This window comes from Verrucomicrobiia bacterium (genome assembly GCA_019634625.1).
GTDB lineage: Bacteria > Verrucomicrobiota > Verrucomicrobiia > Limisphaerales > CAIMTB01 > CAIMTB01.
Genome location: JAHCBA010000016.1, coordinates 1 through 115,343, shown reverse-complemented (window position 1 = coordinate 115,343; position 115,343 = coordinate 1). Strand labels below are relative to the sequence as shown.

Annotated in this window: 77 protein-coding genes, 1 tRNA gene and 1 other RNA gene (1 of these 79 running past the window's edge); 35 read left to right on the top strand and 44 right to left on the bottom strand. The window is 67.0% G+C overall.

Annotated elements, in window-relative coordinates; genetic code table 11:
• The 3 genes from KF833_11625 to KF833_11615 all read right to left on the bottom strand — a co-directional run.
• Positions 1–1,334 carry the beginning of a hypothetical protein gene (locus tag KF833_11625; protein MBX3745946.1) on the bottom strand. The gene continues 1,435 nt to the left of window position 1, outside the view, so only the first 1,334 of its 2,769 coding nucleotides appear in the window; it begins with the start codon at positions 1,332–1,334; the stop codon falls past the left edge of the window.
• A 297-nt stretch (positions 1,335–1,631) separates the two neighbouring features.
• Positions 1,632–2,054 carry a DUF721 domain-containing protein gene (locus tag KF833_11620; protein ID MBX3745945.1) on the bottom strand — a complete coding sequence of 141 codons (423 nt, stop codon included), beginning with the start codon at positions 2,052–2,054 and terminating at the stop codon, positions 1,632–1,634.
• Positions 2,005–4,089 carry a beta-galactosidase gene (locus tag KF833_11615; protein MBX3745944.1) on the bottom strand — a complete coding sequence of 695 codons (2,085 nt, stop codon included), beginning with the start codon at positions 4,087–4,089 and terminating at the stop codon, positions 2,005–2,007. Before KF833_11615 ends, KF833_11620 begins: the two co-directional genes overlap by 50 nt.
• Before the next feature lie 314 nt (positions 4,090–4,403).
• Here KF833_11615 and KF833_11610 point away from each other — a divergent pair, with 314 nt between their 5' ends.
• From KF833_11610 to KF833_11595, 4 genes are all read left to right on the top strand, one after another.
• Complete coding sequence (locus KF833_11610; GenBank protein MBX3745943.1) at positions 4,404–5,846, top strand: hypothetical protein; 1,443 nt, start codon at positions 4,404–4,406, stop codon at positions 5,844–5,846.
• Between the two features lie 8 nt (positions 5,847–5,854).
• The gene (locus KF833_11605) at positions 5,855–6,538 is read left to right on the top strand and encodes a TrkA family potassium uptake protein (GenBank protein MBX3745942.1); all 684 of its coding nucleotides are present in this window, start codon (positions 5,855–5,857) and stop codon (positions 6,536–6,538) included.
• Between the two features lie 193 nt (positions 6,539–6,731).
• A complete protein-coding gene (locus KF833_11600) occupies positions 6,732–12,773 on the top strand; it encodes a hypothetical protein (protein MBX3745941.1) in 6,042 nt (2,013 codons plus the stop codon).
• A gap of 851 nt (positions 12,774–13,624) precedes the next feature.
• On the top strand, positions 13,625–15,532 hold the full coding sequence (locus KF833_11595; GenBank protein ID MBX3745940.1) for a hypothetical protein: 1,908 nt from the start codon (positions 13,625–13,627) through the stop codon (positions 15,530–15,532).
• 297 nt (positions 15,533–15,829) lie between these two features.
• On the opposite strand, the gene KF833_11590 is transcribed toward KF833_11595, so the two are convergent.
• The 6 genes from KF833_11590 to arsB all read right to left on the bottom strand — a co-directional run bounded on the left by KF833_11590 (position 15,830) and on the right by arsB (position 19,980).
• A complete protein-coding gene (locus tag KF833_11590) occupies positions 15,830–16,072 on the bottom strand; it encodes a hypothetical protein (protein MBX3745939.1) in 243 nt (80 codons plus the stop codon).
• Between the two features lie 196 nt (positions 16,073–16,268).
• Complete coding sequence (locus KF833_11585; GenBank protein MBX3745938.1) at positions 16,269–16,940, bottom strand: flavodoxin family protein; 672 nt, start codon at positions 16,938–16,940, stop codon at positions 16,269–16,271.
• 192 nt (positions 16,941–17,132) lie between these two features.
• Positions 17,133–17,360, bottom strand: a complete 228-nt coding sequence (locus tag KF833_11580) for a helix-turn-helix transcriptional regulator (protein ID MBX3745937.1) — start codon at positions 17,358–17,360, stop codon at positions 17,133–17,135.
• 9 nt (positions 17,361–17,369) lie between these two features.
• Positions 17,370–18,191 carry an arsenite methyltransferase gene (gene arsM / locus KF833_11575; protein MBX3745936.1) on the bottom strand — a complete coding sequence of 274 codons (822 nt, stop codon included), beginning with the start codon at positions 18,189–18,191 and terminating at the stop codon, positions 17,370–17,372.
• A 26-nt stretch (positions 18,192–18,217) separates the two neighbouring features.
• The gene (locus KF833_11570; protein MBX3745935.1) at positions 18,218–18,886 is read right to left on the bottom strand and encodes a sigma-70 family RNA polymerase sigma factor; all 669 of its coding nucleotides are present in this window, start codon (positions 18,884–18,886) and stop codon (positions 18,218–18,220) included.
• Between the two features lie 8 nt (positions 18,887–18,894).
• Positions 18,895–19,980, bottom strand: a complete 1,086-nt coding sequence (gene arsB, locus KF833_11565) for an ACR3 family arsenite efflux transporter (GenBank protein ID MBX3745934.1) — start codon at positions 19,978–19,980, stop codon at positions 18,895–18,897.
• 512 nt (positions 19,981–20,492) lie between these two features.
• On the opposite strand from arsB, the gene KF833_11560 reads away from it, so the two are divergent.
• On the top strand, positions 20,493–22,742 hold the full coding sequence (locus tag KF833_11560) for a tetratricopeptide repeat protein (protein ID MBX3745933.1): 2,250 nt from the start codon (positions 20,493–20,495) through the stop codon (positions 22,740–22,742).
• A 782-nt stretch (positions 22,743–23,524) separates the two neighbouring features.
• Here KF833_11560 and KF833_11555 read toward each other — a convergent pair.
• Positions 23,525–24,709 (bottom strand): glycosyltransferase family 4 protein, encoded by a 1,185-nt coding sequence (locus KF833_11555; protein ID MBX3745932.1) that lies wholly within the window; start codon positions 24,707–24,709, stop codon positions 23,525–23,527.
• A gap of 210 nt (positions 24,710–24,919) precedes the next feature.
• On the bottom strand, positions 24,920–26,200 hold the full coding sequence (locus KF833_11550) for a PQQ-dependent sugar dehydrogenase (GenBank protein MBX3745931.1): 1,281 nt from the start codon (positions 26,198–26,200) through the stop codon (positions 24,920–24,922).
• 257 nt (positions 26,201–26,457) lie between these two features.
• On the opposite strand from KF833_11550, the gene KF833_11545 reads away from it, so the two are divergent.
• A complete protein-coding gene (locus KF833_11545) occupies positions 26,458–27,261 on the top strand; it encodes a type II secretion system protein (protein MBX3745930.1) in 804 nt (267 codons plus the stop codon).
• Positions 27,262–27,342: 81 nt separating this feature from the next.
• Here the strand turns inward: KF833_11545 and KF833_11540 are convergent, their stop codons facing one another.
• Entirely contained in the window at positions 27,343–29,973 is a 2,631-nt protein-coding gene (locus KF833_11540) for an excinuclease ABC subunit A (protein ID MBX3745929.1), read from the bottom strand.
• Between the two features lie 142 nt (positions 29,974–30,115).
• On the bottom strand, positions 30,116–31,138 hold the full coding sequence (locus KF833_11535; protein MBX3745928.1) for a Gfo/Idh/MocA family oxidoreductase: 1,023 nt from the start codon (positions 31,136–31,138) through the stop codon (positions 30,116–30,118).
• A 137-nt stretch (positions 31,139–31,275) separates the two neighbouring features.
• Here KF833_11535 and KF833_11530 point away from each other — a divergent pair, with 137 nt between their 5' ends.
• The gene (locus KF833_11530) at positions 31,276–32,340 is read left to right on the top strand and encodes a carbohydrate kinase family protein (protein ID MBX3745927.1); all 1,065 of its coding nucleotides are present in this window, start codon (positions 31,276–31,278) and stop codon (positions 32,338–32,340) included.
• A gap of 134 nt (positions 32,341–32,474) precedes the next feature.
• Here the strand turns inward: KF833_11530 and KF833_11525 are convergent, their stop codons facing one another.
• The 4 genes from KF833_11525 to msrP all read right to left on the bottom strand — a co-directional run bounded on the left by KF833_11525 (position 32,475) and on the right by msrP (position 36,225).
• Positions 32,475–33,080 (bottom strand): FHA domain-containing protein, encoded by a 606-nt coding sequence (locus KF833_11525; GenBank protein ID MBX3745926.1) that lies wholly within the window; start codon positions 33,078–33,080, stop codon positions 32,475–32,477.
• A gap of 65 nt (positions 33,081–33,145) precedes the next feature.
• Complete coding sequence (gene efp, locus KF833_11520; GenBank protein ID MBX3745925.1) at positions 33,146–33,706, bottom strand: elongation factor P; 561 nt, start codon at positions 33,704–33,706, stop codon at positions 33,146–33,148.
• 104 nt (positions 33,707–33,810) lie between these two features.
• Positions 33,811–35,253, bottom strand: coding sequence for an NAD(P)H-hydrate dehydratase (locus tag KF833_11515; GenBank protein MBX3745924.1), 1,443 nt, complete (start codon positions 35,251–35,253; stop codon positions 33,811–33,813).
• Positions 35,254–35,280: 27 nt separating this feature from the next.
• A complete protein-coding gene (gene msrP, locus KF833_11510) occupies positions 35,281–36,225 on the bottom strand; it encodes a protein-methionine-sulfoxide reductase catalytic subunit MsrP (GenBank protein ID MBX3745923.1) in 945 nt (314 codons plus the stop codon).
• A 651-nt stretch (positions 36,226–36,876) separates the two neighbouring features.
• On the opposite strand from msrP, the gene KF833_11505 reads away from it, so the two are divergent.
• Positions 36,877–37,677, top strand: coding sequence for a type II secretion system protein (locus tag KF833_11505; protein MBX3745922.1), 801 nt, complete (start codon positions 36,877–36,879; stop codon positions 37,675–37,677).
• A gap of 273 nt (positions 37,678–37,950) precedes the next feature.
• Here KF833_11505 and KF833_11500 read toward each other — a convergent pair whose 3' ends face one another.
• From KF833_11500 to ssrS, 5 genes are all read right to left on the bottom strand, one after another.
• Entirely contained in the window at positions 37,951–38,628 is a 678-nt protein-coding gene (locus KF833_11500) for a haloacid dehalogenase-like hydrolase (protein ID MBX3745921.1), read from the bottom strand.
• Positions 38,625–39,989 carry an HlyC/CorC family transporter gene (locus KF833_11495; protein ID MBX3745920.1) on the bottom strand — a complete coding sequence of 455 codons (1,365 nt, stop codon included), beginning with the start codon at positions 39,987–39,989 and terminating at the stop codon, positions 38,625–38,627. The genes KF833_11500 and KF833_11495 overlap by 4 nt, the downstream gene beginning before the upstream one ends.
• Before the next feature lie 29 nt (positions 39,990–40,018).
• Complete coding sequence (locus KF833_11490) at positions 40,019–41,005, bottom strand: DUF21 domain-containing protein (GenBank protein MBX3745919.1); 987 nt, start codon at positions 41,003–41,005, stop codon at positions 40,019–40,021.
• Positions 41,002–42,219 (bottom strand): HlyC/CorC family transporter, encoded by a 1,218-nt coding sequence (locus KF833_11485; protein MBX3745918.1) that lies wholly within the window; start codon positions 42,217–42,219, stop codon positions 41,002–41,004. The genes KF833_11490 and KF833_11485 overlap by 4 nt, the downstream gene beginning before the upstream one ends.
• A gap of 759 nt (positions 42,220–42,978) precedes the next feature.
• Positions 42,979–43,164, bottom strand: a non-coding RNA gene (gene ssrS, locus KF833_11480) — 6S RNA.
• 220 nt (positions 43,165–43,384) lie between these two features.
• Here ssrS and KF833_11475 point away from each other — a divergent pair.
• Entirely contained in the window at positions 43,385–44,650 is a 1,266-nt protein-coding gene (locus KF833_11475) for a PQQ-like beta-propeller repeat protein (protein ID MBX3745917.1), read from the top strand.
• A 218-nt stretch (positions 44,651–44,868) separates the two neighbouring features.
• Here the strand turns inward: KF833_11475 and KF833_11470 are convergent, their stop codons facing one another.
• Together KF833_11470 and KF833_11465 are read right to left on the bottom strand one after the other, a co-directional pair.
• Positions 44,869–45,507 (bottom strand): peroxiredoxin, encoded by a 639-nt coding sequence (locus KF833_11470; protein ID MBX3745916.1) that lies wholly within the window; start codon positions 45,505–45,507, stop codon positions 44,869–44,871.
• A 504-nt stretch (positions 45,508–46,011) separates the two neighbouring features.
• A tRNA-Val gene (locus KF833_11465) sits at positions 46,012–46,086 on the bottom strand.
• Between the two features lie 285 nt (positions 46,087–46,371).
• Between KF833_11465 and KF833_11460 the strand changes: the two genes are divergently transcribed.
• From KF833_11460 to KF833_11450, 3 genes are all read left to right on the top strand, one after another.
• Positions 46,372–47,652, top strand: a complete 1,281-nt coding sequence (locus tag KF833_11460) for a sensor histidine kinase (protein MBX3745915.1) — start codon at positions 46,372–46,374, stop codon at positions 47,650–47,652.
• A gap of 36 nt (positions 47,653–47,688) precedes the next feature.
• The gene (locus tag KF833_11455; protein MBX3745914.1) at positions 47,689–48,450 is read left to right on the top strand and encodes a response regulator transcription factor; all 762 of its coding nucleotides are present in this window, start codon (positions 47,689–47,691) and stop codon (positions 48,448–48,450) included.
• Positions 48,451–48,648: 198 nt separating this feature from the next.
• Complete coding sequence (locus KF833_11450) at positions 48,649–50,739, top strand: hypothetical protein (protein ID MBX3745913.1); 2,091 nt, start codon at positions 48,649–48,651, stop codon at positions 50,737–50,739.
• 13 nt (positions 50,740–50,752) lie between these two features.
• Here the strand turns inward: KF833_11450 and KF833_11445 are convergent, their stop codons facing one another.
• Genes KF833_11445 through KF833_11420 form a run of 6 tightly spaced genes read right to left on the bottom strand, consistent with a single transcriptional unit; the run spans position 50,753 to position 58,441 of the window.
• Complete coding sequence (locus KF833_11445) at positions 50,753–52,777, bottom strand: Rne/Rng family ribonuclease (GenBank protein MBX3745912.1); 2,025 nt, start codon at positions 52,775–52,777, stop codon at positions 50,753–50,755.
• A gap of 5 nt (positions 52,778–52,782) precedes the next feature.
• Entirely contained in the window at positions 52,783–53,967 is a 1,185-nt protein-coding gene (gene rodA / locus KF833_11440; protein ID MBX3745911.1) for a rod shape-determining protein RodA, read from the bottom strand.
• Positions 53,964–55,982, bottom strand: a complete 2,019-nt coding sequence (locus tag KF833_11435; GenBank protein MBX3745910.1) for a hypothetical protein — start codon at positions 55,980–55,982, stop codon at positions 53,964–53,966. The genes rodA and KF833_11435 overlap by 4 nt, the downstream gene beginning before the upstream one ends.
• 3 nt (positions 55,983–55,985) lie before the next feature.
• Entirely contained in the window at positions 55,986–56,600 is a 615-nt protein-coding gene (mreD, locus tag KF833_11430) for a rod shape-determining protein MreD (GenBank protein MBX3745909.1), read from the bottom strand.
• Entirely contained in the window at positions 56,597–57,403 is an 807-nt protein-coding gene (gene mreC / locus KF833_11425) for a rod shape-determining protein MreC (GenBank protein ID MBX3745908.1), read from the bottom strand. Before mreC ends, mreD begins: the two co-directional genes overlap by 4 nt.
• A gap of 9 nt (positions 57,404–57,412) precedes the next feature.
• A complete protein-coding gene (locus KF833_11420; GenBank protein ID MBX3745907.1) occupies positions 57,413–58,441 on the bottom strand; it encodes a rod shape-determining protein in 1,029 nt (342 codons plus the stop codon).
• 512 nt (positions 58,442–58,953) lie between these two features.
• Between KF833_11420 and KF833_11415 the strand changes: the two genes are divergently transcribed.
• Entirely contained in the window at positions 58,954–60,198 is a 1,245-nt protein-coding gene (locus tag KF833_11415; protein MBX3745906.1) for a right-handed parallel beta-helix repeat-containing protein, read from the top strand.
• Positions 60,199–60,549: 351 nt separating this feature from the next.
• On the opposite strand, the gene KF833_11410 is transcribed toward KF833_11415, so the two are convergent.
• Both KF833_11410 and KF833_11405 read right to left on the bottom strand, forming a co-directional pair.
• A complete protein-coding gene (locus KF833_11410; protein ID MBX3745905.1) occupies positions 60,550–63,498 on the bottom strand; it encodes an immunoglobulin domain-containing protein in 2,949 nt (982 codons plus the stop codon).
• Between the two features lie 143 nt (positions 63,499–63,641).
• Positions 63,642–64,466, bottom strand: a complete 825-nt coding sequence (locus KF833_11405; GenBank protein ID MBX3745904.1) for a class I SAM-dependent methyltransferase — start codon at positions 64,464–64,466, stop codon at positions 63,642–63,644.
• A 346-nt stretch (positions 64,467–64,812) separates the two neighbouring features.
• On the opposite strand from KF833_11405, the gene KF833_11400 reads away from it, so the two are divergent.
• Positions 64,813–69,450: a PQQ-dependent sugar dehydrogenase gene (locus KF833_11400; protein ID MBX3745903.1), complete on the top strand. Its 4,638-nt coding sequence runs from the start codon at positions 64,813–64,815 to the stop codon at positions 69,448–69,450.
• A gap of 88 nt (positions 69,451–69,538) precedes the next feature.
• Here KF833_11400 and KF833_11395 read toward each other — a convergent pair whose 3' ends face one another.
• Positions 69,539–70,648 (bottom strand): hypothetical protein, encoded by a 1,110-nt coding sequence (locus tag KF833_11395; protein MBX3745902.1) that lies wholly within the window; start codon positions 70,646–70,648, stop codon positions 69,539–69,541.
• Between the two features lie 281 nt (positions 70,649–70,929).
• On the opposite strand from KF833_11395, the gene KF833_11390 reads away from it, so the two are divergent.
• Positions 70,930–72,063, top strand: coding sequence for a hypothetical protein (locus tag KF833_11390; GenBank protein ID MBX3745901.1), 1,134 nt, complete (start codon positions 70,930–70,932; stop codon positions 72,061–72,063).
• A 44-nt stretch (positions 72,064–72,107) separates the two neighbouring features.
• Here KF833_11390 and KF833_11385 read toward each other — a convergent pair whose 3' ends face one another.
• Together KF833_11385 and KF833_11380 are read right to left on the bottom strand one after the other, a co-directional pair.
• Positions 72,108–73,712 carry a hypothetical protein gene (locus tag KF833_11385; GenBank protein MBX3745900.1) on the bottom strand — a complete coding sequence of 535 codons (1,605 nt, stop codon included), beginning with the start codon at positions 73,710–73,712 and terminating at the stop codon, positions 72,108–72,110.
• Between the two features lie 590 nt (positions 73,713–74,302).
• Complete coding sequence (locus KF833_11380) at positions 74,303–74,692, bottom strand: hypothetical protein (protein ID MBX3745899.1); 390 nt, start codon at positions 74,690–74,692, stop codon at positions 74,303–74,305.
• Positions 74,693–74,828: 136 nt separating this feature from the next.
• Between KF833_11380 and KF833_11375 the strand changes: the two genes are divergently transcribed.
• The 3 genes from KF833_11375 (at position 74,829) to KF833_11365 (ending at position 79,045) form a co-directional block, all read left to right on the top strand.
• Entirely contained in the window at positions 74,829–75,872 is a 1,044-nt protein-coding gene (locus KF833_11375; protein MBX3745898.1) for a hypothetical protein, read from the top strand.
• Positions 75,873–76,013: 141 nt separating this feature from the next.
• Positions 76,014–78,236, top strand: a complete 2,223-nt coding sequence (locus tag KF833_11370; GenBank protein MBX3745897.1) for a HAMP domain-containing histidine kinase — start codon at positions 76,014–76,016, stop codon at positions 78,234–78,236.
• Positions 78,233–79,045: a response regulator transcription factor gene (locus tag KF833_11365; GenBank protein MBX3745896.1), complete on the top strand. Its 813-nt coding sequence runs from the start codon at positions 78,233–78,235 to the stop codon at positions 79,043–79,045. The genes KF833_11370 and KF833_11365 overlap by 4 nt, the downstream gene beginning before the upstream one ends.
• 45 nt (positions 79,046–79,090) lie before the next feature.
• On the opposite strand, the gene arsS is transcribed toward KF833_11365, so the two are convergent.
• From arsS to KF833_11350, 3 genes are all read right to left on the bottom strand, one after another.
• Positions 79,091–80,086: an arsenosugar biosynthesis radical SAM protein ArsS gene (gene arsS, locus KF833_11360; GenBank protein ID MBX3745895.1), complete on the bottom strand. Its 996-nt coding sequence runs from the start codon at positions 80,084–80,086 to the stop codon at positions 79,091–79,093.
• Positions 80,087–80,451: 365 nt separating this feature from the next.
• Complete coding sequence (locus tag KF833_11355; GenBank protein MBX3745894.1) at positions 80,452–80,859, bottom strand: type II toxin-antitoxin system VapC family toxin; 408 nt, start codon at positions 80,857–80,859, stop codon at positions 80,452–80,454.
• Positions 80,856–81,092: a hypothetical protein gene (locus KF833_11350; protein ID MBX3745893.1), complete on the bottom strand. Its 237-nt coding sequence runs from the start codon at positions 81,090–81,092 to the stop codon at positions 80,856–80,858. Before KF833_11350 ends, KF833_11355 begins: the two co-directional genes overlap by 4 nt.
• 299 nt (positions 81,093–81,391) lie before the next feature.
• On the opposite strand from KF833_11350, the gene KF833_11345 reads away from it, so the two are divergent.
• Together KF833_11345 and KF833_11340 are read left to right on the top strand one after the other, a co-directional pair.
• Entirely contained in the window at positions 81,392–81,760 is a 369-nt protein-coding gene (locus tag KF833_11345; protein MBX3745892.1) for a DUF485 domain-containing protein, read from the top strand.
• A 27-nt stretch (positions 81,761–81,787) separates the two neighbouring features.
• A complete protein-coding gene (locus tag KF833_11340; GenBank protein ID MBX3745891.1) occupies positions 81,788–83,617 on the top strand; it encodes a cation acetate symporter in 1,830 nt (609 codons plus the stop codon).
• A 214-nt stretch (positions 83,618–83,831) separates the two neighbouring features.
• On the opposite strand, the gene KF833_11335 is transcribed toward KF833_11340, so the two are convergent.
• The gene (locus tag KF833_11335) at positions 83,832–86,525 is read right to left on the bottom strand and encodes a hypothetical protein (GenBank protein ID MBX3745890.1); all 2,694 of its coding nucleotides are present in this window, start codon (positions 86,523–86,525) and stop codon (positions 83,832–83,834) included.
• Between the two features lie 1,309 nt (positions 86,526–87,834).
• Between KF833_11335 and KF833_11330 the strand changes: the two genes are divergently transcribed.
• From KF833_11330 to KF833_11320, 3 genes are read left to right on the top strand one after another with little or no spacing between them, the layout of a single operon-like run.
• Positions 87,835–88,821, top strand: coding sequence for an ROK family protein (locus tag KF833_11330; protein ID MBX3745889.1), 987 nt, complete (start codon positions 87,835–87,837; stop codon positions 88,819–88,821).
• Between the two features lie 44 nt (positions 88,822–88,865).
• Positions 88,866–89,843 carry a hypothetical protein gene (locus KF833_11325; protein ID MBX3745888.1) on the top strand — a complete coding sequence of 326 codons (978 nt, stop codon included), beginning with the start codon at positions 88,866–88,868 and terminating at the stop codon, positions 89,841–89,843.
• A complete protein-coding gene (locus tag KF833_11320) occupies positions 89,840–90,508 on the top strand; it encodes an HD domain-containing protein (GenBank protein MBX3745887.1) in 669 nt (222 codons plus the stop codon). Before KF833_11325 ends, KF833_11320 begins: the two co-directional genes overlap by 4 nt.
• Here the strand turns inward: KF833_11320 and KF833_11315 are convergent.
• The gene (locus KF833_11315) at positions 90,462–91,802 is read right to left on the bottom strand and encodes an adenylosuccinate lyase (protein MBX3745886.1); all 1,341 of its coding nucleotides are present in this window, start codon (positions 91,800–91,802) and stop codon (positions 90,462–90,464) included. The two genes, KF833_11320 and KF833_11315, sit on opposite strands and share 47 nt — an antisense overlap.
• A gap of 1,076 nt (positions 91,803–92,878) precedes the next feature.
• The gene (locus KF833_11310) at positions 92,879–93,346 is read right to left on the bottom strand and encodes a hypothetical protein (protein ID MBX3745885.1); all 468 of its coding nucleotides are present in this window, start codon (positions 93,344–93,346) and stop codon (positions 92,879–92,881) included.
• Positions 93,347–94,560: 1,214 nt separating this feature from the next.
• Here KF833_11310 and KF833_11305 point away from each other — a divergent pair.
• Both KF833_11305 and KF833_11300 read left to right on the top strand, forming a co-directional pair.
• Positions 94,561–96,231 carry a hypothetical protein gene (locus tag KF833_11305; GenBank protein ID MBX3745884.1) on the top strand — a complete coding sequence of 557 codons (1,671 nt, stop codon included), beginning with the start codon at positions 94,561–94,563 and terminating at the stop codon, positions 96,229–96,231.
• A gap of 563 nt (positions 96,232–96,794) precedes the next feature.
• A complete protein-coding gene (locus KF833_11300; protein MBX3745883.1) occupies positions 96,795–97,508 on the top strand; it encodes a hypothetical protein in 714 nt (237 codons plus the stop codon).
• Positions 97,509–97,824: 316 nt separating this feature from the next.
• Here KF833_11300 and KF833_11295 read toward each other — a convergent pair whose 3' ends face one another.
• Positions 97,825–98,796 (bottom strand): LysR family transcriptional regulator, encoded by a 972-nt coding sequence (locus KF833_11295; protein ID MBX3745882.1) that lies wholly within the window; start codon positions 98,794–98,796, stop codon positions 97,825–97,827.
• Between the two features lie 91 nt (positions 98,797–98,887).
• On the opposite strand from KF833_11295, the gene KF833_11290 reads away from it, so the two are divergent.
• The 10 genes from KF833_11290 (at position 98,888) to KF833_11245 (ending at position 113,563) form a co-directional block, all read left to right on the top strand.
• The gene (locus KF833_11290) at positions 98,888–99,994 is read left to right on the top strand and encodes an ABC transporter substrate-binding protein (protein ID MBX3745881.1); all 1,107 of its coding nucleotides are present in this window, start codon (positions 98,888–98,890) and stop codon (positions 99,992–99,994) included.
• A gap of 24 nt (positions 99,995–100,018) precedes the next feature.
• Positions 100,019–101,356 (top strand): ABC transporter substrate-binding protein, encoded by a 1,338-nt coding sequence (locus tag KF833_11285; protein ID MBX3745880.1) that lies wholly within the window; start codon positions 100,019–100,021, stop codon positions 101,354–101,356.
• A gap of 49 nt (positions 101,357–101,405) precedes the next feature.
• Positions 101,406–102,374, top strand: coding sequence for an ABC transporter permease (locus tag KF833_11280; protein MBX3745879.1), 969 nt, complete (start codon positions 101,406–101,408; stop codon positions 102,372–102,374).
• Positions 102,375–102,376: 2 nt separating this feature from the next.
• Positions 102,377–103,291 (top strand): ABC transporter ATP-binding protein, encoded by a 915-nt coding sequence (locus KF833_11275; protein MBX3745878.1) that lies wholly within the window; start codon positions 102,377–102,379, stop codon positions 103,289–103,291.
• Entirely contained in the window at positions 103,288–104,238 is a 951-nt protein-coding gene (locus KF833_11270) for an ABC transporter ATP-binding protein (protein MBX3745877.1), read from the top strand. Before KF833_11275 ends, KF833_11270 begins: the two co-directional genes overlap by 4 nt.
• A gap of 16 nt (positions 104,239–104,254) precedes the next feature.
• Positions 104,255–105,655 (top strand): alginate export family protein, encoded by a 1,401-nt coding sequence (locus KF833_11265; GenBank protein MBX3745876.1) that lies wholly within the window; start codon positions 104,255–104,257, stop codon positions 105,653–105,655.
• A gap of 22 nt (positions 105,656–105,677) precedes the next feature.
• Positions 105,678–107,495 (top strand): dimethyl sulfoxide reductase anchor subunit, encoded by a 1,818-nt coding sequence (locus KF833_11260; GenBank protein MBX3745875.1) that lies wholly within the window; start codon positions 105,678–105,680, stop codon positions 107,493–107,495.
• Positions 107,496–107,575: 80 nt separating this feature from the next.
• Entirely contained in the window at positions 107,576–109,777 is a 2,202-nt protein-coding gene (locus KF833_11255) for a nitrate reductase (GenBank protein MBX3745874.1), read from the top strand.
• 166 nt (positions 109,778–109,943) lie between these two features.
• Positions 109,944–111,737 (top strand): NirA family protein, encoded by a 1,794-nt coding sequence (locus KF833_11250; GenBank protein MBX3745873.1) that lies wholly within the window; start codon positions 109,944–109,946, stop codon positions 111,735–111,737.
• 62 nt (positions 111,738–111,799) lie between these two features.
• Positions 111,800–113,563: a sulfite reductase subunit alpha gene (locus KF833_11245; protein ID MBX3745872.1), complete on the top strand. Its 1,764-nt coding sequence runs from the start codon at positions 111,800–111,802 to the stop codon at positions 113,561–113,563.
• A gap of 902 nt (positions 113,564–114,465) precedes the next feature.
• On the opposite strand, the gene KF833_11240 is transcribed toward KF833_11245, so the two are convergent.
• On the bottom strand, positions 114,466–114,867 hold the full coding sequence (locus tag KF833_11240) for a putative toxin-antitoxin system toxin component, PIN family (protein MBX3745871.1): 402 nt from the start codon (positions 114,865–114,867) through the stop codon (positions 114,466–114,468).
• Positions 114,864–115,082, bottom strand: a complete 219-nt coding sequence (locus KF833_11235) for a ribbon-helix-helix protein, CopG family (GenBank protein MBX3745870.1) — start codon at positions 115,080–115,082, stop codon at positions 114,864–114,866. The genes KF833_11240 and KF833_11235 overlap by 4 nt, the downstream gene beginning before the upstream one ends.
• Positions 115,083–115,343 lie beyond the last annotated feature (261 nt).

Below are 115,343 nucleotides of genomic sequence, written 5' to 3'. Positions count from 1 at the left end.
GGCGGATCCTCATTCCGCAATTCAAGTCGGCGACTGTTGACGTCATCGCCGATCTGGGCCGTGTACGCCAGGTAATCGAGCCCCTGCCCCCCTCCGCCCGGCTGGAACACCTCCCCCAGCCCGTCGTCACTGTTGTCCGTTGAGCCGAAGTCGAAGACCCGCGACCACGTCCGGGCCCCCGTGATCTTGAACCAGAATTCCAACGACACCTCCCCAGGGCCCCCGTTGGCCACGCCGCGTGACGACACCATCCCGTTCGGCAAATCCCCGTAGGCCGCCTCCGTCGAGGATCCCCCCGGCAACCGCAACCGGCTCCCGGTGAACTCCCCGTCAAACCCCAGTACCATCCCATGGGCTGTCCCCACCGAATCCCGGAACTCCTTGTCCATCGCGTCCCCTGCCGGCTCGTTGAACGAGTACCGGTGAGCCGGTCCCTGCGTCAGACGTTCCGCCGTCGCCGCCGGCGGCGGCTCCGGATCCACAAAAGCCGCCCGCTCAAACTCGTAGTTCGCCAGGATCTGCTCCGGCGTCAGCACCCCGTCGTGAATGCGCACCCGCGCGATGGTCGCCGTGGCCCGCAGTCCGCCCGTCGGCGTCTCCCCGTCCGGCTCGAGCTGCGTCGCAATGTTGATCGCCGTGTTGGGATGCGTGTTGATGGTCCCCGGAGCCAGGATCTCCCCGTTCTCCAACCGCCCGTTCGCGTACACCCGCGTCACCGTCCCGTCGAGCGTGTACACCAGGTGATGCCACCGGTTCGCCTCCGGACTCCCGCCGTCGTTGTTCCATCCCAGATCCGGACCGTCCCCGCCCCAATGCCCCACCGCACCCCAGCGGAAATCCGATCCGTAGTTGAACGACATGTTCGAGCCGTCGGGTCCGCCCCGATGTCCCCACGAGACCAGCGTCTCTTCCCCAGCCACGCTCGGATTCAGCACCCAGACCTCGATCGAACGCGTCGGATCCTCCCCCACCAGCCCGTCCGGCGCCCAGATGACCGGCCCCCCCGCCGATTCCACCAACTGCAGGAACTGCGTGCCATCGAACCGAATCCCCTTCGTCCCCCCGGCGAAGGCCACCGTCGGAATCGTTCCCTCCCCTCCCGTCGCCTCAAACAACCCTCCCAGCGTCCCCGCATTCGGAATGCTCGGAAGCGGCCCCTCGGGCAGGGATGTCGCATCGATGCTGACGAACAATTCGCCCGCGCTCTGGACCTGCGCCGTCGCCGCACCCCCCGTCCCCACCAACCCCGCTGCGATCAGTGCCGCCGTTAATCCTGGAAACCGACTCCCGACGCCCCGCGCCGTCGGGAATCCCAATTCGGATGCTTGCTTCATAAATGACATCGCCGGATTGCGTTCACTTCCTGCCCTCCGCCGATGCCCGGTCCACCCCAAAAAGCTGGACACGGAAGGGCACTTCACACGACGGGGACGCCCTGTCATCGCCCGAAATCCCGCCCGGGAGCAAGGCCATTCTCCGGTCGATTTCGGTATCCCGTGCATCCCCCAGTTGTGGGTGAGGAGGCGGCGAATCGGAGGGGCAAGCTCCGCAAGTCCCCAACAATCCCATCCCTTCCCATCCATCCAACGAACTCCCCGAGTCCCCGCCAACCCAGCCTCCCTCCACTTCCCTCACCCCATCCGAAACGACAGCTTCCGGATCATCCCGCTCCCAAACGCGGTCTGCAGCCGCTGCAACACGTCCCGCCCCCGATAACGCACCAGCTCCGTCAGCCAAACGCTGCTGTCCACCGCCACCATCAGCGTCCCGTTCCGTAACGCCACCGGCTGGGCATGCGACGCCACATGGGGATCCATCAGCCGGTTCCAAACCTGCACGATCTCAGCCTCCGCCCGGCGCTGATCCAGTCGCAACCGCTCCAGCACCCCGGCCACCACCCCGTCCGCCCGACGTCCCCCATCCGCCCAGGCCCGCTCCGCCGAGGTCAGATCCACCCGCCGCCACGCCGCCAGCACCCGACGCCGGGCACTCTCCGCCTCCGATTCAAGAGGCAGCTTCCGAACTCGCGGGGGACTTCGACGCGGGATGTTCATCCAGGACCAGCACACCGTGCGGCGGCAGGTCGTAGGCTCCGCTGATCGTCGAGCCGGTCAAGAAATCATGCATCGGCTTCAGCAGGTGGATCCGGATCGGCGTCGGCTGATGGTTCAGCAGAAAATAAATCCGCGTTCCCTCCTTCGACCGCAGCCCCACCTCCACCCCGGGCGGCACCTTCAGCAGCGAATGCAGCCCGCACAGGTTCCGAAGCCAGTCCACCAGGTCAAAGTAGAACGCCTGGTGGCTCATCGTCCCCAGGTAGATCGCCCGCCCCAGCCCGAACGCATTCATCGTCATCGCCGGCCGCCCCGCATAGAAATCCTTCGCGTACGTCGCCAGAATCTGGCACTCCCGCGGCTCGATCACGTCCGCCCACACCCGCACCGGATGCTGGTGGCTGATGTGGAAATCCCCCTTCGAGTTCATGTAGTTGTCCGCATCCGCCGGCAGCGGATCGAACTCGGTCACCTCCATCCCGAACAGATCCGTCATCAACAGCGGGAACCCGGACCCCGCCGCGATGTGGGACTCGTCCACCAACCCCGTGTTGCAGGTCGCCAGCAGCGTCCCGCCGTTCTGCACGTACAGCTTCAAGAGATCCGTCTCCCCCGCCGCCAGCAGCCGCAGCGAGGGCGCAATCACCAGCTTGTACCGCGACAGATCCTCCGACGGCCGCGCGAAATCCACCTGGATGTTCCGGTCGTGCAGCGCCCTGTAAAACATCAGGGAATGCTCCCGCTGCTGGAACAACCGCGTCGGCTGCTGCGGCAGCTTCTGGCTCCACTCGTTCTCGTGACTGAACAGGATGCATACCTCCGGCGTCACCCGCGTCCCCTCGATCGCAGGACCCAGCAACCGCATCTCCTCCCCCACCTGCCCGATCTCCCGGTACACCCGGTTGTCCCCGCGCCCGTCGTGCGACAGCACCCCCCCGTAAAACTGCTCCGCCCCGATCCGCGGACGCCGCCAGAAGAAATAGAACACCCCGTTCGCCCCCCGCGAGATCGCCTGGTACGTGAACAACCGCACCACCCCCGGTCGCAGCACCGAGTTGATGTCCTGCCAGTTCACGTTCGCCGCCTTCTGCTCGATCACCCAGAAGCCGTCCTCCGCCCCCGGCACCCGTACCCCCTCCTTCTTCAGGCTCCGCATCATGTCGTGCTCGCACGCATGCTCCGCAAACTGGGTCTTCACCGTCGCAAAACTGTCCAGCGCCACGAAATCCAGCGCCTCCGCCATGTCGAAGTGATCGAAGTGCCGCGACAACGAACGCAGGTTCGTCGTCACCGGCCTCTCCGGCGTGAGCTGGCGCAGCAGCTCGCACTGCATCCGCACGAACGCCACGCACGAGTCCGAGGAAAACCGCATCCAGTCCAGCATCAACGCCGGATTGTGCACCGTCGGCGCCATCATCGGCATCGGCACCTGGCCCCAGTCCGTCACCACCTGGCTCCAAAACCTCAACCCCAGCCGCTCGTTCATCCTCTCCACCGTCCCGTACTTCGCCTTCAACCACAGATGCCAGTCGTGCTCCGTCTCCTCGTTGAACGAAAACTCCGTCCCGTGCCCCCCGATCCCGTTGTCCACCTGCCACGCCATCAACGCCGGATGCCCCCCCGCCGCCTCCGCCAGCCTCGCCACGATCGTCCGGCTGAAGTTCCAGTACAGGTCGCTGTTCAAACAGTACGCATGCCGCGTCCCCGGATGCAGCCGCAACCCCTGCTCGTTCACCGGCAGAATCTCCGGATGCTTCTTCGTCAACCACAACGGCGGCGCCGCCGTCGGCGTCCCCAATACCACCCGGATCCCCGCCGCCTGCATCAAATCCATCACCCGCACCATCCACCCGAAATCGTACTGCCCCTCCTCCGGCTCATACACACCCCAGCAGAATTCCCCCATCCGCACCGCATTCACCCCCGCCCTCAACATCAATTCCACATCCCGCCGCCACCGACCCTCCGGATCGTCCGAAGTTCCATCATAAGGGTACACCCAATGCTCAGGATGGTAATCGACACCAAACCACATAGATCCTCCGGGGTTCGTCCCGACGCTAGGCACTTCCCCCGTCAACGCAATGGAAAAGCCGCAGGACCCGACGGCCCGCCCCGGGGTCAGATCTCTGAATTTGACAAATTAGAGGCGCTGGAACGTCCGGGGCGATCCGATTTGTCAAATTCAGAGATCTGACCCCGATGGCCCCCTCCAGCGGAAAACTTGACCTCCCCCCTCCGCTTCCCTGATCACCGTCCACTCATGCGGCGTGCGAACCTTTCGTTCCTTTCGATCCGGGGACCCCTCCTCCGGCTCCCCGCCGCCCGCACACGCCTCGATGACCCGGTATGGACGCCGCGGATGGCCAGCTAGACCCGCGTCCCCGACCCCCGGGCTCCACCGAGGTCGCCTTCCGTCGTCATTCAGAAGGTTCCCTCGGACCGGCCAGCCGCCTCGCCGCAACGTTCCTCATCCTGATCCTCATCGGCACCGTCCTCCTCAGCCTCCCCGCGGCCCGCCTCCCCGGTCACGATCTCGACCGGGTGGACGCCCTCTTCATGGCCACTTCCGCCACCTGCCTCACAGGGCTCGCCTCCGTCAATGTGGCGGAATCCTTCACCCCCTTCGGCCAGTCCGTCCTCCTTGTCCTCATCCAGCTCGGCGGACTCGGCATCACCACCGCCGGCACGCTCTTCATCCTCTGGCGGCGGGGAGGCGGCTCCCTCGCCGGCGAGGACTTCATCGTCGCCAACGTCGGCCGCCTTCGCGAGGCCCGCCCCACCGATGTCTTCATCTACTCCTGCTTCGTCGTCCTGACCCTCGAACTCCTCGGTACCGTCACCCTGACCCACCTGCTCCTCAGCGGCGACTCCGAGGCCTCGTTCCGCGACGCCGTCTGGCAGGCCGCCTTCCACAGTGTCAGCGCCTTCTGCAATGCCGGCCTCACCCTCCACCCCGACGGACTCGTCCACTGGCGCCATCGGCCGGGAATTCTCCTCGTCATCAGCCTCCTCGTCTTCCTCGGCAGCATCGGACTGCTGACCCTCGTCAATTTCCGCTACTACTACCCCTGGCGCCGCGACCGACTCCAGCGCGGACGCCTCACCCTCCAAACCCGGCTCTGCATCGGCGTCTCCCTCGCCCTCCTCCTCCTCGGCACAATCCTCACCCTCCTCAGCGAATCCGACCAGACCCTCGAAGGCCAGCCCTGGCCCCAGGCCGTCCTCTGGTCCTTCGTCCACTCCACCATGACCCGCTCCGGCGGCTTCAACGTCGTGGACACCGGCGCCATGGCTCCCGAAACACTCCTCGGTTCCCTCGCCCTCATGTTCGTCGGCGGTGCCCCGGGTTCCATGGCCGGCGGTATCAAGGTAACCACCCTCGTCCTCCTCGCCGCCGTCGCCTGGGCCTCCCTCCGTCGCCGCTCCGACCTCGTCGTCGGTCGCCACACCATCCCTCCCGACCAGGCCGCCAATGCCGTCATGGTCACCCTCCTCAGCGCCCTCGCCGTCGTCCTCGCCGTCGGGCTCCTCATGAACATCGAATCCGCCCACGCCTCGCCGGAGAACCCCATCGACTGGCTCGCCATCGCCTTCGAGGCGGTCTCCGCCCTCGCCACCGTCGGACTCAGCACCGGCATCACCCCCGACCTCGCCCCCGCCAGCAAGGCCATTGTCGTCGTCCTCATGTTCGTTGGGCGCCTCGGTCCCCTTTGCCTCGCCATGCACCTCGCGCGCCCCGCCCATCCTCATCGCGTCACTTTCCCACGCGAGAACATCATCGTCGGCTGACCCCTCCCATGCCCGGAAAAACCGTCATCCTCGGCGCCGGCCGCTTCGGCGTCGAACTCGCCACCCGCCTCCACCAACTCGGCTGCGATGTCGTCCTCTGCGACAACGACCCCAAGCTGGTCCAGGACCTCGCCGATCAGGGCTTCCGTGCCGCCCGCCTCGACGCCGATGACGCCGGTGACCTCAAGGCCGCCGGCGTGCCCGATGCGGATGTTGTCGTGGTCGCCATCGGCGAAAACATGCAGGCCAGCGTCCTCGCCACCATGACCCTCAAGGAATTGGGCGTCCCCCGCGTCATCGCCCGCGCCACCACCGACAAACACGCCGAAATCCTCCGCCGCCTCGGGGCCGACAAAGTCATCGCTCCCGATCATGAGGCCGCCCGCCGCCTGGCCGAGGAACTCCACGCCCGCACCACCGAACAGCGCCTGCCCTTTCACGGCGAATACCAGCTCGCCCGCGTCCGCCTTGGCGATCCCCTCCCCGGACCCACCCTCGCCGACGCCGAACTCGAAGACCGCCACCACGTCACCCCCGTCCTCATCGTCCGCCACCACCCCGATCGCGAAACGCCCGAGGAGAAACTTCCCGCCCCCAGGGAAGACCTCCTCCCCGGCGACCTCCTCTTCATGGTCGGCCACAAGGAGGACATCAATGCCTTCGAAGAGAAATTCGGACGAAAGTCCGGGTGACCAGGAAGCCCGGGGTCGGATCTCTGAATTTGACAAATCGGAGACTCTGAATCGTCCAGGGTGGTCCGATTTGTCAAATTCAGAGATCTGACCCCGATGGCCACGCCCCTTCCCAATCTGCCCAGTCTCGTCCATGGTACCCCTCCATCGGTGTCCCCGGCGTATGAAGCTGCGTTTGCTCCCCCCCCTCCTCATGGCCTTCCTGTTCACGTCCTCCCCCGCCCACCCGGCCGGACCCCGCGATGCCCTCTGGCATTCCGTCGCCCAGGCCGTCGAACAAGGCCTGCCCCAAACCGCCCTCGAACGCCTCGCCCCGATCCTCGAAGGCGCCCGCGCCGACCAGGCCTGGGCCGAATGGACCAAGGCCGTCGGGCGCCGCATCGCCCTCGAAACCCAGATCCAGGGCCATCGCCCCGAGGAACGCATCACCCGCTTCCAACGGGCCTTCCATGACGCCCCCGCCCAGGTCCGCCCCGTCTTCCATGCTCTCCTCGGCCATGCCTATTGGGCGTATTTCCAACAGAACCGCTGGCGCGTCAGCGAACGCACCCCCACCACCACCGAACCCGGCGAGGACTTCCAAACCTGGGATCTCCCCCGGCTCTTCGCCGAAATCGACCGGCAGTTCACGCTCGCCCTCGCCGACGCCACCCCCCTCCAGGCCATCCCCATCGCCCAGTACAACGACCTGCTCGAACCCGGCACCGTCCCCGACCGCCACCGCCCCACCCTCTACGATTTTCTCGCCCACGAAGCCCTCGCCTTCTATGCCGCCGGGGAACAGGCAGGCACCCAACCGGCCGACGCCTTCACCCCCCGCGCCGCGGACCCGATTCTCTCCGATCTCGACGCCTTCCTCGCCTGGCGTCCCGCCACCCCCGACACCAACGCCGTCGCCTTCCGCGCCATCCGTCTCTACCAGGATCTCCTCCGCTTCCACCGCGGCGACGCCGAACCCTCCGCCCTGCTGGACGCCGACCTCGGCCGCCTTCGATACGCCGCCAACATCGCGGTCGGTCCGGACCTCGACACCCGCGCCCTGACCGCCCTCCGCGCCTTCGCCGAACGTCATCGCACCCACGAACTCTCCGCCGCGGCCCGCCACGATGCCGCCCGCCTCCTCCACCGGCTCGACCGACTCGCCGAAGCCCGCACCGAGGCGGTCCTCGGCCGCGACGCCTTCCCTGCCAGCCCCGGCGGTCAGCTCTGCGCCAACCTCATCCGCGAAATCGAGGCCCCGTCCGCCCAACTCCAGACCGAACGCGTCTGGAATGCCCCCTGGCCCACCCTCGATGTCACCCACAAAAACCTCGACCAACTCTGGTTCCGCCTCGTCCCCGCCGACTGGAATGCCGCCCCCTCCCCCCCCGAGGCCCTCGACCTCGACGCCCGCCGCGCGCTCCTCGCCCGGTCGCCCGCCCGCACCTGGTCACATCCCCTCCCCGCCACCCCCGAATACCAGGAGCGCCTCACCCGCCTCCCCGTCCCTGAGGACCTGCCGCACGGCTTTCACTACCTCCTCGCCAGCCGCCGCGCCGACTTCGCCGAGGAACAGAACGAAGTCACCTTCTCCGCCCTCTGGATCAGCGATCTCGCCGTCGTCCTCCGGTCCCGCGCCGGACGCTGGGAGGGACTCGTGCTCGAAGCCCGATCCGGTGAACCCGTCCCCGGCGCCACCATCGCCATCCGCTACCACGATGCCCGCGGACAACGCCGCTCATTCGCCAACCAGAACTCCGATGCCGACGGTGCCTTCGGCCTCGACCGCCCGGACCGTTCCCGGGCCTACACCTTCACCGTCACCCATCGCAACCGCACCGTCGGCCTGGCCGGGGACGCCTGGTGGCATTCCAATCTCATCGACTCCCACCCCACTCAACGCACCGTCTTCTTCACCGACCGCGCCCTCTACCGTCCGGGACAACTCCTCCAGTACAAAGGCGTCAGTTTCAGCTCCGACTCCGCCCGGCACCGCTACCAACCCCTCGCTGGACGCGAGGTCACCGTTCTCCTCCGTGACCTCAACGGACAGGAAATCGCCCGGGCCCGTCATCGTGCCAACGACTTCGGCTCGTTCCACGGCACCTTCACCACCCCCCGCGAAGGACCCACCGGCTACCTCCACCTCGTCGTCGAAGGCGAACCCGCCGGCGAAACCCATGTCCGCGTCGAGGAATACAAACGCCCCACCTTCCAGGTCCTCCTCGATCCCCCCGTCGCCGCCCCGCGCCTCCGCCAACCCGTCTCCGTCTCCGGCCGCGCCCTCGCCTACACCGGCGCCCCCGCGGACGGCGCCCAAGTGACCTGGCGCGTCACCCGACAGGTCCGCTTCCCGGGCTGGTTCATACCCTTCCGCGGCTGGCCCGACGTCGGTCAACCCCAGGAGATCGCCCAGGGCACCGCCGTCACCGCTCCCGACGGCTCCTTCGCGGTCGAGTTCCCCGCCCTCCCCGACGAATCCGTCGCCGAAACCAGCGAACCGGCCTTCCGTTTCCTCGTCCACGCCGACGTCACCGATCGCGCCGGCGAAACCCGTTCCGCCCAACGAACCGTCACCGCCGGCTACACCGCCCTCACCGCGGAACTTGATGCCGACGCCTGGCAGACAGCCCAAGCCCCAGTCGTCCTCCGCATTGCCACCCGCACCCTCGACGGCGATCCCGCCGCCGCCGAGGGCACCGTCCGCATTCACCGCCTCAACCCGCCCCCACGTGTGGTCCGGCCCCCGCTCGATCGCCGTCATCCCGGCCTGCCCGAGCCCATGGACTTCGATGACGACGCGGACAACCAACCCGCCGACACCCCCGACGCCGCCAATCCGAACCAATGGCCGCTGGGCGGGGAACTCGCCCGGTTCGCCTTCCGCACCGACGCCCAGGGCACCGCCGCGCCCCCCTACAACGCTGCCCCCGGCGCCTACCGCGCCCTCCTCGAAACCCGCGACCGCTTCGACCGCCCGGTCACCGCACGCCACACCTTCATCGTCCTCGATCCCGACGCCCCGCGCTTCCCCCTCCCCATCCCCAGCCACCTCGCCGCCCCTTCCTGGAGCATCGAGGCGGGAGACCCCTTCGTCGCCGTCTGGGGCACAGGCTACGAATCCGGCCGCGCCTTCGTCGAGATCGAACGCGACCATCGCCTCGTCGAGCGCTTCTGGACCCAACCCGGTCGCACCCAACAGCGTCTCCAACGGGCAGTCCCGCCCGACTGGCGCGGCGGCTTCACCCTGCACCTCACCTACGTCCGCGAAAACCGCGCCTACACCGAAGCCCGCCGCATCGAGGTCCCGTGGTCCGACAAGGAATTCGATCTCTCCTGGGAAACCTTCCGCTCCCAACTCGAACCCGGCACCGACGAAACCTGGACCCTCAAGATCCAGCCCCGCCGCCCTTCCCCCAATGCCCCCGCCGTCCCTCCCCGCGACGCCGCCGCCGAACTGGTCGCCACCCTTTACGACGCCTCCCTCGACGCCTTCGCTCCCTTCCACTGGCGGTCCCGCCTCTTCGAGTTCCCCACCGACCACTCCACCGCCTCCTCCACCTTCGCCAATCAACCGGCGTCCCTTCAGCACCTCCGAGGCGCCTTTGACCTCGGCCTCGTCGCCGTCCATCTCACCTACCGCCGCTTCCCTGACGACCTGATCGGCTCCCCCCTCCACGGCAGACTTCGTCTCGTTCGTGGCGCCGGACTGCGCGGCGGCGGCTTTGGCGGCGGCGCCATCGACTCCCTCGCGTTGGGCATGCCCGTAACCCAGGAATCCGGCATGAGTCCCATGCTCATGGCCCGGGCCGCCGCGCCAGCCGCCGCGCCCACCGCGGTCGCCGATCTCGCCCCCCCCGAACCCGAAGCGCCCCCCGCCCCCTCACCCGCCACGGTCTCGCCCCGTCGCAACCTCCAGGAAACCGCCTTCTTCCTCCCCCACCTCCTCTCCGACTCCAACGGCGTCGTCCGCCTCACCTTCAAGATCCCCGAAGCCCTCACCGAATGGCGCTTCCTCGGTCTTGCCCACGACCGGCAGCTCCGCTCCGGCCACCTCGAAGCCCGGACCGTGACCGCCCGCGACCTCATGGTCCGCCCCAACCCGCCCCGCTTCCTCCGCGAGGGCGATGTCCTCGAGTTCTCCACACGCGTCGTCAACCGCTCGGACACCCGTCAGCAGGGCCGCGTCCGGCTTTCCCTCGCCTTCGCCCTCGACGACTCCCCCGCCGACGAGGCGCTCGCCAACGACCAGCCGGAACAGGACTTCGACATTCCCCCCAACGAATCCCGCGCCTTCGCCTGGCGCCTCCGCGTCCCCGACGGCTGCGGCTTCCTCACCTACCGTGTCACCGCCGCCGCCGGTCGCGTCACCGACGGCGAAGAAGGCGCCCTCCCGGTCCTCTCCCGCCGAATCTTCCTCACCGAGTCCCTCCCGCTCCCCATCCGCGGACCCGGCACCCACACCTTCGACTTCGCCAGCCTCCGCGAATCCGCCGCCTCCCCCTCCCTCCGGCATCAGGCCCTCACCGTCCAGATGGTCTCCAACCCCGCCTGGTACGCCGTCCTCGCCCTCCCCTACCTCATGGAGTTCCCCCACGAATGCGCCGAACAGGTCTTCAACCGGCTCTATGCCAATGCCCTGGCCCGCCATATCGCCAACCGCGACCCGCGCATCCGCACCGTCTTCGACCAGTGGCGCGCCACCCCCGCCCTCGACAGCCCTCTCGAACGTCACCCCGATCTGAATGCCATCGCCCTCGCCGAAACCCCCTGGCTCCGCGACGCCAGGAACCAGTCCGAAGCCCGTCGCCGCATCGGCATTCTCTTCGAAGACGCCCGCCTCCAGCACGAAACCGAACGCGCCCTCGCCCAGCTCGAGGAAGCCCAGCTTGCCGATGGTGCCTGGTCCTGGTTCCCCGGCGGCTCCCGCGACCCCTTCATCTCCCTCTACATCGTCGCCGGCTTCGGACGCCTCCGTCACCTCGGCATCGAACTTCCCCCAGACCTCGCCCTGGCCGCCATCCCCGCCCTCGACGACGCCATGCACCAACGCTGGCGCCGGCTCCGCGACCAGAACCAGCTCGAACGTCCCAACCTCGATCCCCAGGTCGCCCTCTACCTCTACGCCCGCGCCTTCTTCCTCGCCGACCGCCCCGTCGCCGACATCCATCGCGAATCCTTCGACTACTGGCTCACCCAGGCCCGCACCCACTGGCTCCAACTCCCCCATCGCCAGTCCCGCGCCCATCTCGCCCTCGCCTTCCATCGCCTCGATCCCGACCTCGCCCCCGGCCTCGCCGATCTCGCCCGCCACATCGTCCGGTCCCTCCGCGAACATGCCGTCCGTTCCCAGGAACTCGGCATGTTCTGGCGCGACGACGAACGCGCCGCCTCCTGGTTCCGCGCCCCCATCGAAACCCAGGCCCTCATGATCGAGGCCTTCGACGAAATCGCCGCCGACCGCGACGCCGTCGAGGACCTCCAGGTCTGGCTCCTCAAGCAGAAACAGACCCAGAACTGGAAAACCACCAAGGCCACCGCCGACGCCACCTACGCCATCCTCCTCCGCGGCGCCGATCTTCTCGCCTCCACCCGCCTCGTCGAGGTCTCCCTCGGCGGACAACCCATCCAGCCCGGCGCCTCCGTCCCCACCCCCAACTCCCCTGCGCCGTCCCGACCCGAACCCGGCACCGGCTTCTACGAAGTCCGCCTCCCCGCCGCCGACATCGCCCCCGCCCTCGCCGCCATCCGCGTCTCCAAGTCCGATCCCGGCATCGCCTGGGGCGCCGCCCACTGGCAGTACTTCGAAGACGTGGACCGCGTCCGTCCCCACCAGGACGGCCCGCTCCAGCTTACCAAGTCCCTCTTCACCCGCGCCAACACCCCTGCCGGTCCGCGTCTCGATCCCGTTCGCGGCCCCGTCCGCGTCGGCGACGAACTCATCGTCCGCGTCGAACTCCGCGCCGACCGCGACTTCGAATACGTCCACCTCAAGGATCAGCGCGGCAGCGGCACCGAACCCGTCAACGTCCTTTCCGGACACCGCTTCCAGGACGGACTCGGCTACTACGAAAGCACCCGCGACACCGCCTCCCACTTCTTCATCTCCTATCTTCCCAAGGGCACCTACGTCTTCGAGTACCCCGTCCGCGTCCAGCATCGCGGCCGGTACCCCACCGGCATCGCCACGGTTCAATGCATGTACGCCCCTGAATTCAACAGCCACTCCGCCAGCCTCGAACTCCTCGTCGAGTAACCCCCCTCGCGTACTCGTCCTCAGCCCGAAGAGCCCGAAGGGCGGTACTCCCACGCGAAACTCGACGGGCCCGCCGGACGACCCTCCCCAAACCGCACGGGCCCTCCCCACACGCATTCAGCTCCCCGGAGAGTCCACCCCTCCCATGGAAAACGGCCCTTCACGGGTGCCAGAATCGAAATCGGGACCGGGATCGGGATCGGGATGGGAATCGGGTTTGTCTCCTTCCATCCCGTGGAATCGGAGAAAACCCGAAGGGTTTCCCTGAAGGTGCGCCATGCCCCGCACGAGGGCACCGCGGAATCTCGCGCCGCGGCCGTGCTGATCAAGAAACCCAAACCTTGGCCGGGGGTCGAACCTGGCTCATCGCGTTCGCCCCCCGGAAATGGCCCGCCAAGAAAGAAAGTAGGATTTCACCCCCAGAGAGAGGGCAGGGGCGTCGCATCCCATATAATACGCCCGGCAAACTACTATTGACCAAGGTCATCAAAACGCCTGGCAGCTTCTTGTTGACCCGGCAGGGTATTGTTGACGATCCGGGATCAGGTCATCCCCAGTGGTCCCATCGGATTGCTGGGGGTATGGGGCCATCTGGCGTCAACACTACTCTACTATGCCTGACTTTTAGTTGATGCGGTTACTCGGAGGGGGTATCGGGTAGAAACGCAGTGTCAACAATGGTATGCCTGACGTGTAGTTTTCCTGATGTGTAATTCTCCATTCCCAGATGCTCGCTACGGATTCGAGTTCGCCGGGTTTAACGCGACCCCCAAGCCCAGATCCGGCGAAACCCTCCTTTTGACATTCACCTCCTTCCTTCCCTCCCGCCCGCCCCCGCCTAATCTCTCCCCATGACCCAAGGCAACCCGCGGCTCGCGAACGACCCATCCCAACCCCGAAACTCCCACCCCCTTCCCGCTTCCCTCTTTGCCCTTGCCACGTCCCTCGTTGCCCTTCCCGCCTTCCTCCCGCCCCTCGGCGCAGCCACCCCGGCCACCGCCGCCGCCCAATCCCTCACGCTCGATTTCCAGCCCCCCCACTGGCTCGTCATCCATGCCCCCCACGTACCTGGCCGCGAAATCCGCATCAACCACCTCGAAGCCTACTGCCGCAATCACTCCACTGACGCCGATTGGGTCCGCCACACCGTCATCCCCCACCGCGTCGAACGCCTCGAACTCAGCGACGACCGGCGCCAACTCCGCCTCCGTGACACCCTCGCCGACGGTGTCATCGTCGAACACACCATCACCGCCGGCCCCAACGAGGTGGACTTCCGCCTCACCGCCCGCAATCCCACCGACACCCGCTCCGAAGCCCACTGGGCCCAGCCCTGCGTCCGGCTCGGCGACTTCACCGGGTTCCCCGACCGCGGAGGCGACCTCGAAGACTACCTCCCCAAATGCTTCATCTTCCTCAACGGCCAGCTCACCCGCCTCCCCGACGTCCGTCCCTGGGCCACCCACGCCCGCTACGTCCCTGGCCAGGTCTGGTGCCCTACCGGCGTCCCCCGCACCGACATCAACCCCCGACCCCTCAGCCCCCTCGTCCCCGACCACGGCCTCATCGGCGCCTTCAGTTCCGACGAGCAATGGATCTTCGCCACCGCCTGGGAACCCTGGCAGGAACTCTTCCAGGGCGTCGCCCGCTGTCTCCACTCCGACTTCCGCCTCGGCGGACTTCTCCCCGGCCAATCCCTCGACGTCCGCGGCAAAATCTACCTCGTCCCCAACAATGTCCCCGCCCTCCTCGCCCGCTACGCCGCCGACTTCCCCGAACATCGCGTGTCCCCCTTCGCCGCCCGCGGCCTCACCACCCTCTCCGATCCCGCCATCCCCTACACCGTCCCCGACCGCCCCTATACCATCCTCCGCCGTGCCGATATCGAAGCCGTGATCGTGGACAACCGCGCCGTCGATGACGAAATCCTCCCCGGCCACGCTGCCGGCTACCATGGCGTCGCCTCCCTCCGCCACACCCGCCAGCCCCGGAACCTCTTCGTCCCCGCCTACTCCGGCCTCAACTTCGAGCACATCCACGACGGCACCGTCCAGCCCCTCGACATTCTCTTCGAACCGCGGCGCGCCCCCATGCAACTCCGCGTCCTTGGCCCCCACACTGCCGAACTCCACCAGCCCCCCACCCCCTTCTGGGGACTCGAAAGCGCCATGCGCTATCACCTCCTCGAAGACGGCACCCTCGAACTCACCTTCGAGTGCATCCCCCGACGCGACACCTTCCGCAACGGCTACCTCGGCCTCTTCTGGGCCAGTTACATCCACCTCCCCGAATCCCTCGACATCCACTTCCGCGGCGCCCCCTCCGAACATCCCATGCTCGCCGGCTGGCAACGCGGCGTCACCCCCGCCCACGGCACCCTTGCCACCCATCGCGGCCTCGCCGATCCCCGCGACTTCCCCCACCACCCTGACTTCCCCCTCACCCTTCCCTTTGGCTTCTCCAACCTCCGCTACGCCGAACCCTGGTACTACGGCATCTCCCGCGGCATGGCCTTCCTCCAGATGTTCCGCCCCGAAGACCGCGTCTGGATCACCCAGTCCCCGTCGGGCGGCGGACGCGGCTGCCCAGCCTGGGACTTCCAGTGGTTCATCCCCCAACCCCGCATTGGCCAGCTCTACCGCCTCACCATGCGCGCCGCCTACCTCCCCCTCGACCGCCCCGACGACCCCGAAGCCATCCACGAACAGATCCTGCGTACCGTCCTCACCCGCCGCCCGCTCTCCTCCCCCCTCCCCTGAACACCGGCCATCGTCAACCTCCATGGCGCACGGTGCATCCCGGAGTTGTGGGTGAGGAGGCAGCGAGCAACCCCCTGCGATCCAGGGCGACGCTCTGTGAAGAAACCCAATATCTCCGCCCGACAATCAGGAGTCCGAGGCTGGCCGACGGATTCTCCGCGCCTCGACAACCCCCGGCAGTGAGGATCACGACACCCTGGCTCTTCATTGCCTGCGCAATCCAACCTGCGGCGCGCGCGTGATCCGCATGATCCGCCCACCCCCAAGCCACGAGCAGATTGACGCCGACGAGATACCTCATGGGAACTCCGCCACCATGCTGCGGACGGACTCCGTCGTCAGGGGGGCGAGATCGGGCGCGGGCGCGAAGATCGAGGCTCCCGTGTAGGCGCACCGGACGCGGCCAATCGGCTGTGCCCGATCAACAGGCGGTTGTGCCTGTCGTCGCAGGTATTCCGCGACGGTCAACTTCTGGCGCCGGGCCAGGGCACGGATGTGCCGCGCCTCTTCGGCCGTGACCTTGAACGTGAGCGTCGGCATGCGTAATGCCGTATTACCCGAACGAGCCTGCCGTCAATGAGGTGGTACCGCCAGATCTCCCCGGCGCCAACCGCTTCCATGGCGACGCCCATTCAGGCTCATCATCCCGCGGCCGCGGGATCCTGGCATTACAGCGACTCGTGCGGAGGGCCAGCACGCATCCTCTCGCGAGGCGGGTGTGAGAGGGGCTTCTGTTTCACCGGGCTTGGGAGAGACTCATCTCGGCCACGCGCCTGCCGACCTGGGCGGCAGTCCTCAGGCCGAGTTCGTCCTGTGCGACACTGTCGTTCGTGGAGAGGAGTGTGGCACCCTGAAAGGCGGGTGCGTGGCCGCCCACCGGGACCATGCCAAAACAGAGGAGGATGGCCTGGACCTCCTGAATCGTCAGTTCCTGCCCGCCATTACGGAAGGCTCCGACCGTCACAACGCCGAAGGGCTTGTCGGCGAGGATCATCACCGGCTCACGCAACGGCGCGAGACGCTCCAGGAAGCACTTGGCGAGCCCGCTCAACGACCGGAAGTAGCAGGGCGAGCCGAGGATCAGGCCGGCGAGTGCTGGATCGCGGAACTTCGGCAGCAGGGGCGCCATGTCGTCCACCGGCGTCTGAGGCGACCAGGGAGCGATTGAAAGTCCGCCCAGGTCGATCAACTCGGTCTCGATGCGGGGCGAAACCGCCTTGGCGGCATCGAGGGCGGCTTGGACTGCCTTGGCGGTGGTCATGCCCTTGCGCGGACTGCACGAGACGCCCAACAGCTTCAGCGGAGATCCGCTGGGGGCGTCCGCTCCAAGGACCGATGTTGCGGTTGTCGCTAGGGCGGCGGCGCCGGTGGCGGTGAGGAACTCGCGGCGAGCGACGGGATCGTTCATGGAATCAGGTGGTTGGGGGTTGGGATTGGGAGTGGAATCAAGGCGAAGTGCGGACAAGCCAGATGCCGGCCATCCAACCCAGGACCCGGAGTTCCCTGCGCCAAGAGGCAGGGAGGCTGAGCGAGGCCGCGTTCATGAATGAAAGCAGACAAGCTATTTAGCTCATGCGCGAATCTTAGGGGTGGAAAAGGGTCATCGGCTGCCCCCGTTGGATTTCACGTCCCGGACGCACTGAAAGAACTTCATCACGCAGGGCGTCATCAGGCGGTAGAAGACCTGGGTGCCGCGTTTGTCGTCATCGACGATACCGGCGTTCTTCAGGATCGAGAGCTGACGCGAGACGGTGGGCATTTCCGACCCGACCATCCCGGCCAGTTCGCAGACGCAGCGCTCGCCGCGAGAAAGTTCATCGACGATCACACGGGACCTTCAGGCCTGTGGCTTCCGTCCCGTGATATTCGCCGAGGCCACGAAGTCGCCGGTGTTCTGACCCGGGATCCATTCGCTGATGAATTCCCGGCTCGCGGCCTTGACGTCCACCCGGACCCCGACGAAACCGGCTGCGGCCAGCATGGCCTCCAGTTCGGCAGGTGATGCGGCGCCTGCAACGCAGCCGGTATAGGCCGCCATGTCGGTCTTCAGCGCGGACGGGATGGGTTGGAGTGCGACGATGTCGGAGAGGGCGAGGCGTCCGCCGGGTTTGAGCACTCGAAATGCCTCCCGATAGACCCGGGCCTTGTCCGGGGACAGGTTGACGACGCAGTTCGACAGGATGAGATCGGCGACACCATCCGCGACGGGGAGGGCCTCGATCTCGCCCAGGCGGAACTCGACGTTCACGGAACCGCCCTTTTCGGCATTGGCCCGGGCTTTGCTGATCATGTCGGGCGTCATGTCCACGCCCAGGACCCGCCCCTGGTCTCCGACCCGGCGGGCGGCCAGAAAGCAGTCGAATCCCGCACCGCTGCCGAGGTCCACGACCGTTTCACCGGGTTGGATCGAGGCGATGGCGGTGGGATTGCCACAACCGAGCCCGAGTTCGGAACCTTCCGGGACGCTGGCGAGATCCTCCGCGGAATAGCCCAGGGTCATGGCCTTGGTGGCGGCGAGATGACCCCCGCCGGGCGTGCAGCAGGACGGGGCACAGCCACAACCCCGTTGGTCCTCGCGGGCGATTTCGCCATAGCGCGCACGGACCTGCTGGCGGATGCCATCGTGTTGGGTCGGGGTGGTTTCAGTCGTCGTATTCATGTTCGTGGTCTCCTGGTTTCCAATGTTCACACGAGAGGACGGACCGGCGCGGAAATGGACGCAGACTTTTCGTCGCAGCCGACGGGGTCGGAGTTCTGGCACGCGCATGCGCCTCGCGGTTCGACCCCCAGGACCTTGCCGTAGCGGTCCGTTTCCCAGTGGCAGCATCGTTCCATTTCCTTCCGCAGCATGGCCCGCCCCCGCTGAACCCTGGACTTCGCGGCCGAAACGGAGAGCCCGAGACGGCGGGCCAGTTCCACCTGGGACAAACCCTCCAATTCGATCGACTGAATGGCCTCGCGATAGAGGGGCGGCAGACGGTCCACGACCGACCGGACATAGCTTCGCAACTCCAAATTGAGGGCTTCGTCCTCTGCGGACGGCGTCGGGTCCGCGACAGCGAGCCAAGGTCCATGCGCCGTCTCTTCGAACTCCTCGATCTCCCGGCTCTTTCGGAAGTGATCGGCGATGGTGTTTCGAGCGATCTGCAGGACCCACGCCTCAAGTCGATCCCGGCGTCGCAAGGTCTGGAGGCGCGTCTCGACCCGCAGAAGCGTCTCCTGGGCAAGATCGTCGGCCAGCGACGAATCCCGGACTCTGGAGCCGATGAACGCCCGGAGAGTCTGGCGCAGCCGCGGCATCGGATCGGCGGCTGCGACGCCAGGGTGATCGAGGTCCGGTGGCATGGAGGGCATGGGGGCGTTCAGGCGGGCACGGCCCGGTTGTACCAACGGCGGGAGTCGTTGCACATGCGGCACACCGACAACATCACCGGCACCTCCACAAGGACGCCCACGACGGTCGCCAGGGCCGCTGGGGATCCGGGTCCGAAGATCGTGATGGCGACAGCCACCGCAAGTTCGAAGAAGTTGCTGGCCCCGATCAGGGCCCCCGGAGAGGCCACGTTGTGGGGCACTTTGAACCAACGCATGAGCAGGTAGGTCAGGCCCGAGTTGAAGTACACCTGGAGCAGGATCGGAACCGCGAGAAGCAGCACCGCGAACCATTGGGTGGTCAGGTTCTCGGCCTGGAAGGCGAAGATGAGCACCAGCGTGGCCAGGAGGGCGACGATGGTTACCGGTTGAAAGCGCGGCAGGAAGGACTTCTCGAACCACTCCGCCCCGTGGGACTTCAAGAGCGCGCTGCGGGTGATCCAGCCGGCGGCCAGCGGGATGACAATGAACACCACGACCGAGGTGATGAGCACATTCGACGGCACGACGACCTGCGCAACCCCGCACAGAAACATCACAATGGGCGCGAACGCCACCAGCATGATGATGTCGTTGACCGCCACCTGGACCAGCGTGTAGGCGGGATCCCCATCGGTGAGGTAACTCCACACGAAGACCATCGCCGTGCAGGGTGCCGCAGCGAGGATGATCAGGCCGGCGGTGTAGTGGCGCGCGGTTTCCGCATCGATCCACTGGGCGAACAGGGTCTGGATGAACACCCAGGCCAGGAACGCCATGCTGAACGGCTTGATTAGCCAGTTCACGAACAGGGTGACCAGGAGTCCCTTCGGCCGGCGGGCGATGCCGCCAATGGAGCCAAAGTCCACCTTGAGCATCATCGGGTAGATCATCAGCCAGATCAGGATCGCGATGGGGACATTGACCTGCGAACCCTGGCCGAACTCCATCCGACTGAGGCTGGCGGTCCATCCGGGAGCCAGTTTGCCCAGCAGAACCCCGACGATCATGCAGAGGAACACCCACAGCGTCAGGTAGCGCTCGAAGAAGGCGAGGCGTTTGCGCCGCGGTCGGGTGGTCGGGGAGCCCTGGGCCATTGGGGAAGTCATGATGGAATCGGGAGGTTGGCGAACCGGGAAGCATCCCCGTAAACCGACGAATCCCGGCCCGGACTCGGCGATGGACCGCCATCGGTTCCCCTCCATCGGGGAGGTGCCTGGTCAGCTTCGGGGAATCCTCGCTGCCGACATCCATGACCCGCGTCGGCGAGCGCATCGGTGACGTTCATGAACTCGGGCATCGGCGGGCCACAATATTTCGTTCTGACGCGAAATATAGAAACACCCGACGCCAGCGCCGTCAATGTTCCGGTTTGGAATGCGCCATGGGACCTGCATCGCAGATGCGCCTCCCCCGATGTGCCTCGGGCGCGCCGGCGAACGGGTCTCAGGACGGCCCTTGCCGGAGTCGGGTGGCGGCGCCTGCACCGGTCCTCGGCGTCACGGGGCCCCCGGGGCGACCGGCAGGTTGATGCAGCATTGAGATGGAGGATCGCTCCCTCCCCAAAATTGTTCGTCGCCCAACCCCGGCTTTCCTACCCTGCCGCCACTTGAGCAAGCGTCGTTCATCCCCCGCCCGCCCCGCCGCCACGGCGTCCCGAGCCCGCTCTGGATGGCTCCCCAAGGCCCTCATCGCGCTCATCGCGCCGCTCGCCTTCCTCGCCCTCGCCGAAGGTGCCCTCCGCGCCATCGGCTACGGCCATCCCACTTCGTACCTCGTCCCCGCCTCCCACGACCCGGAACGTTGGGTCGAGAATCCCCATTTCGGCCGCCCCCACTTCCCGGCCGGCCTCCTGCGAGTCCCCCCCCCAACCTCCATTGCACGCCGGAAACCTGACGGCACCGTGCGGATCCTCCTCTTCGGCGAATCGGCCGCCATGGGCGATCCCAAACCGGCCTTCGGCGTCGCCCGCCACCTCGAAGTCCTCCTCAGGGAACGCTTCGCCCCCACCCCGTTCGAGGTGATCCCGCTGGCCATGACCGCCATCAACTCCCATGCCCTGGTGCCCATGGCCCGCCAGGGCGCCGCCCTGGATGCCGATTACTGGATCGTCTTCGCCGGCAATAACGAAATGCTCGGCCCCTTCGGCGCCGGCACCGTCCTCGGCCGCAAAGCCCCGCCCTGGTGGTGGGTCCGCGCCTCCCTCGCCGCCCGCTCCACCCGCCTCGGCCAGGCCCTCGAAGCCACCGTCGCCCGGCTCCGCGGTTCCGCCTCCGGAAGCAGCCAATGGGCCGGCGTTCGCGTCCTCGCTTCCGACTCCATCGCCGGAGACGTCCCGGAACGCGCCCGGGTCCAAACCTCCTTCCAACGCAACCTCCGCGACATCGTCCGCGCCGGCCAGTCCTCCGGCGCCCAGGTCCTCCTCAGCTCCGTCGCCGTCAACCTCCGCGACTGCGGCCCGTTCGGTTCCCTCTTGCGTCCCGATCTCCCCGCGGCGCAACGCGAGGAATGGACCCGCCATTACGAATCAGGCCGCACCGCCCTCGCCTCCGAGAATGCCACGGCCGCCATCGAGTCCTTCAGTCAGGCCCGCTCCCTCGACGATTCCCATGCCGCCCTCCACTTCGAGTCGGCCAGGGCCTGGACCCTCCAGTCCGATTCCACCCTCGCCGCGGCGGCCTACCAGCGGGCCGTGGACCGCGACACCATCCCGCTCCGAACCGACGCACCCCTTAACGCCATCATCCGTCAGGTCGCCACGGAGACCTCGGCGGGGTTCATCGACAGCGCGGCCGCCCTCGCCGAACGCTCCCCCGAAGGTGTGGCCGGATCGGAGTGGTTCTACGAACACGTCCACTTCACCCCCGAAGGCAATGACGCCCTGGCCCGCCTCTTTGGCGACGCCCTGCTGCCTCTCCTGCCGGAACCTGTCCGCACCCGAGATGCCGGCTCCTGGATTTCCCCCGAGGCCTCCGCCACCCGTCTCGCCCTCACCCCCTGGGCCCGCTCGGCCGCCGTCGAAATCATGCTCCGACGCTGCGTGGACGCCCCCTTCACCAACCGCGTCAATCACGCCGAACAAATCGATCTCCTCGCCGCCGAAGCCGCCAGGCAGCGCCGCGCCCTCACCCCTGAAACCGCCCGGTTCGTCCGGGGCATCTTCACCAACGCCGTCGCTTCCGCCCCATCCGATCATCACCTCCGCCGCAGCCACGCCGAGTTCCTCGAGGCAATCGGGGATCTCAATGGTGCCATCGCCGAGTGGGACCGCGTCCGGGAATGGCTTCCCCACCACCCTGTGGCCTGGCTTCAGGCAGGCAGCCTCCGACGCCTCGCCGGACGCCCCGACGATGCCCAACCGCTCATCGAACGCGCCGTGGCCCTGCAACCGGACTGGCCCGAAGCTCACCTCGAACTGACCGAGGTGTTCCTCGCCCGCGGTCGTCCTGCCCAGGCCATCCCCGCCGCCCTTGCCGCCGTCCGCCTCCAACCCGATCAGGCCCGCGCCCACATCCGCCTCGCTCATGCCTACGGAGCCGATCGACGCACCGCCGACGCCATCGCCAGCCTCGAAACCGCCGTCTCCCTCGACCCCGCCTCCTGGGAGGCCCGCTACCTTCTCGGTGTCGAATACGCCATGCAGGACCGCCTCGAACCAGCCCGGGAACAGTTCGCCGAAACCCTCCGTCTCCGACCCGATCACGCCCGCGCCCAATTCAATCTCGGCATCGCCCTCGCCCGCCTCCAGCGCTGGCCCGAAGCCGCTCATCACCTCGCCGAAGCCGTCCGCCTTAACCCCCGGGACGAAGACGCCAAACGCGCCCTCGCCGAAGTCATCGTCCGCGGCCGCTCACCCTGACCCCGCGGGATCGCCGACGCCCATCCCATTGGCCTTGAGCCTGCGCGACGGACTCCAAGCTCAAGCTGACCGGATCCGCGTCCGGTCCTTTGCCCTACTTGGTCCAAGTCAAAAACAATGGGACCGGCATTATAAATTGCATCTTGTATTGTTGACGACGCGAACCAGGACAACAGGAAACAATGGGACCGGCCCAATGCTGTTGACGACCCGCGACACCATCGATCGCCCCGCCTCCACATGGGTTTCTTAGTCTAGTTGGAGTTGGAGTACCGGGCTCCGGGCTGGTGTATCGTCATCAACTAAGCGCCTGACTCGTAGATTAGATTAGCGATCCGGGCAGGATGATCGCGATGGAACGGTTGCAGCGCGCGAGGATCCCGCGGGCGGGGCATTTCCGGGATCGCAGGGGTCATCGGACCCGATTTAGGCCGGTTTCCCCCACCCCTCGTCGTCCCGGCTTCAGCCAGCCACAGCCATGCTCCAGCTCCCTGCCCAGATCCCGAGCCCCGACACTCTGAAGCGTGGACACCCAACAGCAGTTCTCCATTCCCACGTTGTTGGAAGCTCGCCCGCGGGTGAACAACAGCGGAGGAGCGAAGCCGCACCTCTTGCGGATTTATAGGCCCAACTTCTCGATCAGATCCGATTGCCGCCCGAGGTCAGAGCGGCGGCCGAGGGCATCAAAGGGGCGCTGCCGACCCTCGCTGGAGGCCCGATCAAGCTGGGTCGAGAGGTCGCGGTCTTGGTACGGTTGCTCGTCCCAAATCCGGGTTCCGCTCTCAACCCTCCACCTCCCCTTCGACCACCGGCTGGCGCCACTCGTCCCACCGCAATGCCCGTCCCCCCAAATACGCCTCGTACACCCGCTCCAGCCTCCGCGTCCCTCCCGACGCTCCAAACAACCTCTCCACCCGCTCCCTCCCCGCCCGACCCATCCTCGCACGCTCGCCCTCCGACATCCCCAGCACCTCCTCCATCGCACCCGTGAAGGCCGCCTGATCCCCCACCGGCACCAGCCGGCCGGTGACCCGATCCTCCAGGATCGCCCCCGGCCCCACCGACGCGAATGCCACCACCGGCCGTTCCAATCCCTGCGCCTCGGCCACCGCCAACCCGAAGTCCTCGTCCAGCGCCGGATGCGTCATCACCTCCGCACCCGCCATGAATCCGTATAAGTCCGCGTCCGGCACAAACCCCGGAAAATGAACGCGCCCCGCGATCCCAAGACTCCGCGCCTCCCCCCGTAACGCCTCCAAATAATCCGTCTCCATCCCGAACAATGCCCCGCCCGGAATCACTGCCTGCACATCGCCACTCCGCAACACCAGGTCCGCCACCGCCCGCAGCAGGTAGGAATGGCCCTTGTACCGCTGCAATCGTGATGCCATCGCGACCCACCTCCCCCCCGACGGTACCCCATACCGTTGTGCCAACACCTCCCGCCCGGTCCGGTGCCGCAAGTGCTCCATGTCCACCGGCGGCCAAACCATACTCACCTCGAATCCGCGCGCCGCGTACCAATCCGCCGTCCGCGGACAGTTCGCCACCACACCGGCCACGGGAATCCGGGTGAGCACCCGGGTGATCAGCGACCGGTCGGCCTCCGGCGCATGCACCGACCATACCGCCGGCACCCCGGCCCACCGCGCCGCCAGGCCCCCGTACGCATGCGCCCGAAACCCGTTCGCATGCACCAGGTCCACCTTCTCTTCCCGAATCAGCCTGCGAATCCCCGCCACTGCCCGCAGCACCCCGGCCATGTTCCGCATCCGATGCCGCCGGAACTCATACACCGTCGCGCCCGCCTCCCGGAGTTCCCCCGCCAGCGGACCCGGCCGCAACAGCACCACCGAAGCCCGGTACCGACGCCGGTCCAAATGCCGAAGGAAGTTCAGCAGGTACACCTCCGCCCCGCCCTTTTCCCCGACACAGGAAATCCACAGGACATGTGCCGCACGCCCCAAAGAATCGAACCCCGTCCGGTCTCCTCGCATGACCCCGCCGGGGCCACACGGCGCTGGCGTCATTCGGCACTCGAAGGACATGAACTTCGATCAAACCCAGCCTCCATCGTGTCCTTCACACCTTCGTTCGCGGCTTCGTGCAAATTCCGTCCTGTCTCGTGCGTGCCGAACCTGGGATCAGGACCCTTGCCCCAGCCCCACCCACCTCCCCTATCTCGCCCCCCCGGAAGGCACCAGCTTCCACACCACCCCCGTCTGATCCACCAAACCCGCCCGCTGGGTCGTCATCACATACAACTCACCGTGTGCATCCTCTCCGAAGGCCACCAGGTATCCGCCCAGACTTCCCCCCGGATGCGACGCCACGGGCAACGGCTCCATCGTCCATTCTGTCCGGCCCGCCTCCGTCGGCCGCGTGGCCACAAAAAGGCGCCCGTCCGCCACCGCCCATTGCCGGCTCCAGTCCCCAAACACATAGCGCCCCTGCAAGTGCTGCAGCGCGGACCCGCGGTAGATATACCCTCCAGTCACGCTGATGCCCCTGCCCTCGGGATCGTTGGGAAAGGCATTCAGGTTCTTGTACTCGATGATCGGATCCACCAACGCGTCACGGTCCGCCGGCTGCACCCGTTCCTCGAGGTCCACCTTGCCAGGCTGCGTCGGGTCGAAGGCATGACGCCCTTCCCTCTGGTTCCAACCGTAGTTCGCACCCCGCCGGATCAGGTTCACCTCCTCGTACCGCCCCTGACCCACATCCGCCGCGATCAACTCCCGCGTGCCGCCCCGGTCGAAAGACATCCCCCAGGGATTCCGCAGCCCCCACGCGTAAATCTCCGGTCGCGCCGCCGTCACCCCGAGAAACGGATTGTCGGAGGGAATCCCGTACGGGCGCCCGCCCTCGGACCGGTCCACATCGATCCGCAGGATCTTCCCCAGCAACGTCGTCAGATCCTGCCCGTTCCCCGCAGGCGACCGGTCAAACCCGAGATCGTGGGCGTTCCCGCCGTCGCCGCTGGAAATGTACAGCAACCCGTCCGGACCAAACTTGAGCGGCCCTCCGTTGTGGTTGAAGTACGGCTGATCGATTCGCAGCAGCACCCGCTCGCTATCCGGATCCACCCGCGCCCCATCCGGCGTCACCCGGAACTCGCTCACATGGCCGGTGTGATTCCAGTTGGTCGCACGCGACGCCTGCAGCGGCGCGCTGTAATGCACATACACCTTCCCGTTCTCCCGGAACCCCGGATGCAGCGCCAACCCGATCACACCCCGCTCATCGAATCCCCGGTTCAATCGCGTCAGACGCGGCCGCAAGTCAAGAAACGGCTCCGCCCGGACCCGCCCCCCCGCCTCGATCACATGCACCACCCCGATCTGGTCCGCCACCAGCAGGCGCTCGGCATCCAGCGACGTCACCGCCACCGGCGACACAAACCCCCGCGCCACCGGTTGCAGGGTCTGCTCCGCCGCCTCCCCGCGGATGCCAGTCATCGGCAGCAAACCCGTCAGGGCCATCACCCGGATCCATGCGGGCACCTTCCATCGTTTCGTCGCTTCAAGTCGGGGCATGGCGGCGAAGCATAGTGACCGCGCCCCCGCTGACAAGCGCCCGCAAGGCCGCCCCGGGGTCAGATCTGTGAATTTGACACTTGAAGTCTCAACCCCGCCGTCCGGCCAAATGTCAAATTCACAGATCTGACCCCGACTTCTTGCTCGATTCCTGCCCAGAAGCCCGGCAAAAGCGGGCCATGCATCCCCCTGATCCCCGCCGGCGAACGCCAGCCTTTACCCTCATCAAACTCCTGGTGGTCATTGCCATCATCGCCATCCTCGCCAGCATGCTCATGCCCGCCCTCGGCAAAGCCAAAGCCAAGGCCCTCGGCATCAAGTGCGTCGGCAACCTCAAGCAACTTGGCCTCGCCCACTTCATGTACGTCAACGATGCCGAAAAGACCCTCCCCTACCGCATCGATGCCGACCTCTGGCAGGCCGGGCTCATCGAACACTACGCGCGCGTCGATGAGGTGAAATTCTGCCCGGTCGCCCCTTACAACCCCCGCAAGGCCCGCGGCTCCGCCACCTCCGCCTGGGTCTGGGGCTCCCAACTCAAACCCGGTACCCGCATCCCCCGCTGGTCCGGCAGCTACGCCCTCAATGGCTGGATGTACGGAGGCGACTGGCCCGACGCCCAGGGCCTCTTCCCCAGCGTCCGCAATGCCTTCAGAGCCGAAAGCGACATCACCCGCCCCTCCCTCACCCCCGTCTTCATGGACTCCATGTGGATCGACGCCTGGCCCCAGGAACGCGACCGGCCCGCCGCCAACCTCCTCGAAGGCGATTCCGCCGCCAATGCCGGCCTGTCCCGCCTCACCATCGCCCGCCACGGAGCCGGCCCGTCCGGCGTCCCGGCCCAATTGCCCCGCGGCGCCAAACTCCCGGGCGCCATCAACCTCGCCTTCGCCGATGGCTCCGCCACCCTCGTCCAGCTCGAAAAACTCTGGGAGTATTCCTGGCACAAGGCCTGGACCAACCCGCCCGCCCGCCCTCAGTAGTCCGCACCCCGCCCCCCGGGGTCACATCTGTGAATTTGACATTTGCGATCCACGGAGCGCCTGAACCTCCAAATGTCAAATTCACAGATCTGACCCCGACTCCTTGCCCTGGAGCAGCGGACGCAGGAACCGGCCGGTGTGCGACCGTGCCGTCCCCGCCACCTTCTCCGGCGTCCCCGCCACCACCAACCGCCCTCCTGCCTCGCCCGCTTCAGGACCCAGATCGATCACCCAGTCCGCCTCGGCGATCAACTCGAGGTGATGCTCGATCACCAGCACCGTGTGCCCGTGGTCCACCAACCGCTGCAACACTTCCACCAGCCGCCGCACATCCGCCCCATGCAGCCCGATGGTCGGTTCCTCAAGGACGAACAGGTTTCGCGCCACCCGGCGCCCGTGCCGTTCCTCCCCGGGCTCCTTCAGCCCGGCCAGCAGGTGCGTCACCAGCTTCACCCGCTGCGCCTCGCCGCCGCTCAGGGTCGGACTCGTCTGCCCCAGCTTCAAATATCCCAGGCCCGTGTCCCGTAACGCCTCCAGCGGACGCCGCACCCGCGGCACCGCCTCGAAAAACTCCAGCGCCTCGTCCACCGACATTCCGAGCACCGCCGCGATGCTCTTCCCCCCGTACTCGACATCCAGCGTCTCCGGACTGAACCGCGTCCCCCGGCACGCCTCGCACCGCAGGTAGGCCGGCGGCAGGAAGTTCATCTCCAGCTTGATCTCCCCGGCCCCGTCGCACTGCGGACATCGCCCGGCCGCCGCATTGAACGAAAAGCGCCCCGCCGTGTACCCCCGCATCCGCGCCTCGGGCACCTGGGCGAACAACGCCCGGATCTCATCGAAGAACCCCACGTACGTCGCCGGCGTGGACCGCGGCGTCCGACCGATCGGCGACTGATCCACCTCATACACCGCCTTCAACGTCTCGTGCCCGCTCACTCGCGACGCCCCCCCTTCCCCCGCCCCGGACTCCCCGCTGCCACCCCGCGTCCCCTTCCCCGGCCGCCGCAACGCCGCCGTCAACGCCGGCAACAGGCATTCCCGCACCAGCGTGCTCTTGCCCGATCCGCTCACCCCGGTCACCACCACCAACCGCCCCAGCGGGATCGTGACGGTCAACCCCTTCAGATTGTGCGCCCCGGCGTCGTGCAGCGTCAGCCAATCCCCTCCGGAACTCCCAATCCGGCTCACCCTCCGGCGCTCTCCCCGCGTCGGGTACCGCCGCCGTTCCCGCAGGCAGCGCCCCGTAACCGACGTCTCGTGCTCCATCAACTCCGCCAGCGTCCCCTCCGCCACCAACTCTCCTCCGTGCGTCCCCGCCCCGGGCCCCAGGTCGATCACCCAGTCCGCCCGCCGCAACGTGTCCTCGTCGTGTTCCACCACCAGCAGCGAGTTTCCCCGCCCCTTCAACTGCTCCAGGGCCGACAGCAACCGCAGGTTGTCCCGCGCATGCAACCCGATGGTCGGCTCGTCGAGCACGTACAACACCCCGCTCAGGTTCGACCCCAACTGCGCCGCCAGTCGAATCCGCTGCGCCTCCCCCCCGGACAACGTCGTCACGCTCCGGTGCAACTGGAGATACCCCAGCCCGATCTCCTCCAGCACCGCCAGCCGCGACCGCAACTCCGGCACAATGTCCCGCGCAATCTCCGCCGCACGCCCCTCGAACCGCAACCCGCTCACCCACTCGTTGGCCTCCGACACCGACTGCGCCCCCAGGGTCACCAACGTCGGTCCCAACGTCGCCCCGGTCCGGCCCCGTCCCGCCCCCGCCTGCAACCGCACCGCCCGCGACACCGGATTCAACCGCGCCCCGTGGCAGTCCGGACAAGTCTCCCGCTGTCCTTCGCCCCAGTTCCACCACGACTCCTCGATGGCATCCGCCCGCGCCCCGCGATCCGCCTCGGGCAGCGGAAACAATTCCCCAAACCCCCGGCACTTCGGACACCAGCCCTGCGCGGAGTTGTAGGAGAACTGCTTCGGGTCGAGCGCCTGAAACGACCGGCCGCACCCCGGACATGCCCGCTCCGTGGAATGCACCGTGACCTTCCCCCGGTTGTCCAAAGCCAGCACCGTTCCCTTCCCCACCTCCAGCGCCTCGTCCACCAACTGGGTCGGCGTCGGACCTTCCCCGCGCTTCGCCCCTCCCTTCCGAGGCTTCTCCAGCACGCCAACGACCACCTCGACATCGTGCTCCCGAAATCGGTCCAGCCGGAACGGCCGGTCCGTCCGGTACATCGTTCCGTCCGCCCGCACCTCCGCGTACCCGTGCCGCGCCGCCCATTCGGCCACCTCGCTGTGATATCCCTTCCGGTTCCTCACCACCGGCGCCAGCAGCAGCAATTCCCCGCGCTTCCCCAATTCCTCCCCCAACCGGTCCCGCACCTGGTCCCGCGTCTGCCCCTCGACCGCCAGCTCGCACTCGGGACAAAACGGCGTCCCCAGCCGTGCGAACAGCAACCGCAGGAAATGGTGGATCTCCGTGACCGTCGCCACCGTGCTCTTGCCCCCCCCGCGCGAGGTCCGCTGCTCGATGCTCACCGTCGGCGGCAGCCCGGTGATCGCGTCCACATCCGGCCGCGCCATCTGCTCCACGAACTGCCGCGCATACGCGCTCATGCAGTCCAGAAAACGGCGCTGCCCCTCCGCAAACACCAGGTCGAATGCCAGCGTGCTCTTCCCGGACCCGCTCACTCCCGTCACCACCACCATCCGCCCCAACGGAATCCCCACCGTCAGGTTCTTCAGGTTGTGTTCCCGGGCCCCCTGGACCCACACCGACCCCTCCCCCTCTCTCTCCCCTCTCCCCTGTTCGTCGGGCGCTTGCACAACAGTCCGGCAGTCGGCCAGTCCTTTAAACCGCCACCGGTTCCCCGCGCCGCACCGACTCCTCCTCCGCCTCGCAGATCCGCACCGCCCCGGCTCCGTCTTCACCCGTCACCACCGTCGGTGCCCGACCTGCCGCCACGCTCTCCAGAAAGTGCGTCAACTCCCCCACATACCCGTCCGTGTCCGCAATCGCTTCCACCCGCGCCGGCTTCCCCTCCTCATGCAACCGCAACGCCTCCGCACCCCGTCCCAGATCGTAGTCCGCCGTCGCCCGCTCGAAGTTCACCGTGTACGCCATGTTGAATCCGAAACTCTCCCCCATCAGCCACGATCCCTCCGCCGACACCACCGCCCCCCCCTCCACCTCGTACTGGGTCACCACATGATCGATGGCCCCGCTGAACCGGCTCAGCCCCCGCGAATACACCCGACGCGGCCGCCCGAACAGAAACTGCACGAAGTCCGTGTCGTGAATGTGCAGATCCAGCAGCGCCCCCCCGGACTCAGCCCCCTTGAAATACGTCCCCTTGCTCCAGCCCGGCGGCCCGCTCACCCGACGAAACCGGGCCGCCAGCAATGTCCCGTACCGGCCGTCCGCCATCGCCTCCGTCAACCAGGCCCAACCCGGCCAGAACCGCATGCACATCGCCGGCATGAAAAAACCCTTCGCCGTCGCCGCCACCTCGAGAATCTCCCGGCACTGCGCCGAGGTCCGCGCCATCGGCTTCTCACACAACACATGCTTCCCCGCCCGCAACGCCGCCGTCGCCACCTCCACGTGCTGCGACGTCGGCAGACAGATGTCCACCACCTCGATCGCCGGATTCTCCAGCACCTCGCGGTAATCCTTCGTCGCCTGGACCTGGCCCAGATCCAGCCGCACCGGATCCGGGTCCGCCACGTTCCCCGCCACCCCGCTCAACTCCCCGTCCGCCGGCAGCTTGAACGCATCGCAGATCGCCGCCACCCGCGCCTGGGGAATCTTCCGGTAGGCCTTGATGTGGGTCACCCCCATGAACCCGAGCCCAATGACGCCAACGCTGATCATGTCGGCCGTGGGCTTACCGGACCCCGGCCCTCCTGCCAAGCGCGCAACGTGTCCCTCCCTTCGCGGGGATTATTGTGTTTTCAAGCGATCCCGGGGCCGGTAGGCTCCTCGCAACGCCCTCATCGGAAGGCACCTGTATGGCAGTGATCATCTCTAAACCCAACAAGGGCCCCGCCCGTGCGGGCGTCCTTGCGGCCGGCAACTGGATCGTCGATGAAGTCAAACTGATCGACACATACCCCGCCGTGGAGAAACTCGCCAACATCCGCAGCCAAAGCCTCGGCACCGGAGGCGCCCCCTACAACGTCCTCGTCGATCTCTCCCGCCTCGGCGCCACCTTCCCCCTCGCCGCCGCCGGCCTCGTCGGCCAGGACGCCTTCGGCGAACGCATCCTCGCCGACTGCCGTGAACACAAGATCGAGGTGAAGGGCCTCAAGACCACCAACAAGGCCCCCACCTCCTACACCGATGTCATGACCGAGGCCGCCAACGGCCGTCGCACCTTCTTCCATTTCCGCGGCGCCAACGCCCTCTGGGACGGCTCGGAACTCGATTTCTCCAAGTCCAAGGCCAAACTGTTCCACCTCGGCTACCTCCTCCTCCTCGACGCCCTCGACCAGCCCGACAAGAAGTACGGCACCCGCGGCGCCGCCCTCCTGGCCCGCGCCCAGGAAGCCGGACTCAAGACCTCCCTCGACGTCGTCACCGAGGATTCCGACCGCTACGCCAAGTTCGTCGTCCCCGCCCTCAAGCACACCGACTACCTCATCGTGAACGAACTCGAGGCCGGCAAGATCTCCGGGTTCAAGATCCGCCAGGCCAACGGCGCCCTCGACACCGTCTCCCTCCGCCATGCCGCCGGAGCCCTCCTCCAGATGGGCATCCGCGAACTCGTCGTCATCCATTTCCCCGAAGGCGCCTTCGCCCGCACCCGCAAAGGAGAAGACGTCTGGCAGTCCTCCCTCAAGGTCCCCCAAAAACAAATCGCCGGCACCGCCGGGGCCGGGGACGCCTTCGCCGCCGGGGTCCTGCTCGGTCTCCACGAGGGTTGGGAACTCGCCCGCTGCCTCCAGACCGCCGTCTGCGTCGCCGCCGCCTCCCTCTCCGATCCCGGTTGCACCGGCGGCATCAAACCCCTCGCCACCTGCCTCGCCCTCGCCAAGAAATACGGCGTCCGCCCCTCCCTCGAACCGGCCGACTAAGCGAAGCGGCCAAGCGGCCGACGAATCGGCCGACGAATCCTCCGTGCGCGGCGACTTCAGCACCGCGATTCACCGCCGCCCTTCACCGCCGCCCTTCACCGCCGCCCTTCACCGCCGCCCTTCACCGCCGCCCTTCACCGCCGCAACCGCAGCGTCTTCGTCAGCTTCGCCAGCCATCCCCCCGACGCCCCGCCGTCCCCTCCCGCCCGACCCGGCGCCATGATCGCCACGCACTCCGCTCCGCAGAGCGGACAGTAGGCGTGCGACGCCCCCCCGCGCCGCCCCAGCAACCGCACGCAGTCCGGACAAAACTGCTCCCCGCACCGACGACAGCGATACTGCGCATGGATCCCGGAATGCTGGATACAGCAGGGATACCCGTCGGGCGCGAACCGCGGTGGAGGCGGTGGAGGCGGCGGAGGCTTCGGAATGGACACCGTGACGACACTCTTCGGCACCCCGACGACGCGCATCTCGACACTGCCCAGTGCCAGCACATCCCCCTCGTTCACCTCGGCCTCGCTCACCGGCCGGCCGTTGATGAAGGTCCCGTTCGTCGATGCCAGGTCGCGGACCAGCAACCGTTCCCGCATCACCCACAACTCGCAGTGCGACGCCGAAATCGAGGCGTCCTCCAGCATCACCTCATTGCCCGCGGCACGCCCGACGCGGTTGAGTCCCTCCCCAAGCGGATGCTCGCGTCCTGCTGACCCGCCATACATGACGACCAGGGTAACCATCGTTCGCCGGCAATCCCGGCGGCGCTCAACCCTGACGCCCGGCCCCGTAAAGGCTCAAGCCTCCGTCAAGCCCGCTCCATGTACTTCCCGGTCCGCGTGTCCACCTTGATCTTCTCGCCAAACTTGATGAACAGCGGGGCCTGGATGCTGATGCCGGTCTCCAGGGTCACCGTCTTCTGAACGTTGTTGGCCGAGTCGCCCTTCACCCCCTCCGGCGCTTCCGTCACCGTCAGCACCACACTGGCAGGCATCTCCACGATGATCGGCCGCTCGTTCACCATCGTCACCGTCACACTCTGGTTCTCGATCAGGTAGTTCTTCGCGTCCCCCACGATCTCCGGCGTCACATTCACACTGTCGAATGTCTCCGGATCCGTGAAGACATAGTCCTCCCCGTCCTTGTAGCTGAACTCCATCCGCCGCGTGTTCAACGGGATCACCTCGACCTTCTCCGTCGAGCTGAACCGGACGTCCATGGACTTCCCCGTCCGCACACTGCGCAGGCTCGCCTGCACGAAGGCCCTCAGATTCCCCGGAGTGCGATGCTGGGTCTCCAGAACCACACAGATGTCGCCGTTGTAGTCGATCGCCATCCCGCGGCGCATGTCGTTTGCCGAAATTGCCATAACTCGTCGATTGGTTCCCTCCACGGCACAGCCCGTATTCCTCGGCCGTCCGGAGGGGTCGCGAAACTAGGGTCTGAGACCCACGAAGCAAGCGCGGAGTTCCGTCACCCGTCCGTCTCCACGGCCTCCCCCAGGGCCTCCACCAACTCCTCCACCGTCCACGCCCGACCCCGCCCCTCCAGGCCGTCCGCCGCCGCCCCGTGCCGCCAGACCCCGTACGCCACCGCCTTCCGGAATTCCCCCCGCAACCCCGGCTGGGCCAGCAACCCTCCCAGATACCCCGCCAGCACATCCCCGCTTCCCCCCTGCGCCAGTCCCGGATTCCCCGTCGAGTTGATCCACATCGGACCCGTCTCGCCCCCAATCCGGGTGTGCCGCCCCTTCAACACCACTTCCACCCCGCCCCCTCCCCACCGCCCCGCCAACCGGCGCACCGCCCCCTCCCGGTCCGACTGCACCGCCCCCGCGTCCATCCCCAGCAACCGCCCCGCCTCGCCCGGATGCGGCGTCACCACCCGCCTTCCCGCTCCCACCCCCAATGGCCCCGAAGGCAGCCAGTCCAGGGCGCTCGCATCCACCACCACCACCCCGGACGCCGTCGCCCAGATCCGGCACACCTCCTCTCGCACCGCCGGACTCAGCCCCGTCGATGCCAGCCCCGGCCCCAACACCCACGCGTCATACCGCTCGTCGTCCAGGGCCCCGCCACGCCACGGCCGCACCATGGCCCCGCTCAACTGTCCGGCCACCGGCCCGTAGCACCCTTCGTCCGTGTACACCGTGACCCGTCCCGGCCTCGCCCGCATCGCCCCCCGTGCCGCCAGCACCGCCGCCCCGTGATACCCCACGCTCCCCGCCACCACCGCCACGTGCCCGTACTCGCCCTTGTGTCCGCCCACCGGTCGCCGCGGCGGATACCCCTCAAAATCCGAAACCATGACCCACCATGCGTCCCCCCCCTCGTCCCCGCCGGTCAACCCGATGTCCCCGGCCAGTTCCAACCGCCCGACCTGCCTCGCCGCCTCCTCCCGCAGCAGCCCCGTCTTCACCGCCCCCAGCGTCACGGTCACCGCCGCTTCGATCGCCACCCCCATCACGTCGCCCGTGTCGGCATTCAGACCCGACGGCACATCCACCGCCAGGACCCGCACTCCCGCCTCGTTGACCGCCTCGACCAGCTCACGCCAAGGCCCCTCGACCGGCCGGTTCAATCCAATCCCGAACAACCCGTCGATCACCAGCGCCCGGGCTCGACCCCGATGCTCCCCCAGCCACGCCCGAGCCGCCCCAAACGCCTGCGGGTCCTGAAAGCGCAGCAACAACGTGTCCCGATCCGCCAGATGCTGGTCCGCCACCGCGGCGTCCTCGCCATTGTTGCCGCAGCCCGCCAGCACCAGCACCGGGTCGTCCACCCGGGTCCAACGCTGCGCCACGCGTGCCACCGCCGCCCCCGCCCTCCGGATCACCGACTCCGGCGTCACCCCCGACGCCCAGGTGCGCTCCTCCCGCGCGCGCATCGCCGCCACGTTCAACACCGGTTCCGGCATGGTCCTCCTCCCTTTATCCGCCTTCCCTCAGCCTCCGTACAGCGCCGCCACCTGCTCGCCGTATCCATTGTATTTCCGTGTCCGCACCCGGTCCCCCGTGTCGATCATCCGCTCGGTCGCCTGCGACCACCTCGGATGCGGCACCCCCGGATCCACGTTGCTCTCGAACGGGTACTCCCGGGGCTGCACCGTCTCCCAGAAGGTCCCCGGCTGCTCCGCCACGAACTCGATCTTCACCAGGCTCTTGCCCCCCTTGTATCCGTACTTCCACGGCACGATCAGCCGCAGCGGCGCCCCGAACTGCTTCGCCAGCGGCTTCCCGTACACCCCCGTCGCCACCCACGTCAGCGGATGCAGCGCCTCGTCCAGCCGCAACCCCTCCGTGTAGGGCCATGGATACTCCGGATTGTCCCCGATTCCCGGCATCTGCTCCGGCTTCGCGGCCGTCACGAACTTCACATACCTCGCCTCCGGCTTCGGACCCACCCATGCCGCCAGATCCCGGAAGGCAAACCCCGTCCACGGCACGATCATCGCCCAGGCCTCCACACATCGGAACCGGTACACCCGTTCCTCCAGCGCCATCCGCCCCATCAACTCCGCCGCATCCAACGTCACCGGCCGCTCCACCAGCCCGCCCACCTCGATCGGCCACGGGACCGTCTCGAACCGTCCCACCCTCCGATGCACGTCCTTCCGAAGCGTGAACTCGTAAAAGTTATTGTACGTCGAGGCCACCTTCTCGTCCGTCAGCCGCCACCCCGGATCGAATTCCGGGTTCCGCAGGTGCGGGTATCCCGCCCCATACACCTCCATCCCCCTCTCCTGCCCGCGCGCTCCCCCCGCCCCCCAGATCCCCACCCCCGCCATTCCCAGCGCCGCCAAGAACGCCCGCCGGTTCAGAAACGCCGGTTCCGCCGTCGCCAACCGCTCCGGTATCCGCCACGAGGGTCGAATCACGATCTGGCTCATATCCCAACCATGTCCGCCCCCACCCCTCCCCCCTCAAGAAAATTCCCCCCCTCACCCCCCATGGGGCACCTCTCCGTTTCTTGGAACTCGCGGACGCCAACCCTCGTGAGTCCTCGCACTCAGCCCCAAGCGCGCTACTCGCGATACACAATAACAATAATCGGTCAGGCTTAATCGGTCAGGCTATTTGCCATTGACGCACAACCGGGTCGGGCACCCCCAATAGATATCCAACCCGATTGCCCTGGATGCCTCGTCACCACCAAGCGCCCCAGGCCGTCAATGTAACTCGCCTGCTTTATTATTATCCAAGTCAACTGAAAAACGCCTGCACCATTTTAGTCTTGCCGTCAATAGTACAACGCCTGCCTTATTATCTTCATCGATGGACTCTTCCCCCCCACTCCCAACCCCTCCTACCCCCGAACCCGCCCGCCCCCCCCCAGCCTGACCCGCAGCGGCAGTTCGAACCCGCAGGTCCCCGGGATTGACTCACCCACCCACCCCCATCCCCATGCTCACGCCAGCAGGCTCGGGCTCGCTTTGGGTTTGGGCAGCATCCCGCCCTAAATCCGCACGGTTGCGCCATTCCCCCCGCCCGTGCATCCTCCCGTCATCCACGGCATTCGCCCCGCTCATCCGCACTCAGCCATGAATTCTTCGCCTGCCTGCCATTCCGCGCCGTCCCGGACGCCGCCCTCCGCCTTCACCCTCATCGAACTCCTGGTGGTCATCGCCATCATCGCCATTCTGGCCAGCATGCTCCTGCCGGCCCTCGCCAAGGCCAAGGCCACCGCCCAACGCAGCCTCTGCACCAGCAATTCCAAACAGTGGGGCCTCGCCATCAATGTGTACGCCTCCGACTCCGACAACTCGTTCCCCGACAACACCGACGGATTCCACCTGAGCTGGATGGGAACCAACATGGCGTCCTTCTGGCGCGATTATCTCATCAAGTCCGAGAAACCCCGCACCCGCGGCGAAAAGAAGCCCCAGAACCACGTCATCTTCTGCCCCACCGACGAATGGCATCGCCAGGCCGATACCTGGCGCTTCGGCAACGCCTCCTCCGAAGTCCAGCCCATCCTTACCGGTTACTTCTACCTGCCCGGCCGCGTGGACGGAAGCTGGCCCTACAACAGCGAGGGCATCGGGCCCTGGCACTTCCGCAAGAAGCTCGGCGGCGAGTTCACCGGCGCCCCCATCCTCATCGATCGCATCCAGGGCCTCGGACCCCGCACCACCAACGTCTACGACGGCCGCCTCCGCTGGACCACCATGGATGAAGGCCGCAACTGGAAAACTCCCAATCACGCCGGAAGCGGCAGGGGCGCCCCCACCGGTGGCAACTTCACCTTCGAGGATGGTCACGTGGAATGGCGCAACGGCAACCGCGTCTCCCTCGGCTCCGGCTCCGGCGAGTGGCAGTGCTTCTACAAGATCCCCCTCTAGTGCCCCTGGTGCCCGAAGGGCCGGCGTTCTCGAAGGCCGGCCTACCCCAACAAGTACCCGCCCGTGCATCCCTGAGTTGTGGGTGAGGAGGCAGCGAATCGGAGGGACGGACTCCGCGAGTCCTCAATCCAACGCTGCACTTCCCTCGCGGCCTCGTGGAACTCGGCCCTCCGAAGCAACGCTTCGCGAAGTTCGCGCCTCCACCCACAACTCCAGGATGCACCGAGTACCCGCCCCGGACGCACCCAACGCGCCCCTCCGCCTCCCCGCGCATCACCGGCACAGCGCCGCCGCACTCGTTTCCCCAAGCGTCGGCGTCACCCAGTCCGCCCCGTGGCTCCGCAGCGCCTCAGCCGTGAACTCCCCGGTCGCAACCGCCAGGCATCGCGCCCCGATCGCCCGCGCGCAGGCAATGTCCAGCGGCGTGTCCCCGATCACCAGGATCTCGCTCCCCTCCAGCACCCGGCCCAGATGCTCCCCACCCCGCTCTCGGGCGATGGCCGCCAGACGGTTCCGATCCTCATCGTCATCGGCGAACGCCCCCATCTCGAACTCGGTCCACAGCTCGTAATGGCGGAGCTTCAGCTCCGCCCCCAGCCGGATGTTCCCCGTCAGCAGCCCCACCAGCGGCGGGTCGGGCAGGCGACGCAACCCGTCAAGGCTCTCCCAGACCCCGGGCAGCACCCGGCCAGACAGCCGCCCCAGAAAGTGGTCCAGCCAGAACACATAGTCGTCGAGAAACCGGTCGATGTTGGCCGGCGTCGCCGGAAGCCGATGCCGGGTCAGGAACTCCCGGACGATCGCCCGATCCGTACGCCCCGCGAAGGACAGCCCGGCCACCCCGTTGCCCTGCCCGAAGGTGTGCCGGGCCACCGCCGCGAAGGCCTGCTGCCCCGCACCGCCCGTGGCGATCAGGGTGCCGTCAATGTCATACAGTACCAGCCGTATCATGAATCCTTCTCCGATGAACCTGGCCCCGTCGGGGTATGGCGGTCCGCATCGCCCGCCGCCGGGCCCGCACGCACCACGCGCACCCTCGCCACCCGCGGTCCCAACGCCTCTTCCACCCGCAGCACATAGCCGCCCACAGGCACGGTGTCCCCCTCGCCTGGAAACCCGCCCAGCCGCTGCGTCAGCCATCCCCCCACCGAACTCACCCCCACCCCCTGCAATGGCTCACCCACCAGTTCCGACAACTCGTGCAGGGGCAGGTTTCCCGCCACCTCCCAGGTGTGCTCGTCCACCCTCGTCTTCAAGGGCTTCTCTTGATCGAACTCGTCCTGAATCTCCCCCACCAGCTCCTCAAGAATGTTCTCGAGCGTCACCAAACCCACCGTGCCCCCGTACTCGTCCACCACCACCGCCATGTGCAACCGACGGTCCAGCAGGAAATGCAGCACCCGCTCCAGCCGCGCCGTCTCAGGGATGTAAATCAGTGCGCGCGCCCAGGGACGCAACTGCGCCGCCGTCCCCGTTCGATGCCGCTGCGCATAAAGATCCTTGGTGTGGACCACTCCCAGCATCCGGTCGGGATTGCCGCCCTCGCACAACGGAAACCGTGAGTACCGCGTCTCTTCCGCCACCTTCACACACGCCTCAATGGTGTCCTCCGTGTCGAACACCACGATCTCCGGACGCGGCTGCATCACCTCCCGCGCCCGCCGCGATCGCAGATCCAGGGCGTTCAAGACCAGGTCCCGCCCAAGGGCCGGCGTGGAACCCGGTTCGGATCGCGACCGTTCCGCCGAAGTGATCATCAGCCGCAGCTCGTCCTCGCTGTGGTGCGCCTCCGCCATCGCCGGATCCCCCAGCCCCAGCCGGCGCAACACCCATCCCGAGGTCCGGTTCAAGGACCAGATCAAAGGAAAGCAGGTCCAGTAGATCAGCCACAGCGGGTGCGCCACCACCAGGCTGATCGGCACCGCCTTGCGCAGCGCGATCGACTTCGGCGCCAGTTCCCCGACCGCGATCAGCACGAAGGTGTTGATCAAGAACCCCACCAGAAACGAAATCGTCCGCCGCACCTCCGGCGACTGCAACCCCACCGCGCCATAGACCGGATGGAGCAACTCGCTGAATAACGGCTCCACCAGCGCCCCCACCCCCAGACCGCACAACGTGATCCCGAGCTGCACCGTGCTCAGGTACCGGTCCAGGTTCCGAACGATGTACCGCGCCAGCCGTGCCCGACGGCTCCCGCGCTCTTCGAGCGGACGCAACTGCGTCTCCCGCACCCGCACCAGGGCGAACTCCGCGGCCACGAAAAAGGCGTTCAGCCCCACGATCAGCACCGTGGCCAGCCCCTTCAGCATCAGCGATCCGGCATCGTCCCAGTTCATCCTCAGAGTTGCACCTTGCCGAACATCGCCCGCAGCAGATCGTTCAACGTCACCACACCGCTCTCCCGCGCCCGGCCATCCAACACCACGGCGAACCGTTGGCGGCCCCGCTGGATTCCACGCAACGCCTCCTCCAGACGCGTGGTCTCGGACACGTACAAGGCCGGCTGCACCAGGCTCCGCAGCGGCCGGTCCGGATCGGGTTCACCCTCGTACAACAGCTTGGCCACCGACACCACCCCAAGCACCCGCCGTTCCCCGTTTTCGGTGTTCCACAAGGGCACATACGACACGGGCCGCTCCCGCACCCTCGCCAGCAGGGCGCCCACCCGCTCCGAAGCGTCCAGCGTCAACGCCTTCCTCAGCGGCGTCATCACGTCCCGCACCCGCAGTTCCTGAAGGTCCAGGACCCGGTTGATCATCCCCAGCTCCTCCCTCGAAAGCGAGGGCGCCGATTCCTCGATCGCCAGCCGCACCTCCGCCCGGTTCGCGAAAAACGGCCCCGTAAACGCTTTCCCTCCGGTCCAGTTCATCAACGCCCGCGATACCGATTCGGTCAGCGCCACCAACGGCAGCAACAGCCCCCGCAGGAATTGAAACGGCCCCACCCCCGCCAGACACAACCCGGTCGGAAACCTGCGAAACAGCAGCTTCGGCAGCAGATCGGCCACCAGGTGAAACGCCAGCAGCATGCCCACCACCCCTCCCATGAACACCGCCGGTTGACCGTTCAACCCCATCTCCAAATGCCACGCCACCACCGCCACCGCCACCAGCGCCGCCAGCGTGTTCCCCACCACGATCGTCCACAGGAAACTTTCCGGATTCTCCAGATACCGCTGCAGTCGCACCGCCCGCCAGTCCCCTTCCCGCGCCAGTCGCCGGATCCGGAACCGGCTCAGCGCAAACAAACCCGCCTCCATCCCCGACAGCACGAAGGCCACCGCCCACGCCCCCACCACCAGCGCCACCCACATCGCCTCGCTCATCGCCCACCCACCCTCTCCACGAGCAACTCATGCACCTGCCGCTCATCCACCAACTGCGCCGTCAGCCGCAATCCACCCACCACCGCGCTCTCCCCGGGCCGCGGCACAATGCTCAATTCCGTCATCAGCAACCCCCCCAGCGTCGCCACCTCCCCCATCTCCGGCAGCGCCGGATGCTCCCGCCGGAAATCCTCCAGCCGCATCGTCCCGCTCACCCGCCACCGGCCCGGCCCCAGCTTCTCGAACACAAACCCCCGGTTCGCCGCATCCCCCGACATCGGCCCCAACACCTCCGCCAGGATGTCCTCCATCCGCACCACCCCCGCCACCGCCCCGAACTCGTCCACCGCAAACGCCAGGCTCTTCTGCTGACCCTGCAGCGACTGGAACAGCCGCAGCAGATTCATCGTCTCCGGCACAAACGACGGAAACTCCATCGCGTCCTCCAACTGATGCGCCGGGTCCAGCAGAAACCGCCTCGTGTCCAACACCCCCACAATCGTGTCCGGCGATTCATCGTAAACCGGCAGCCGCCGGTGCCGCCATCGCCGCGCCTCCGCCACCAGCTCCTCCAAACTCAGATCGTCCGACACCGCCGCCATCGTCGTCCGTGGACGCAACACGTCCCGCGCCCGCTTCCGGTCCAGCGAGATCAACTCCCCGATGATCTCCTTCTCCGAACTCCCCAGCGCCCCCTGCTGCACCGCCACCTCCAGCATCTCCCGATATTCCTCGTCCGTCGTCGGCGCCCCCTGCACCATCCCCGGCGCGAATCGCGCCAGCACCAGGTCAATCAACCGCTGCGCAATGCGCCGCAACGGTCCCGTGATCCGCACCAGCAGCGCCACCGCCGGCGCCACCCGCGCCGACCACCGCTCCGGCGACCGCACCGCCAGCGTCTTCGGCAGCACCTCCCCCACCACCAACACCCCGAGAAACGCCCCCGCCAATGTCATCCACACGCTCCAACCCCGGCTCGTCGCCACCACCAGACACGTCACCACCACCATCCCGTTCGCCAGCGTGTTCATCAGCGACAACGCCGCCAGCAGTTCCTCCGGTCGTTGCATCAGCCGGGCCGAAACTCCCTTGCCCCCCTTCTCCCCCTGCCACTCCCGCAACCGCCAGCGGCCCAGCGAAAACAACGCCGTCTCCGCCACCGCACAAAAGAATCCCATCCCGGCCAGGGCGACCAGGATCGGAACCGCAACCATGGCGGATAACTCCATCGGCCCGTCACTCTGCCCAACCACCCCCCCGCGGCGGAAGCCCCCAGTCGCCCCCCCCACCACCACCCGGGCGCATCTCCATGGTGTCGGTACCGAGCCAGCGAACCGGAGGGACGAGCTCCGCGAGTCCTCAACCCAACGCGCCACACCGTTGCGGCCTCGTGGAACTCGGCCCTCCGAAGCGCCGCTTGGCGGAGTTCGCACCTCTACCGACAACTCCGGGATGCACTGGTCGCCGTCGGGGCCGGCAACTTCCCCTTCCATCGGGTCCCGGAAACCCGGAGGGTTTCCAGAGATTAGCCGGGGGTCGGGCCCGGCTCCGCGGGTTCGACCCCCGGGCAGAAGCCCCACCTCGCACACGACCCCGCCAAGGGTCGCAGCAGCACCATCCGTGAGATCCAAGCAGACTCGACGCTCGGAACTCTTGAAACTCCCCCAAACCACCCCTCGCAGCGACTCGTACTCAGCCCGAAGGGCGGTACTCGTCCTCGTCCTCGAACCCGCAGGCACACCTCTTCGATGGTCGCCCTGGGGCTGGCCCGATCGGTTCGATCCAGCTCGGACTTCCCATTCCGCGTGGAAGCCGGTGGGAGCGAGGGGAAGGGCGATTACGATTACGATTACGATTACGATTACGAGTACGAGTACGAGTACGAGGCTTGGTGGTAAGACCTGAGAGGCACCCCAAAACAAAAAGGCGACCCCGGCGCCTTCTGCATCGGCACCGGGGTCCGCTCACACATCAAATGCCCCACCGTGAATGCCGTGTACGGGACAGTTCCTTTGAACTGCGAGGAACCAAGGCGGGACGCGCCCGGCAGCTTTCGACTTCCAGTAAAGGCCTGTCGGCCACCATCTGGGCTAGGGTCCCTGAGCATCGAGCTTACGGTTCAAGGACGTTGTTCCAATCACGAGCATGGGCAGGGCAAATCCCTGAAATCGCTTTAAAAGATCAGCACTCCCGACGGACTGATTCACGCACCGGCACCCGCCTTTCTCAAGGGCGAAATGCCCCCCCCGCCGCTCCCGTGCATCCCGGAGTTGTGGGGAGAAGTGCGAACTCCGCTAAGCGGACAGGGCTGATTCAGCCGGATGAGGGGATGACGTTTGCCGCATTGACCGGGACAAAACCCGCCCCACCGTGCCCGGCATGTTTTTGATCCGTTCCTCGGCGCTGGGGGTATGCGGGCTGGCCCTGGGCTGGTTGAATGCGTCCGCCGCCGACTGGACCCAGTGGCGGGGCCCTGACCGCACCGGGATCATCGCCGCCGAACCCTGGCCCTCGAGCCTGGATGCCACCGCCCTGCAGCGTCTATGGAGGATCGAACTCGGCCCAAGCTATTCCGGCCCGGTGGTCGCGGACGGGCGGGTGTTCGTGACCGAGTCGAAGAACGACACCGAAGAGCATGTTCGGGCCTTCGATCGCCAGACCGGTGCCCCCCTCTGGCAGACGCACTGGCAGGGATTCGTCCGGGTGCCCTTCTTCGCCCGACGGAATGGGGACTGGATCCGCGCCACTCCTGCCTGGGACGCCGGTCGGCTCTACGTCGCCGGGATGCGCGACCGGCTGGTCTGCCTCGATGCCTCCACCGGCGCGGTGATCTGGGAGAAGGATTTCGTGTCCGAATTCCGAGCGCCCGTTCCGGAATTCGGTTTCGTAAGTTCACCGCTGGTCAGCGGGGACACGGTGGTGGTGCAGGCGGGCGCCTCGGTCGTCTGTCTCGACAAGCAGACCGGTACGATCCGCTGGCGGACCTTGCAGGACGGCGGCGGCATGTGGGGCAGCGCCTTCAGTTCACCCGTGCGGGCCACCCTGGCTGGCCAGGATCAATTCGTCGTGCAAACCCGCGACAAGCTCGCAGGCGTGCAACCCGACACCGGCCAAGTGCTGTGGGAGCAGCCTGTGAAGGCCTTCCGTGGCATGAACATCCTCACACCCCTGGTGCGGGACGACCGGGTCTTTACCTCGGCCTACGGCGGTCGCGCTCACCAGTTTCGCATCGCACGGCAGGACGCCGGCTTCTCCGTCGAGGAACTCTGGTCCGCCCGTGCCGAGGGCTACATGGCATCCCCGCTTCTCATCGAAGGGCACCTCTATCTGCATCTTCGCAATCAACGCGTCGTCTGCCTCGACTGGGAAACGGGGGCCCAACGCTGGGAATCCGGGGAGAAGTTCGGCAGGTACTGGAGCCTCGCCGCCAATGGACGCCAGATCCTCGCGCTCGATGAGGATCGCACCCTGCATCTCGTCCATGCCGACCCCGCCACATTCCGACTGGCCGGCTCCCAACGGGTCGCCGAAGAGGAAACCTGGGCCCACCTCGCGGTCAGCGGCACGGATCTCTTCGTCCGAGATCTCGCCGGCCTCACGGTCCTTCGCTGGCGCCCGGCAGTCTCCCCGACCGCGGCGCCCTGACCCCTCCCGGATCGCCCACAGCCCAACGCCGACGGTACCTCTCCAAGTTGTCGGTGAGGAGGCGGCAAATCGGAGGGACGAGCTCCGCGAGTCCTCATCCCAACGCACCCCATCGTTGCGGCCTTGTGGAACTCGGCCCTCCGAGGCGATCCTTCGCGAAATCCGCACCCCTACCCACAACTCCGGGATGCACGGTAACGCCGGTGGCTTCCGGGGGCTCAGTCGCGATTCGGCTGGGGTGTGTACCGCAGGTACGGCTTGATCCGGCGAATCCCCTTCGGAAACAGGGTCGCCGCCTCGTCGTCCTTCACCGCCGGCACCACGATGCAGTCCTCACCGTCCTTCCAGTCCGCCGGCGTCGCCACCCTGTACCCCGACGTCAGTTGCAGCGAATCGATCACCCGCAGCAACTCCAGGAAGTTCCTCCCCGTCGAAGCCGGGTAGGTCAAGGTCAGCTTGATCTTCCGGTCCGGCCCGATCACGAACACCGACCTTACCGTCGCCTTGTCGTCCGCCTGCGGGTGAATCATGTCGTACAGGCTCGCCACCGTCCGGTCCGGATCCGCGATGATCGGGAAGTTCATCGTGCAGCCCTGCGTCTCGTTGATGTCCCCAATCCATCCCTGGTGCGCCTCGATGGGATCCACGCTGACCGCAATGATCTTCACGCCGCGCCGGTCGAACTCGACCTTCAACCGGGCGGCCGTCCCCAACTCGGTGGTGCAGACCGGGGTGTAGTCCGCCGGATGCGAGAACAGGATTCCCCACCCTTCCCCCAGCCATTCATGAAAACGGATCCGCCCCTCCGTCGTCTCCGCGTCGAAATCCGGCGCCAAATCGCCAAGTCGTAGTGCCATCGGTGAAGCCCCTTCCCTTCCTGATTGTCGGTTGAAACGCGCCCGCAGCGTACAAACCCCGCCCCCCGGTGCAAGCCGGCCGTGCTCCGCCCCGCCCCCAGCCACTCGGGTGTTCCGGTGCAGAACGGGATTCCTGACCCGACCGCCAGGGCCAGGAAGTCGCTGCACCCCGGGCACCGGGCCCTGACCCTATTCGGCAGACGTCGAAAAGGCGGGCCGCGCATGCCTCGATGCATCCCTGCGCCCGGGCTTGCGGGCCGGGTGATCTCCGCGTCGATGAAGCGGTCCGAGCTGCCGCCGCAGGGCCGGCAACCCCTTGGACAGATGCCCTCTCGGCCCTCCCCCGAACACCGGGAAAGGGCCTGAACATCCGGATGCCAGCCGCCGGACCGTCATCCGTCACCGACAGAGTCGCATGCCCAATGCGGCAACCGCCGAAGTTCCAGCCCGCCTTCCCCTGGAATCCCATCCGCTAACCTGCTCTGCCAAAGGATATTACAAGCGTGGTGCGCGATAGAGGATTCGAACCTCTGACCCCCTCCGTGTCAAGGAGGTGCTCTACCACTGAGCTAACCGCGCCCAACCAACGGGGTGGCGAGAGTGGCGAACCGCCTGCTCCATCGCAAGCCCGGAGTGGGTCGTCTGAAAGGTTGAAATGGCTGACGGGTTGGCCCGGGGGCATTTCGTTCGATTGGACCGGCGGCGCGGCCGGGATTCTGACCGGGCGCCTGGGCGCCGTTCGCCAGGTGCGATCGTTGGGCCTGGAGCCGCCAATCCCGGCAGCCTCGGATTCAATCCCTCTCGGGCCCCTGTTCGTCACGATGGTCTCGTCACCGGGAAGCCCTACGCGGAATCTGGACCGGCATGGCGCCCGGCGATCTCCCGAACGCTTTCCCCGCCTCCCCGCTGCGGTTCGGCCGGCGGGCGGCGGTCCTGACCCTGACCATCGCCACGCTGCTCGCCGTCGCCCAGGCCAGCCAGATGTTCTGGGCCGCCGGCGCCTTCGGCCGAGGCATGCCCTGGATCGTCGCCTTCGCCGGCGCCCTCACGGACACCTGGCTCTGGGCCGCGCTGGTGCCGGGCATCTTCGTGCTCTGCCGCCTCTTTCCCTTGTCCACGCCGCGCTGGCCTGCGCACCTGGCGGTCCACCTCGGCGCGGCCTTCGTCTCCGCCGTGCTGTACAGCACGCTCCACACCTCCTTCAACGAATGGCTGGTGCCCGACGATCTGCAGCCCGCCCACTACTTCCGCGGACCCCGCCCGCCCCGCGACGGGCCTCCCCGGATCGGTCCACCGCCTCATCCACCGCCCCCAAGCGATCAGGGGGTCCGGCCCCCGCCCCTGCGGGATCCCCACGCGGAACCCGACTTCTCCGACCGGGTGCGGTTTCTGCTGATGCGCCATCTGACCCTGCACCTGCTCCTGTACTCCGCCGTCCTCGGGGTCGGCCATTGGAGCCTTCAGCAGCATCGATTTCTGGAACGTGAACGGCAGGGTCGGGAACTGTCCCGTCAACTCGCCGAAGCCCGCCTCGAAGCCCTTCGGATGCAGCTCAACCCGCACTTCCTCTTCAACACCCTCAACGCCATCGCCACCCTGGTCCATCGTCAACCCAAGGCCGCGGACGACATGATCGCTTGCCTCAGCGATTTTCTGCGCCTCACCCTTGGGTCCGCCAACACCCCGGAAAGCCCCTTGCACCAGGAACTCACGTTTGCCCGTCGGTATCTCGACATCGAAAAGGTGCGGTTTGGGGACCGGCTCACGTTCGAAGAGGACGTCGAAGCCGCCTGTCACGCGGCGCTGGTGCCCACCCTTGTGCTTCAACCGATTCTCGAAAATGCGATCCGGTACGGTATCGAACCCGCCGAACGTCAGGGAACCATCCGCCTCTCCGCTTCCCGACTCGGCGACCGCCTCATTCTCCGCATCGGCGACACCGGCCCCGGCCTGGATCGCGGGGCGGCACCGCGGGGCGCCGGCATCGGCCTCACAAACACCCGCGCCCGACTCCGGGAACTCCATGGCGACGACGCCTCGTTGACGCTCGCCGACCGGCCCCAAGGCGGCCTCGAGGTGGAGATCCAACTCCCCTGGCGCACGACCACAACGACGGCATCCCCTTCTCCAGCGGCACCCGTCTGATCCCATCGCGCCCGAAGCAACCCGGCCTCCAGCACCATGCCCCTGCGCGCTCTCATCGTGGACGACGAACCGCTCGCGCGGGAACGGGTTCGCACGTTCCTGACCGAGGTGCCGGACCTCGAACTCGTCGGGGAATGCGCCTCTGGAACCGAGGCCCTCAGCGCCATCGTCGAACACACGCCGGACATCGTCTTCCTCGACATCCAGATGCCCGGCATGACGGGGTTCGAAGTGCTGCGCGCGCTGCCGGCGGAGGTACACCCGGCGATCCTGTTCACCACCGCCCACGATCAGTTCGCCCTTGAGGCGTTCGAGGTGAATGCCGTGGATTACCTCCTCAAGCCTTACAAGCGCGACCGGCTTCTCCAGGCAGTCGAACGGGCCCGGCGGTCGGTTCACGCCCACACTGCCGCCCCCGCCAACCAGCGCCTCACCCAGTGGCTCGATCAAAGGATCCCGGTCCCACCCGGCCAGCGCCGCTTGCTCGTCCGCAACAATGAACGCGTCGTGCTCGTCCGCCTCGATGACATCGACTGGATCGAGGCCGCCGGCAATTACGCGATCCTGCACACCGGCAAGACCAACCACGTCCTCCGTGAAACCATGGGGCACCTCGAGGAACAACTCCCTCCGGACCTGTTCTTCCGGATCAGCCGTTCGGCGTTCGTTCACCTCCATCGCGTCCGGGAACTTCATGCCATGCCCGGCGGCCAGTATGTGGTCCTCCTTCAGGACGGCCAGAAGGTCACCATGACGCGACCGCTGCGTGACATTCAGGAACGCCTTTCGGCGCGCTGACGGCCCCGCCAAGTTCCACCTTGCGCGGTCTCCCGACCCGCGTACCGTCGCACCGTGACCGCCGAGGCCGTACGCACACGCTGTCACCATTGTCCCCCGGGGGTCGCCGCAACGCGTCCCCCGCAGGCGCCGGATCCCACCCGCCCGGCTCGTTCCGAATCTGGACGGATCAGACCCTGAGCCAAGGATCTTCAGCCCATGTCCGCCGCCTCGCTCCAAGCTGCCCCCATGGCCCGCCTCGCCGGGCGCCATGGGGACCCTAAACCCAACGGCTCCCACCCCGCCCCGTCGGCGCCGTCCGCGGCCCCCGCACACCGCGTCCCTGCATCGCCGGTGCCGGCCGCCCTGGCGTTCCTTCGGGATGCCATCGACGAAGTCGCCTTCGCCCACCACTTCCTTGCCAGTCACGAACAGGCGCTCGTCGCCTTGTCTCCCGATCCGGCCGAGGTCCTGCACCCTCCGACCTCGCCGGAAACCCCCGCCCAACGCGCCGACCGGCTCCTCCACGCCCATCGACTCCTCGAACGCCGCGTCCTGGACGACCTGGCCCGCGTCGAACTGGCCCTCGAATCCCTCCACACCACCGGCGTCGCCCACCTCGAATCCTCGGTCGCCCAAAGCCGCCAGACTCTGCTGGAACAAGTCATCGCGCCGAGTCTCGCCGTCCTTCAACTCGACCAGGACGGCGGTGTCGAATCCCCCTTCAAGCACCTTCGACCCGCCGACATCCTCGACCTCCTGCTCCGCGCGCCCGATCATGAGGAACGCGCCATGCACGAGGCCGAACGACTGCTCCGTCAATGCCCGGCCGTCCGCCAGTTGAAGGAGGACCATTCCCAACTGGTCGGCCTGCGTGACGAACCGGGGGCGCGCGAAGCCATCGATGACGCCGCCCGCACCGCGGAGAGCGCCGAACACGGCTGGCACCTCCCATGCCCCGCCCACGGGGAAGTCCGCGACGTCGTCCTGCTCCTGGACCGTCTGAACCGGCTTCGCACCGACCTGCGTCAACGCCAGGACCACCTCGCGCAGCTCGAACCCCGATTGCGCGCCCTGTCCCACCCGGCCGCAGCCCTCGCCGAACCGGTCGAGTCCCTCGTCCTCGCCCGATTCACCCCCTGCGACGCAACCGCCGGCTCGACCCGCTTCGACCCCGACGGCCTGGCGGCCCTGTTCGGCGAGGATTCTCCCCTCCGCCCGTTGATCGCCCGGCATGGCGGACTGCCCGTGGGTCAGGTCCTGCGCGAAACCGTCGCCCGGGCCATCGACCGCCTGTCCCAACCGGCGCCGGACGATCCCGTCCCCCTCGATCCCCTGGCCGACCGGCTCCGTGCCTTCGTCCGCACCCTGGTCCGGCACGATCTCCTTCAGGACCCCCCCTTCACCCAACACCTCACCGGCTGGATGACAGCCCGGGTCCACTTCCAGTTGGGTTCCGATCTGGCGGCTGTCCTCGAAGACCTTCGCGGGGTCCACGAGCCGGACCAACACCCGATCCTCCCTTCCCCCGCCGCCGCCGAGCGTGTCGAAGACACCGTCAACGGGCTCCCTGCGGCCGACCCCACCGACGCCACAGCCTCCCGGCCTGTTGTCGATCTCCTCAACGCCCTCTCCGCCCGCCTCCGCGCAGCGGACACGCCGATCGACGCGAGCGAACTCGAGTTCCTGCTCGAGGCCGCCTCCGACTACGTCCGCCGCCGGCTCGCCTTCGAGGCCCAATCGGCCGATCGGTCCGCCTACGTGGCCAGGGCCTGGACCGCGGCAGGCCGCCAACGGCGGATGCTCCGCGATCTGGGGGAGGAACGCCCCAATGCGGTGCAACTGGCCCAGATCGATGCCGAACTGTCCGAAGCCTTCGAAGTGCTCCAGGCAGATCTCATCGCCTTCCCGAACCCGGCGGAGAGCCCCTTGACGCGGGCCTGTCAGACCCTCCGCAGCCTGGCGGACGAGGTTGCCGCGCTGTTCCCTCCCAATCGTGCCCGCCTGTCCCGGCCCGGCCGGCGATCCACCGAGCCCGATGCCGCTCCGACCGCCCTCTCCCGGATGGCGTCAGCCCTGTCCGGGCGGCTGGAAGCCTCGGTCCCGGAACTGCCCACCATCGCCTCGCTGACCCCCGAGCTCGAACGGATCGTCGATCTGGCCGTCAACCATCCGGTCCCGCCCGAGGCCACCGCGGCCGCCGCGCTGGCGCGCAAGGCCGGCATTGGCACCGAAGAGGTGGCGCGCCTTGTGTTTCGGCTCGACGAGACGGAGCCCCTGCCCCGCCTCGTCGCCGCCGACCTTCGGTAGTTCCGGAGTTCGATCAGAGCGCACCGCCGGCCAGTTCCTCGTTGCTGAGGGCATTGAGGATCTTGAAGTGCTCGGCATGCATGCCGGGATCCGGCCGGAACGAGATCTTCCCGAAGAACTTCTTCTCGAGTTCGATGATGAACCGCTCGTCCTCGCGCCGCATCCGGTCGTACACGGTGGGATGCACCACGATCCGGACCTGGAAGTCCGATTCGTCGCGCGGCCGCCGCCGCAGCAACTCCACCAGCTTGCGCTGAATCTCCACGCTCATCGTCTCCGCACTCTTGATGCGGCCCCGTCCCCGGCAATACGGACAGGTGTCATGCACCGAGGACTGCACGCTCTCGGTCTGCCGCTGCCGCGTCATCTCCAGCAACCCCAACGGCGAGATCGGAAGCAGATGCGTCTTGGCCTTGTCCCGGCGCAGCCCGTCCCTCAGGCGGTTGAACACCGCCCGCTGGTCCTTCGGATGCCGCATGTCGATGAAATCGAGAATGATCAGTCCGCCCACATTGCGGAGCCGCAACTGCCGCGCAATCTCGTCCGCCGCCTCCAGGTTCACCTGCAGAATGGTCGAGTCGAGGTCCTTGCCCGACTTGTGCTTGCCCGTGTTGACGTCGATGGCGACCAGCGCCTCGGTCTCGTCCAGCACGATGTACCCCCCGCTCTTCAAGTGGACCGTCCGTTGGAAGGTCGTCTCCAACTGCCGGGTGATGCTGAACCGGTCGAAGATCGGCTGGGGTTCGTTGTAGAACCGGACCTTGTTGATCGAACGACGCGAGATCCGCTCGATCATCTCCCGGATCCGATCGAACTGCTTCATGTCGTCCACCAGGATCCGGTCCACATCCTCGGTCAGGAAGTCCCGCACGGTCCGGGCTACGAGATCCGGCTCCTCGAACACGCACGAGGCCGCCGGATGCTTCTCGATCCGGCCCTGGATCGAACGCCACTCCTCCAGCAGCAATGCCAGGTCCCGCACGAAATACCGCGCCTGCTTCCCCTCCCCCGCCGTCCGCATCACCACCCCCATCCCGTCGGGAATCGACAGCTCCCGCAGGATGCGCTTCAGCCGGGCCCGTTCCTCGGGGTTCTCGATCTTCCTCGATATGCCCGACTGATCGGAATTGGGCAGCAGCACCAGGTACCGGCCCGGCAGCGACAGGTTGGTGGTGATGCGCGGTCCCTTGGTCCCGATCGGGCCCTTGGTGACCTGCACGATGATCTCGCTCCCGGCCGGGTAGAGCCGCGGCACATCCTTCTGCGTGATCTTCGGGCGTTCCCGGCGGCGCCCCTCGCGTTCCACCACCTCGACGTTGCTGTCGAACTGGCTGGGAACGATGTCCCAGTAATGCAGGAAGGCGTTCCGCTCGAACCCGATGTCCACAAACGCCGCCTTCAACCCGTCCTCCAGATTCCGCACCCGCCCCTTGAAGATGCTCCCCACCAAACGCTCCTCGTTGGTCCGCTCGATGGTGAACTCGTCCAGGCGCCCCTCGTGCAACACGGCCACGCGCGTCTCCAACGACTCCGCGTTGATGATGATCTCCTTCCCGCTCGGGCGCTTCGGTCTCAGCAGCCGCGTCACCTTGGCCACCATCCGCCGCGCCGCCGTCCGCAATGAATCGAGCAGGCTCTGCGGCTGCTGGTTCTCCGGCTCGACCGGCTCCGCCGTGGCCACCCCGGCCGCCGGCTCTGACGGCTCCGCAGGCGCCCCGCCGTCACCGGCAACCGCGGCCACCCCCGGTTCGGGATCGCCCGGGACCGTCGCTGTCGCCGTCGCCGCGGACGACGCCGGTCTGGCATCCGCCTCCCCGCCTCCGGAGGCCGACAACGCCAGCCGTTCCGCCTCCTCGATCTCCGAGGCGTGGCTGCGCGTGTCGAAGACGTCCTCCTGGGGCGCTCCGGACAACTGGGCCCGGGCCTCGTGGGCCGCACGCTCCGCCTGGGGCGTGATGGCCTGTGACGTAATGCCTCCTGATGGACGATAACGGGCCCCGCCTCGGCGGCGGCCGGAATACCTGCGATCACTGCTCATAGGGGTCAGTAAGCTCTGCGATAAAGGTGAACATTCTGAAGCAAGCCCACGGCCAGCAACGCGCTTACCGCCGCCGAACCTCCATAGCTCAGCAGCGGCAGCGGGATGCCGGTCACAGGCACCAAACCGATATTCATGCCGACGTTGACGAAGACGTGGGAAAACCATAGGGCAACCACCCCGGTCGCCAGCAACCGTCCCAGACGGTCGCGTGCATCGCCCGCCACCCGGATGCCCGTGAAGAGCACGACAGTGTACAGCCCGATCACCACCACGCTGCCCACAAAGCCGCTCTCCTCCGCGATGACGGAAAAAATGAAATCGTTGTGCGCGCCCAGCCTCGGCAGATAGCCGAGCGCGTTCTGGGTGCCCTGGCGCCAGCCCTTCCCGGTGAGTCCCCCCGATCCGACCGAGATCAGCGCCTGCTGCACGTTCCATCCCTTCTGCCGCTGCAAATCCCGAAAGTACGCCCGCTGCTCCGGGGTGGCGTCGGCCGGCGCGAAGTCCCGCCCGAAATACACCATCAGCCGGTGTCGCTGGTACTCCTTCAATTTCAGAACCTGCCAGCCTTCGGGCATGAACAACACGTCCACCACCAGCAGGCCGCCCACCACCGCCCCCGCCCCCACCATCCGGCCCAGAACCCGCCTGGGCACCCCGGCCACGTACATCATCGCCAGCGCCATCGGGATCAGCACCAGCGCCGAGCCGAGATCCGGTTCCAGCAGGATCAGCCCGAAAGGCAGCGCCACCAGGGCCAGCGTCTTCACCACCACATTGGTCATCCGCAACTCCTCCAGCGGCCGGCTCAGGAACTGCGCCAAGGCCAGCAGCACGGCAATCTTCGCAAATTCCGATGGCTGGAACTGGAACGGCCCCAGATCGATCCAGCGTCGGGCGCCATGCCGGTAGGCCCCGAAAAACAACACCCCCACCAGGAGCGCGATCGCCAGCCAGTACCCGACCCATGCCCACCGGGCCAGCACGTGGTAGTCCACCAGACACAACACCGCCACGCCCACCAGTCCCGCCCCGAACCAGATCGCCTGCTTCGTCGTGGTCGCCGAATCCCCCAGGGTCGAGCTGTGAACGAACGCCAGCCCGATCAGCATCAGCCCCGCCACCGCCACCCACAACGGCCATGCCACCCGCGCCGGCCGCTGGATCAGTTCCCGCGCCGCCCTGGTCATGCCCCCCCCCTTCCGGCGGCCGGCAGCCCACCCTCCGACACCCCCGCCCCGCCCGGCCGTCCCACCACCGTTCCCATCGCCCCGGCATCCCACCCCCCCGCCTCCTCCCGCTGCCGCAGCGCCTGGAAAATCTGACGCGCCACCGGCGCCGAGGTCCGCCCCCCGGAACCCCCGCTCTCCACCATCACCGCCACGGCGTACCGGGGAGATTCGTACGGCCCGAAGGCCACGAACCAGGTGATCTTGTCCACCAGCACCCGTCCCCGCGTGACCTCCGCCGTCCCGGTCTTGCCCGCCACCCGGAATCCCTCGACCGCCGCCTCCCGACCCGTGCCCTCCCGCTCCTCCACATCCGCCACCATGGCCGCCCGCACCAGCGCCAGGTGCCTGGCGGAGACGCCCAGTTCGCCCCGAACCCGCACCGGTTCCTGCGAGAGCAACCGCCCTTCCGCCGTCTCGATCCCCCGCACCAGGCGCGGTTCGAGAACCCGGCCCCCGTTCGCCACCGCCGCCGTCATCACCGCCATCTGCAACGGCGTGACCGTGATCGGCCCCTGCCCGATGCTCAGGTGGCAGGTGTCCCCCTCCGTCCACGGATTCCGCTGCGCCCGGCGCCGCGCCACAAACGCTTCGTCGGGCAGAAACCCCCGCGACTCCGCCCCCAGCGACACCCCGGTGGGCGTTCCCAACCCGAACCGCTCGGACATGGCCACGATCCGCGCCCGGCTGGTCTTCAGTCCGTGGTCGATGAAATAGGCGTTGCTCGACCGGATGAAGGCCCTTCGAAAATCGTACTCGCCCGCCGGTGCCGTGTCGTTGATCCGCCGGTCGCCCACCGGCCAGTACCCGGGATACGTGTGTCGCGCCTGGGGATCGAGCACCCCCGCCTCGAGGGCGGCCAGGCCGACGACGATCTTGAAGATGGAACCCGGGGCGTACGCCCCCGACACCGCCCGGTTCATCTGCGGTCGCAACGTTTCGTCGTTCAGGCGGGCGTAGGCCTCATGGGACATCCCGGACACGAACTCGTTCGGATCGAAGGCCGGCGCCGACACCAGCGCCAGCAGGTCCCCGTTGCGGACGTCCATCACCACGGCGGCCCCGCGCGTCGTCGGCCCCGCCACCCGCGCCAGCGCCCGTTCCGCCGCCAGTTGGATGGGCACGTCGAGGGTCAGGCGCAGGTTTCGACCGGGCTCGGTCGGCCGCAGGACGGTCTCCTCATGGCGATAGCCAAAACTGTTCACCCGCAGCGCCTTCACCCCGGCCCGGCCCCGCAACACATGGTCGAAGCGTCCTTCCACCCCGGCCACCCCCTCGAAGTCCCGCAGCCGGTACCGGAATACCAGCGGCTCGGGATCGTTGTCCGCCTCGTCCGAGCGGCGCAGATGCCCAAGCACATGGCCCGCCAGACGCCCGTAAGGATAGTTCCGCACCGCCTGCACCTCGAGGTCCACGCCCGGCGTCCCCAGGCAACGTTCGAAAAACTGCGCCATCTGCCCCGGAGTGAGAGCCTCCGCCACCGGCAGCGGCAGGGCCAGGGCCTGGACGTAATGCCGCACAAACCGTTCGGAACTGACCGGGAGCGTATTCCCCAGTGCCTGCGCCACCACGGCCACCGTGTTGCTGTACACCGTGAGGCGCGCCTGCTCCTGCAGCTTCCGGCTGGCTTCCCCACGCGGACGCGACCCGCCATGCGCCCGCCGAAAGTCGGGAAGCAGCCGGTTCGTGTACTCGAAGGTGAAGGACGGCCGCAATTCCTCCAGATACAGGTTCACGTCGTAGCTCGGCCGGTTCTCCGCCAGGGCGCTCCCGTTCCGGTCCAGGATCTTGCCCCGCACCGCCGGAACCCGCACCAGCCGCACCGATTGCGCCTCCTCGCTCCGGGCGTACCGCTGCGCGGCCAGCACCTGCAGCCGCCACAATCCCGCCAGCAGCAGCACCATCCCGACCAGCACGACCGCCGCCAGCGCCCGCAGGCGCCCGTCGTGCCTCTGCAACTGCTCCAGGATCAGCATGGCTCAAAAACGTCCCCGCTTGATCTCCCGGTTGGCCCGGTACACCCCGTCGGGAATCCGCCGGTATTGAAACGCACCGTCGATCCAGCGAAACAGCCGAAAGATGACCGGAGTCGCCACCGTCCCGGCCGCCGTCACCACCAACACCTGCCAGATGGACCGCATCCCCAGCGTCGGAAGTTCCGTCAGCCCCGGCTGCCGCTCCGGCCAATGCCCCATCCCCGGCCCCGGATGCGACACCAGCGGCCACAACAGGAACAACAGCGCCAACGTCAGTGCCGTCGCAACCAGGCTTCCCGCCCCCCCCAGCAGGGCCTGCGCCCAGACCGAATCCCGCAGCAGCAGGTCCCGCCGCAGGTGCAGAACCAACCCGACGGTCGCCAGCGGCAGCACGCTCAACCCGAACGGGCCCGACGACACCGTGTCCGCGGCCAGCCCCGCCACCATCGCGGTCGCCACGGTCACCCCGAGGCCGCTGCTCAATGCCGCGTACACCACCAGCGCCGGCATCAGGTCGGGCTGCGCCGACAGCACCCCGCGCACCGCGTCCCACCGCCACTGCGCGAAAGCGAGCAGCACCGGGGAGAACATCAGGGAGGTTGGATGCACCCAGTTCATGGCAGCATGACCCACACCACGTCGAGCGCGCCAAGGTTGACCGAAAGGCGCGCCCGCGCCTCCAGGTAGATGCCGTCCCCCACCGTCCGCGTATCCACCACCTCGCCCACCGGAATGCCTCGCGGAAAAACGCCCCCCTGCCCGCTGGTCACCACCCTCTGACCCGGCCGCACCACGGCGTTCCGGGAGAGATACGACACCTCCACCATCGCCCCTTCCAGGTCCCCGCCGGAGGCCCCCCGCACGATTCCCGCCTCGCCGGTTTCGACCAGGGCCACCGCCACCGGGCAGTTCGGATCCCCCAGCAGCACCACCCGCGAGGTCCAGGGCCCCGCCTCCGCCACCCGGCCCACCAGGCCTTCCGGGGTCAGCACCGTCAGGTTCGGAGTCACCCCATGCCGCAACCCCACATCGAGGTGGACACTTCGCCACCAATGCGAGGGATCCCGTCCGATCACCCGCGCCGGCCGGAGTTCCCAGCGCGACCGTTGGGCGTACCCCAGCATCTGCCGCAGCCGGTCGTTCTCCCGGTGACTCGCCTCCGCCTCGGTCAGGGCCAGACGAAGCCGCTCGTTCTCCCGCTCCAGCGCCTCGAGCCGCTCGGTCCAGGTCGCCTTGGCCGTGAACACGGAGGCGACCCGTTCCAGAACGGATTGGGCGGATCCGGCCAGCCCGAAGAGCGGCAGGAAAAGTCCGTGAAACGCCATGCGGACACGCGACCGGGTATGGTCCGGCAGGGCCAGGATCGCCAGGGCGCCCAGCCCGACCACCACGAGAAGGATCAGGTGCGGTTTTCGCGGCATTCCAGCCCCTCAGGCGGTGCTGGAGGAGGCGACTCTCTTGAGGAAGGAAAGTTCTTGCAGCACCCGTCCCGTCCCCTCGGCCACGGCACTCAGCGGGTCGCCGGCAATGTGGACCGGCAATCCGGTCTCCTGCGCCACCAGACGGTCGATGCAGCGCACCAGCGCCCCGCCGCCCGCCATCACAATGCCGCGATCCACCAGGTCCGCCGCCAGCTCGGGCGGACACCGTTCGAGGGTAAGCCGAATGTTCTCCAGGATGCTCGAGAGCGGTTCCTTGAGGGCGTCGCGAATCTCCTCCGACCGGATGGTCAAAGTCTTGGGCAGTCCACTCCCCAAGTCGCGCCCCTTGACCTCCATGGTCAGTTCCTGCTCCAGCGGAAAGGCGGAGCCGATCCTCATCTTGATCTCCTCCGCCGTCCGTTCGCCAATCATCAAATTGTAGGCCCGCTTCATGTGCGCGATGATCGTCTCGTCGAACTCGTCGCCGCCCACCCGCAGCGAACGGCTGAACACGATCCCTGCCAGCGAGATGATCGCGATCTCGCAGGTGCCGCCCCCGATGTCCACGATCATGTTCCCCGCCGGCTCATGCACCGGCAACCCCACCCCGATCGCCGAAGCCATCGGCTGCTCGATCAGATACACCTCCCGCGCCCCCGCATGCGTCGCCGAATCCTTCACCGCCCGCTTCTCCACCTCCGTGATCCCCGACGGCACCGCCACAACCACCCGCGGCGCAATCAGCTTCCGATGATGCACCTTCTGGATGAAATGCCGGAGCATCGACTCGGTCACCTCGAAGTCCGCGATCACCCCGTCCTTCATCGGCCGGATCGCCACGATGTTCCCCGGCGTCCGACCCAGCATCCGCTTTGCCTCCTCCCCCACCGCCAGCACGTTGGTCGTCCCCGCCTGGATCGCCACCACCGAAGGCTCCCGAAGCACGATCCCCCGATCCCGCACGTACACGAGCGAGTTCGCGGTCCCCAGATCGATTCCAATGTCGTTGGAAAAGAGGCCTTTAAGCTGCGCAAACATGAAGTCAGCCTACGCCCGTCAGGCTACGGGCCGCCCGAAACAAGGGTCAAGCGGTTAACGCCCTCCCCCCTCCTTCAACGATCATCCCCGTCTGGGGGCGACTTTCAGCAAAATTGCCGCCTTTGGCGACGTAACAGGAAGGCAACAGCTCGGTCTGGAACGGATCGATAAAATAATGGGACCGACACAGTACTGTTGACCAAGGAAAGCAATGAGACCGGCATATTACTGTTGACCAGCTCGCAAATAAGAAGCCCGTCATATGGTTGTTGACATTGACAGTCCACGATCAGGTCGTCCCCAGCGAACAGTAATTAACTGACTGAGCTTTTACTTTACTCCCTCCCCGGAAGCCTCTCGGACTCAGAGTGTGAGCCTGTCCCTTTTACTTGCCACCACCCTTGCCACCACCCTTGCCACCACCCTTGCCACCACCCTTGCCACCACCCTTGCCACCACCCTTGCCACCACCCTTGCCACCACCATGGGTGCCCTCATCCTCTCCTCCAACCATGCACCCCGCCTTCCCTCTCCACGCCCTGGCCGCCCTGGCCCTCCTCCTCTCCTCCAGCAGCTCCTTCGCAGGCACCAATGCCTTCTGGCTTCAGCCCGGACGCACACCCGGCGGTTCCGGTTCCCAATCCGACCCGTGGATCGTCTCCCAGCCCGAAGATTTCGACGCCCGGCTCCGTGCCATCCCCACCAACTCCGTCATCACCCTCCTCCCCGGTGTCTTCGAAACCTACGGATCCGGCGCCCCCGGCCAGCCCGGCTTCTTCGTGAAGAATGGTTGGACCGTCCAGGGCGCCGGCATCCATCGCACCACCGTCCGCCTCGTCGGTTGCATCCTGGACCAGCACCCGGGATCCGGCGTGGGCCGGGTCTTCTTCTCCGGTTGGGGACCCGGCGTTGAACGCGTCGTGCTCCGCGATCTTACCGTGGACTGCAATGAACGGGGCGTCCGCGCCCGCATGAAGGCCGATGACCTCACCCTGTCCGCCGTCTTCCTCATGGGCCGCGAACACCGGGTCGAACGGATCAAGGCCATCAACGCCCTCGGCCGACGCACCCTGCCCGGCGGCAATCCCGAATGCTTCGTCATCGCGCTGAGCCCGCGGGACGACTCCACCGACGCCACCGGCTACTTCGTCGAGGACTGCGAAGTATCCTCCTTCGCCGGCGGAAGCGTCACCGCCATCGCCCTCCTCGGGACCGGCGGCCGCAACGGCGCCACGGGCGCCTTGCGTCGCAATCGGGTTGTCCTCGGCGGCACCGGCGGGGAATTCGGCTTCAGCGCCTACGGGGCCGGCGGGTTCGTCATCGAGCACAATGTCACCCGTCAAGCGGCCCGCGCCTTCAACTGGGACACCGCAGCCCCCGGACGGGACCTGACCATCCGCAACAATCAGTTCCTGCAATGCACCGGCTGGGCCCTGACCCTCGGGGGCGGCGGAGATTCGATCGTCGAGGACAATGTGATCGAACTCGCCGGCCCCAACGCCCTCGGCGTCCAGATCAGCGCCCGCAACGAGATCTTCCCCGGGGCCGGCGCCTGGATCATCCGCAACAACACCTTCCGCGCCCGGTCCGGCACTCCCATGGTCGTCCGCTTCTTCCGCGGCGTCCCGGTGCCGGGCTGTCAGTTTGTCGGCAACCGGATCGATCCCCGCCTCCGCCACGACCCCAGCGCCGCAAAATTCGACACCTGGCGGGCCAACGTCGATCTCCGCAATCGACCGGTCCAAGCCCCCCGATAACACCCCCCGCCCACGGCCGCCTGACCGACGCCAGCCTCCCCGCCCTGCGCAGGAATCGCAGGGCGGGGCCCCGAAGCCGAGGGCTGCGCATCCCTGATGCGTGGACTTCGCAAGGGGCGACTCCGGACTTCCGCCTCCCAACCCAGTGCATCCCGGAGTTGTCGGTAGAGGTGCGAACTCCGCCAAGCGGCGCTTCGGAGGGCCGAGTTCCACAAGGCCGCAACGGTGTGGAGCGTTGGGTTGAGGACTCGCGGAGCCCGTCCCTCCGGTTCGCTGGCTCGGTACCGACAACTTGGGGATGCACCGCTCCCAACCCTTCGGCAGGACGCCGGGGGGAGGGTTCGTGGAGTGTTATTGAGCCACCCGGTAGTACCGCTCGCCGTCCGTCGCCGTCGTGCTGTACGGACTCGTGGCACCCGCGACATCCGTCCACGGACCGGTGATGGCCGGTGCCGATTGCAGCGTCTGCCCGGCGGATGCCGGACTCCAGGAGAGGGTCAGCCCCCCTGCGTCCCGCACGATCTGCAATGTCGGTGCCGTGTCCTGCGGATGCACAACCGCCATCAGGTCCACCCGCAACCCGGTGGGGTTCGGCGTAACCGGCAGGTTGCTCATGCGGAACTGGAGGACGTTCTCGCCCTCGACCAGGCCGGAGGCGATCTCGAACGGCGTCAGCGACCCGAACCCTGAGGCGGTGATGCCCGTGCTCTGACCGTTGACGAGGATGTCCAGACCCGTGTTGTCGGTCGCCCAGCCACCCATCAGGCGGACGCGCGTGACGTCAACGCCGGTGAGATGGAACCGGGTCTCGTACACGTATTCGCCCTCGGCATTCCCAACGCTCTGGTCCGCCTGCGGCCCGATCCACTTCGAGGACGGGCCGTTGAGCATCCAGACACCTGCCTGGATGGGCCAGCCGTCGTTCAGCACCCAGGCCTCGGGGCCGGGCGCCCCTTCGTCGGCGCTGCTCACCAGGCGATAGTGGGGATCTTCAACCCCGCCTTCGAGCAACCCGCCATCCTCTCCAACGCCCGTCCCGTAGATGCCGGGCAGACCGACCGTCAATCGCACGGCCTCGGTCGTCACGACGCCGGCGGTGTTGGAGACCACCAGGGAGTAGAGGCCTTCGTCCGCCGCCCCGACATCACTCAACGTCAGCGTCGTGCCGGTGGCACCGGCCACGGCCTCGCCCCCCTTCCGCCACAGGTAACCCAGAGGCAGACTGCCCAGCGCCTGGGCCGAGAAGGTCACCGTTTCGCCCGGGTTCGCGAGAACCGCCCGCGGCTCGCGGGTAAGGAACGGAGCCGTGCCGGCGGGCACGGGCACCACGGCCACGTTGTCCAGCAGGGCCGTGGTGTCGCCGCCAAGCGGGTTCGACTTGACGAAGGTCAGGGTCGCCGAGGTGGCGATCGCCTGAAAGACCTCGGTATAAACGCTGCGGTATTCACCCGGTGGAATGGTGTGGACGGGAACCGCGACCTCGCCGTCCCGGAGAAGTTCGAGCGCCGGCGTGCCGCCCGCCCGGGCATTCTCCAGGTAGTGAACATAATAGTCGGCGCCGACGGTCAGCCCCGAAACGGTCTGGGACAGGGTGCTGTCCGCCTGGAGGAACGCCACGCGCTCCCCGTGGGGAATCGTGCCGCTGTTGGCAAACGGCGAGGCGCCATTCGCGATGGGGTTGATGCCGGTGCCCGCCTCGTTGTCCTGGATCCATCCCGTGATCGGCCCGTTGAAACCCGGATCCGTTCCGGCGCCCCCCGGGTTGTCGCCGCTGTATCCCGGCCAGTACGGGAAGGCGTCGGCCTCGAAGCTCGGATTCTCCATCGCGAGGCCCACCGTGAGCCGCGCGGTCTGGCTGGTGACGGACCCCAGGGTGTTGCGGACGATGACCCGGTAGTCCCCCACGTTGGCGCTGCCTGCGGCCGGGATCTCCAGCGTCGCAGCCGTCTCGCCCGACAGGTCGGCGCCCTGGAACTGCCACTGGTAGGTCGGCGCCGGAAACCCTGCCGCGGCCACACGGAAGGTCACAGGAAGTCCCTGCGAGACGATCTGGCTGGAGGGCTCCAGGGTGATCGAGGGCGCCACGTTCCGGCTTACGGCCTCGCGATTGCTGAACCCGTAGAAGTGCATGCTGACGTTGGCCGGGTTCACCGGCGCGAAGCGCAGCGTGGCCACGCCCGACGCATCGGCCGTGTACCGGTGCGAGATGACCATGCCGTTGTCGTTGCCGAACTGGTCCTGGTTGAACGTCAGGGCCTCCGTGCCATCGATGCTCCCGGTCAGCCAGCGAATCGACGGCGAGGGGGCCTCCCACCCCACGGTGTACACCGCAAACACATACTCGACCCCGGGCGTCAGACCCTCGAGTCGCACGCTCTGGAACTCGCCCGCCGGGACGGTCCCGCCATAGACAAAGTCGTTCGCCAGGGTCCTGCTCCCGCCCGTGACGTTGTTGCCGTCGTTGTTGAAGACACTTCCCAGGTAAGTGGAACTGAACCGCCCCGACACCGCCGGGTTGCCACCCGCCACCCCGGTGAACGCCACCCCGTTGATGCTGGTGCCGGCCGCGCTGCCGAAATTGTAGGCGTGCGTGTACACGTACTGCGCGTTCACCCCCGAATCATCGTCGTTCGTCCACGGCTCGATGCTCCACCGACCCGAGGATGCCACGACCCGGACATCGTCGATCAGCAGGGTGCCTTCGTCGGGCGCATCGTTGAATAGTTCCAGCGTCTGCGACGCCGCGCCCGCAGTGAACTCGAAGGCCAGCGTCGCGTAGGGTGCCGTTCCGCCCACCGGATACACGTTGACCGCGATTGCGTCCGTTCCGTCGATGGCGGCGCGCAATACCGCCGTCGCGGAAAAGCCCTCCACCTCGCTGACATTGGCCCTGAGCTGGACCCGGTACCGCTCTCCCGAAGTCAGTCCACCGACCGTCGTGGCGAGCGAGTAACCGAACGGCCAGATGAACGCCACCTGGCTGCCCTCCGGAATCGCGCCGTTGTTGGCGAACGGGCTCTCCCCGCCCGCCGGATTCAACCCCACCCCGTCCGCCCCCGCGGCAGTCCATCCGGTGATCGGCGCGTTGTCACTCGCGTACCCGGGCGCGACGTTGAACGTGTCGGCCTCGAAGCCGCCGTTCACCACGCTCTGCCCCTGGGCCGCTGCCGCCAGCCATACCACCGCCCCCACGACAACCGCCCCCATGAGCGCCCGTGCCACGCCCTGGAGGTTTGTCGATGCGACGCCAAGGGACGGTTCCCACGCCGGGACCGAATGCGAATGCTTGGAGGTGCTCATGGATCAGGGGTCAACCCTGTCGGGCCGCCCGCTTCCGGGCAAGTACGCCGACCATGGACCCATCTGTTTTGCGCAAGGATCTCCACCCTTTCGCAGCATTCGGCAAAATCACCCTCCCCTTGGCCACGGACGCCGGCCCTGGATCAGGGTTCCACCGTTGCCCGTACCACACACAACGCGCCCAGCGACGGCACCAGGCGCGTCAGCACGTTCCCAACGCCCCGCTTGATCCGGCGCCCCAATCCCATCCCTTCGCGGTTCATGTACGTCTGCAGGTGACGCGCCATCCCGATCCGGAATCCCACCCCTTCGATCAACTCACGAAACTCCGTCAGCGTGTACTCCCGCCAGTGCGGCGCGTACTTCATCCGGTTCGCGTCGTCCATCTGCAGCACGTAATCCCCCACCGGCGTCCGAACACTCCGACCCCGCAGCAGCGCCAACCGCATGTCCAGCTTCGCCTGGTTCGGCACCGTCAACAGCACCTGCCCCCCCGGTCGCGTCACCCGCCTCAACTCCTTCAAAAAGGGAATCGGGTTGAAATTGAAGTGCTCCATCGTCTCCCAGCAGATCACCGCCTCGAACCGACCCGTCTCGAACGGCAGCCGGTTCTTCCCCGGGTCCCGTTCCCCGAACAGCCGGAACAGGTCCGCATACACCGGCTCGATCCCGTACCGCCGGTAGGTCTCCCCGAAGGCGATCAATTCCTCGCTCTCCCCGTCCAGGATCGCCACCTCATCCGACAGCACCCGCTTCCAAAGAAATGGCAGGTACGCAAACCCCGGCCCGATCTCCAGCACGCTCCCGTATCGGGCCTCCCACAATCCAAACGCCGTCGCCGTGTCCCACAGCCGGTCCGACGACTGCCGGAAATACCCGCGTGATTCCGCCCCCACCCCGGCCTCCCCGAAGAATGCCTCGAAGAAACCCTCAAACTCCCCACGACTGCCGATGCGCTGGTTCGTCACGTCGAGGCGGGACGCTAGGCCACCCTCCCGGTACGCCGACAGCAAAAACCCGGTTCAAGATGCGGTGCCTCCCGGAGTGGTGGGGGAGGAGGCCGCAAACCGGAGGGACGATCTCTGCGAGTCCTGAACCCAGCGCTCCACACCGTTGCGGCCTCGTGCGGCCTCGTGCGGCCTCGTGGAACTCGGCCCTCCGAAGCGATCCTTCGGGATGTTCGCACCCCTCCCCACAACTTCGGGATGCACGGTTCAAGATGCCCCTCCGTCGATCCGGGCACCACCGCTGTAATCCCAACAAACCGCTTGCGCGCTCCCCGCCAGCAGTGGAATGGGTTCGGGTCAACGGATCATGATGTGCTTTCCAGGATTGGGACGTGGCAGACCGGTGTGGAAACGTCTATGGGCGGGTGCCCGCTCAGGCAGTCGTCTCGCGGGGTTCGCGCTGGCCATCGCAACCTCGCCCCATGCGGCCGCCGCCCCGCATCCATGGGAGGACCGCATTCCCCTCGACCTGGCCGAGCCCGGCCTCGTCTGGATCGATGCCTTCGGATCTATGACGTTCGAGAATCCGGTCGCCGTGGCCGCACCCCCCGGCGAGACCAACCGGATCTTTGTGGTCGAGCGGACCGGGCGCATCAGGGTGGTCCCTGATCTCACCCGCCCGGAGCCGGCCGACTTCCTCGACCTCACCCCGGAGCTGGCATCGGAATACCTCGAGACGGGCGTCCTCGGTCTCGCCTTTCATCCTGACTACGCGCGCAATCGCCGGTTCTTCGTTTTCCGCACAACCCGCGGCACCCGACCGGACGGCGGGTTTGCCATGTACAACGTGCTCGCCCGCTACGAGGCGTTCGCGGACGATCCGAACCGGGCCGACCCGGACTCGGAGTTCCGGTTGATCGTCCAGGAAGATGCCTCGCCCGAGCACAACGCGGGCGATCTCCAGTTCGGTCCGGACGGCTTCCTCCATGTCTCTCTGGGGGACATGTCGCCCCCCCCGGACCAGCACGACGGCAGTCGCCAGCCGATCGATGGAGGATTCTTCGGCGCCATCCTGCGCATCGACGTGGACGAGCATCCCGAAAACCTGCCCCCCAACCCGCATCCCAGCGTTCACGGAGGCTACCGCATTCCTGCCGACAATCCGTTCGTCGGGCTCACCGAATACTTCGGCAGAACGTACAGGCCTGACCGTGTCCGCACCGAGTTCTTCGCCATCGGCTTTCGCAATCCCTGGAGAATGTCGTTCCACGAACCCAGCGGCGAGCTGTGGGTCGGCGATGTCGGTGACGGAGCCTTCGAGGAGATCAACGTGGTACGCCCCGGCGGCAACTATGGCTGGCCCTACCTCGAAGGCCGCACCAACGGCCTCCACTGGTTCCTCGCCCCGCCCGGCTTCGAGTCAGATCCCCCCCTGGTGGCCTATGGTCGCGGCAGCGGCCCCTACCACGGCAACGCCGTCATCGGCGGGCTCTTCTATCACGGCGCCGCCATCCCCCGCCTCCAGGGAGCCTATCTGTATGCCGATTCCCGCAGCGGACACACTTGGGCCATCCGACGCGATCCGGGAGGGCCCGCGCCCGAACCCGAGTGGCTGGCCATGGAACCCGGTCTCGTCTCGTTCGGACGGGATCCCCGCGACGGCGAGATCCTCGCGGTCCATTACCCGAGCGGTCGCCTCCGCAAACTCATCGACCGGCCGCCCGTCCCGTCGAACCGCATCCCACCCACGCTCGCCGACACCGGCCTCTTCGCCGACCTCGCGAACCTCACCCCGTCCCCCGGACTCCTGCCGTATGCCCTCAACGCCCCGTTCTGGTCCGATCGGGCGGCCAAGAAGCGCTGGTTCGCCCTCCCGTCGTCCCAACCCACCCTCGGGACCCAGGAAGACGGATCGTTTTCATTCCCCACAGGCACCATCTGGGTGAAGCACTTCGAAATGGAGGGCGCCGTCGGCCATCCCCCCCCCGGACGCCGGCTGGAAACCCGGCTCCTCGTCCGGACCGAATCCGGTGCCTATGGCGTCACCTATCGCTGGGACCCCACCGGGACCAACGCCGTTCTCGTTCCGGGAAGTGGCATGGACGAACCCATCTACACCGCCCACGAGGGCACCACCCGCCATCAATCGTGGCGCTACCCGGGTTGGGGAGAATGCATGCGCTGCCACACCCGCCCGGCCGGCTACGCCCTGGGCTTCCGGACCGAACAGTTGAACCGGACCGTCCTTCACGACGGCCACGAACGGTCTCAGATCGAGTTGCTTCGCGATGCCGGAATCCTGCCCCACGACTTTCCCAAGCCGGACGCCCTCCCCGCCCTGGTCGATCCCGCCGATCCCAGCCGCCCCCTCCATCGCCGCGCCCGATCCTATCTCGACAGCAATTGTTCCGGATGCCATCGCCCCGGATCCCTCCCGGACACCACCGCCACCTGGAACGCCCAGCACACTCCGTCCCTCGCCGCCATGGGACTGCTCAACGGCCGGCTCATCATCCCCGGAGCGCCCGCCGATTCCGAATTGGTGCGCATCCTCGGGCGAACCTCCCCCTCCCTCCGCATGCCCCCCCTCGGAAGCAGCGTCCGTGATCCGCTCGGTTACGACCTCGTCGCCCAATGGGCCTCGTCCATTCCCCGCGCCCCGTGGCTCGCCATGGATTTCGGTTCCCAGACGTTCCGGGGCGAATCCTCCGTCGAGGGATCGACCGTCACGTTGTCCAGTCGCGCCGGTCCATGGTCCACCGCCAACCGCTCCGGCCATGCCTTGGTCCGTCCCCTCCAGGGCGACGGGTTTCTCGAGGCCCGGCTGAACCGCCTGGAATCCACCGAACCCGGAGCGCGCGCAGGAATCGTGCTCACGGAGCTGTCCGGCTCCGTTTCCGCCGCCGCCTGGCTCGGCACCCTTGATGGCCCCTGGCACTTCCACTGGAATCCCGACGCCCCCGGCGAAGCATCCGTCGTCCCCTCGCCGCCCTTCCTTGGCCCCGTCCGCCTTCGCGTCACCCGCGAAGGTCGCAACTGGTCCGCCACCATTTCGGACGGGACCCATTCCTGGGAACAGTCCCTCGATCCCGCCGCCCTTCCTGTCGCCCCCGTCCCCGGCCTCACCGTCGCGTCCGGCGTGGAGGGACGCGAGGCGCACGCCTGGTTTGACCAGATCGCCTGGGTCCAGACCGACTGGGAGTCCCCTGCCCTGGAGTCCATCGTCGCCCCCCACGACCCCGTCCCGATCCGCCTCCGGCTGGAACAACAGGGCGTCGCCATCCGCCAGATCGACCTCCTGCTGGACGACCAACCCCTCGAATCCGTCGTGGGATCCCAGGTGACCCGCGACTGGACTCCAACCCGGCCTGGCACCTACCGGATCGCCGCCAGAATCACCACCCTCGCCGGCGATTCCTTCAACGCGTCCGCCCGGATCGTCCACGTCCGCGAACCCGTCGTCATCGAACCCGATCCGATCGTCGATCGGATCCGCGAGGACCGCACCACCCTGGGCGATCCCGAGGGCCGCTACGGACTCGCGGGATACCAGTACTGGGATCGCGGCTCATCCCTCCCGTCGCCCGTCACCGTCCACCCGCGACAAGGCGCGTTCCACGTCTGGGGCGAGCCCTCCACCGATCCCTCCGCCATCCTCGTTCCCGGTGCCTCCACACGCTCCGCCTTCACCTGGTACGCGTTTGGGCCGCTCGATATCGACATCGCGATGCCGGACGGAAATCCGCGCAGCGTGGCACTCTATTTCCTCGACTGGGACACCGACAATCGGCGCGCCCAGGAGGTCACCTTCCTCAATCCGGCCAACGGCGAAGTCCTCGGACACCATCGCATCGAGTCGTTCACAGCCGGAGCCCATCTCGTCTTCGATATGATCGGCTCCGTGCGGGTCCGGATCGAGGGTCGGCCGACGGAAACCACCGTTCTCAGCGGTGTCCTCCTCGACGACGCCCCGGAACCCGCCTTCACGGTCCACCTCACCACCCCGGAATCCGGCATCACCCTGACGGCCCCCGTCGATCTCACCCTCACCGCCGAGGTGCGTCATGACGCCAGTCCGCCCCCTCCCGTCGAGTTCCTGGCCGATGGTCGCTCGCTCGGCACTGTTTCCGAACCGCCCCATACGCTTGCCTGGAACCGTGTCCCGGCCGGGACGCACCACCTCCAGGCCCGGGCTTCGGACCGGCTCGGACGATGGTCCGTCTCCCCCGCCGTCCAGGTTGCGGTGATTCTCCCGCCCGCGGAGGCCGCCTTCCTCGGGTACGAATCCGCCGCGCGCGGCACCTGGGAAGGGCGCCTCGGTTCCCTCGGATACGCACTTGCGACAGGCCCCTCTCACTGGCCGGACGCCGTGGCGTTCCAGCCCGTGAACCAGCCCAGGGAGTACGTCTGGCACGCGCAATCCCCGGATCCACGCGCTGCCGTTCCCATCAACAGCACCTTCCGGCGGGCCGCCTGCTGGGTCGGGGGAGAACCGATCGAATTCGACTTCGACTTCCTCGATGGCCTGCCCGCCATCCTCTCCATGTACCTCCTCGACTGGGAATCCGACCAGCGCCGGCAGGTCCTCGAATTCCTCGATCGCGCCACGGGGGCGCCCCTTCTCGCGATCCCCGCCGAGCGCTTCTTCAACGGCGTCCATTTCGTCTTCCACGTCCGTGGCTCGATCCGCATCCGGGTCTCCCCGGAGTTCATCAATGCCACGGTCACCGGATTCTTCGCCGACCGCGCCGCCGCCACACCCCATTCCCCAATCCTCCATCCCCCACTCCTGGTCGAAGAAGGACTGAGCCTTTCCTGGACCGGAACCCCGGGCGCCCTGTATCGCCTCATCACCCGCCCCGACTGGGCCACCCCCTGGACCCCCCTGCCCATCGTGGCCTCCTCCGTCTCAGACGCCTTCCAGACACTCGATCCAATCCCCGACGACGGCGTCCCTCCCTCACGCTTCCTCAGCCTGGAACAACTCTCCGATCCTTCGCCTTGATCCGGTCGGGCCGCCCCGTTCCGAAGGGACGAACCCGTCGATGAAGAAAGGGGATTGCTTCTTTGCCGCCCGAATCCGCCAAGCCGGGCTACCGTTCCTCCACCCGGACCCGGTAGAACACCGACCCCTCGGGAAAGGGAGGCTCGAAATCCGCCAGGAAAGGCGCATCCACGATCCGATGGCGGTTCGCCGGGGACTCCACCGGCAGCCACGACGACGGGTCCGACGGATCCCGCGTCCACTCCACTAGGAACGCCCGGTGCGGCAGATGCGGATACTGCAACCGCACGCCGCCGGCGCTCCGTACCACGGCCATCCGCCAGGCCTCGCCGGCATCCTTCGGATCGGTGTAGGTCAGGAACTCCAAACGATTCACCGCCCCGTCCCCGTCGCCGTCCGCGTCGTCTGCCGCCTCGGGCACCTGAGTCGATCCAAAATGGGTGACCTTCCACTCGGCGTAACTCTGTCGCGACGGCAGATCCTCGGCGATCCATCGGCTCAACAGCGCCACCGCCGCCTCGTCCACCACCCGGCTCGCCAGCGGCGGCATCCGGCGTTCCCCCAGCAACCCGACCCGCCGCAGCATCATCGAATGCTCCGTCGATCCAGGCAGCACCACCCGGGCACTGGCATCCTCCTCGAAGTTGTGCAGGAAACCCCGGATGATCCCGGTGTCGAACAGGGGATTCACCGCCCGTGCATCCCAGTTGCCGATGGCCGGACCTCCCGGCCGGTGACATTGCGAACAGTTCGCGTCGAGCCACGACCGCGCCCGCCATTCCACGCCGGCCTCCTCGTCGTCGATCCGCGCCAGGGCCGGCAAACCGGCATACGACGCCGGCGCCTCCTCCAGATACCCGGCGGCCGCCAATCGCGCGATCTGGTTGGTCATCCCGATCTCCGTGTACAGGTCGAGCTGGAGCTGCCGCGTGCCGAATCCGAGGGCCCAACCAGCCGCCGGGGTGTGGCACCGCAGGCAATCCGCCCGGCTCGGATACTCCCACACCTGCCGGATCTCCTCGTCGCCATCCCGGATCGCGATCTCCTCGATCCATCCCTCCTCCGCCACCAGCACCGCGTTGGTCGGCGGGTCCGTCCACCGGTACGTCAAGCCGTACGCCCCGCCCTCCTGCTGGATCACGAACCGCGTCTCCAGCCGCCGCCGCGTCGCCGGGTCGCCCCGCACGGTCTCCAACAATTTCAGTTGACGCTATGTGTATAACATCTGCAAACTACCCAGGAATCGTGCCAGAGGAGCACTCAGCTTAATAGTCTAAGCCAAGGAAGACCACAACCTGAACCTCGGGCATCGAAGTCCATACCTCGATAGGGAGATATAACGCAATGCACAGAAATCATGCCAAACTCGTCCCAATGGTGGCTGCCTTCGTCTCATTGGCCTCAATATCACCAATCCATGGTGCCACACACTACTTGTACTCCACAAACTTCCCAAGTGCCTACGCATTTGATGGGTATATGCGCACCAATGTCGCAGCCTATGACACTGTGATTCTCGGGGCCGGAGTCTTCGAAACCAGGGGAGCTTGGAATGGTGCATGCTCCCCAAACGACGGATTCTTGCTTAAGGAGGGACTTACCATCATCGGAACTGGATCAGGTGGAGGGGGTACGGAGATTCGCTTAGTCGATGCTCCGTTGAGTTCCTGCTCCACCTCAACCACTGGGTTCAACTACGTATTAGCGAGCGCCCCTGGGCATTGTGGCGATCCCGATGTAGACAATGTTACACTCCAGCATTTTACTGTTAACTGTAATGCTGTGCAGGTGATGTCAAACATCGGCACTTCCTACCTGACAGTAGGCGGTATAAGATTGCTTGGGGACGGCACCTACATCAACAACGTGGAAGTCATTAACGCAGCTTCGGAACGTACAGCCGCCGGCTGCGCAACTGATGAAGTCTGGGGTATCTTGGTCGGATGCAGAACCAAGTCCGCACATGTTGAGGTTTCTAGCAGCACATTCTCTGACTTTTACAACCCAACAACATATGGCCACACCACCGCAATTCACGTAAGCGGCACTGCGACGTACCACCCTACCGCATTTATCCTCGGCAATAGCGTGTATCTGAACGGAAAGGAGGGGGAGTTTGCATTCGGTGTTGCCGCACACGGTGAGACCTATATCTACTGGAATCAAGTATGGGGTGCCGATCGGGCAGTCAATCACGATACAGGAACTGCTGGCGGCACATTGTCGGTAGGATTCAACCAGTTTCACTTGAGTGATTCCCAACCGGCAGCTGGGGTGTTTCTTTCCGCTAACAGTTTCGGCGAAATTGAAGGCAACGAGATCAATTTGTATGTTGCGTCTTCTGCTGGGCTACATTGGCACGGCAATCTGGCAAGCGACTGGAATGTCGTAGGTAATACCATCCGGAGCTTTATAGGCGGAACGAACCAGCCATATGGTGTGCTTGTGCAAAACGTATCAGGGGTTCCATCCAATCTCAATTTTGAATCCAATCGAATCAGCGAGGGCCTTACTAATATCGTCAACGTTAGCGGAAGCTATACTTTTGATGACAATAAGAAAATTGACTCCACAGGGACCATTACGGGAACTGCAATTGGGTTCCCCAACTGACTAGATTTCTTGTCCTCTGAAATGTGACTGATTTGAGTCAAGTTTTAGGAGCTGAGATGTGCATCAGAGACAAGGTGGTCGATTTCTGTCATGAGACGATCGAACGAACGGCGCAAAGGAGTGCCTCCCTCCCACTGCGAAGGGATGAGCTGGGCCATACCCGGTCTGAGCACCCGGGCGTAGGTGCGCGTGAAGAACAACGCTGTGCCGATGCCCCGCCGGGTGAGACGATAGCGATGGGACTTGGGTATGCGTTCGATGAGGCCGTGGAGGCGGAGCCGGCGCAACTCGTAGGTCATGCGGCCCTGGGTGAGTTGATCGAGGCCCAGGCCCAGCAGGGGGGCCAGACGCTGCCGGAGCTCGCGACTGGTGAACCCGCAGACCTGGAGGGCGAAGCAGAGAATTGCCGTCAGCAATGCCTGGACCCGCTGCTGTCCGAAGCGCAGCCCCGCGGCGCGCTGGTCCTCGACCTGGACCGGCTCAGTCACCTGGCGCAGTTCCGCCTCCCCCTGCGCGCAGTCTTGCGTGATTTTTTGGACGTCCAGAAGACGTCGGTTGGCTTGGAAGCCGATCTGCCGGAGGGCCGGCAGGTTCCTGAGGCTCTTGCCCACGCCAAAGTCACGCGTGTCATTGATCGTGGTTTCGGTCCGCAGAGCCTGACCTTCCTTGTGGTATTGTTTGATGCGGCTTTTCTTGTAGTCCACGTGCAGGGACGGGATCACGCCGTGGGTGAGCACCCGGGTGCGGAATCGACCCGGGGTGCGTCGGTTGACGGAGCGACCGAAAATGAGCTGGACCTGATCGGGACGGCCAAGGTCGAGGTTTTCGCGGATGACCTCCTCGAAGAAGACGCGGCCATGGAGGGGTTGATCGAGGACCTGGGTGAGGGAGAATTCGGCCTGGAGGATGGAGAGCTGATAGCGAAAGCCGGCGGCGCGATCCTTGCGGGTGAAGGGATGGGGCAGACGCGCAAACCACTTGCGGACCAGCGCGTCAATCTTTTCGGCGCTGAGCCCATCGGCGAAAGCCTGGGCGGCTTGAGGATCGGTGCAGGAGGCCAGCCCGTTATCGAGGGGCTTGAAGGGGATGCCCGCGTTGCGCAACTGACACTTGAGGAACTCGTGACCGTTAAGACAAAGCTTGGCGTTGTAGGGGAAGTAGCTGCTGAACTTGATGAAGAAGGGGCCGAAGTCGCGATCGAGGATGTAGATGTACCATTGGTTGACCATGGCGGAGGAAGGAACGATCCAGGGGTAGGTGGGGCCATGGGGGGAGCGGCGACGCTCGGTGCGGAAGACGCGGGACTTCTCCTGGGCTTTGCCGATGAAGACGACGCCCTCCTCGAAAGAGGCGGCGTCGAAGAAGGCCTTGGCGACGTCGTCCTTGCGCTGGCCCTTCTCGAAGGAGATGAGGGGTATGGCGAGGTGGGCCGCGAAGCGCTCGAGGCGGTGGATGAAATCCTTGGTCATGGGGTCCATGAGAGCGGAGGAGGCGAAGCGATGACCTCGATGGAAGCGCCAGAAGCGGGCGACGCCTTCCGGGGTCTGGAGCAAGGGGACGTAGAGGTTGAGGTACATGCGGTCGATGCCCTCGATCTGGAAGGTGACGTGATTCTTGAGGACATCGGCGGCGGAGCGTGGTATGGCCATGACGGACTCCGTTGGTGGACAACGGGCCAATTCGATGGCCCACCGGCCGCACGCGGTCAATACAACACGAACCTTCGGGTTCGACCTAGGCTCTGCCGGCGGAGTCCCCCCCTGCTCCAGCGAACCGAAGGTTATCTCCTAACGAGGCGCTGCCTCAGGCCGACGAGGCCCCCTGACGTCAGAACAACCCACATGCCTCGTCGGTCTGAGGCAGCGCCTCGTTAGGTACTGCCTTAGACCGTCGAGGCGTCTCGATTGTGTCGGAAAAGGGCGCCTCGTCGGTTTGTTTGCATTGGTTCGGAATCAGAGAGATATCACTATACCATCTGGCCATGGACCGGGGCCGAGTTGGAAGCGACTCGCGATTAGGTCCATGGCCGGATGATCAAGGGTTCCTGTAGAGCCAGACGTCCTCGACTTAGATCCATCCCACTGTAAGGCAAGAATTCCTTTCGAGGATCGCACCCGACTCTGTCAAGCGGCAAGAGATACGGAGAGAACAACTGCAAGGTACGTGTGGCCAGCAAGCCCAGCACCTTTGCCCGATCGAGTTATGTCCCCTAGCTCGGCTATTCACTGTTAGCAGCCCGTTAAGAAATGCCGCTCTTTGCCTTGTCAGGTCGGCGCACTAATCCGCAGCATAAGTGGCGCAACATACCACTCGGACAGCGCCCCCAATAACGGCAGGACGAACTTTTCGTCTCCACCCGCGGCGTCGTCAGGTCCGGAATCACCTGGACCCGCCCCAACTGCTCCACCACAAACAGCCGGTTCGTCTCGCCCGGCGGGCTCGCAATCGCCACCGGATCCACAAACTCCAACCCTTCAAACGCCGGCACCGTCGTGTACCCGAACTGGGGCGGAACCCGCGGAAATGCCAGCCCGCTCCCCGCCTCCCGTTCGAGCCCCCAAACCTTCAGTCCGAGCCCCAGGACCACAAAGCACCCCAGCCGATTGCAAAACAACAGGAACAACCTCATGACGCACCGGCGACGTTGCCTTCCAACAACCGGTTGTCAAAGCGCAGATTTTCGCACGTAATCCATTAGCCACGCTGGAAAAGGTTACCGAACCGGAACAACTCGGCCTCCCGCCTGCCTCATCCTCGCCACCGCCATGAACACTTCCCCGCCACGTCTCCTCCCTTTCCTCGGCATCGCCCTGGTCGCCACCCTGCTCCTCAGCCCGCCCGTGGCCGCCCAGCAGCCCGCTCCCGCCACCCCTTCCGCGCCCGACCCGGCCGCCATGCCCATGTCGCCCGAACTCATGAGGCGCTACGGCCTCCTCCCCTCCTCTGAACCTGACCCGATACCCTCCCCAACCCCCGCCCCCACCGAGGATCTCCGCGCCCGACTGGTCGCCGCCCAGTTCACCGAGGAGGGCGATGGCGACCTCGAAGGGGCCCTCGCCGAATACCGCGCCATCCTCGCCGATTTCGACCGCCTACGCCCCGTCGCCGCCGAATCCCTTCTCCGCCTCGCCGAGGTCAGTCGTAAACTGGGCCGGATCGAGAACGCCCGCGTCGCCTACGCCCGGATCCTTCGGGAGTTCACCGACGCCACCGAACCCGCCGCGATCGCACTGCAACACCTCAATGCCCTAGAAGCCCAGGCCGCTTCCAACCCCGGCACCGCCCAGCCTTCCGCCGAATTCCGCACCCGCTACGGACCGGGCGGCATGGACCCCATCCTTCGCGCCCGCTACGGCCTCGCCCCGGTCCAGCCCCCCGCACCCCGGACCACCGATCCCGCTGTCAGCGGACTGGCCCACGAAATCGAGGCGCTCCGCCAGGAATCCCGCACCCTCGCCACCCAGCTCCGTCAGGTGCAACTCGAACTGCGCGCCGCCGATTCCGGCCTCGACCAACTGCCCACCCGCTTCGTCCAGGACCCGCAACTCCTCGAAGCCATGGCCAACCTCGAACGACTCCGGGATCAGCGGGCCGCTGCCCCTTTGGACGCACCCGGCTCCAGCCGGGCCATGGATCGCCTGACAGCGCGCCTGGAGGAGTACTTCAAGAACATCTATCTCCCCCGCCTCCTGAGAACGCAGGAACTGCTGTCGGCCGAACTCGCCCGGCTGAAGAGTGAGATCGATTGGCGCGAGCTTGAACGGCATAAACTCCAGTCGCTCGAAGCGCCCGACGCCACAAGCCCGTAGCCGCGCCGGCGCCTCGCCCCTCCGAATCGCCGCGGCGGCACCGACACCCCGTGGATCCCGGCGTTGCGGTGAGGTGGCAGCGAATCGGAGGGACGAGCTCTGCGAGGCCTCAATCCAACGCTCCACTTCCCTTGCGGCCTCGTGGAACTCGGCCCTCCGAAGCAACGCGTCGCGAAGTTCGCGCCTCGACCCACAACTCCAGGATGCATCGCACCGACACCGCATGGATTCGGCGAGCACGATTACGATTACGATTACGATTACGATTACGATTACGATTACGAGGATGAGGACATTTGGTATCTGGATGGCGGATGCGGCGAATCACCCCCCCCCTACGACATGAAGCATCCGTTCCCCGAACCGCTGTCGCCACGGGCCGTCGCCGCACTCGCCATTGTCATCCTGATTCCCGCCATCATCCTCGCCGCACTCGGATTCCATTCGCTCCGCCAGCATCGGATCGTTGCCCTTCACGAGATGCACGAACTCGCCCGACGTCAGGCGCCCCTCCTCGCCAGGGCCCTTGAATCCGACCTCCTCGATCTGCCGCTCCCCAGCGCGGCCGATGTCCAGCAGTTCCATCAGTCGCCGGGGCCTCCCGAACGGGAACCGCTGACCCGCGTGGCGGCCCTGCACCCCGACAGCCTCGGCATCCTGGTCCTGCCCCATGGCACCTATCCCGCCGCCCATCCCCCAACCCCCGCGCGGTTCGATCCCGCGCGCCTTCCCAACCCGGCCCGCGAACTCTGGTTCGCCGCCGACGCCCACGACCCTGCATCCGGGGCGCCGTCCCCCGAACCCAGCCTCTGGCTTCAGCTCCTGCCGCACGCCGCGGATTCCGAGTGGGAGGCGCCCGTTCGCTTCCGCCTGGCGCGCCAGCTTCTCCAGCTCGGCCGCACCCCCGAGGCCCGCAACCACCTCGAATGGATCCTCCAACAGTCTCCACACCAGCCCGGCGAAACCGGGCTGCCCCTCCACCTCCTCGCCCTCCGCGCCCTCCTCCAGATCGCCGCCATCGATTCCTCGGCCCGTCCCCTTCAAACCAACTGGCTCGATGCGCTCTGTTATCGGGCCCTGATCGATCGTCAATGGCCCGACGCGACCCTCGACGAATGGGAATCCCTCGATCCGCACCGGCTCGCGCGCTGGCGCCATGTCGCCGCCCTGCACGCCAGCGTCCGCTCGCATCTCCCCGACCTTCCCGCCGACGACCCGCCCCAACCCGCATCCCCTGATCCTCAATGGCTCGCTTCCGGCCCCGAAACGATCCATCTCGTCACCCGGCACGAGGTCGTGGACGGCCATTGGGTGGTGCAACGCCCCCTCGACGCCGTTCTCGCCCGCGTCCGCCAGGTCCTCGCGGATCAACTCCTCCCGGCTCACCTCGCAGCGGACATCCGGATTGCCGGACGCGACCTGGTGCCGGTGCCGCCCGCGTCCGAAGCCCTCGCGTCCGCCACCTCCGGATCCGTCGAGGTCACCCTCCACCTCGCCAACCCACAGGTCCTGCTGACCGGCCATCGCCTGCGATCCCTCACCCACTTCGGACTGGTCAGCACCGCCCTGCTCGCCGTCTCGCTGGGGTCCCTCAGCCTCTGGCGCGCCTGCGAACGCCAGCGTCAGCTCGCCGCCTTGCAGGCCGACTTCGTCGCCAGCGTCTCCCACGAACTCCGGGCGCCCATGGCCGCCGTCCAACTCATGGCCGAGGAACTCGTGGATCTCCCCGCCGGCCCCTCCTCCCGGCAGTCCGGTTATCCCCGCCTGATCCTGCGCGAGACCCGGCGCCTCGGCCTCCTCATCGAAAACGTCCTCCGCCACGCCCGCCTCGAACGCGACCCCCAACCCCTGGCGCTCGAACCCCTCGATCTCCCCGAACTCGTCCGTACCACCGTCGAAGCCCTCGCTCCCTCCGCCGCCGACCGCTCCATCCGGTTCGACACACAACTCCCCGACCATGCCGTCATCGTCTCCGCCGATCCCTCCGCGATGCGCCAGATCCTCGTCAATCTCATCGACAACGCCCTCAAGCACAGCCCGCCCCAATCCGTCGTCACCGTCGGCGTGGATCCACCCACCGCAGACTCCCCCGTGAACTCGAACCCTCGCCACACCCGGCTCTGGGTCGCCGATTGCGGTCCGGGCATCCCGCATGAAGACCGCGATCGCGTGTTCGAGGCCTTTTTCCGGCGCGGCTCCGAACTCCGCCGGGAAACCCCGGGCATCGGGCTCGGCCTCGCCATCGTGCACCGGCTCGCCACCGCCCATGGCGGCCGGGTCGTCATTGAATGCCCCCCCGCGGCCGGCACGCGCTTCACCGTCGAACTCCCCACCCCTCCCGGATCCGTCCCGAATCTCCCATGACCGGCGACCCTGCTTCACCCGCTCCCGCCCACAGCGACCCCCACGGCCCGCGGGAACGCATCCTCGTCATCGAGGACGAACCTTCCATGCGCACCGTGCTCCACGACTGCCTCGCCCGGCACGGCTACCGCGTCTTCACCGCCTCCGACGGCGAGCGAGGCCTCACCCTCGCCACCGACGGCAAGCCCGACCTGATCCTTCTCGATCTCATGCTCCCCCGCCTCGACGGCTTCGCCCTCTGCCGTCACCTGCGGCGACTCGGCTTCAACAGCCCCATCCTCGTCCTCACCGCCCGAAGCAGCGTCCAGGATCGCGTCCGCGGCCTCGACCTCGGCGCCGACGATTACCTGGTCAAACCCTTCAGCCGCGAGGAACTCCTTGCCCGCGTCCGCGCCCTCCTGCGCCGTCGCGCCGCCATCACCGCCCCCACCCGGATCCGCTTCGGCCCCGTTCGCATCGACCTCGCGGCCCGCCGCGTCTGGCGCCACGACACCGAAGTCCCCCTCGCCGCCCGCGAATTCGATGTCCTCCGCCTCCTCGTCGAACGCGCCGGTCAGGTGGTTTCCCGTGACGAATTCCTCGATCGCGCCTGGGGCTTCACCCTCTTCCCCACCACCCGCACCGTGGACAAGCACATCGTCTCGCTCCGCCGCAAACTCGAGGAGGATCCCGCCCAGCCCATCTGGATCGTCACCGTTCACGGCGCCGGCTACCGGCTCACCCTCGACCCGGCGGCAGCCCCGGCCACAGCGACCCCAGCCGTCCCCGGCCCGGACGAAGCACCCGTCGGGCAACCCCCGGAAGTCTGAATCGCCCCCCGCACGGTTCGTCCCGCCCGCCCTTCGCGCCCCAGGTCACGCCACGGCAACCTGATCCCCCGCACGCTCCTGCCCCGCCGGCACCTCCGCCGTCAGGGCCCCCGTGCAACCGCTCCCGCACCCCGCCGTGCAGGCCAGACAGTGAATGCCCGTCCGGATCCGACCGCCCCGCAACCGCTCCGGCGTCCAGTCCCACAGGTAGCCGCCTTCCCCCGCCCCCAGGCCGAGCCCGAGCATCTGGTTGAAGTCGCAGTCGTACACCTCGCCCCGCCATCCCACGCTGAGCGTTGTCCGGCACATCAGGCCCTCCAGCGTCGCCGGGTTGAACCGGTCCCGCAGCAGATCGAGATACATCTCCCACCGTCCGGACCCCTTCAGCTCCTCGGCGAACCGGGCAATCGGCTGGTTGGTCAGCGTCAGCAACCGGGTGAACTCAATCCCATGCCGGGCGCGCAATTCCACCCGGTACTCCTCCTCCAGCTCCGCCTGCGGGGGCGGCAGCGTCGGCCCCAGCGGATTGAACACCAGCGCCAGCGGCAGCCGCGTCCCGTACCCGACCGCATTCAACCTCCGCAGCGCCCGGATGCTCTTCTCGAACACCCCGTCCCCCCGTTGCGCATCGACGTTCTCCCCCAGGTAACACGGCAGCGAGGCGATCACTTCCACGCCGTGCGCCGCCAGATACCCGGGCAGCCATCCGAACGACGCCGTCTCGAGGATGGTCAGGTTGTTCCGGTCGATGACGTGGCATCCCGCGCCCCGGGCCGCTTCGACCAGGTCCCGGAACGACGCGCACAACTCCGGCGCCCCTCCGGTCAGATCCACCACCGCCGGCCGATGTTCCCGGATCCAGTCGATCACCCGCCCCGCCACCTCCCGGCTCATCGTCTCCGTGCGCCACGGCGCCGCATCCACATGGCAATGCCGGCACGCCTGGTTGCAGACCCGCCCCAGGTTCAACTGAAGCGTGACCAACTCCGCACGCGGCGGCATCCCGCCGTGTCGGCCAACCATCTGCTCGAAGGATCTCATGCCCCGTGCCGCGACCCGCACCCTCGCGCGAGCCAGCCCCCCGACTCAAGCCCTCCGGAATGATGTCGGAGGGACGAGCTCCGCGAGTCCCCAATCCATGGCACCACTCCCTTGCAGCCTCGTGGAACTCGGCCCTCCGAATGCACCCCCTCGCTCCACCTTTCGGAGGGACGAGCTCCGTGAGTCCTCACCCCATCGCACCATTCCCTTGCCAGCCTCGCAGAGCTCGGCCCTCCGATTGCACCCCCTCGCTTCAACTCCCCCTTTCGGAGGGACGAGCTCCGCGAGTCCTCAATCCATTGCACCAACCCCTTGCAGCCTCGTGGAACTCGGCCCTCCGGATGCACCCCCTCGCTCCAGTTCCTTCATCGGATCTTCGTCCTTGCGTAGTCCTGCAAACGCACCGCCAGGTTGGGATAATGACCCAGAATCTCCCGATCCGTGGTTACCAGGACGACGCCCAGTCGCCGTGCCAGCGCCACGTATTCCGCGTCGTAGGCGGAGAGGGAACTCTCCTGAATCACGGCAAAGACCTCCTGGTCGGTCAATTCATGGGTCGTGACCGCCAGTTGCGCGTTCGCCGCGGCTGCCATGACATTCTGGAGCGGTTCCCCGCGGCGCAGATGGCCGGCGGCAATGCTGCGGAATTCGCTGCGGAACAACCGGGTCGCCTGCCAGTCCGGATCCCGTCTGCGTGCCCCCATCGCCAACGCGTGGTAGGCGTCCCTCTTCACGACCAGCCCGAAGAGCACGCTGACATCCACGACGATCATGGCCGACCGCCCTGGCGCAGCGCTTCCTGTTCCCCAGGTTCCAGTTGGGTTTGCCAGTCCACCGACTCGATGCGGCGCAGCAGCTCCGATTCCTGGAGCTGCGAGCGAAACGTGCGGGCACGTTCCTCCAGCCAGACGATGGCTTCCGCGTTCTGGCTGCGGCGGTTCAGTCGTGCAGACAGCTCCAGCGCGGACTTCACTTCCCGGGGGCATTCCTTGATGGTGAAACTCACGTTCACCGTTGCAACCTGAACGGTACCAAAATGGTTGTCAACGCCACCGCTCCCGTGCCTCTCCCCCTTTGGGAGGGACGAACTCCGCGAGTCCCCATCCCATCGCACCACCCCCTTCCAGCCGCCCTCACCCGCACCATCGCCCCAATCCCCTCGGTCTTGATCTTAATCTTAATCTTAATCTTGATCTTAGTCTCAATCCCATCCCCCTCCCCAGTCCCCCTGCGGCATTGGCGGTCCGGATCTGAAAATAAGCCGACCCGTTGATGCCCGGGTCCATCCCCGGATTGCTCTGGATCATGCGGTCTGATACAGCCGCCCGCGTGCAACCCCACTCCCCGCCCCCGGACGATCCCATGCATTCGGAGGCCTTCCTCCGATCCCTCATGCGACGGCAGCTCCAACTCTCCATCGCCTGCGCCCTCGCCTTCATGGTGATTCTCCTCGGACTGCCCCTCGCCAACTACTTCCTGCCCGACCTGATGGCCCGGCGCGTCTTCGGCGGGTACACCCTCTCCTGGTTCCTGCTCGGCCTCGGGATCTTTCCGGCCGTCTGGCTCATCGCCTGGATCTTCATCCGCCGCTCCATCGCCCTCGAGGAAACGGAAGTCGCCGAGGTCACCCGGGCCGGCGCACCCGACCGTCCCGCTTCCGGTCGCCCGAATTGACCCAGCCCCCTTTCGCCTTTCACCGACATGACTTTCGATCCCTGGATCCTGGGCTTCAGTGCGGTGACCGTCGTGGTCACCATCTGGATGGGCTTCTGGGCCGCCCGCAAGGCCCGTACCGCCTCCGACTTCTTCGTCGCCGGCCGCGGCGTCTCGGTGGGCTGGAACGCCTCGGCCATCTCCGGCGAATACCTCAGCGCCGCCAGCTTCATGGGCATCGCCGGCATGGTCATGTCCAGCGGTTATGACGCCCTCTGGTACCCGGTGTGCTACGCCTGCGGCTACCTGTTCCTGCTCCTCTTCATCGCCGGACCCCTCCGCCGCTTCGGAGCCTACACCATCCCCGACTTCGCCGAAGGCCGCTACGACTCGCCCCTGTTCCGCAAGATCGCCGTGGTCTTCGTGCTCTTCATCGGCTTCTTCTACACCATGCCCCAGATGAAGGGCGCCGGAACCACCCTCGCCTACATCTTTCCCGGCATGCCCTACTGGGCCGGCGTCGTCCTCGTCGGAGCGGTCATCACCCTCAACGTCGCACTGGGCGGCATGAAGGGCATCACCCTCGTCCAGGCCTTCCAGTACTGGCTCAAGATGTTTGCCATCGCCGTGCCCATCTTCGTCCTCCTCGCCGTGTACGGGCACTACGGACGCCAGCTCGCCGTGCAAGGCGCCGACGGAGCCCTCGCCCCCCTGGCAACCCCGACGGCCGAAGTCGCCACCCTCGGCAGCGCCGACCCGTCCGCCGCCACCCGTCTGCCGCTGCCCCAGGTGGCCCCTCCCGACGACACCTGGCTCCAGCCCTTCGGACCCCTCACCACCCGCGCCGCCCGAACCGCCGGCCTTTCTCCCGAGCAAGCCCGGCCTCTCGCCCTCCTCTACACCTACTCCCTCATCATTGCCCTCGTCTGCGGCACCGCCGGCCTGCCCCACATCCTGGTCCGGTTCTACACCAACCCCGATGGCGTCGCCGCCAAACGCACCACGATGTGGGTGATGATCCTCATCGGCGTGTTCTACGTCTTCCCGCCCGTGTTCGGCGTGCTCGGACGCAACCAGCTCCCCGAACTCTACACCGGCACCGGCGCCAAAGGCACCGACAAGGTCGTCCTCGAACTCCCCAAGATTCTCGACCGCCCCACCGTGCCCTCGGCCGTGGCCGGGCCCGACGCCTCCGCCACCCTGCTGACGGAGCCTCCTGCCGGAGCTCCACGCCGCTCTTCGTTCCCCTGGGGCTCGGTGCTCAGCGGCATCACCTGCGCCGGCGCCTTCGCCGCATTCATGTCCACCTTCTCAGGCCTCCTTGTCTCGATGACCGGCGCCCTGGCCCACGACGTCTATGGCCGCATCCTGCGCCCCTCCAGCACCCCCTCCGAACGGATGCGCATGTTCAAGGTCTTCGCCTGGCTCATCGGCGGCGTGGCGACGCTGCTCGGCTGTTTCGTCGAGCCGTTGCAGATCAACTTCATGGTCGGCCAGGCCTTTGCCATCGCCGCCGCCAGCTATTTCCCGCTCCTCTTCATGAGCGTCTGGTGGCGTGGCATGACCATGCGCGGTGCCGCCACCGGCATGCTGGCCGGAGGCATCTCCGCGGTCCTCGCCGTGTCGCTCACCAACTTCAGCGATCTCGGCTGGATCCCCATGCAGGGCTTCTGGGCCGCCCATCCCCTTCTCCGCATCCTCTGCGAGCAGCCCGCCATCTGGGCCGTGCCCGGAGCGATCCTCCTGATGATCGTGGTCTCCCGCGCCACCCGCCGCGAAGTCCCGTCCGACGTCCGCATGAAAATGCTCGTCCTCCACGCCCCGGAAACCCTCGGACTCAAGCAGGAATACATCCGCGACCACGAAGCCGCCCACTGAGCCCCCAACGCAGTCGGGACAATCCGGTCCCGGTTCCCGACGATTGCTTCCCGGGAATGGCCGCAAACTCCGTGCCTATGCACGGAGTTTGCGTCTCGATCAGCGACCCGACGCCGGTCAACCGTGCCGGCCCAGAAAGTTCGGACGCCGCGGACTTCCATCCGCGGCGTCCTGAGTTGCCCCTTCGGCGCCGGTCCCGTACGGGTCCGCCTGACTACGGATTCACCACGCGGTAATAGCGTTGGGTCGCGCCGATCGCGTCGGTCACGGTCTTGCGGGTGCCATCCCCGGCCACCGTCGAGTGCGACTGCCAGGCGGCATCGGACAGCGCCTCCTTGTACTGGACCCCGTGCGAGACGCCGGTCGTCGAGTCGAACTCGAAACGAATCTGCCCGCCCTCGATTCCCACGTTCAGCAACCGGACCCCCGATGCGGGCAGCACCGCGATCGTCGCGAGCTGGAATACCCCGATGAACCCGCCGCTGGCCGTGCCGCCTTCCGTTCCAAGAATCCGGATCCCGTCGATCCCCGTCACCGGAGGCGTCAGTTGGAACCGCGCCGTCACCGTCGTCGGAGCCCCGAACGCCACCTCCGGAAGGGCATGCCCGGTCAGCGCCTCCACGTAATCCGTCGTATGGGGCACCTCGGTCCACGACGCCCCGCCATCCGTGGTGATCTGCACCGTCGGGGCAATCAGGTCGGCCTCGTCCAGCGTGGTCCCCGCCCCCAGACCGCTGCCGTTGGGACCAAACCAGCCGCCGTCGAAGAAGGTCGCGTGCGTCAGCTCCAGCCGCTCGATGGGCCGCGTCATTGGCGTGTCCCAGACGATGCCGACAAAGCTGACCGTCCCAGGATTGCCGCCATTGAACGTGTCCACCCGGGTGGTGAGATTGCCGTCGTTGATCGAACTCGCGCCTCCCGCATTGAACACCGGGGTCCCCGGCTCACCATCAATGGCCTCCTTGGTCCCCAGAATGCCCCGTCCCAGCGGCGCCTGGTTGGCCGGGAAACTCGCGGGATCCTTCGGATCGGTCCCAAGGGCCACCTCCAGACCGTCGCTGAAGCCGTCGCCATCCGTGTCCGCCACCAGCGGATTGGTCCCATGGATCAGCACCTCGTCCCCGTCCGAGAGCCCGTCCCCGTCCGTGTCCGCCCGCAGCGGATCGGTGAGGTACTGCTTCACCTCCGCACCGTCGCTGAGACCGTCGCCATCGGTGTCCGCAACGCGGGGATTGGTCCCGGCCAGGAACTCTTCCAGGTTGGTCAATCCATCGTTGTCCGGATCCTCGCCGCTGTCGTCGATGCCCACGATCAGCCCATGCTGCCGCTCCCAGTCGTCGTTCATCCCGTCGTTGTCCGAGTCCGAAGCGAAGGCCTTGACCCGCAACTCAAACACCCCGATGAACCCGCCGCTGGCCGTGCCACCCTCCGTCCCGACCAGTCGCACCCCCGAGACCCCCTCCGCCACCGTCGCCAGCGTGAAGGTTGCGGTGACCGAACTCGGATTGGGCACCGTACCGCCGCCGATGCGATGTCCGGTGAGCCGTTCGATATAGTCCGAGGTGTGCGGCACCACGGTCCAGGTCGCCCCGTGATCCCGTGAGATTTCCACCCGGGGATCCACCAGCATGGCCTCGGTGAGAGCATTCCCTGCGCCCGGTCCAACCCCGTTCACCCCGAACCAGCCGCCATCGAGAAAGGTCGCCAGCGTCAGTTCCAACCGGCCCACCGGCCGTCCGGCATCCAGGGGTTCATCCCACACGATCCCGACAAAACTCACCGTCCCCGGCTGCGTGCCGTTCCAGGTATCCACCCGCGTGGTGTTGTCGTCGTCGTTGATGTTCGCCAAAACCCCCGCCTGGAAATGCGGCGTCTCGAGTTCGGGTCCGTCATCAATCGCCTCCTTGGTGCCCATGATCCCCGTCCCCTGCAGCGCCCAGTTGTCCGGGATGCTCGACGGATCCAGCGGATCACTCCCCATCGCCACTTCAAACCCGTCGTTGAACCCGTCCCCGTCGGTGTCCGGATTGCGCGGATCCGTTCCCCGCTGGAACTCCTCGAGGTTGGTCAACCCGTCTCCGTCCGGATCCTCCCCCGCATCGTTCACGCCGACATTCAGGCTGTGCTCCACCTCCCATGCGTCCGGCATGCCATCCCCGTCCGTGTCCACCGCCGGCGTCGCCTCCACCTCGAATTCGAACACCCCGATGAACCCGTTGCCATCCGCCGTGCCACCGTTCTCCCCGATCAACCGGATTCCATTCACCCGCGTGGCCGGTGTGTTCAGGTGAAAGGTCAGCACATTCCACGTCGGGTTCGGATTGCCCCCGCCGCCAATCGTGTGCCCGTCCATCAACGCCAGGTAGTCCGAGGTGTGCGCAACCGTGCTCCAGGTCTGCCCGCGATCCGTCGAAATCTGCACCGTCGGCTCGATCAGGTCCGCCGCGGTCAACAGCCCGCCCGCCCCCGGCCCGTTGTTCTGCGCCCCGAACCATCCCCCGTCCCCAAACGTCGCCATGTGCAAGGTCAGGGTCGTGATGGTGTCATAACGCATTCCGTTCCACACAATCCCCACGAAGCTGAACGCCTGCCCCATGTCCGTCCCGGCATTGCCGAACCAGTTGTCCACCCGGGTCAGATCGTTCCCGTCATTGATGTTCGCCCGCACGCCCCCGTTGAACCGAAGCGTCCCAGGCTCCGAATTCACCGCGCTGTTCACCCCCAGTATCCCCGTCCCCTCCAGTGCAATGTTCGCCGCCGACGCCGCAGCCCCCGTCCCAACCGCGCAAAGCCATCCCAGCGCCCACGCCTTCCATCCCCCGCCCGTCCTCCGAACCGGCGGACCCCCAAAACGGCATTGAATGCTGCACATCACGTCGGGTCCTCCGGCTGCAGTTCTGGTCTCCATGGCTTCCTTTTGGGATTACAACGGCAGGCTACCGCGACGGGAGAACATTAGAAAACAGATTTCTTCGAATTCCTCCCTCGAACCTAATATCGGAGGGACGAACTCCGCGAGTCCACAACCCATCGCTCCCCACCATTTCCCCCCTCCCCATTCCTCGTACTCAGCCCGAAGGGCGGTACTCGTCCTCGTCCTCGTCCTCGATCCCCCAGGCACACCGCTTCAAGCATCGCCCTCTCGCTGGCCCGATGGGTTCGATCGTGTTCGAACCTTCCATTCCGCGTGCGAACCCGGCTGGGCGATTACGATTACGATTACGATTACGATTACGATTACGAGTACGAGTACGATTACGAGGCCGAGGCCTGCTGCAGGAACCCGAGGTGCACCCTCTCGAAGGGGGTCTGATGGAGCGCACCAACGCGGATCACCGCAGAACTCCCCGTGATCCCGGGGATCCTCCGAGCTTCACCCTCGATCGGGTCCGAGAAACCCGCAGGGTTTCCAGAGATTAGCCGGGGGTCGAGCCCGGCTCCGCGGGTTCGACCCCCGGTCAGAAATCCCATCCCGCTCACGACCCCGCCAGGGGGTGCACACCCAACAAAAGATGGCCAACCCTGTGCCCCCCGCTTCCCACCCCACCAGAATGGTTGGGGTGTACACGCTTCAGCGTGAGCCTCCCAAACCACCCCGACACGCCAAAGCGTGCACACCCAACGAAAGGCGGCCAACCCCGTGCCCCCCGCTTCCCGTCCCGCCAGGATGGTTGGGTGTACACGCTTCAGCGTGAGCCTCCCAAACCACCCACGACCCCGCCAGGGGTCGCAGATCCCATCCCTCAATCCCCCAGGCACACCGCTTCAATCGTCCCCTTCCCGCCCGGTCCATCCCCAAACTGTTGATAACGATCCAGCGAATCGGAGGGACGAGCTCCGCGAGTCCACAACCCATCGCTCCACACCATTTCCCCCGTCCTCGGTCCTCGTACTCAGCCCGAAGGGCGGTACTCGTCCTCGTCCTCGTCCTCGAACCCCCAAACACACCCTTTCGATCATCGCCCTCTCGCTGGCCCGATAGGTTCGATCGTGTTCGGACTTTCCATTCCGCGTGCGAACCCCGCTGGGCGAGTACGATTACGAGTACGATTACGAGTAGGAGGCCCGCGGCACGATCCCGAGGTGCCCCCTCCAGAATCCCGTCGATCTCCGGGTTTGACCCCATCCTGCCTTTCTGTTGTATGGGCGCGCCGCTGGAGCGCCACGACGGCTTAACCCCCGCCCACGATCTCCCGCGGCACCGAACCCAAAAACCGATGGCCGAGGCCAACCCCAAACCGTTCTACGTCGGTGTCGATCTCGGAGGCACCAAGATCCTGGCCGGCATCTTCCAGCCCGGCCTCAAACTCATCGCCACCTCGAAATCGAGCACCAAGGCCGATCGCGGCCCCAAAGCCGTCATCGACCGCGTGGTCCGCACCATCCGCGACGCCGTGGACGAGGCCGACCTCGATATCAAGGCGATCGCGGGCGTCGGCATCGGCGCCCCGGGCTCGGTCCAGTCCGCCGAGGGCAAAATCCTCTTCTCCCCCAACCTCCCCGGCTGGTCGGATATCCCCCTGAAACGCGAACTCGAAAAGGCGCTCGGCCTGCCGGTCGAGGTGGACAACGACTGCAACGTCTGCACCCTCGGCGTCCACGCTGCGGAACTCGGCGGCAAACCCAGACACCTGGTCGGCATCTTCCTCGGCACCGGCATCGGCGCCGGCATCATCCTCAATGGCCGTCTCCACAGCGGATTCAACTGCACCGCCGGCGAGATCGGCCACATGGTCCTCGAAGTCGGCGGACCCAAGTGCGGCTGCGGCAATCGCGGCTGCTTCGAAGCCCTCGCCAGCCGCTCCGCCATCACCCGCCGCATCCTCGCCGCCATCAAGGACGGCCAGAAAACCATCCTCACCGACATGCTGGGCGGTGACCTGTCCGACCTCCGCAGCGGCGACCTCCGCAAAGCCCTCAAAAAAGGCGACAAACTGGTCGAAAAAGTCATCGAGGACGCCGCCGAGTACACCGGAATCGCCGTCGGCAATATCATCAATCTCATCGGCCCCCAGGTGGTCGTCCTCGGCGGCGGCATCATCGACGCCCTGGAGGACGAGATGATGGCCATCATCGTGGAAACCGCCCAGGACTACGCCATGACCGGCACCGCCAAGGGCGTCGAGATCGTCGCCAGCAAACTCGGCGACCACGCCGGCATCACCGGGGCCGCTGTCCTCGCCCGCGACCGCCCCAAACCCTGAGCCCGCTGAGCCCCCATCCCCCGCCCGCCCAGGCCCCTCCTCCCGTGGCATCCCCGAACCCCGCCGCTCCCTGCCGCGCGGTCCTCGATGTCGGCACCAATTCGGTCAAACTCCTCGTCGGCCGCGTCGCCGGCACTGCCGTCACCCCCCTCCACGAACGCGGCATCCAAACCCGACTCGGCGCCGGCCTCTTCGCCAGTCGCCGCCTCCTCCCCGACGCCATCGCCCGCACCGCCGACGCCGTCCGAACCCTCGCTGCGGAGGCCCGGACCCACCGACCCGAACGCCTCCGCCTCCTCGCCACCGCCGCCGCCCGCGAAGCCCTTAATCCCGAAGACCTCATCGCCGCCCTCCAGTCCGCCTGTGACGCCACCCCCGAGATCATCGACGGCGCCACCGAAGCCGAACTCGCCTTCCGCGGTGTCACCACCCATCCCGAACTCGCCGAACTTCCGCTCCTCGTCTCCGACGCCGGCGGCGGCAGCACCGAATTCATCGTCGGCCATCGCCGCAACGTGTCGTTCCGGCAAAGCTTCCCCATCGGCGCCGTCCGACTCCTCGAATCCCTTTCCCTCCCGGATCCGCCCAACCCCGACGACCTCGATGCCTGCCGCCAGACGCTCGATGCCCTCTTCGCCTCCCGGGTCATCCCGGCCCTCGCCCCGTTCCTGTCGGCCGACACACCGTCCTCCCCGCTCTCCCGGCCCTCGCCGCTCCGCTGGGTCGCTGTCGGCGGCACCGCGGTCATCCTCGCCCGTCTCCACCTTGCCCTGGACACCTTCGACCGCGACCGCATCGAATCCGTCCGCCTCGATCCCGCCACGCTTCGTTCCCTGACCGAACGCCTCTGGGCCATGCCGGTCGCCGATCGCCGCCGTCTCCCCGGACTCCCGCCGGAACGCGCCGACATCATCCTCACCGGCGCCGCCCTCTACGAGGCCGCCTTCCGGGCCCTCCGCCTGCCCGCGCTCCAGCCCAGCACCCGCGGACTCCGCTTCGCCGCCCTTCTCGATCCGCCATGAACCACCCCGCCGCCCTTGCCGAACTCCGTGCCGTCATGGACCGGCTCGAACCCGAGCCCGAACACACCCGCCACGTTGCCGCCCTCGCCGTCCGGCTCTTCGACCAACTCGCCCCCCTCCACGGTCTCGGCCCCGACCACCGCGTCCTTCTCGAAGGCGCCGGCTGGCTCCACGACCTGGGCTGGACCGTCAGCGAGGACGGCTCCGATCACCACAAACACTCCGCCCGCCTCATCCGCGAACAATCCTGGTCCCACCTTTCCGCACCCGACGTCGCCCGCCTCGCCCTCGTCGCCCGCTACCACCGCAAGGCCCTGCCATCCCTCGAGCACCGCGAATTCCAGGCCCTCCCCGCGACCGACCGCGACGAAGTCTGCAAACTCGCCGCCATCCTCCGCATCGCCGATGCCTGCGACCGCAGCCACCTCCAGGCCGTCCGCGACGTCCACGTCCGCATCCTCCCGGACTTCCTCGAATTCACCCTCGTCGCCACCGCCCCGCCCCTGCGGGAAATCGCCGGCGCCGGGAAGAAGGGCGACCTCGCCCGCCTGGTCTTCGAACGCAACCTCGCCTTCCGTCATGAGGCCGCCCCGGACACCCCTGCCGACGCCCGCCCGGTCACGCCGGAATCCCCAGCCCGTCCAGGCGCCGGTCCACCTCCTTGAGGTGGAACTCGACCGAACACAGCGCCTCCAGTTCCCCGGGCCCGAACCGCCCCGCCACCTCCGGATCCTCGCGCAACTGCCCCAGGAAATCCGCGTCGTCCCGCCCCGCGTGCTTCACCTCCCAGGTCCGCATCGCCTGGCGCTGCACCACCTCGTAGGCCTCCTCCCGGGTCAGTCCCTTCCGGATCAACGCCAGCAGCACCGTCTGGCTGTTCCACATTCCCAGGCTCGCCCCCAGGTTCTTCCGCATGTTCTCCGGGTACACCTGCAACCCCTCCACCAGCCGCCGGGTCAGCTCCAGCATGTAATCCAGCAGCGTGCATGAATCCGGGAAGATGATCCGCTCCACCGAACTGTGGCTGATGTCCCGTTCGTGCCAGAGCGCCACATTCTCCCACGCCGCCACCGCGTTCCCCCGCAGCACCCGCGCCAGACCCGTCAGCCGCTCCCAGTTGATCGGGTTCCGCTTGTGCGGCATCGCGCTGCTCCCCTTCTGGCCCTTCGCGAACGGCTCCTCCACCTCCAGCACCTCCGTCCGCTGAAGATGCCGGAACTCCACCGCCCACCGCTCGATCCCCGCCCCCACCAGCGCCAGCGCCCCCATGTACTCCGCGTGGATGTCCCGCGGCACCACCTGCGTCGCAATCGGCGCCGCCCGCAACCCCAGATCCCGGCACACCGCCTCCTCCACCGCCGGCGACAAATGCGCGCTCGTCCCCACCGCCCCGCTCAGCTTCCCCACCCCCGCCACCTCACGCGCCCGCCGCAACCGGTCCTCCGCCCGGCCCAGCTCGTCGTACATCAATCCCAGCTTCCACCCGAACGACGTCGGCTCCGCATGGATCCCGTGGCTCCGCCCGATGCACACCGTATGCGCGTGCTCCCGGGCCCGGCGTCCCACCACCGACCGCAACGCCTTCACCCCCTCCAGCAGCAGATCCGCGCTCTGCACCAGCTGCACCGCGAACGCCGTGTCCACCACATCGCTCGAGGTCAGCCCGAAATGCAGCCAGCGGCTCGCCGGATGCCGTATCCGCTCCGTCACCGCCGTGGTGAACGCAATCACGTCATGGTGCAGCGTCCGCTCCAGTTCCCGCTGACGCGCCACCAGCCCCGGAAGATCCGTCAACCACTCCTCCGCCCCCGCCTTCAGCCGTTCCCAGTCCGGCACCGGCACAATCCCCTCCCCCACCAGCGCCTCGCTCACCCTCAACTCGATCCGCAGCCAGATCCCCAGCCGGTTCTCGTCCGTCCAGATCCCCCGCATCGCGGGCCGTGAATAACGATTGATCACGCCGCCAGTCTGAAACCCGCCACTCCCGCCGGGAAGCGGGAACTCCCTGCCCCCCCCAGACACCCCGCCTGGATCGTCCCCTTCGCACCCGGCTCATCCCCAAATTGTCGGTGACAAACCATCGATTCGGAGGGACGAGCTCCGCGAGTCCACAACCCATTTCACCCCACCATTTCCCCCCTCCTCCGTACTCGTACTCAGCCCGAAGGGCGGTACTCGTCCTCGTCCTCGGTCCCCCAAGCACACCGCCTCGATCCTCGCCTTCTCCCCGGCCCGATGGGCTCGATCATGTTCGAACCTCCCATTCCGCATGCGAACTGGGCTGGGCGATTACGATTACGAGTACGATTACGAGTACGAGACCGAGACCCGCTGCAAGGACCCGAGGCGCACCCTCTCGAAGGAGGTCTGATGGAGCGCACCAAGGCGGATCACCGCGGACCTCCCAGCGATCACACAAATTCCGGGAGCTTCACCCTCGATCGGGTCCGAGAAACCCGCAGGGTTTCCAGAAATTAGCCGGGGGTCGTGCCCGGCTCCGCGGGTCCGACCCCCGGTCAAAAGTCCCACCCCCGCTCACGACCCCGCCAGGGGGTGCACACCCAACAAAAGACGGCCAACCCTGTGCCCCCCGCTTCCCACCCCACCAGAATGGTTGGGTGTACACGCTTCAGCGTGAGCCTCCCAAACCACCCACGACCCCGCCAGGGGTCGCAGATCCCATCCCTCAATCCCCTAGGCACACCGCTTCAATCGTCCCCTTCTCACCCGGCGCATCCCCAAATTGTCGGTGACGATCCAGCGATTCGGAGGGACGAGCTCCGCGAGTCCACAACCCCTTGCACCCCACCATTTCCCCCCTCCTCCGTACTCGTACTCAGCCCGAAGGGCGGTACTCGTCCTCGTCCTCGGTCCCCCAAGCACACCGCCTCGATCCTCGCCTTCTCCCTGGCCCGACGGGCTCGATCATGTTCGAACCTCCCATTCCGCATGCGAACTGGGCTGGGCGATTACGATTACGATTACGAGGCCTGCTGCAAAAAACTCAAATGCGCCCCAACAAAACCTGCCAACGCTTACACTGGATCCGCCGGCGGCGCCTCGGGCGGCTTCGGAGCCGGCGCCGGGCCGCCCCGCTGCTGTCCTGGCGGCGTCGGCACATGGATCACCGGCAGCGGCACCCGCAGCTTCATCACATCATCCACCAGCACCTCGATGTAGTAGGTCCCCGCCGTCTTGAACTCGACCTGCGTGAACAGCGTGACGTTGGTCGCATTGTGCGTCGCCTCCTGCAGCGCAAACCGGACCTGGCTCTGCCGCATCGCCGTCTCGTCCGGCGCCCGCAGGCACACCGTCTCTGTGAACTGGCCCACCCCCGCCGTCCACCGGTTGAACACGCACAACTTCAACGCCGTGATCGGCAACTGCGGCACCCGCACGTACGCGATGATCCCCAGCAAAATGAAATTGCCGCTGATTTCCTGCCGCACCTCGTCGCACAGCAGGGAGCATTGAAGATCGGGCAGTATCCGGGTCGCGTTCATAAGAAATTCCGTTCCATCCACATCCAAACCGCCGCCGCGGACCCCGCCGCGAACGCCCCGCCACCGTTTCACGCCCCCGCCCGCCTTGCCAATCCGGAACTTGCCCCGACCGCCCCCGCCCCCGCATCCCCGAATTATGGGTGAGGACGCAGCGATTCGGAGGGACGAGCTCCGCGAGTCCACCACCCATTTCACCCCACCATTCCCCCCTCCTCCATACTCGTACTCAGCCCGAAGGGCGGTACTCGTCCTCGTCCTCGATCCCGCAGACCCACCGCATCAAGCATCGCCTTCTCGCCCGGTCCATCCCCACGTTGTCGGTGACGATCCAGCGATTCGGAGGAACGATCTTCGCGAGCCCCCACCCGCACACCCGCCTCCGTCGGCATCCCCAACGCCACGGCCGAACCCCAACCACCCCTCACCACCCCCCCCAGGAGCCCCGAATCCGGCCAACCCAGTTCGCATAAGGAACTGTCGTAGAGCAGTCTACCACCACCACCCCCCCGCACCCATCAAAACCGCCACCCCCGCCCTCCCCTCCGACTCCCCGAAACCCAAGCCCGCCGATAACGTTATTCAACCCATTTTTTGTCGCATTTTTGGGGGATCTCCATGTCCGAAAGGCGCCAGCAGTTGACCGAATAGCAGAACATTAACAACCTGATTACATTGGCTCAGGGCGCCGGACCGATTAGTCTTCTTGGCCCGACCCCGCCGCCAATAAATTCTCGGAAGTACGACCGCATTGGCAGCATTGCAAGTGGTCCGTTTCCGACGGGCTACCCGGCGCGAGCCGGATTTAGTTCAACTTGGGAGCTGAAGTCGCTGTGGCCCTAAGTAAAATTCCTAGAGCGGCTCCGTGCGAGGAACTGGATTTCTGTGAATCGTTGGCGTGCAATGCGCTGCTCAGGGAGGCCGTGTTTGCCCACGCAAAGACGCGGGGAAGAGGAACGGGTGCCATTGGGTGGTGTCGCGGGAGCACGGCCTTCTGGAGGGAAAGGGCAAGGCGAGGTTTGTGGGATTCGAGTATTGCGGGGTTTTCTCTCTGTGCCTCCGCGCCTCCGTGCGAGGAACCGTCTTTCGTCTGAATCGTCGGCGTGGATTGCGGTGCGGAAGGTGGCCGAATTCTGGTTGCGCGAGGCGCGGAGGGGGAGACGAGAGGGATTGGCTTGGGGAGAGTGGTTCGATAGCGTGACGAAAACGTACCATCTATGAAATCGAAGTGGGTTCGTGTCTTGGTCTATCTCATGGTGGGATGCGTCGTCCTCGCGGGCACGGGGTACGGGGCGTACCGGGGGTACAAGTCGTGGCGCCAACATCGGTTCGTGAAGCAGGCGAAGGAATTTCTCGAGGAGGGACAGGAGCGGAAGGCGATGATCAGTCTGCAACGGGCGGTGCGCGCCAAGCCGACGGATGTCGAGGCGATTCGCCTGCTGGCGACGATGGCGGAGAAGGATCGGTCACCAGCGGCGGTGGTATGGCGTCAGCGGGTGGTCGATTTGGAGCCAGATTCGTTGACTGACCGGCTGGCGCTGGCCCAGACGGCGATCTCGTTTCGCGATACCGCCTCGGCGACGAACGCATTGGCCGGGGTAAACGACGCGGGGCGCAAGACGGTGGAGTTCCAGAACGTGGCTGGCGGGGTGGCGTCGGTGCTGGGGCAATTGGAGGAGGCGGAACGGTACTTCCTCGATGCGTCGCGGCTGGAACCTGAGAACCCAGTCATGCTCCTGAACTTGGCGGTGGTGCGGTTGCAGGGGACCAACACGCAGGCCCTCGCGGAGGCGCGTCAGGCGTTGGAGGGGATCACCGCGACGTCCACGAACTCGGCGTTGCGGTGTCGGGCGTACCGGGAGTTGGTGGGGCACGCGATGCGGATTGGGCAGACGAACAACGCCATCGCGCTCACGGACCGCCTGTTGGCGGAGCCCGAGGTGGCGTTCGGTGACCGGTTGTTACGCCTGGACGTGCTGGGGATGAACCGGAGCACGAATCTCGTCGAGGAACTCATGAGCACGCGCGCCCTGGCGACGAACTCGGTGGGGACGGTGAATCAGATGATCATCTGGCAGATGACCAGGGTGCCGCCGCGGCCGACGCTGGAGTGGGTCGGGTCGCTGCCCGCGGAGTATCGGACCAACGCCGGGGTGGCCCTGATGACGGCGGACCTCCAGGTGGCGGTGCAGGATTGGGAGGGGTTGAACACGTCGTTGGAGGCCCAGACCTGGGGGGAAATGGAGTTCCTGCGGCACGCGTTTCGGACGTTGGCCATGCGGAACCTGGGCCTGACCGGGGCGGCGGAGATCGAGTGGGGGTTGACCATGCGGGCAACGGGCTCGGATCGGGGGGCACTGAACATGCTCCTCCAGGCGGTGGCGCGCTGGCGGTGGGTGGACGAGATTCGGGAGATCCTAACGGCGTTGGTGAACCGGTATCCGGGGGAAAAATGGGCGGCCAGTCTGCTGACGCAGAATCTGTTCAACGAGGGGCGGACGCGGTCCTTGATGTCGTTGTTCGGGACCCAGCTAAGCGCGAACCCGAACGATCTGTCGATCAAGAACAACCTGGCGATGACAGCAATGCTGCTGGAGGCCAATGAGCTGCGACCGCATGAAATGGCGCGTCAGGTGTACGAGGCGGCGCCGACGAATGCCTCTTTCGCCTCGACGTTCGCGTATTCGTTGCATGTCCGGGAGCAGTCGGCGGAGGCGTTGCGGGTGATGGAGCAATTGGCGCCCGAACAACTGGAGCAACCCTCGATCGCGGCGTACTTCGCCTTGATCCTGCGGGCGAATGGGAGGGACGAGCAAGCGAGGCGATACCGCGAGTTGGCGGCGGAGGGGAAGTTCCTGCCGGAGGAGCGGAGGGTGTTGGGATTGTAGTAGGGGGATGGGGGGCAGTGGGGTCATGCCGGGGAGCGAGACGGGCGTCCTTTCATTGGGTCACCACGAGCGCACGAAGCGCACAAAGAAGGGAGCAGAAGGCGTTGGGATGGTGGATGTTCGGTTGAGTTGGACAGGCCGTGGCAGGGTCGCCACTGCCTTCCTCATCGTGCCCAGCGTACCTTCGAGGTGGGAAGTGAGGGGGATTGGGGGGGGCAGGTGGATGAGCGGCGGTGGGCTCGATGGCACGCACAAGAGCGCCATGGGACTGGCGCAGTCCAAAACCTGACGGGGGCAGTTTGCGTAACGCATTTGACTAGAGATACTTAGTAGTTTTGGGAGGGGTGGAGTGAAGGCTGGGAGAGGGGATTGCCGGTGCAATGGGCTCTGGGCGCACCGGTCGATAACGTTATTCGTAGCCGGTTTCGGCGTATTTTTGGGGGATGGCGATGTCCCAAAAGCGCCAACGTTTGACCGATAAAGGGTACCAAAGAGAATCGACAAGGGGCACCGGCGTAGGAGAATCGACGAGGAAACCGGTATAGTTGTTCGTCGTAGGCACGATGGCGACCGAACCGACTGTAAGCAAAACAATCAGCAAACACTATGAAAGTAGTATGAAGAAATACTTAATCCCCAAAACAGTCGGGCTCCTTGCAGCTGTAGGCCTTTTGGCCGGAGTGAGCATGAGTGCGAATGCAGCATGGTACTGGCAGAACATAACAGGCAATGGTACGGACATCGCATCACAACTTTCCATGGAGGTTGGCGGAAGTGGCAGCGCTCTCACATTGACGTTCAAGAATAATGTGGGCATCGCGTCGTCAATAACTGATATCTACATTGATGCTCCTCCGCCTGGGGGGGGAACTTCGCCTTCACCGTACTTTACGTCCGGCCCAACTTTTACTAGCAGCGCGGGTGTAAACTTCACCGTGGGCGCGGCTCCGCCCGATCTTCCTGGGGGGGGGGCGTTCAATTTTGTTGCCTCTTCTTCCGCTGATTCATCCGCGCCGCCTCCGCAAAACGGCGTGAATTCAGCTTCCGAGTGGTTAACATTGAGTTTTGTGTTAGCCGCGCCAACTACGGTAGATGATGTTATCGCCGCATTGAACAGCGGGCAATTCCGCGTTGGCTTGCACATTCAAGCGTTGCCTGGTGGTAAGTCTGACTCATATATGACGGTGGTCCCCGAACCCTCCACCTACATCGCCGGCGGCTTGGCCTTGCTGCCCTTGCTGTTCGGGTTGCGCTCCCGCTTCGGCAAGAAGGCCTGATTCCGTTCGATAGAACGTCCGTCACGCTTCGATCCAGTTCTTCAGCTCAAGGCCCTGAATGCCCCCGCATTCAGGGCCTTTTTCTTGGGTTCGGTAGCGGCATCCGGCTGACCGCTCCCCTCCATCCCGCACCCGCAGGGCCGGATCGCCACCCCGTTCGGTGTCCACGCTTCAGCGTGCCCGGCACACACTCATCCCGCTAAAGCCCACCCCCCAAACCCCACCCTCGATCCGCCAGCTCCATCCCGATCCGTCCCATCCGCCCCATCCGCCCCATCCGCGCCATCCTCCCCTTCAACTCACCCCCCTCTGACCCCTACTCGATCCCCGCCTCCTCGCCCCCGCCACTCCCCACCGGTTGCCCGAGCTGCACCGTCACCTCCCGGCACAGGTTCACAAACGTCTCCTCCGCCAGGTTCAGCGACCGCGACCGCCACCGCACGATCCCCCACTGGCGCCGCAGTTTCCGTCGCCCCAGCGACAACGCCACCAGCGTCCCCGCCCGCAGTTCGTCCCGGGCGATCCACGGTGCCAGGATGCTGATCCCCAGGTTCAGTTTCACCAGTTCCTTGATCGCCTCCATGCTCCCCAGCTCGATGAAGGTATTGAGGACCAGCCGTTCCTTCCGGAAATACTCGTCCACCAGCCGGAACGTGTAGCTGTTCTTCCCGTACAGAATGTAGTTCTGCGTCGGCACGTCCCGGCGGTCCACCGCCCCCGCCTGCGCCCACGCATGACGCGGACTGGTCAGGAACATCAGCTCGTCGGTAAACAGCGGATCGAACACCAGCTTCTCCTCCGGCTTCGGCTCCAGCGTCAGTGCCAGATCCACCCGCCCCGCGTGCAACAGATCCAGCATCTGCGCCGTGTCGGCCGGCACAATGGTGATCGCGTACTGGGCGAACCCCTCCTTGAACTCCCGCAACACCGTCGGGAGGATGTACGTGCACGCCGTCGTGCTCGCCGCCAGCCGCAACCGGCCCCGTCCCCACTTCCCCAGCCGCCCCAGCGATTCCCGCGCCTGATTCATCTCAGCGAGAATCTTCTCCGCGTGGTGCAGCAATTGTTCCCCCGCCAGCGTCAGGCTCACTTTTTTGCCCACCCTGTCGAAAAGCCGACACCCGACGTCCTCTTCCAGCGCCCGCATCGAGTGGCTGATCGCCGACTGCGACAAAAACAGCTCCCGCCCCGTCGTCGTGAAACTCCCCGTCCGCGCCAAGGTCGCAAACGCCCGAAGCTGCCGGCTGTCGAGCGGCGACCGGGTCCATGCACGCAATTCATCGTTCATCACAAAAACATGCTGAGCATTCATTGAGCCAGCCGGCTGCCGCTGGCATGACGACCGCTTGTCTCATGGCGCCGACGCACGTTGGCCAAAGATGAGCAGCCCGAGCCGTCAACCCAGTCCCCCGCCCCGCCGCCCCGCCGGCGAATGGACGCTCGGCTATGTCCCGCTCACCCACGCCGCCCCGCTGCTCGCCGCGCAACACCTCGGTCTCTTCGCCCGCCACGGACTCCGCGTCCGCCTCTGCCGCGAGATCGGCTGGGCCACCATCCGGGAAAAACTCCTCAGCGGCGAACTCGACGCCGCCCAGGCGCTGGCCCCCATGCCCCTCGCCATGACGCACGGCCTCAATTCCGCCCGCGTCGATTGCCTCACCGCCCTCGTCCTCAATCGCCATGGCAACACCGTCGTCCTTTCCCGACGCCTTCCCGTTCCCGACGCCGCCACCCCCGGCTGCCCGCAACTCCCGGAGCGGTCCGGCGAGGAACCCTACACCTTCGCCGTCGTCTATCCGCACTCGACGCAGTCCTTCCTCTTGCGCGCATGGCTCCGGCAAGCGGGTCTCATGCCGGACCGCGATTACCGCCTGGTGGTCGTCCCGCCCCCGCAGGTGGTCAGCCACCTCAAGGCGGGCCACATCGACGGATTCTGCGTCGGCGAACCCTGGGGTTCGATGGCCGCCCGGTCCGGTGCCGGCTTCATCGCGGCGCTCTCGGCCGACCTCGCACCCGGCCATGCCGAGAAAGTGCTCCTCGTCCGTCGCGACCGGGCCGAGCAACGCCCGGAGGAGCACCAACAACTTATCCGGGCCCTGTTGGACGCCTGCGCCTGGTGCGCCCATCCCGCCCATCACGAGGAAGCCGTCAGCCTGCTCGCCAGCCGGAATGGCCTCGCCCTGCCCCCCGAAGTCCTCCGCCCCGCACTGACCGGTCTCCTGAACCTCGGGGCCGGCCGCTCGGCCCATCGTCCCGACGTCCTGACCTTCCACGGCCCCAAGGTCAACCGGCCCACCCTCGAAGACGCCGCCTGGCTCGCCCGCCAATTGGATCTCCCCGTCGATCCCGATCTCCTCAGCCGCCTCTACCGAACCGACCTCCACGACGCTGCCATCGCGGGCTCGAGCCCGGTCCCGGTCCCCGATTCCGAACCCGGCCCCGAAGCCGCGGTCGGAGCCGGCCCCGTGACGGTCGCCCACCCTTAACCCCCTCCCCACACCCCAGACCCTATGATCCGTTCCCTCATCACCCTCGCCCTGCTGGCCCTTGTCTCCACCGTCTCGCCGGCCGCGCCGCTTCCCGAAAAGCCCGACCTCAAGTTCGGCTTCATCAAACTCACCGATTGCGCCCCGCTCGTCATCGCCAAGGAGAAGGGCTTCTTCGAAGACGAGGATCTCTACGTGACCCTCGAGGCCCAGGCGAACTGGAAGATCCTCCTCGACCGCGTCATCTCCGGCGAACTCGACGGCGCCCACATGCTCGCCGGCCAACCCCTCGCCGCCACCATCGGGTACGGCACCCGCGCCCACGTCGTGACCGCCTTCAGCATGGACCTCAACGGCAACGCCATCACCGTGTCGAAGGACGTCTGGGCCCGCATGCAGGCCGCCAATCCCGCCCTGCGTTCCCCGCGTCCGCCCCGCCCCATTCGCGCCGAGGCCCTTCGTCCCGTGGTCCAGGAATTCAAGGCGTCCAGTCAGGCCCTCCGCCTCGGCATGGTCTTCCCCGTCTCCACCCACAATTACGAACTCCGCTACTGGCTCGCCGCCGGCGGCATTCATCCCGGCTACTACACCCCCACCGACACCACCGGCACCCTCGATGCCGATGTCCTCATCTCGGTCACACCCCCGCCCCAGATGCCCGCCACCCTCGCCCAGGGCACCATCCACGGCTACTGCGTCGGCGAACCCTGGAACCAGCAGGCCGTCCTCCGCGACATCGGCGTCTCGGTCATCACCGACTACGAAATCTGGCGCAACAACCCCGAAAAGGTCTTCGGCGTCACCGCCGATTGGGCCGCCAAAAATCCCCGCACCCACATCGCCGCGGTCAAGGCCCTCATCCGCGCCGGACAATGGCTCGACGCCTCCCCCGCCAACCGCCGTGAAGCCGCCCGCCTCCTCGCCCGCTCCGAATACGTCGGCGCCGACGTCGCGGTCATCGCCAATTCCATGACCGGCACCTGGCAGTATTCGAAGGACGACAAACGCGATCTCCCCGATTTCAACGTCTTCTTCCGGCACCACGCCACCTACCCCTTCTACTCCGACGCGGTCTGGTACCTCACCCAGATGCGCCGCTGGGGCCAGATCGCCGAACCCCAGCCCGACGCCTGGTACCACGAAACCGCCCGCAGCGTGTACCGCCCCGACATCTATCGCGCCGCCGCCGCCGAACTCCTCGCCGAAGGCGTCCTCACCCGGGCCGACCTCCCCGACACCGACGGCTACAAGCCCCCCACCGACGCCTTCATCGACGGCGTGACCTACGACGGACGCCATCCCAACGCCTACCTCGCCCGTTTCCCCATCGGCCTCAAGGACACCACGGTCGCCGCCCGCTGAACCCCCTCCCGCATCCCGCACCCCTCCCCGCCTCCTCAACGCGCCCCCCATGTCGCCCACCGATCCCCATCCCGCCGTCCTCACCCTTGAACGCTGGGCCCGGAAGGCGTTCTTCACCGTCGGACTGCCCCTCCTCGCCTTCGTCCTCTTCCTCGGCGCCTGGTCCTGGGTCGCCGCCCGCATCGAGGTCGGCTTCGGCAAGCTCCCCGGCCCCCGCGCCGTCCTCACGGAGGTCGGCAATCTCTGGGAGGACCACCAGGGCGAACGCGAAAAGGCCGTCGCCTTCCAGAAACGCCAGGAGGAACGCAAGGCCCGCCTCCTCGCCGACAATCCCGACGCCCCCTGGACCGACCGCAAGTACGCCGGCAAACCCACCTACCTCGACCAGATCCTTACCAGTCTCAAAACCGTCTTCGCCGGGTTCCTGGTGGCCTCCCTCATCGCCGTGCCGCTCGGCATCGTCTGCGGACTCAGCCGCCCCTGCCACCTCGCCCTCAACCCGCTCATCCAGATCTTCAAGCCGGTCTCGCCCCTGGCCTGGCTGCCCATCGTCATGATCCTGGTCAGCGCCCTCTACAACCCCTCCCAGCCCCTCTTCGAAAAGGCCTTCCTCAGTTCCGCCTTCACCGTCGCCCTCTGCTCCCTCTGGCCCACGCTCATCAACACCTCCGTCGGCGTCGCCTCCATCGAGCAGGATTACCTCAACGTCGCCCGCGTCCTCAAACTCGGCTGGTTCCAGACCATCACCCGCATCGTCCTGCCCGCTGCCCTCCCCATGATCTTCACCGGTCTCCGCCTCTCCCTCGGCGTCGGCTGGATGGTCCTCATCGCCGCCGAAATGCTCGCCCAGAACCCCGGCCTCGGAAAATTCGTCTGGGACATGTTCCAGAACGGCAGCAGCCAGACCCTCGCCCAGATCATGGTCGCCGTCTTCACCATCGGCCTCATCGGCTTCGGTCTCGACCGCCTCATGCTCTCCCTCCAACGCGCCGTCAGCTTCGGCGCCACCCCCCGCTGACCATGGCCCTCCTCGAACTCCGCGATGTCCGCAAAGGCTTCGGCCCCGCCGATCGCACCGCGCCCGTCCTTCGCGACATCCGCCTCTCCGTGACCGAAGGCGAGTTCGTCGCCATCGTCGGCTACTCCGGTTCCGGCAAAACCACCCTCCTCAATCTCATGGCCGGACTCTCCCGCCCCGACGCCGGCTCCGTCCTCCTCAAGGGCATCCCCAATCCCGGACCCGGACCCGACCGCGCCGTGGTCTTCCAAAACTACTCCCTCCTCCCCTGGCTCACCGTCGCCGGCAACATCGCCCTCGCCGTCCATCGCGTCTTCCCCCACTGGCCCGCCGCCCGCCGGCAGGAACAGATCGACCGCCACATCGACCTCGTTCACCTCACCGCCGCCCGCGACAAACGCCCCCACGAACTGTCCGGCGGCATGCGCCAGCGTGTCAGCCTCGCCCGCGCCCTCGCCACCGATCCCGGCATCCTTCTCCTCGACGAACCCCTCGGCGCCCTTGACGCCCTCACCCGCGCCACGCTCCAGGACGAAATCGCCCGCCTCGGCCGCCGGCAGGGCAAGACCGTCGTCCTCATCACCAACGATCCCGACGAAGGCATCTACCTCGCCGACCGCATCATCCCCCTCACCGCCGGCCCCGCCGCCACCCTCGGCCCGTCCATCACCATCGATCTCCCCCACCCCCGCGACCGGCGCGCCCTCAATCACGACCCGCACTTCAAGTCCGTCCGCAAACAGGTGATCGAGTTCCTCCTCGATTCCGGCGGTCGCACCCGCTCCGCCGTCACCCGCCGCGTCGTCCTCCCCGACATCGAACCCGAGGATCTCAACCGTCCCCGCCCCATCTTCGGCCCCGGCCGCGGCCCGCGCCGCCGAAGCGAGGAACACCGCGAAACCGTGGAGGTCCAATGAGCGCCCACGTCGAACTGTTCAACCTCACCAAGTCCTACCCGTCCCCCCGCGGCCCCGCGGTCATCGTCCGCAATTTCAATCTCCACATCGCCCGCGGCGAGTTCGTCTGCCTCATCGGTCACTCCGGCTGCGGCAAGTCCACCGTCCTCTCCATGCTCGCCGGCCTCAACCCGCCCACCTCCGGCGGCATTGTCCTGGCCGGACGCGAACTCACCGGACCCGGGCCGGATCGGGGCGTGGTCTTCCAGTCGCCCTGCCTCCTCCCCTGGCTCAGCGCCTTCGACAACGTGATGCTCGGCATCAACCAGGTCTTCTACACCGCCAGCCGCGCCGAACGCCGCCAGATCGCCGAATACTACCTCACCCTCGTCGGACTGGCCGATGCCATGCACCGGCGCCCGCGCGAATTGTCCCAGGGCATGCGCCAGCGGGTCGGTATCGCCCGCGCCTTCGCCCTCCGCCCGCGCATGCTCCTCCTCGATGAACCGTTCGGCATGCTCGACGCCCTCACCCGCATGGAACTCCAGCAGGTCCTCCTCGACCTCGAATCCCGCAATCCCCTCACCGCCCTCATGGTCACCCACGACGTCGATGAGGCCCTCTTCCTCGCCGATCGCGTGGTGATGATGACCAATGGCCCCGCCGCCGAAGTTGGTGACATCCTCGAGATCCCGTTCCCCCGGCCCCGCCATCGCCGCGCCGTCCTCGAACACCCCGACTACTACCGCCTCCGCGAACACCTCATCGTCTTCCTCAACGAACGCGCTCACCACCGCCCCTCCGCCCCGCCCACCCCGGAGATCCCCAATCCCTCTCCCCCTGACCCGGCAACCCCGACCCGGACCCCCTCCCCACCCCCGCACGTCCCTCTTGCGGCCCGCCCCATGCCCGTCGGACCCTTGACGCACCTCAACGCGCCTTCCAAGCCGCACCCCCAGGCTGGTTGAGGTCCTTCAATCCACCATGAAAACCCATACCCGCATCTCCACCGCCTCCCTCACCCTGGCCCTGACCGCCGTCGGCGTCTCCGGCGTCTTCGCCCAGGCCCGCCCCTACGCCATGCCCGGCACCGCCCTCCCGGTCCCATCCGTCCCATCCGTCCCATCCGTCCCTTCCGCCCCATCCACCCCCGACACCCCACCCGCTCCCGCCCCCGCCCCCGGCACCCTCAACCGCCTCTTCAACACCGACCTCCCCGAGGCCCTCGGCAACAGCCGCCTTTCCCTCGATGCCCGGCTCCGCTGGGAATACGCCGATCAGGACGCCGTCGGCGGCGGGCCGGGCCCGCGTCACTCGAACGCCACCACGCTCCGCACCCGCTTCGGCCTGACCACCGGCTCCTTCCACGGCCTCCAGGCCATGATCGAGGGCGAAAACATCACCGCCCTCGGACCCAGTCACAATTACAACGCCGCCGGCTCCAACGGGCAGCCCGACCGCACCGTCATCGCCGACCCCACCACCACCGAACTCAACCAGGCCTGGGTGAGTTACCGGCGCTGGGACACCACCCTCAAGGCCGGTCGTCAGCGCCTCGCCCTCGACAACCATCGCTTCATCGGGGACGTCGCCTGGCGCCAGAACATGCAGACCTTCGATGCCGTCGGTCTCGAAAACAAATCCCTCCCCGATCTCACCCTCTACTACGCCTACCTCTGGGACATCCACCGCGTCTTCGGCGATGTCTCGGGTCTCCCCGCCGCCAATCGCGACCTCGACTCCGATTCCCATGTCGTCAACGCCTCCTGGTCCGGATGGAAGTACGGCCGCCTCACCGGCTATTCCTACCTCCTCGACCTCGAAAACGACGCCCCCGCGTCCCGCAACCTCTCCACCGCCACCTACGGCGCCTCCTTCGCCGGTCATGCCCCGCTCTCCGACACCGTCACCCTCGGCTACCGCGCCGAGTTCGCCTGGCAATCCGACTACGGCGACAGCCCGCTCGACTACGGGACCGAGTACTACAACGTCGAGGCCGGCGTGACCGTCAAGCCGGTCGCTCTCGGCGTCGGCTACGAGGTGCTCGGTTCCGACAACGGTCAGGGCTTCAAAACACCCCTCGCCACCCTCCATGCCTTCAATGGCTGGGCCGACGTCTTCCTCAACACCCCCGGCAACGGGCTCCGCGACTTCTACGCCTTCGCCCAGGTGAGCGTCCTCCCCGACCTCCCGATCCGCTTCGTCTTCCACCAGTTCCACTCCGAAACCGGCGGCGCCAACTACGGCCAGGAATACGGCGTCCTCGCCACCAAACGCTTCGGCAAACACTGGCTCGCCCTCGCCAAATACGCCCACTACGTCGCCGACGAAGGGCCCTACGCCAACACCGAACGGTTCTGGGTGGAGATGAACTTCACCTTCTGAGCCGTCCGGTGTCCCCCTCCCCTTGACGCCCGCGCCCTCCAGCCCCAGCACCGCCCCGCGGACGCTCCTCGACGACCTGCTCCGGGACCAGGGGGACCTCTCGGCCGTGGCCCGCTTCGCCCGCTGGCACGAACGCGCCCCGGCCGAACCCGACCTCGCCCGCCACTACCGCGCCCTCATCCCCCTCACCCGCCCCCGCCCCGGCGAACAGTACGGCTTCGAAGTCGATCTCGACGCCTGCTCCGGCTGCAAGGCCTGCGTCACCGCCTGCCACGCCCTCAACGGCCTCGACGATTCCGAAAGCTGGCGCCGCGTCGGCCTTCTCGTAGGCCCCCCTTCCGTCCCTCCCCCAATCGCGCAACCCGCCCACCCCCGCCAATCCGCCCACTCCGTCCAGCCCGGTTCCCCCACCCCGTCCGCCCCGCTCCTCCAGCACGTCACCGCCGCCTGCCATCACTGCCTCGAACCCGCCTGTCTCCACGGCTGCCCCGTCCTCGCCTACGACAAGGACCCCGTCACCGGCATCGTCCGCCACCTCGACGACCAGTGCATCGGCTGCTCGTACTGCGTGATGATGTGCCCCTACGAGGTGCCGCAGTACTCGCCCCGCCTCGGCATCGTCCGCAAGTGCGACCTGTGCCAAGGCCGCCTCGCCGACGCCGAAGCCCCCGCCTGCGTCCAGGCCTGCCCCACCGAAGCCATCCGCGTCCGCCTCGTGGACCGCACCCAGCTCGCCGCCTCCTGGCTCCTACCTGCCCCTCTCCCTTCCGGAGGGACTTCCGGAGGGACGAGCTCCGCGAGTCCTCACTCCATCGCTCCAACCCCCTGCGGCCTCGCAAAACCCAGCCCTCCGATCGCACCCCCTCCGCTTCCCTCCGCAACGCCTCCCAACCCCTTCCTCCCCGCATCCCCCTCCCCCACACTCACCCTCCCCACCACCCGCTACCTCTCGCGACGCCATCGCCTTGACCACGCCCGCGCCGCCGACGCCCACCTCGTTCAACCCGCCCCCGCCCACCCCTCCCTCGTCGCCTTCCTCACCCTGAGCCAGCTCTCCGTCGGATGGCTGACCCTCCACGCCCTGCTCTCCCTCCTCCCATCCCCTGCCGCGGTCCCCGTCTCCCCCGGCCCGATCCTGCCCATCCTCCTCCTCCAACTCGTCGCCCTCGCCCTCGCCACCCTGCACCTCGGCCAACCCCTCCGCGCCTGGCGCGCCTTCCTCGGCTGGCGCACCTCCTGGTTCAGCCGCGAAGTCATCGCCTTTGGCGCCTATGCCGGACTCCTCACCGCCACCGCGTTCGCCTCGTACTTCCCCGCCTTGGCCCCATGGACACCTGGGCTCACCGCCGCCACCGCCGCCTGCGGCCTCGCCGGCGTGGTCAGCTCCGCCATGATCTACGCCGCCACCCGTCGCCGCTTCTGGAACCTCCCTTCCGTTGCCGGCCGATTCCTCGGCGCCACGCTCGCCCTCGGCGCCACCGCGGTCCTCGCCGGGTCCCCCGCCGAATCACCGCTCACCCGGATCCTCGCCTCCCTCGCCCTGGCCGGCATCGCCCTCGGGGCCGCCGCGGAATGGATCCCGTTCCGGCGTCGCCCTCCGTCCGACCCCGAACTCGCCCGCAGCGCCGCCCTCCTTCGCGCCCCTTTCCTCGGACTCTGGACCGCCCGCGGGATCGCCGCCGGCCTCGCCACCACCGGCCTTGCCACCGTTCTCGCCGGCGCCACGCCCCTCGTCGCGTGGCCGATCCTCCTCGCCCTCGCCCTCGGAATCGTCCTCGAACGTCACCTGTTCTTTGTCGCCGTCGCCCCCGACCGCATGCCCGGAGGAATCGCTTCGTGAACCTCTCCCCAACCCAGCCCCCGACCTCACCGCCCCGCCCGACCGGCCCGCTCGCGCTCCTCCGCCGCTGGGACGGCTCGATGACCCGCGAACTCGCCCGCACCGCGCCCACCGGCGGACTCGGCCAGCTCCCCGAACGCCTCGCCCCCCAGGCAACCACCGATCTGATCTGCGGCTTCTGCGCCACCGGTTGCAGCCTCCGCGTCCACCTCCGCGATGGCCACGCCGTGAACCTCTCCCCAACCCCCGACTACCCGGTGAATCTCGGCATGGCCTGCCCCAAAGGCTGGGAAGCCCTCACCCCGCTGGCCGCCCCGGATCGCGCCGTCACCCCGCTCCTCCGCGACGCCACCGGCACCCAGCGCCCCGTGTCCTGGGACGTCGCCATCGACACCTTCGTCCACCGCTTCCGCGACACCCTCGAACGCCACGGCCCGGAAAGCATCGCCTTCCTCGGCACCGGACAAATCTGCACCGAGGAAATGGCCCTCCTCGGCGCGCTCTTCAAATTCGGCATGGGCGGACTCCACGGCGATTCCAACACCCGCCAGTGCATGGCCACCTCCCACGTCGCCTACAAGGAAAGCTTCGGCTTCGACGCCCCCCCCTACACCTACGCCGATTTCGAGGCGTCCGATGTCCTCGTCTTCCTCGGCTCCAATCTCGCCATCGCCCATCCCATCCTCTGGCAGCGCGTCCAGCGCAACCCCCATCGCCCCGCCCTCCTCGTCATCGATCCGCGCCGCACCGAAACCGCCAGCGCCGCCACCCAGCATCTCGCCCTCCGCCCCAAGTCCGATCTCGTCCTCCTCTACGGCCTTGCCCATCTCATCATCGCCTCGGGCTGGCACCAACCCGCCTTCATCGAAGCCCACACCACCGGCTTCGCCGGGTTCCGCGAGTTCGTCCGCGAGTTCACCCCGGACCGCGTGGCCGCCGAGACCGGCCTGACGGTGGGCACGCTCTTCCGCGCCGCGGAGACCATCGGACGCGGCCGCGCCGTGAGCTTCTGGTGGACCATGGGGGTCAACCAGGGCCACGAGGCCGTCCGCACCGCCCAGGCCGTCATCAATCTCGCCCTCATCACCGGCAACATCGGCCGCCCCGGAACCGGTCCCAACTCCATCACCGGCCAGTGCAATGCCATGGGCTCCCGCCTCTTCAGCAACACCACCAGCCTCCTCGGCGGTCGCCGCTTCGATCAACCTGCCCACCGCGCCGACGTCGCCCGCCTCCTCGGCTTCCCCGAGTCCTCCATCCCGTCCCAGCCGTCCCTCGCCTACGACCAGATCCTCGACCGCGTCGCCGCCGGCCAGATCCGCGCCCTCTGGATCATCGCCACCAACGGCGCCCATTCCTGGATCGACCGCGCCGCCTTCCGCCGCGCCCTCGAACGCCTCGACTTCCTCGCCGTCCAGGATCTCTACCCGTCCACCGACACCGCCCAACTCGCGCATCTCGTCCTCCCCGCCGCCGGCTGGGGAGAAAAGGACGGCACCTTCATCAACTCCGAACGCCGCCTCGGCATCGTCCGCAAAGTCGCCCGCGCCCCGGGACAGGCCCTCTCCGATTTCGCCATCTTCCGCCTCGTCGCCGACCGCTGGGGTTGCGGACCGCAATTCGCCGAATGGACCTCCCCCGCCGCGGTGTTTCGCATCCTGCAACGCCTCTCCGCCGGCCAACCCTGCGACTTCACCGGCATCCGCGACTACGACCACCTCGCCGACTCCGGCGGCATCCAATGGCCCTTTCCCCAACCCGAAGGCGCCCCGCCTCCCGACCCCTCCCAACCCGCGTCCCCCTCCAGCGAACGGCGCCTCTTCGCCAACGGCCGCTTCTTCACACCCGACGGCCGCGCCCGCCTCCTCTTCGAGGCGCCACGACCCGCCCCCGAATCCCCCGACCGCAACTACCCGCTCATCCTCCTCACCGGCCGCGGCACCTCCGCCCAATGGCACACCCAGACCCGCACCGGCAAATCCGCCATCCTCCGCCAGCTCCACCCCCGGCGCTGCTACCTCGAAATCCATCCCGACGACGCCGCCCAGCTCGGCGTCACCCCCAACGCCGAAGTCACCGTATCCTCCCGCCGCGGATCCCTCACCGCCACCGCCTTCATCGTCGCCACCGTTCAACCCGGCCAGGTCTTCCTCCCCATGCACTACCCCGAAGTCAACCGGCTCACCCTCCCCGCCTACGATCCCCACTCCCGCCAACCCGCCTACAAACACTGCGCCGTCACCGTCACCCCCCTCCCCCCCTCATCGGGGTCACATCTCTGAATTTGACATTTGCTCCCCCCCCGAAGTCCCCCCCCCTTCGTCAATCTCCACCCTCCACCCTCCACCCTCCACCCTCCACCCTCCACCCTCCACCCTCCACCCTCCACCCTCCACCCTCCGTCTTCAGGTTTCAGCCTTCAGGTTTCAGCCTTCAGATCCCCCTCCCATGCCCCTCTCCACCTTCAACCCCGAACAAAAAGAATACCTCACCGGCTTCCTCGCCGGCATCGCGCAGCGCCAGCTCTATCCCTACGTCGGTGCACTGCCCGATACCGGCACCCTGACGGACAACTCCAACCTCGGCGGACCCAACCTCGCTGCGCCCGCCGAGGAAACCGTCCATGGCACCCCGATCTCCGACCTCACCCGCCAGGAACTCTGGAAGCGTGAACTCCACGGACTCGACGCCTGGGATCGCCTCCTTGAACACGCCGAACAGAACCGCTTCCCCGACGCCGCCGACACCTTCCGCTTCCGGTACCACGGTCTCTTTTACGTCGCCCCCGCCCAGAACAGCTTCATGCTCCGCTGCCGCATCCCTGCCGGCGAACTCACCGCCGCCCAACTCACCGGGCTGGCCGCACTCAGCGACGACTTCGGCGACGGCAAGGCCGCCGTCACCACCCGTTCCAATCTCCAGATCCGCGGCATCGCCCCGCGCCATCTCGTCCAGGTCGTCACCCGCCTCCAATCCCTCGGCCTCACCTCCCGCGGCTCCGGCGTGGACAACGTCCGCAACATCACCGCCTCCCCCACCGCCGGCTTCGACCCCCAGGAACTCCTCGACACCCGCCCCTACGCCCACGCCCTCCACCACTACATCCTCAATCACCGCGACCTCTACGACCTTCCCCGCAAGTTCAACGTCGCCTTCGAGGGCGGCGGATCCATCGACACCGTCGCCGACACCAACGACATCGGCTTCATGGCCGTCACCGTCCCTCCGGACACCACCGGCACCCCCCTCTCCGACCCCGCCCCCATCCCCCTCGAACCCGGCGTCCACTTCCGTCTCGAACTCTGCGGCATCACCGGCCATCGCCAGCTCGCCACCGACTCCGGCCTCGCCATCCCGCCCTCCCAGGCCGTCGCCGTCGCCGCCGCCATGATCCGCGTCTTCATCGCCCATGGCGACCGCACCGACCGCAAGAAGGCCCGCCTCAAGTACCTCGTGGACCGCTGGGGCATCCCGAAATTCCTCGAGGAGACCCAGAAGAAGCTCGCCTTCCCCCTTCTTCGCGTCCCCCTCGATCGCTGCCAGCCCCGTTCCCCCGCCATCAAACACGGTCACCTCGGCACCTATCGCCAGCGCCAGCCCGGCCTCAACTACCTCGGCGTCGTCGTGCCCGTCGGCATCCTCACCTCCCGCCAGATGCGCCGCCTCGCCGACCTCGCCGCCAACTACGGCAGCGGACATCTCCGCCTCACCCCCTGGCAGAACGTCCTCATCCCCGATCTCCCCGACGCCTTCGTCCCCACCGTCCAGCGCCAGCTCGTCCGCATCGGACTCCATCACCGCGCCGAAAGCGTCACCGGCGGACTGGTCGCCTGCACCGGCAACGCCGGCTGCCAATGGGCCGCCACCGCCACCAAGGCCCATGCCCTCGCCCTCGCCCGGCACCTCGAACCCCGCGTCGCCCTCGACCGCCCCATCAACATCCACCTCACCGGCTGCCCCAATTCCTGCGCCCAACACTACGTCGGCGACATCGGCCTCCAGGGCGTCAAGGTCCCGTCCGGCAGCGCCACCGCCGAAGGCTACCACGTCGTCCTCGGCGGCGGCACCGGCGCCGAAAGCGGCATCGGCCGCCAGGTCTTCACCGCCCTTCCCTTCGAACAGATCCCCCCGCTCCTCGAACGGCTCCTCCTCCACTACCAGGACCGGCGCCACCCCGGCGAATCGTTCATCGAGTTCACCCGGCGCCACGACCTCGACGCCCTCCAGCAAATGGCTTCCTGATCCCGCGCCGTCTCCGACCCTCCCCACCTCCCCCCATACCCAAACCCCAACCCCGCGCCGCCATGACCCGGTACGTCCCCGTCCTCCCCGCCGACGCCCCCTTCACCGCCGAACAGCGCGCCTACCTCAACGGCTTCCTCGCCGGACTCTTCTCCCACACACCCATCCCAGGTCCCGGCACCCCGACGCCTGCGCCCACTCCCGCCCTCGCGCCGCTGACCGTCGCCTTCGGCTCCCAGACCGGCAATGCCGAGCGCCTTGCCAGGCGCATCGCCAAACTCGCCGGCCAGCGCGGCTTCGCCCCCACCGTCCACGACCTCGCCAGCTATTCCCCCGCCCAGCTCGCCGCTGATCCCGCCGTCCTCCTGGTCGTCAGCACCTACGGCGACGGCGAACCGCCTGACAACGCCCGCGCCTTCTGGCAATCCCTCGCCGCCGAAAACGCCCCGCGCTGCGAACGCACCCGCGTCGCCATCTGCGCCCTCGGCGACTCCAACTACCCCCGCTTCTGCCAGTTCGGTCGCGACCTCGACGCCCGCCTCGAATCCCTCGGCGCATCCCGCCTCGTCCCCCGCCAGGACTGCGACGCCGACTTCGAACGCGAGTTCCAATCCTGGCTCGAAGCCGCCCTCACGTCCCTCACGCCCCCTGCGTCCCTTCCGTCCCTTCCGTCCCTTCCGTCCCTTCCCCCCCCTCCACCCCCCACCTTCACCCGCTCCAACCCCTACCCCTCCCTCCTCAAGACCAACCGCCCCCTCGGCGCCCCCGGCTCCGCCAAGGATGTCCGCCACTTCGAACTCGATCTTGCCGGCTCCGGCCTCACCTACGAAGCCGGCGACGCCCTCGGCGTCTGGCCCACCCAATGTCCCGAACTCGTCCGCGCCATCCTCGACGCCCTCGGCTGCGACGGCGAAGAAGCCGTCCCCGGTCGCGACGACGACACCGTCCCGCTCCGCCTCGCCCTCCTCAATCACTACGAACTCGGCCGCCTCACCCCCTCCCTCCTTGCCCACTTCGCCCGGCACACCGGCGACCCCGTCCTCCAGCGCATCACCGCCCCCGACGCCAACGGCGAACTCCAGGCCTACACCCGCGGTCGCGACCTCCTCGACCTGCTCCTCGACCACCCCCAGGTCCGACCCGACCCCGCCGCCTTCGTCGGACTTCTCCGCAAACTCCAGCCCCGTCTCTACTCCATCTCCTCCAGCCCCAAGGCCCATCCCGGCGAAGTCCACCTCACCGTCAGCGCGGTCCGCTACCATGCCCTCCAGCGCGACCGTCGCGGCGTCGCCTCCTGCTTCCTCGCCGACCGCGCCGCCCCGCCCGCCACCGTCCCCGTCTTCGTCCACGCCAACCCCTCCTTCCGCCCGCCCGCGCCCGACGTCCCCCTCATCATGATCGGACCCGGCACCGGCATCGCCCCCTTCCGCGCCTTCCTCGAGGAACGCCGCGCCCTCGGCGCCCCCGGTCCCAACTGGCTCTTCTTCGGCGACCAGCGCGCCGCCACCGACTACCTCTATCGCGACGAACTCGAAACCTTCGCCCGCGACGGACTCCTCACCCGCCTCGACCTCGCCTGGTCCCGCGACCAATCGGAAAAAATCTACGTCCAGCATCGCCTCCTCGAAGCCGCCCGCGAGCTCTGGGACTGGCTCGAACGCGGCGCCGCCCTCTACGTCTGCGGCGACGCCACCCGCATGGCCCGCGACGTCGAGACCGCCCTCCATCGCGTCATCCAGGAAGCCGGCGGCCGCACCCCCGACCAGGCCGCCGAATACCTCCGCCACCTCCAATCCCAATCCCGTTACCGCCGCGACATCTACTGACACGCCCCGGACAATCCGCCCTCCGATGGCACCCCCCTGCTTCCCTCCGGAGGGACGAGCTCCGCGAGTCCCCAATCCGTCGCCCCACACCCTTTCCCCCTTACTCGGATCTCGTACTCAGCCCGAAGGGCGGTACTCGTACGCGTCATCGATCCCGCAGACACACCCCCTCGATCATCGCCCCCTCGCCAGCCCGATGGGTTCGATCCTGCCCGGACCTCCCATTCCGCGTGGAAACGGGGGAGGGCGATTACGAGTACGAGTACGAGTACGAGGCCTGCTGCAAGAGAACTGAGATGCGCCCAACGCCCCACTCCCCTCGCGGCCTCGTAGAACTCGGCCCTCCGATTCACCCTTCGGAGGGACGAGCTCCGCGAGTCCCCAATCCATCGCCCCACCCCCCTGCAGCCTCGTGGAACTCGGCCCTCCGATTGCACCCCTCGCTTCACCCTCCGGAGGGACGAGCTCCGCGAGTCCCCAATCCATCGCTCCACCCCCCTGCGGCCTCGTGGAACTCGGCCCTCCGATTGCACCCCTCGCTTCACCTTCCGGAGGGACGAGCTCTGCGAGTCCGCCCCACTCCCCTTCCACCCTCGCCGAACTCCGCGAACCCCTGAAGCAACGCCATTCCTCGATCCAGGGCGCCACAATCCCTCACCCAGCCGCCTCAGAAACCCGCAGGGTTTCCAGCGATTAGCCGGGGGTCGAACCCGGCTTCGCGGGTTCGACCCCCGGAATGATTCCCCTCCCACCTCCCGACCCCGCCGGGGGTCGCAGATCTTGGCGCAACACGAGGAGCGGGCGAGACGCGTCCCGGAACGCCTACACATAAGGAGCGAACGACGAAGCTCGTGCCCGCAAAGATCAAGCCAGCGCGCCCGACCCTATTGCATGGCTGCGGCTCAGATCTCCCGGTCCAGCATCTCCAGAAACTGGCGCGGCGAAAGGATACGAACGCCGGCGTACTGGCCCAGTACCAGCAGATCCTGATCACCCGTGACAACGACATCCGCTCGACCGGCAACCGCCGTGGCGAGCACCCAGTCATCGTCGGAATCCCGGCAGACGGGCGCCGGCAGGGGAAGCGGCGAAACCAGGGTCGCGCGCTCTCGATACGCGGTCAGGAACGGAATCTCATCCGGATTGACATCGAACCTCTTGCGGAACTGTCCGGCGAGTTCATCCAGCAGAACATCGGAAGTCAGGAGTTCATGGGCCCGGATGCGCTTGCTGACCAGATCGCGGCACAACCCGTCGGCGAGCACGGCCGCCAGCAGGACATTCGTGTCGAGGACCACCTTCACGAGATCACCCGGAAGACATCCTCATCCGTGTACAGGCCCTGGGCGCGGGCCATGGGAGCGAGCTTGCGACGCGATGCCTCGATCGCTTCCTCCCACAGCATCTCCTGCACCGCGCGGCGAATGAACTCGCTCTGGGTCAGCTTCCGGCGTTTGCAGGCCCGGGCCACCTGCTGGCGCAATTCCGCGGGAAGACTGATGGTGAGCGTGTCCCTCATGGTGTAAGACAATATGTGACAGCCAGTCCACCGTCAACGTTCCCGCGACAGACCCACTCCGTCGCCCCACTCCCCTTCCACCCTCGCCGAACGCCGCCAACCCCTGAAGCAACGCCATTCCTCGGTCCAGGGCGCCACAATCCCTCACCCAGCCACCTCAGAAACCCGCAGGGTTTCCAGCGATTAGCCGGGGGTCGAACCCGGCCTCGCGGGTTCGACCCCCGGAATGAATGCCCTCCCACCTCCCGACCCCGCCAGGGG

What these genes read in the sequence shown, in the direction of transcription:
- KF833_11365 (MBX3745896.1), top strand. Translation starts at nt 78,233, where the DNA reads ATGACCGGCGACCCTGCTTCACCCGCTCCCGCCCACAGCGACCCCCAC.
- KF833_11475 (MBX3745917.1), top strand. Translation starts at nt 43,385, where the DNA reads ATGTTTTTGATCCGTTCCTCGGCGCTGGGGGTATGCGGGCTGGCCCTG.
- KF833_11330 (MBX3745889.1), top strand. Translation starts at nt 87,835, where the DNA reads ATGGCCGAGGCCAACCCCAAACCGTTCTACGTCGGTGTCGATCTCGGA.
- KF833_11300 (MBX3745883.1), top strand. Translation starts at nt 96,795, where the DNA reads ATGGCGACCGAACCGACTGTAAGCAAAACAATCAGCAAACACTATGAA.
- arsM (MBX3745936.1), bottom strand. Translation starts at nt 18,191, where the DNA reads ATGAATACGACGACTGAAACCACCCCGACCCAACACGATGGCATCCGC.
- KF833_11305 (MBX3745884.1), top strand. Translation starts at nt 94,561, where the DNA reads ATGAAATCGAAGTGGGTTCGTGTCTTGGTCTATCTCATGGTGGGATGC.
- efp (MBX3745925.1), bottom strand. Translation starts at nt 33,706, where the DNA reads ATGGCAATTTCGGCAAACGACATGCGCCGCGGGATGGCGATCGACTAC.
- rodA (MBX3745911.1), bottom strand. Translation starts at nt 53,967, where the DNA reads ATGACCAGGGCGGCGCGGGAACTGATCCAGCGGCCGGCGCGGGTGGCA.
- KF833_11250 (MBX3745873.1), top strand. Translation starts at nt 109,944, where the DNA reads ATGCCCCTCTCCACCTTCAACCCCGAACAAAAAGAATACCTCACCGGC.
- KF833_11535 (MBX3745928.1), bottom strand. Translation starts at nt 31,138, where the DNA reads ATGATCAGCGTTGGCGTCATTGGGCTCGGGTTCATGGGGGTGACCCAC.
- KF833_11345 (MBX3745892.1), top strand. Translation starts at nt 81,392, where the DNA reads ATGCGGTCTGATACAGCCGCCCGCGTGCAACCCCACTCCCCGCCCCCG.
- KF833_11335 (MBX3745890.1), bottom strand. Translation starts at nt 86,525, where the DNA reads ATGGAGACCAGAACTGCAGCCGGAGGACCCGACGTGATGTGCAGCATT.
- KF833_11570 (MBX3745935.1), bottom strand. Translation starts at nt 18,886, where the DNA reads ATGCCCTCCATGCCACCGGACCTCGATCACCCTGGCGTCGCAGCCGCC.
- KF833_11495 (MBX3745920.1), bottom strand. Translation starts at nt 39,989, where the DNA reads ATGCTGAAGGGGCTGGCCACGGTGCTGATCGTGGGGCTGAACGCCTTT.
- KF833_11390 (MBX3745901.1), top strand. Translation starts at nt 70,930, where the DNA reads ATGCGCACCAATGTCGCAGCCTATGACACTGTGATTCTCGGGGCCGGA.
- msrP (MBX3745923.1), bottom strand. Translation starts at nt 36,225, where the DNA reads ATGAGCCAGATCGTGATTCGACCCTCGTGGCGGATACCGGAGCGGTTG.
- mreD (MBX3745909.1), bottom strand. Translation starts at nt 56,600, where the DNA reads ATGAACTGGGTGCATCCAACCTCCCTGATGTTCTCCCCGGTGCTGCTC.
- KF833_11415 (MBX3745906.1), top strand. Translation starts at nt 58,954, where the DNA reads ATGCACCCCGCCTTCCCTCTCCACGCCCTGGCCGCCCTGGCCCTCCTC.
- KF833_11235 (MBX3745870.1), bottom strand. Translation starts at nt 115,082, where the DNA reads ATGAGGGACACGCTCACCATCAGTCTTCCCGCGGAATTGCGCCAGCAG.
- KF833_11295 (MBX3745882.1), bottom strand. Translation starts at nt 98,796, where the DNA reads ATGAACGATGAATTGCGTGCATGGACCCGGTCGCCGCTCGACAGCCGG.
- KF833_11600 (MBX3745941.1), top strand. Translation starts at nt 6,732, where the DNA reads ATGGCCTTCCTGTTCACGTCCTCCCCCGCCCACCCGGCCGGACCCCGC.
- KF833_11280 (MBX3745879.1), top strand. Translation starts at nt 101,406, where the DNA reads ATGTCGCCCACCGATCCCCATCCCGCCGTCCTCACCCTTGAACGCTGG.
- KF833_11620 (MBX3745945.1), bottom strand. Translation starts at nt 2,054, where the DNA reads ATGAACATCCCGCGTCGAAGTCCCCCGCGAGTTCGGAAGCTGCCTCTT.
- KF833_11585 (MBX3745938.1), bottom strand. Translation starts at nt 16,940, where the DNA reads ATGAACGATCCCGTCGCTCGCCGCGAGTTCCTCACCGCCACCGGCGCC.
- KF833_11470 (MBX3745916.1), bottom strand. Translation starts at nt 45,507, where the DNA reads ATGGCACTACGACTTGGCGATTTGGCGCCGGATTTCGACGCGGAGACG.
- KF833_11540 (MBX3745929.1), bottom strand. Translation starts at nt 29,973, where the DNA reads ATGGTGGTGGTGACGGGAGTGAGCGGGTCCGGGAAGAGCACGCTGGCA.
- KF833_11590 (MBX3745939.1), bottom strand. Translation starts at nt 16,072, where the DNA reads ATGCCGACGCTCACGTTCAAGGTCACGGCCGAAGAGGCGCGGCACATC.
- KF833_11500 (MBX3745921.1), bottom strand. Translation starts at nt 38,628, where the DNA reads ATGATACGGCTGGTACTGTATGACATTGACGGCACCCTGATCGCCACG.
- KF833_11255 (MBX3745874.1), top strand. Translation starts at nt 107,576, where the DNA reads ATGACCCGCGAACTCGCCCGCACCGCGCCCACCGGCGGACTCGGCCAG.
- KF833_11485 (MBX3745918.1), bottom strand. Translation starts at nt 42,219, where the DNA reads ATGGTTGCGGTTCCGATCCTGGTCGCCCTGGCCGGGATGGGATTCTTT.
- KF833_11505 (MBX3745922.1), top strand. Translation starts at nt 36,877, where the DNA reads ATGAATTCTTCGCCTGCCTGCCATTCCGCGCCGTCCCGGACGCCGCCC.
- KF833_11515 (MBX3745924.1), bottom strand. Translation starts at nt 35,253, where the DNA reads ATGCCGGAACCGGTGTTGAACGTGGCGGCGATGCGCGCGCGGGAGGAG.
- KF833_11525 (MBX3745926.1), bottom strand. Translation starts at nt 33,080, where the DNA reads ATGGTTACCCTGGTCGTCATGTATGGCGGGTCAGCAGGACGCGAGCAT.
- KF833_11265 (MBX3745876.1), top strand. Translation starts at nt 104,255, where the DNA reads ATGAAAACCCATACCCGCATCTCCACCGCCTCCCTCACCCTGGCCCTG.
- KF833_11605 (MBX3745942.1), top strand. Translation starts at nt 5,855, where the DNA reads ATGCCCGGAAAAACCGTCATCCTCGGCGCCGGCCGCTTCGGCGTCGAA.
- KF833_11410 (MBX3745905.1), bottom strand. Translation starts at nt 63,498, where the DNA reads ATGAGCACCTCCAAGCATTCGCATTCGGTCCCGGCGTGGGAACCGTCC.
- KF833_11530 (MBX3745927.1), top strand. Translation starts at nt 31,276, where the DNA reads ATGGCAGTGATCATCTCTAAACCCAACAAGGGCCCCGCCCGTGCGGGC.
- KF833_11450 (MBX3745913.1), top strand. Translation starts at nt 48,649, where the DNA reads ATGTCCGCCGCCTCGCTCCAAGCTGCCCCCATGGCCCGCCTCGCCGGG.
- KF833_11595 (MBX3745940.1), top strand. Translation starts at nt 13,625, where the DNA reads ATGACCCAAGGCAACCCGCGGCTCGCGAACGACCCATCCCAACCCCGA.
- KF833_11290 (MBX3745881.1), top strand. Translation starts at nt 98,888, where the DNA reads ATGAGCAGCCCGAGCCGTCAACCCAGTCCCCCGCCCCGCCGCCCCGCC.
- arsB (MBX3745934.1), bottom strand. Translation starts at nt 19,980, where the DNA reads ATGGCCCAGGGCTCCCCGACCACCCGACCGCGGCGCAAACGCCTCGCC.
- KF833_11615 (MBX3745944.1), bottom strand. Translation starts at nt 4,089, where the DNA reads ATGTGGTTTGGTGTCGATTACCATCCTGAGCATTGGGTGTACCCTTAT.
- KF833_11445 (MBX3745912.1), bottom strand. Translation starts at nt 52,777, where the DNA reads ATGAGCAGTGATCGCAGGTATTCCGGCCGCCGCCGAGGCGGGGCCCGT.
- KF833_11275 (MBX3745878.1), top strand. Translation starts at nt 102,377, where the DNA reads ATGGCCCTCCTCGAACTCCGCGATGTCCGCAAAGGCTTCGGCCCCGCC.
- KF833_11420 (MBX3745907.1), bottom strand. Translation starts at nt 58,441, where the DNA reads ATGTTTGCGCAGCTTAAAGGCCTCTTTTCCAACGACATTGGAATCGAT.
- KF833_11340 (MBX3745891.1), top strand. Translation starts at nt 81,788, where the DNA reads ATGACTTTCGATCCCTGGATCCTGGGCTTCAGTGCGGTGACCGTCGTG.
- KF833_11270 (MBX3745877.1), top strand. Translation starts at nt 103,288, where the DNA reads ATGAGCGCCCACGTCGAACTGTTCAACCTCACCAAGTCCTACCCGTCC.
- mreC (MBX3745908.1), bottom strand. Translation starts at nt 57,403, where the DNA reads ATGCCGCGAAAACCGCACCTGATCCTTCTCGTGGTGGTCGGGCTGGGC.
- KF833_11490 (MBX3745919.1), bottom strand. Translation starts at nt 41,005, where the DNA reads ATGAGCGAGGCGATGTGGGTGGCGCTGGTGGTGGGGGCGTGGGCGGTG.
- KF833_11550 (MBX3745931.1), bottom strand. Translation starts at nt 26,200, where the DNA reads ATGACTGGCATCCGCGGGGAGGCGGCGGAGCAGACCCTGCAACCGGTG.
- KF833_11310 (MBX3745885.1), bottom strand. Translation starts at nt 93,346, where the DNA reads ATGAACGCGACCCGGATACTGCCCGATCTTCAATGCTCCCTGCTGTGC.
- KF833_11375 (MBX3745898.1), top strand. Translation starts at nt 74,829, where the DNA reads ATGAACACTTCCCCGCCACGTCTCCTCCCTTTCCTCGGCATCGCCCTG.
- KF833_11245 (MBX3745872.1), top strand. Translation starts at nt 111,800, where the DNA reads ATGACCCGGTACGTCCCCGTCCTCCCCGCCGACGCCCCCTTCACCGCC.
- KF833_11285 (MBX3745880.1), top strand. Translation starts at nt 100,019, where the DNA reads ATGATCCGTTCCCTCATCACCCTCGCCCTGCTGGCCCTTGTCTCCACC.
- KF833_11380 (MBX3745899.1), bottom strand. Translation starts at nt 74,692, where the DNA reads ATGAGGTTGTTCCTGTTGTTTTGCAATCGGCTGGGGTGCTTTGTGGTC.
- KF833_11455 (MBX3745914.1), top strand. Translation starts at nt 47,689, where the DNA reads ATGCCCCTGCGCGCTCTCATCGTGGACGACGAACCGCTCGCGCGGGAA.
- KF833_11320 (MBX3745887.1), top strand. Translation starts at nt 89,840, where the DNA reads ATGAACCACCCCGCCGCCCTTGCCGAACTCCGTGCCGTCATGGACCGG.
- KF833_11355 (MBX3745894.1), bottom strand. Translation starts at nt 80,859, where the DNA reads ATGATCGTCGTGGATGTCAGCGTGCTCTTCGGGCTGGTCGTGAAGAGG.
- KF833_11545 (MBX3745930.1), top strand. Translation starts at nt 26,458, where the DNA reads ATGCATCCCCCTGATCCCCGCCGGCGAACGCCAGCCTTTACCCTCATC.
- KF833_11385 (MBX3745900.1), bottom strand. Translation starts at nt 73,712, where the DNA reads ATGGCCATACCACGCTCCGCCGCCGATGTCCTCAAGAATCACGTCACC.
- KF833_11610 (MBX3745943.1), top strand. Translation starts at nt 4,404, where the DNA reads ATGGACGCCGCGGATGGCCAGCTAGACCCGCGTCCCCGACCCCCGGGC.
- KF833_11435 (MBX3745910.1), bottom strand. Translation starts at nt 55,982, where the DNA reads ATGCTGATCCTGGAGCAGTTGCAGAGGCACGACGGGCGCCTGCGGGCG.
- KF833_11400 (MBX3745903.1), top strand. Translation starts at nt 64,813, where the DNA reads ATGATGTGCTTTCCAGGATTGGGACGTGGCAGACCGGTGTGGAAACGT.
- arsS (MBX3745895.1), bottom strand. Translation starts at nt 80,086, where the DNA reads ATGAGATCCTTCGAGCAGATGGTTGGCCGACACGGCGGGATGCCGCCG.
- KF833_11460 (MBX3745915.1), top strand. Translation starts at nt 46,372, where the DNA reads ATGGCGCCCGGCGATCTCCCGAACGCTTTCCCCGCCTCCCCGCTGCGG.